This is a genomic window from Nocardioides dubius (genome assembly GCF_039528155.1).
GTDB lineage: Bacteria > Actinomycetota > Actinomycetes > Propionibacteriales > Nocardioidaceae > Nocardioides > Nocardioides dubius.
The window spans coordinates 1-105614 of record NZ_BAAALG010000009.1; the positions used below are offsets into that span (position 1 = coordinate 1).

The 105614-nt window shown below is 70.5% G+C and carries 91 protein-coding genes; 31 read left to right on the forward strand and 60 right to left on the reverse strand.

Features of this window, described 5'->3' with window-relative positions; translation table 11 throughout:
* The 3 genes from ABD151_RS11020 to ABD151_RS11030 all read left to right on the forward strand — a co-directional run.
* On the forward strand, nucleotides 1–994 hold a 994-nt coding region (locus ABD151_RS11020; protein ID WP_343994229.1), incomplete at its 5' end, for an HNH endonuclease signature motif containing protein.
* A gap of 324 nt (nucleotides 995–1318) precedes the next feature.
* Nucleotides 1319–2020 (forward strand): response regulator transcription factor, encoded by a 702-nt coding sequence (locus ABD151_RS11025; protein ID WP_343994231.1) that lies wholly within the window; start codon nucleotides 1319–1321, stop codon nucleotides 2018–2020.
* On the forward strand, nucleotides 2020–3438 hold the full coding sequence (locus tag ABD151_RS11030) for a sensor histidine kinase (protein WP_343994233.1): 1419 nt from the start codon (nucleotides 2020–2022) through the stop codon (nucleotides 3436–3438). Before ABD151_RS11025 ends, ABD151_RS11030 begins: the two co-directional genes overlap by 1 nt.
* Nucleotides 3439–3480: 42 nt before the next feature.
* On the opposite strand, the gene ABD151_RS11035 is transcribed toward ABD151_RS11030, so the two are convergent.
* The 5 genes from ABD151_RS11035 to ABD151_RS11055 all read right to left on the reverse strand — a co-directional run bounded on the left by ABD151_RS11035 (nucleotide 3481) and on the right by ABD151_RS11055 (nucleotide 10740).
* Nucleotides 3481–4524: a hypothetical protein gene (locus tag ABD151_RS11035; RefSeq protein ID WP_343994235.1), complete on the reverse strand. Its 1044-nt coding sequence runs from the start codon at nucleotides 4522–4524 to the stop codon at nucleotides 3481–3483.
* Nucleotides 4525–4695: 171 nt separating this feature from the next.
* Nucleotides 4696–6051 carry an anthranilate synthase component I family protein gene (locus ABD151_RS11040; protein WP_343994237.1) on the reverse strand — a complete coding sequence of 452 codons (1356 nt, stop codon included), beginning with the start codon at nucleotides 6049–6051 and terminating at the stop codon, nucleotides 4696–4698.
* Nucleotides 6048–6632 carry an anthranilate synthase component II gene (locus ABD151_RS11045; protein WP_343994239.1) on the reverse strand — a complete coding sequence of 195 codons (585 nt, stop codon included), beginning with the start codon at nucleotides 6630–6632 and terminating at the stop codon, nucleotides 6048–6050. The genes ABD151_RS11040 and ABD151_RS11045 overlap by 4 nt, the downstream gene beginning before the upstream one ends.
* A 19-nt stretch (nucleotides 6633–6651) precedes the next feature.
* Nucleotides 6652–8559 (reverse strand): anthranilate synthase family protein, encoded by a 1908-nt coding sequence (locus tag ABD151_RS11050; RefSeq protein ID WP_343994241.1) that lies wholly within the window; start codon nucleotides 8557–8559, stop codon nucleotides 6652–6654.
* Nucleotides 8560–8622: 63 nt separating this feature from the next.
* Nucleotides 8623–10740: an MMPL family transporter gene (locus ABD151_RS11055; protein ID WP_343994243.1), complete on the reverse strand. Its 2118-nt coding sequence runs from the start codon at nucleotides 10738–10740 to the stop codon at nucleotides 8623–8625.
* 96 nt (nucleotides 10741–10836) lie between these two features.
* On the opposite strand from ABD151_RS11055, the gene ABD151_RS11060 reads away from it, so the two are divergent.
* Nucleotides 10837–11616 carry a TetR/AcrR family transcriptional regulator gene (locus tag ABD151_RS11060; RefSeq protein ID WP_343994245.1) on the forward strand — a complete coding sequence of 260 codons (780 nt, stop codon included), beginning with the start codon at nucleotides 10837–10839 and terminating at the stop codon, nucleotides 11614–11616.
* Here the strand turns inward: ABD151_RS11060 and ABD151_RS11065 are convergent.
* From ABD151_RS11065 to ABD151_RS11090, 6 genes are all read right to left on the reverse strand, one after another.
* A complete protein-coding gene (locus ABD151_RS11065) occupies nucleotides 11604–12302 on the reverse strand; it encodes an NAD-dependent deacylase (RefSeq protein ID WP_343994247.1) in 699 nt (232 codons plus the stop codon). The two genes, ABD151_RS11060 and ABD151_RS11065, sit on opposite strands and share 13 nt — an antisense overlap.
* A gap of 97 nt (nucleotides 12303–12399) precedes the next feature.
* Nucleotides 12400–13083 carry a PaaI family thioesterase gene (locus tag ABD151_RS11070; RefSeq protein WP_343994249.1) on the reverse strand — a complete coding sequence of 228 codons (684 nt, stop codon included), beginning with the start codon at nucleotides 13081–13083 and terminating at the stop codon, nucleotides 12400–12402.
* Between the two features lie 176 nt (nucleotides 13084–13259).
* Complete coding sequence (locus tag ABD151_RS11075; RefSeq protein ID WP_343994251.1) at nucleotides 13260–14000, reverse strand: DNA alkylation repair protein; 741 nt, start codon at nucleotides 13998–14000, stop codon at nucleotides 13260–13262.
* Nucleotides 14001–14121: 121 nt separating this feature from the next.
* Nucleotides 14122–17448, reverse strand: a complete 3327-nt coding sequence (locus ABD151_RS11080) for a hypothetical protein (RefSeq protein ID WP_343994253.1) — start codon at nucleotides 17446–17448, stop codon at nucleotides 14122–14124.
* A 175-nt stretch (nucleotides 17449–17623) separates the two neighbouring features.
* Nucleotides 17624–20236 (reverse strand): LuxR C-terminal-related transcriptional regulator, encoded by a 2613-nt coding sequence (locus ABD151_RS11085; RefSeq protein ID WP_343994255.1) that lies wholly within the window; start codon nucleotides 20234–20236, stop codon nucleotides 17624–17626.
* A 101-nt stretch (nucleotides 20237–20337) separates the two neighbouring features.
* A complete protein-coding gene (locus tag ABD151_RS11090; protein ID WP_343994257.1) occupies nucleotides 20338–21030 on the reverse strand; it encodes an NUDIX hydrolase in 693 nt (230 codons plus the stop codon).
* Between the two features lie 93 nt (nucleotides 21031–21123).
* On the opposite strand from ABD151_RS11090, the gene ABD151_RS11095 reads away from it, so the two are divergent.
* The 4 genes from ABD151_RS11095 to ABD151_RS11110 all read left to right on the forward strand — a co-directional run bounded on the left by ABD151_RS11095 (nucleotide 21124) and on the right by ABD151_RS11110 (nucleotide 27225).
* Nucleotides 21124–22131: an SPFH domain-containing protein gene (locus tag ABD151_RS11095; RefSeq protein ID WP_343994259.1), complete on the forward strand. Its 1008-nt coding sequence runs from the start codon at nucleotides 21124–21126 to the stop codon at nucleotides 22129–22131.
* Complete coding sequence (locus tag ABD151_RS11100; RefSeq protein WP_343994261.1) at nucleotides 22128–23030, forward strand: NAD(+)/NADH kinase; 903 nt, start codon at nucleotides 22128–22130, stop codon at nucleotides 23028–23030. The genes ABD151_RS11095 and ABD151_RS11100 overlap by 4 nt, the downstream gene beginning before the upstream one ends.
* Before the next feature lie 31 nt (nucleotides 23031–23061).
* Nucleotides 23062–26259, forward strand: coding sequence for a DEAD/DEAH box helicase (locus tag ABD151_RS11105; protein ID WP_343994263.1), 3198 nt, complete (start codon nucleotides 23062–23064; stop codon nucleotides 26257–26259).
* A 309-nt stretch (nucleotides 26260–26568) separates the two neighbouring features.
* Nucleotides 26569–27225, forward strand: a complete 657-nt coding sequence (locus ABD151_RS11110; RefSeq protein WP_343994265.1) for a DUF389 domain-containing protein — start codon at nucleotides 26569–26571, stop codon at nucleotides 27223–27225.
* Between the two features lie 43 nt (nucleotides 27226–27268).
* Here the strand turns inward: ABD151_RS11110 and ABD151_RS11115 are convergent, their stop codons facing one another.
* The 3 genes from ABD151_RS11115 to ABD151_RS11125 form a co-directional block, all read right to left on the reverse strand.
* Complete coding sequence (locus ABD151_RS11115; RefSeq protein WP_343994267.1) at nucleotides 27269–27766, reverse strand: SHOCT domain-containing protein; 498 nt, start codon at nucleotides 27764–27766, stop codon at nucleotides 27269–27271.
* Between the two features lie 131 nt (nucleotides 27767–27897).
* The gene (locus ABD151_RS11120) at nucleotides 27898–28593 is read right to left on the reverse strand and encodes a DUF3800 domain-containing protein (protein ID WP_343994269.1); all 696 of its coding nucleotides are present in this window, start codon (nucleotides 28591–28593) and stop codon (nucleotides 27898–27900) included.
* 282 nt (nucleotides 28594–28875) lie between these two features.
* Nucleotides 28876–29826: a 1,4-dihydroxy-2-naphthoyl-CoA synthase gene (locus ABD151_RS11125; RefSeq protein WP_343994271.1), complete on the reverse strand. Its 951-nt coding sequence runs from the start codon at nucleotides 29824–29826 to the stop codon at nucleotides 28876–28878.
* 109 nt (nucleotides 29827–29935) lie between these two features.
* Between ABD151_RS11125 and ABD151_RS11130 the strand changes: the two genes are divergently transcribed.
* Nucleotides 29936–30550 (forward strand): ACT domain-containing protein, encoded by a 615-nt coding sequence (locus tag ABD151_RS11130; RefSeq protein ID WP_343994273.1) that lies wholly within the window; start codon nucleotides 29936–29938, stop codon nucleotides 30548–30550.
* 7 nt (nucleotides 30551–30557) lie between these two features.
* Here the strand turns inward: ABD151_RS11130 and thpR are convergent, their stop codons facing one another.
* Both thpR and ABD151_RS11140 read right to left on the reverse strand, forming a co-directional pair.
* Nucleotides 30558–31175 carry an RNA 2',3'-cyclic phosphodiesterase gene (gene thpR / locus ABD151_RS11135; protein ID WP_343994275.1) on the reverse strand — a complete coding sequence of 206 codons (618 nt, stop codon included), beginning with the start codon at nucleotides 31173–31175 and terminating at the stop codon, nucleotides 30558–30560.
* Nucleotides 31172–32317: an acyl-CoA dehydrogenase family protein gene (locus tag ABD151_RS11140; RefSeq protein ID WP_343994277.1), complete on the reverse strand. Its 1146-nt coding sequence runs from the start codon at nucleotides 32315–32317 to the stop codon at nucleotides 31172–31174. Before ABD151_RS11140 ends, thpR begins: the two co-directional genes overlap by 4 nt.
* Nucleotides 32318–32479: 162 nt before the next feature.
* On the opposite strand from ABD151_RS11140, the gene ABD151_RS11145 reads away from it, so the two are divergent.
* Entirely contained in the window at nucleotides 32480–33364 is an 885-nt protein-coding gene (locus ABD151_RS11145; RefSeq protein ID WP_343994279.1) for a polysaccharide deacetylase family protein, read from the forward strand.
* Between the two features lie 27 nt (nucleotides 33365–33391).
* Here the strand turns inward: ABD151_RS11145 and ABD151_RS11150 are convergent, their stop codons facing one another.
* The 7 genes from ABD151_RS11150 to ABD151_RS11180 all read right to left on the reverse strand — a co-directional run bounded on the left by ABD151_RS11150 (nucleotide 33392) and on the right by ABD151_RS11180 (nucleotide 44916).
* On the reverse strand, nucleotides 33392–34723 hold the full coding sequence (locus ABD151_RS11150) for a hypothetical protein (protein ID WP_343994281.1): 1332 nt from the start codon (nucleotides 34721–34723) through the stop codon (nucleotides 33392–33394).
* Nucleotides 34724–34818: 95 nt separating this feature from the next.
* A complete protein-coding gene (locus ABD151_RS11155; protein WP_343994284.1) occupies nucleotides 34819–35538 on the reverse strand; it encodes a hypothetical protein in 720 nt (239 codons plus the stop codon).
* A gap of 74 nt (nucleotides 35539–35612) precedes the next feature.
* The gene (gene recD / locus ABD151_RS11160; RefSeq protein ID WP_343994287.1) at nucleotides 35613–37415 is read right to left on the reverse strand and encodes an exodeoxyribonuclease V subunit alpha; all 1803 of its coding nucleotides are present in this window, start codon (nucleotides 37413–37415) and stop codon (nucleotides 35613–35615) included.
* Nucleotides 37412–40750, reverse strand: a complete 3339-nt coding sequence (locus tag ABD151_RS11165; RefSeq protein ID WP_343994289.1) for a UvrD-helicase domain-containing protein — start codon at nucleotides 40748–40750, stop codon at nucleotides 37412–37414. The genes recD and ABD151_RS11165 overlap by 4 nt, the downstream gene beginning before the upstream one ends.
* Nucleotides 40747–44091 (reverse strand): exodeoxyribonuclease V subunit gamma, encoded by a 3345-nt coding sequence (gene recC / locus ABD151_RS11170; protein WP_343994291.1) that lies wholly within the window; start codon nucleotides 44089–44091, stop codon nucleotides 40747–40749. The genes ABD151_RS11165 and recC overlap by 4 nt, the downstream gene beginning before the upstream one ends.
* 90 nt (nucleotides 44092–44181) lie before the next feature.
* On the reverse strand, nucleotides 44182–44532 hold the full coding sequence (locus ABD151_RS11175; RefSeq protein ID WP_343994293.1) for a hypothetical protein: 351 nt from the start codon (nucleotides 44530–44532) through the stop codon (nucleotides 44182–44184).
* Nucleotides 44533–44571: 39 nt separating this feature from the next.
* Nucleotides 44572–44916, reverse strand: a complete 345-nt coding sequence (locus ABD151_RS11180; RefSeq protein WP_343994295.1) for a hypothetical protein — start codon at nucleotides 44914–44916, stop codon at nucleotides 44572–44574.
* A 117-nt stretch (nucleotides 44917–45033) separates the two neighbouring features.
* Here ABD151_RS11180 and ABD151_RS11185 point away from each other — a divergent pair, with 117 nt between their 5' ends.
* The 4 genes from ABD151_RS11185 (at nucleotide 45034) to ABD151_RS11200 (ending at nucleotide 47922) form a co-directional block, all read left to right on the forward strand.
* Nucleotides 45034–45612, forward strand: a complete 579-nt coding sequence (locus ABD151_RS11185) for a hypothetical protein (protein WP_343994297.1) — start codon at nucleotides 45034–45036, stop codon at nucleotides 45610–45612.
* Nucleotides 45597–46181 (forward strand): copper resistance CopC family protein, encoded by a 585-nt coding sequence (locus ABD151_RS11190; protein ID WP_343994299.1) that lies wholly within the window; start codon nucleotides 45597–45599, stop codon nucleotides 46179–46181. Before ABD151_RS11185 ends, ABD151_RS11190 begins: the two co-directional genes overlap by 16 nt.
* A gap of 75 nt (nucleotides 46182–46256) precedes the next feature.
* Complete coding sequence (locus ABD151_RS11195; RefSeq protein WP_343994301.1) at nucleotides 46257–47039, forward strand: SDR family oxidoreductase; 783 nt, start codon at nucleotides 46257–46259, stop codon at nucleotides 47037–47039.
* A gap of 163 nt (nucleotides 47040–47202) precedes the next feature.
* Nucleotides 47203–47922, forward strand: coding sequence for an HNH endonuclease family protein (locus ABD151_RS11200; protein ID WP_343994303.1), 720 nt, complete (start codon nucleotides 47203–47205; stop codon nucleotides 47920–47922).
* Nucleotides 47923–47937: 15 nt separating this feature from the next.
* Here the strand turns inward: ABD151_RS11200 and ABD151_RS11205 are convergent, their stop codons facing one another.
* On the reverse strand, nucleotides 47938–48369 hold the full coding sequence (locus ABD151_RS11205) for a hypothetical protein (RefSeq protein ID WP_343994306.1): 432 nt from the start codon (nucleotides 48367–48369) through the stop codon (nucleotides 47938–47940).
* 102 nt (nucleotides 48370–48471) lie between these two features.
* Nucleotides 48472–50778 (reverse strand): arylsulfatase, encoded by a 2307-nt coding sequence (locus ABD151_RS11210; RefSeq protein WP_343994308.1) that lies wholly within the window; start codon nucleotides 50776–50778, stop codon nucleotides 48472–48474.
* 107 nt (nucleotides 50779–50885) lie between these two features.
* On the opposite strand from ABD151_RS11210, the gene ABD151_RS11215 reads away from it, so the two are divergent.
* Complete coding sequence (locus tag ABD151_RS11215) at nucleotides 50886–51527, forward strand: TetR/AcrR family transcriptional regulator (protein WP_343994310.1); 642 nt, start codon at nucleotides 50886–50888, stop codon at nucleotides 51525–51527.
* Here the strand turns inward: ABD151_RS11215 and ABD151_RS11220 are convergent.
* On the reverse strand, nucleotides 51524–52357 hold the full coding sequence (locus ABD151_RS11220) for a hypothetical protein (protein WP_343994312.1): 834 nt from the start codon (nucleotides 52355–52357) through the stop codon (nucleotides 51524–51526). The genes ABD151_RS11215 and ABD151_RS11220 overlap by 4 nt on opposite strands.
* 239 nt (nucleotides 52358–52596) lie before the next feature.
* Here ABD151_RS11220 and ABD151_RS11225 point away from each other — a divergent pair, with 239 nt between their 5' ends.
* Nucleotides 52597–52884, forward strand: coding sequence for a type VII secretion target (locus tag ABD151_RS11225; RefSeq protein ID WP_343994314.1), 288 nt, complete (start codon nucleotides 52597–52599; stop codon nucleotides 52882–52884).
* Nucleotides 52881–54338, forward strand: a complete 1458-nt coding sequence (locus tag ABD151_RS11230; protein WP_343994316.1) for a hypothetical protein — start codon at nucleotides 52881–52883, stop codon at nucleotides 54336–54338. Before ABD151_RS11225 ends, ABD151_RS11230 begins: the two co-directional genes overlap by 4 nt.
* A 132-nt stretch (nucleotides 54339–54470) precedes the next feature.
* Here the strand turns inward: ABD151_RS11230 and ABD151_RS11235 are convergent, their stop codons facing one another.
* The 15 genes from ABD151_RS11235 to ABD151_RS11305 all read right to left on the reverse strand — a co-directional run bounded on the left by ABD151_RS11235 (nucleotide 54471) and on the right by ABD151_RS11305 (nucleotide 67646).
* The gene (locus tag ABD151_RS11235) at nucleotides 54471–55457 is read right to left on the reverse strand and encodes a hypothetical protein (RefSeq protein WP_343994318.1); all 987 of its coding nucleotides are present in this window, start codon (nucleotides 55455–55457) and stop codon (nucleotides 54471–54473) included.
* 28 nt (nucleotides 55458–55485) lie between these two features.
* A complete protein-coding gene (locus ABD151_RS11240) occupies nucleotides 55486–57306 on the reverse strand; it encodes an AAA family ATPase (protein WP_343994320.1) in 1821 nt (606 codons plus the stop codon).
* Between the two features lie 438 nt (nucleotides 57307–57744).
* The gene (locus tag ABD151_RS11245) at nucleotides 57745–58944 is read right to left on the reverse strand and encodes an ATP-binding protein (protein ID WP_343994322.1); all 1200 of its coding nucleotides are present in this window, start codon (nucleotides 58942–58944) and stop codon (nucleotides 57745–57747) included.
* A 101-nt stretch (nucleotides 58945–59045) separates the two neighbouring features.
* Nucleotides 59046–59558, reverse strand: a complete 513-nt coding sequence (locus ABD151_RS11250) for an RNA polymerase sigma factor (RefSeq protein WP_343994324.1) — start codon at nucleotides 59556–59558, stop codon at nucleotides 59046–59048.
* 25 nt (nucleotides 59559–59583) lie between these two features.
* The gene (locus tag ABD151_RS11255; RefSeq protein WP_343994326.1) at nucleotides 59584–60801 is read right to left on the reverse strand and encodes an ABC transporter permease; all 1218 of its coding nucleotides are present in this window, start codon (nucleotides 60799–60801) and stop codon (nucleotides 59584–59586) included.
* Nucleotides 60798–61517, reverse strand: a complete 720-nt coding sequence (locus ABD151_RS11260; RefSeq protein ID WP_343994328.1) for an ABC transporter ATP-binding protein — start codon at nucleotides 61515–61517, stop codon at nucleotides 60798–60800. Before ABD151_RS11260 ends, ABD151_RS11255 begins: the two co-directional genes overlap by 4 nt.
* A complete protein-coding gene (locus ABD151_RS11265) occupies nucleotides 61514–61705 on the reverse strand; it encodes a hypothetical protein (RefSeq protein ID WP_343994330.1) in 192 nt (63 codons plus the stop codon). Before ABD151_RS11265 ends, ABD151_RS11260 begins: the two co-directional genes overlap by 4 nt.
* The gene (locus ABD151_RS11270; protein WP_343994332.1) at nucleotides 61681–62661 is read right to left on the reverse strand and encodes a peptidoglycan-binding domain-containing protein; all 981 of its coding nucleotides are present in this window, start codon (nucleotides 62659–62661) and stop codon (nucleotides 61681–61683) included. The genes ABD151_RS11265 and ABD151_RS11270 overlap by 25 nt, the downstream gene beginning before the upstream one ends.
* A complete protein-coding gene (locus tag ABD151_RS11275; protein ID WP_343994334.1) occupies nucleotides 62654–63541 on the reverse strand; it encodes a hypothetical protein in 888 nt (295 codons plus the stop codon). The genes ABD151_RS11270 and ABD151_RS11275 overlap by 8 nt, the downstream gene beginning before the upstream one ends.
* An 89-nt stretch (nucleotides 63542–63630) precedes the next feature.
* Nucleotides 63631–64449, reverse strand: coding sequence for a hypothetical protein (locus ABD151_RS11280; RefSeq protein WP_343994336.1), 819 nt, complete (start codon nucleotides 64447–64449; stop codon nucleotides 63631–63633).
* Nucleotides 64446–64943, reverse strand: coding sequence for a SigE family RNA polymerase sigma factor (locus ABD151_RS11285; RefSeq protein ID WP_343994338.1), 498 nt, complete (start codon nucleotides 64941–64943; stop codon nucleotides 64446–64448). The genes ABD151_RS11280 and ABD151_RS11285 overlap by 4 nt, the downstream gene beginning before the upstream one ends.
* Before the next feature lie 158 nt (nucleotides 64944–65101).
* Nucleotides 65102–65500, reverse strand: coding sequence for a hypothetical protein (locus tag ABD151_RS11290; protein WP_343994340.1), 399 nt, complete (start codon nucleotides 65498–65500; stop codon nucleotides 65102–65104).
* A 124-nt stretch (nucleotides 65501–65624) separates the two neighbouring features.
* On the reverse strand, nucleotides 65625–66827 hold the full coding sequence (locus tag ABD151_RS11295) for a hypothetical protein (protein ID WP_343994342.1): 1203 nt from the start codon (nucleotides 66825–66827) through the stop codon (nucleotides 65625–65627).
* Nucleotides 66828–66829: 2 nt separating this feature from the next.
* Nucleotides 66830–67336 carry a hypothetical protein gene (locus ABD151_RS11300; RefSeq protein WP_343994343.1) on the reverse strand — a complete coding sequence of 169 codons (507 nt, stop codon included), beginning with the start codon at nucleotides 67334–67336 and terminating at the stop codon, nucleotides 66830–66832.
* 70 nt (nucleotides 67337–67406) lie between these two features.
* Nucleotides 67407–67646: a hypothetical protein gene (locus ABD151_RS11305; RefSeq protein ID WP_343994345.1), complete on the reverse strand. Its 240-nt coding sequence runs from the start codon at nucleotides 67644–67646 to the stop codon at nucleotides 67407–67409.
* A 65-nt stretch (nucleotides 67647–67711) separates the two neighbouring features.
* On the opposite strand from ABD151_RS11305, the gene ABD151_RS11310 reads away from it, so the two are divergent.
* Nucleotides 67712–68578 carry an Fpg/Nei family DNA glycosylase gene (locus ABD151_RS11310; RefSeq protein WP_343994347.1) on the forward strand — a complete coding sequence of 289 codons (867 nt, stop codon included), beginning with the start codon at nucleotides 67712–67714 and terminating at the stop codon, nucleotides 68576–68578.
* A gap of 1 nt (nucleotide 68579) precedes the next feature.
* On the opposite strand, the gene ABD151_RS11315 is transcribed toward ABD151_RS11310, so the two are convergent.
* On the reverse strand, nucleotides 68580–69542 hold the full coding sequence (locus tag ABD151_RS11315; RefSeq protein ID WP_343994349.1) for a DUF389 domain-containing protein: 963 nt from the start codon (nucleotides 69540–69542) through the stop codon (nucleotides 68580–68582).
* Nucleotides 69543–69701: 159 nt separating this feature from the next.
* Between ABD151_RS11315 and ABD151_RS11320 the strand changes: the two genes are divergently transcribed.
* From ABD151_RS11320 to ABD151_RS11330, 3 genes are read left to right on the forward strand one after another with little or no spacing between them, the layout of a single operon-like run.
* Entirely contained in the window at nucleotides 69702–70229 is a 528-nt protein-coding gene (locus tag ABD151_RS11320) for a fluoride efflux transporter FluC (RefSeq protein ID WP_343994351.1), read from the forward strand.
* Nucleotides 70226–70600: a fluoride efflux transporter FluC gene (locus ABD151_RS11325; protein ID WP_343994353.1), complete on the forward strand. Its 375-nt coding sequence runs from the start codon at nucleotides 70226–70228 to the stop codon at nucleotides 70598–70600. Before ABD151_RS11320 ends, ABD151_RS11325 begins: the two co-directional genes overlap by 4 nt.
* 49 nt (nucleotides 70601–70649) lie before the next feature.
* The gene (locus ABD151_RS11330) at nucleotides 70650–70982 is read left to right on the forward strand and encodes a rhodanese-like domain-containing protein (protein ID WP_343994355.1); all 333 of its coding nucleotides are present in this window, start codon (nucleotides 70650–70652) and stop codon (nucleotides 70980–70982) included.
* A 31-nt stretch (nucleotides 70983–71013) separates the two neighbouring features.
* Here ABD151_RS11330 and ABD151_RS11335 read toward each other — a convergent pair whose 3' ends face one another.
* The 4 genes from ABD151_RS11335 to aat form a co-directional block, all read right to left on the reverse strand.
* Entirely contained in the window at nucleotides 71014–71436 is a 423-nt protein-coding gene (locus ABD151_RS11335; RefSeq protein WP_343994358.1) for a hypothetical protein, read from the reverse strand.
* Between the two features lie 88 nt (nucleotides 71437–71524).
* On the reverse strand, nucleotides 71525–72016 hold the full coding sequence (locus ABD151_RS11340) for a hypothetical protein (protein WP_343994360.1): 492 nt from the start codon (nucleotides 72014–72016) through the stop codon (nucleotides 71525–71527).
* A gap of 95 nt (nucleotides 72017–72111) precedes the next feature.
* The gene (locus tag ABD151_RS11345; protein WP_343994362.1) at nucleotides 72112–72573 is read right to left on the reverse strand and encodes a hypothetical protein; all 462 of its coding nucleotides are present in this window, start codon (nucleotides 72571–72573) and stop codon (nucleotides 72112–72114) included.
* Between the two features lie 246 nt (nucleotides 72574–72819).
* Nucleotides 72820–73488, reverse strand: coding sequence for a leucyl/phenylalanyl-tRNA--protein transferase (aat, locus tag ABD151_RS11350; protein ID WP_343994364.1), 669 nt, complete (start codon nucleotides 73486–73488; stop codon nucleotides 72820–72822).
* A 70-nt stretch (nucleotides 73489–73558) separates the two neighbouring features.
* Here aat and ABD151_RS11355 point away from each other — a divergent pair, with 70 nt between their 5' ends.
* On the forward strand, nucleotides 73559–74254 hold the full coding sequence (locus ABD151_RS11355; protein ID WP_343994366.1) for an EcsC family protein: 696 nt from the start codon (nucleotides 73559–73561) through the stop codon (nucleotides 74252–74254).
* On the opposite strand, the gene ABD151_RS11360 is transcribed toward ABD151_RS11355, so the two are convergent.
* The 6 genes from ABD151_RS11360 to ABD151_RS11385 all read right to left on the reverse strand — a co-directional run bounded on the left by ABD151_RS11360 (nucleotide 74215) and on the right by ABD151_RS11385 (nucleotide 82119).
* Nucleotides 74215–75429: a hypothetical protein gene (locus tag ABD151_RS11360; RefSeq protein ID WP_343994368.1), complete on the reverse strand. Its 1215-nt coding sequence runs from the start codon at nucleotides 75427–75429 to the stop codon at nucleotides 74215–74217. The genes ABD151_RS11355 and ABD151_RS11360 overlap by 40 nt on opposite strands.
* Nucleotides 75426–76463 (reverse strand): hypothetical protein, encoded by a 1038-nt coding sequence (locus ABD151_RS11365; protein ID WP_343994370.1) that lies wholly within the window; start codon nucleotides 76461–76463, stop codon nucleotides 75426–75428. Before ABD151_RS11365 ends, ABD151_RS11360 begins: the two co-directional genes overlap by 4 nt.
* On the reverse strand, nucleotides 76460–77560 hold the full coding sequence (locus ABD151_RS11370) for a hypothetical protein (RefSeq protein WP_343994372.1): 1101 nt from the start codon (nucleotides 77558–77560) through the stop codon (nucleotides 76460–76462). Before ABD151_RS11370 ends, ABD151_RS11365 begins: the two co-directional genes overlap by 4 nt.
* Nucleotides 77557–78456, reverse strand: coding sequence for a hydroxymethylglutaryl-CoA lyase (locus ABD151_RS11375; RefSeq protein ID WP_343994374.1), 900 nt, complete (start codon nucleotides 78454–78456; stop codon nucleotides 77557–77559). The genes ABD151_RS11370 and ABD151_RS11375 overlap by 4 nt, the downstream gene beginning before the upstream one ends.
* 65 nt (nucleotides 78457–78521) lie before the next feature.
* Nucleotides 78522–80540 (reverse strand): ATP-binding protein, encoded by a 2019-nt coding sequence (locus ABD151_RS11380; RefSeq protein WP_343994376.1) that lies wholly within the window; start codon nucleotides 80538–80540, stop codon nucleotides 78522–78524.
* 7 nt (nucleotides 80541–80547) lie between these two features.
* Nucleotides 80548–82119 carry a carboxyl transferase domain-containing protein gene (locus tag ABD151_RS11385; RefSeq protein ID WP_343994378.1) on the reverse strand — a complete coding sequence of 524 codons (1572 nt, stop codon included), beginning with the start codon at nucleotides 82117–82119 and terminating at the stop codon, nucleotides 80548–80550.
* Nucleotides 82120–82223: 104 nt separating this feature from the next.
* Here ABD151_RS11385 and ABD151_RS11390 point away from each other — a divergent pair, with 104 nt between their 5' ends.
* Complete coding sequence (locus ABD151_RS11390) at nucleotides 82224–83186, forward strand: MBL fold metallo-hydrolase (RefSeq protein WP_343994380.1); 963 nt, start codon at nucleotides 82224–82226, stop codon at nucleotides 83184–83186.
* Between the two features lie 9 nt (nucleotides 83187–83195).
* Nucleotides 83196–83744 (forward strand): SACE_7040 family transcriptional regulator, encoded by a 549-nt coding sequence (locus tag ABD151_RS11395; RefSeq protein ID WP_343994382.1) that lies wholly within the window; start codon nucleotides 83196–83198, stop codon nucleotides 83742–83744.
* 68 nt (nucleotides 83745–83812) lie between these two features.
* Here ABD151_RS11395 and ABD151_RS11400 read toward each other — a convergent pair whose 3' ends face one another.
* Together ABD151_RS11400 and ABD151_RS11405 are read right to left on the reverse strand one after the other, a co-directional pair.
* A complete protein-coding gene (locus ABD151_RS11400) occupies nucleotides 83813–85987 on the reverse strand; it encodes a tannase/feruloyl esterase family alpha/beta hydrolase (protein ID WP_343994384.1) in 2175 nt (724 codons plus the stop codon).
* A gap of 207 nt (nucleotides 85988–86194) precedes the next feature.
* Nucleotides 86195–86809 (reverse strand): hypothetical protein, encoded by a 615-nt coding sequence (locus tag ABD151_RS11405; protein ID WP_343994386.1) that lies wholly within the window; start codon nucleotides 86807–86809, stop codon nucleotides 86195–86197.
* Between the two features lie 200 nt (nucleotides 86810–87009).
* Here ABD151_RS11405 and ABD151_RS11410 point away from each other — a divergent pair, with 200 nt between their 5' ends.
* Both ABD151_RS11410 and ABD151_RS11415 read left to right on the forward strand, forming a co-directional pair.
* On the forward strand, nucleotides 87010–87657 hold the full coding sequence (locus ABD151_RS11410) for a TetR/AcrR family transcriptional regulator (protein ID WP_343994388.1): 648 nt from the start codon (nucleotides 87010–87012) through the stop codon (nucleotides 87655–87657).
* 39 nt (nucleotides 87658–87696) lie between these two features.
* Entirely contained in the window at nucleotides 87697–88410 is a 714-nt protein-coding gene (locus ABD151_RS11415) for a DUF3800 domain-containing protein (protein WP_343994390.1), read from the forward strand.
* Nucleotides 88411–88492: 82 nt separating this feature from the next.
* Here the strand turns inward: ABD151_RS11415 and ABD151_RS11420 are convergent, their stop codons facing one another.
* Together ABD151_RS11420 and ABD151_RS11425 are read right to left on the reverse strand one after the other, a co-directional pair.
* A complete protein-coding gene (locus ABD151_RS11420; RefSeq protein WP_343994392.1) occupies nucleotides 88493–89158 on the reverse strand; it encodes an SWIM zinc finger family protein in 666 nt (221 codons plus the stop codon).
* On the reverse strand, nucleotides 89155–91926 hold the full coding sequence (locus tag ABD151_RS11425) for a DEAD/DEAH box helicase (protein WP_343994394.1): 2772 nt from the start codon (nucleotides 91924–91926) through the stop codon (nucleotides 89155–89157). Before ABD151_RS11425 ends, ABD151_RS11420 begins: the two co-directional genes overlap by 4 nt.
* Before the next feature lie 83 nt (nucleotides 91927–92009).
* Here ABD151_RS11425 and ABD151_RS11430 point away from each other — a divergent pair, with 83 nt between their 5' ends.
* The gene (locus ABD151_RS11430) at nucleotides 92010–92498 is read left to right on the forward strand and encodes a glutathione peroxidase (protein ID WP_343994396.1); all 489 of its coding nucleotides are present in this window, start codon (nucleotides 92010–92012) and stop codon (nucleotides 92496–92498) included.
* Here the strand turns inward: ABD151_RS11430 and ABD151_RS11435 are convergent.
* A complete protein-coding gene (locus tag ABD151_RS11435; RefSeq protein WP_343994398.1) occupies nucleotides 92470–93630 on the reverse strand; it encodes a hypothetical protein in 1161 nt (386 codons plus the stop codon). The genes ABD151_RS11430 and ABD151_RS11435 overlap by 29 nt on opposite strands.
* Before the next feature lie 70 nt (nucleotides 93631–93700).
* Between ABD151_RS11435 and ABD151_RS11440 the strand changes: the two genes are divergently transcribed.
* A complete protein-coding gene (locus tag ABD151_RS11440; protein WP_343994399.1) occupies nucleotides 93701–95284 on the forward strand; it encodes a DHA2 family efflux MFS transporter permease subunit in 1584 nt (527 codons plus the stop codon).
* Nucleotides 95285–95474: 190 nt separating this feature from the next.
* A complete protein-coding gene (locus ABD151_RS11445) occupies nucleotides 95475–99752 on the forward strand; it encodes a LamG-like jellyroll fold domain-containing protein (RefSeq protein WP_343994401.1) in 4278 nt (1425 codons plus the stop codon).
* Between the two features lie 79 nt (nucleotides 99753–99831).
* Here the strand turns inward: ABD151_RS11445 and ABD151_RS11450 are convergent, their stop codons facing one another.
* A complete protein-coding gene (locus ABD151_RS11450; protein ID WP_343994403.1) occupies nucleotides 99832–101976 on the reverse strand; it encodes a RecQ family ATP-dependent DNA helicase in 2145 nt (714 codons plus the stop codon).
* A 141-nt stretch (nucleotides 101977–102117) separates the two neighbouring features.
* Here ABD151_RS11450 and ABD151_RS11455 point away from each other — a divergent pair, with 141 nt between their 5' ends.
* The gene (locus ABD151_RS11455) at nucleotides 102118–104007 is read left to right on the forward strand and encodes a hypothetical protein (RefSeq protein ID WP_343994405.1); all 1890 of its coding nucleotides are present in this window, start codon (nucleotides 102118–102120) and stop codon (nucleotides 104005–104007) included.
* Here ABD151_RS11455 and ABD151_RS11460 read toward each other — a convergent pair.
* Both ABD151_RS11460 and ABD151_RS11465 read right to left on the reverse strand, forming a co-directional pair.
* On the reverse strand, nucleotides 103991–104728 hold the full coding sequence (locus ABD151_RS11460) for a 2-phosphosulfolactate phosphatase (protein WP_343994407.1): 738 nt from the start codon (nucleotides 104726–104728) through the stop codon (nucleotides 103991–103993). The genes ABD151_RS11455 and ABD151_RS11460 overlap by 17 nt on opposite strands.
* Nucleotides 104729–104775: 47 nt before the next feature.
* Nucleotides 104776–105072 (reverse strand): DUF2470 domain-containing protein, encoded by a 297-nt coding sequence (locus ABD151_RS11465; RefSeq protein WP_343994409.1) that lies wholly within the window; start codon nucleotides 105070–105072, stop codon nucleotides 104776–104778.
* Between the two features lie 87 nt (nucleotides 105073–105159).
* Here ABD151_RS11465 and ABD151_RS11470 point away from each other — a divergent pair, with 87 nt between their 5' ends.
* On the forward strand, nucleotides 105160–105603 hold the full coding sequence (locus ABD151_RS11470; RefSeq protein WP_343994411.1) for a hypothetical protein: 444 nt from the start codon (nucleotides 105160–105162) through the stop codon (nucleotides 105601–105603).
* Nucleotides 105604–105614: the final 11 nt, after the last annotated feature.

Consider the following 105614-nt stretch of genomic DNA (forward strand, 5'->3'; position numbering starts at 1 on the left):
CCGCAAGCTCTCCCGGGAGGCGGCCGCGTGGTTCGACCAGACCCTCGCGGACGGCGAACGCTACGGCTGGCCCACCATCGAACGCACCCTGGCGATGGCGGTGGCGAAATTCCACCCCGAGTTGATCCGCGACAAGAACGGCCCGCTCACCAAGGCCGACTGGGACGTGCGGCTTGAGCACCGCTACGGACCCGATGGCGCTGCGTCCGGCACCTCCACCTTGGACGTCATTGGTGACTCGCTCGACCTCACCCGGTTCCACGACCTCGTCTGCGACGAAGCGGAGAAGCTGAAGCGCGCCGGCGACACCGACACCCTCGGACAGCGGAAGGCCAAGGCGCTGGGCAGCATCGCGGAGGCGCAAGGCACGCTGGACTACGAAGGTTCCGACGGTCTCGACCAGCGGGGTGGCGACAATCTCGACCAGCGCGACGACCCTGATCGCGCTGCCGGCGAGACCGGCGATGCCGCTAGCGAGCCTGCGCCGCAGAGGCGTCGCAAGGGCCGCGGGCTCCGCGTCTTCGTGCACACCACCCTCGCCGACCTCTTCGGCGCCGACGACCTCGCCCTCGCCGACACCGACCGACTCGGCCCCATCCTCATCGAGCAGCTCACCGACTGGCTCAAGCGGCACGGGTCCATCGCCACCGTCACCCCGGTCATCGACCTCAACCGCACCGGCAGCGTGGACCGGCACGACCCACCGCCGTGGATGGTGGAGTTGGTCAGGGAACGCGATCAGCACTGCGTCTTCCCGCACTGCACCCGTTCATCTGCCGACGCCGACCTCGACCACATCACGGCCTACGACGAGACGGGGCCGCCGGGCCAGACGAACCCCGAGAATCTGGCGCCGCTCTGCCGACGCCACCACCTCGCCAAGACCTTCGCCGGCTGGAGATACGTCCGCAACCGAGACGGCACCTACACCTGGCACAACAAGCGCGGCCACACCTGGCTGGTCACCGCACTCGGCACCATCCAGCTCGACTGAACCACAGCGCCACCTCCGGCAACCACCTGGTCACCGGAGGCATCGGCGCGCCTCAGGCCCGCCCGCGCGCCGTGGCGCACTCAACAGGGGCGATCACCCCGGGGACGGCCGGCAGCGCCGGACCCTCCGGCAGCCACCGGCCACCGAAGGCTTTGGCACACCGCGGCGCACTCGACAGGCGCGACCAACCGCAGGCACCGGGCCAGCGCCCAGTGCTCTCGACAAGCCCGACCAGCGAGCGGCGGCCCGACCTTCGGCGGCTTTCTCGCCCGACTCTCGCCGCCTTCTCAGCCGTGGCTCAGGCAGGGCTGGCACAGTAAGCATGTGAGCCCTGCGAACCCTTCCCACGTGCTGGTGGTCGATGACGACCGCGCCGTCCGCGAGTCGCTGCGCCGTTCGCTGGAGTTCAACGGGTTCCAGGTCTCGATGGCCAGCGACGGCGCCGAGGCCCTGGCCACCATCGGCGGCCTCCACCCCGACGTGGTGGTGATGGACGTGATGATGCCCCGCCTCGACGGCATCGAGGCCACCCGCGCGCTGCGCGCCGCCGGCAACGACGTGCCGATCCTGGTGCTCACCGCCCGCGACGCCGTCGGCGACCGGGTCGCCGGACTCGACGCCGGGGCCGACGACTACCTGACCAAGCCCTTCGCCCTCGAGGAGCTGCTGGCCCGGCTCCGCGCTCTGCTGCGCCGAGTCGTCCCCAGCGACGACGGCGACGACGAGGTGCTCACCTTCGCCGATCTCAGCCTCGACGTCGGCAGTCGCGAGGTGAAGCGCGGCAACCGCCCGATCGAGCTGACCCGCACCGAGTTCGCGCTGCTGGAGATGTTCCTGCGCCGCCCGCGCCGGGTGCTGGAGCGCTCCTTCATCCTCGAAGAGGTCTGGGGCTACGACTTCCCGACCACCGCCAACTCACTCGAGGTCTACGTGGGCTACCTCCGCCGCAAGACCGAAGCCGAGGGCGAGCCCCGCCTCCTGCACACGGTGCGTGGCGTGGGCTACGTGCTCAAGGAGTCCAGCTGATGGTCGACGCCCCCGCGGCGCGCCAGCAGGACGGCAACGACGACGGCTGGTGGCACTACCGCCGCAGCCTGGCCAGCCGGGTCACCCTGCTGACCACCTTCGCGGTGGGCCTGACCGTCGCGTTCGTCGCCCTCGGTGCCTTCGTCACCGTGCGGATGCAGATGCAGAACACGCTCGACGCGACCCTGATCGACCGGGCCCAGAAGTCCGCCCTCTCCTCCACGCTGCCCGAGCTCAGCGCGGGCCGCTCGATCCCGTCCTGGGCGTTCGGTGCCGCCGACGTCCGGATCGTCTTCGTCTCCTCCACCGGCGCCACCTTCACCATGGACGACGGCCCCGACCTCCCGCTCGGCAAGTACGAGCTCGAGGTGGCCCGGGGCGAGCGGAAGAACGTGATCCGCACCATCGACGCCGAGGGCACCAGCTACCGCGTGGTGACGGTGCCGACCAAGGACAGCGGCATCGCGCTCACCATCGCGCAACCGCTGACCTCCCAGGAGCAGGTCCTCGACCGGCTCGGCATCGTGATGCTCTCCTTCGGACTGGCCGGCGTGATCATCGCCGGTCTCTCGGGCTGGGCGGTGGCCCGCAACGGCCTGCGTCCGGTCCGCCGGCTCACCGCCAAGGCCGAGGAGATCGCCCGCACGGATCAGCTCACCCCGATCACCGTGGAGGGCACCGACGAGATCGCCCGGCTCTCCAGCGCCTTCAACTCGATGGTGGTCACCCTCGGCGCCTCCCGCGATCGTCAACGCCAGCTGATCGCCGACGCCAGCCACGAGCTGCGCACCCCATTGACCTCGCTACGCACCAACCTCGACCTGCTGATCCAGGCCGACTCCTCCGGCGGCCTGCCGCCCGAGGCCCGCCGCGAGCTGCTCGACGACGTCCGTGGCCAGATCGACGAGATGACCACCCTGATCGGCGACCTGGTCGAGCTGGCCCGCGACGAGCAGAGCCCGCACGTGGTGGAGCCGGTCGATCTCGAGGTGATCCTCGAGCGCGCCCTGACCCGGGTCCGCCGCCGGGCCAACGACGTCGACTTCGACGTCGTCACCAACGTCTGGTGGGTCGAGGGCGAGGAGAGCTCGCTGGAGCGAGCGATCACCAACCTGCTGGACAACGCGGTGAAGTGGAGCCCGCCCGGCGGCACCGTCACCGTGGGCCTGGTCAACGGCGTGCTCACCGTCTCCGACCAGGGCCCCGGCATCGCCGAGGCCGACCGCGCCAAGGTCTTCGAGCGGTTCTACCGCTCGGACGAGTCCCGCTCGATGCCGGGTTCGGGCCTCGGTCTCTCGATCGTGCGGCAGACCGCGCTGCGGCACTCCGGCTGGGTGGACGCCACCGAGGCACCCGGCGGCGGTGCCTGCCTCACCCTGTCGCTGCCGGGTGCTGCCACCCCGCCGTCCGACGCCTGAGGCGCCGGGCAGCACGGCGCCCCGGCCGACGACCGCGACCGGTCAGCGGCCCAGCACACCCCGCACGCGACGCACCAGCCGGGCCGGAGCGCTCGGCTGCGGCCGCATGCTGGACGCCTCGGCGTTGCGGAGTCGCTCGCGCAACGAGTGCCGCTCGCGGTTGCGCGAGCGGACATCGGTGAGCATCGTCGACACCATCTCGCTGGTCACCTCGAGCAGCTCGTCCGCGCTGACCTCGTCAGGGTGGCGCACGTCCGGCTGCTCGCGTCGCGGCATCAGCGCGTCGACGTCACCGCGCACGTCGTAGTCGTCGGTCCGGAGCATCGCCACCGCGCTCTCACCGCGCTCAACCCACCCCGCCCAGGTCTCCGGTGCCGGCCGGAACCGCTCCGATCCAGCGGGCATCACCGGCGCAGAGCCGAGATACCCCCGGATCCACGCGCCACGGTCGTAGCCGCTGCTGAAGCCCTTGAGCTTCTGGTTGATCTTCCGCAGGGCCTCCACCTGGACCAGGCCGAGGCGCTGGTTGACCGGCTTCTCCGGAGCGGCCAGCTCCGGCCCGGGAACCCCGAGGAGGTCGATGAAGCGGCGCCAGATCTCCCCTGGCTCCGCCCCACGCGCGCCCATCGGCAGAACGTGGATGCGCTCGGCAGGAACCGCCTGCGACCAGCGCGCGAGCACGTCACCGAGGTCGAACGCACCCCAACCCCAGGCATCGTGTGGCGAGTAGTCGTCCCGTGGCGGGAACTCGTCGATCGGCTTGCGCCCGCCGTTCTTGACCCACTCCTGCCACTGGCTCGGCGCCAGCTCGGTCATCGGTCGCGCGGTGAGCGCCACATGCACCTCCGCTGGCGCGAGCTGCTCCACCCCACGGCGGATCTGCTCGACCGCGGCCGGCCCGAAGAACTCGTGGCTGATCACCGCTGTCGGAGCGTCGCTCTGCTGGATCTCCTCGACCAGGTCCTGCCAGGGACGCGCGACGTCGCCGGGTCGCGTGGCGAGCTTGGGATCGTCGCGGAAGTCGAGGGAGGCGAGCAGATGCCGGCGGCGACTCCTGCCCGGCAACAGCACCTGCCGTCTGCGCAACTCGTCTTGGTGCCGCCACAATCCGTCTTGCAGATAGGTGGTTGCGGTCTTGGGAAGACCGATGTGCAGGTAGACCCTGCGGACCAACGTCTCATCCTCTCCACGCCCGAACGATGTCTTCGACCGTAGTGGTGATTGATCCTTCAAACACTGGGGGTTCGCACCCAAACCTCAGGTCTCACGAGCCGCGGCGTGCAGCCGGGCCGCCTTCCACTGCGTCTCCGCGAACTCCTCGACGACGTCCGACCCGACCGTGATCCCACCACCGGTGCCGAGCTGCCAACGTCGCCGGCCTGCGGCGTCCACGCCGCCCGAGAGGCTGCGGATGATCACGCCCAGGTCGGCGCGACCGTCAGGCGCGATCCACCCGAAGGCACCGGAGTAGGCACCGCGAGCACTGCTCTCCACCTCGGCGATGATCTCCATGGTCCGCAGCTTCGGCGCACCGGTCATCGAGCCGGCCGGGAAGAGCGCCCGCAACGCGTCGATGGTGCCGACCCCCGGGCGCAACCGGCCGCGCACCGTGGAGACCAGCTGGTGCACCGAGCGGTAGCTCTCGACCTCCATCAGCACCGGCACCGCGACCGTGCCCTGCTCGCAGACCATCGCCAGGTCGTTGCGGAGCAGGTCCACGATCATCAGGTTCTCGGCGCGGTACTTCGCGTCCTGGGCGAGCCGCTGCCGGTGCGCGGCGTCCTCGGCCTCGGTGTCGCCACGCGGCGTGGTCCCCTTGATCGGCTTGGTCTCCACCCACCCCGCGGCGTCGATGGTGGCGAACCGCTCCGGCGAGGAGCTGAGCAGCCAACTGCCCTGATGCTGGAGGAAGCCCGCGTACGGCGCCGGGTTCAGCTCCCGCAGTCGCAGGTAGGTGCCGACCGGGTCGAGGTCGCCGGCGACCTCCTCGCGATGGGTCAGGTTGACCTCGTAGGAATTGCCCGCATGCAGGTGCTCCTGCACCCGCTCGAACGCGGCCCGGTACTCGGCCGGCGCCGCATCCACGCCCGGCACGACGTCGGCACCCGGCACCTGCGCACCGCCCTCCGAGGCCGCGTCGCGCTGCGGTGCCGCACCGCGCTGCGAAACGCCGCTGCCCTCGACCAGCTCATGCCGGTAGAGCTCGACGTGTCGGGTCCGCATCCAGACCGCGCTCGGCGCCGGGTCGCCCGGGTCGACGCGGGCCGGCAGGTCCGCCCGGCTGGGATAGCCGAAGTAGCCGACCCAGTGCACCGGCTCCCCACTTGCGCGATCGCGCGCCACGTACTCGGCCAGCACCTCGAAGATGTCGTTGCCGACCACGCGCGACGTGTCGCCCTGATGGGCGGTCACCGTACGGCTCGTCGCGTCGTAGCTCAGCGAGAGGTCGTCGTCGTCGAGCCAGCCGATCAGCGAGCGCCTGCCCGACCAGTCGCGCGCGCCGCCGCCGTCGAGCCAGAAGCAGCGCGGGTGCCGGGCAGCGACTTCGACGAAGCGTTCCGTGGCCGCCGCACCGTCGCGGCGCGCCCCGGCGGACTCGCCACCCGCGTTCATGGCCGCTCCACGAAGTTGCGCACCAGTGCGGCGCCGTGCACCGACAGGATCGACTCGGGGTGGAACTGCACGCCGTGCAAGGGCAACGCGCGATGCCGCACCCCCATCACCACCTCCGGCTCACCGGGCCCGCCGTCGCACCAGGCAGTCGCCGTCAGCACCTCGGGCAGCCGCGTCGCCGCCAACGAGTGGTAGCGGACGGCGTCGAACGGCGTCGGCAGGCCCGCGAAGACCGAGTCGCCGCGATGGCGGACCCGGGCGACCTCGCCGTGCGCCGGGGTGATCCGGGCGACCTCGCCGCCGAAGGTGGTCACCATGCCCTGCATGCCGAGGCAGACGCCGAGCACCGGCACCGTACCCGCCGCCAGCACCTCGCTGCCGACCGCGAAGTCACGCGGAACCGCCGGATGCCCCGGCCCCGGCGAGAGCACGATCCGGTCGAAGCCAAGCAGGTGGTCGGCGTCGACGTCGTCGTGCTGCACCACCGCCGGCAGCAAGCCGGTGACCTCGGCGATCAGGTGCACCAGGTTGTAGGTGTAGGAGTCGTGGTGGTCGACCACCACCACCCGCGGGCTGCTCACGGGTGCACCATGAGCCGGCTCAGGGACCGACCAGGAGGTCGCGGACCAGGTCGTGGATCAGGTCGAAGCCGTTCTCGGTGAGCACCGACTCGGCGTGGAACTGGATGCCCCGATAGGTCGGACCGGTGATCTGGTGGACGTCGCCGGTCGCCGCGTCGGTGGCCACCGAGACGCCGTCCGGGAGCGGGGTCTCGGCGCCGACCCGCGCCACGAAGGTGTTGTAGAAGCCGACCCGCTCGGTGCCGCCGGGCAGCTCGACCGCGGACTGCGTGCCCTGGAAGACGATGTCCTTGAACGCCAACGGCAGACCCAGCCGCTCGCAGAGCGTCTGGTGCCCGAGGCAGACCGCCAGCATCGGCTGGCCGGATGCCAGCAGCTCGTCGACGGCCGCGCGGATCCGCTGGATCTTCGGGTCGTCGCCGTCGCGCGGGTCGCCCGGTCCGGGGCCGACGATGACCAGGTCCTCGCCGTCGAGCGCACCCGGCACCCACTCCTCGTGACGCACCGTGCGCGAGCTCATGCCGAGCACCGCGAGCACGTGGCGCAGCATGTTCACGAAGTCGTCCTCGCCGTCGAGGATGACCGCGCTCTTGCCGCGCAGGGCAGGGTCCGGCGTCTTGCCGGCCTGGTTGGTGAGCCAGAACTTGCTGAGCCGCTGGTTGCGCTCGTTGAGCGCGATCAGGATGTCCTCATCGCCTGCCAGCGCGCCCAGGCTTCCGGCCGGCGCGGCAGCCTGCGGGACCAGGCCGAACGCGGAGAGGATGCCGCCGGCCTTGGCGTGCGTCTCGCGCACCTCGGTGGCCGGGTCGGAGTCACGCACCAGGGTGGCGCCGGCGACCACGCGCAGCGTGCCGTCCAGGCCGACGTCGGCCGAGCGGATCACGATCGGGCTGTCCAGGGTGGAGGAGCCGTCGGCGCCCCGGCCGATCAGCGCCAGCGCGGCGCCGTAGTAGCCGCGGCCCTCGGGCTCGTAGGCCTTGATCAGCTTGCAGGCGTTCTCCACCGGGGAGCCGGTGAGGGTCGCGGCGTACATGGTGTCGCGCAGCACCTCGCGCACGTCGCGCTTGGTCTTGCCGGCCAGCAGGTACTCGGTATGCACCAGGTGCGTCATCGGCTTGAGGAAGGGGCCGAGCACCTGGCCGCCCTCGCTGCAGATGTCGCACATCATCTTGAGCTCTTCGTCGACGACCATGAAGAGCTCGTAGATCTCCTTCTCGTCGGCGAGGAACTCCAGCAGCTCGGCCTTGGTCTGCTCGATCGGCTGGGCCGTCTTGGGCAGGTGGTAGGTGCCCGAGATCGGGTTCATCCGCACGTTGCCGTCGACCACACTGACGTGGCGCTCGGGGCTCGCCCCGACCAGGAACCGGTCACCGGTGAAGAAGACGTACGTCCAGTAGGCGCCGCGCTCACGCTCGAGCAGCCGCCGGAGCACGGTCAGCGCCTGCTCGGCGCCGAAGTCGGCGAGCTTGGCCCGGAAGTTGCGTGCCACCACCAGGTTCGCGCCCTCGCCGTGGCCGATCTCCTCGGCGATCACCTGCTCGACCAGCTTGGCGTAGGCCTCGTCGTCGATCTCGAAGCCGCCGCGGTCGGAGAATTCCAGCTCCACCTGGGGCAGCGCTGCGATCAGCTCGTCGACGACGACGTGGTGCTGCTCGGTGAGGTCGACGACCACCAGCGGGGTGCCGTCGTCGATCGCCTCGAAACCGCGCTCGGCGACCTGGCGGAACGGCACCGCGAGCAGGCGGTCGAGGGCGGCGCCGTCGGCGGGGACGCCGTCAGCGAGCGGGACGTCGAGCAGGCTCTCCACGACGCTGCGGGTGCCGCCGACCAACGCGGCCTGGGGCTGGTCGCCCTGACGGATCACCGCCCATGCCTCGCAGCCCATGATCGCGTCGAGCGCGGAACGGGCAGCAAGGTTCTCAGACATGGGAAAAACTCTAGTCGTTCGCGCGCCGGGCGGACGCGGCCGTCCACCCGGCGGCGAGCCGGCTCAGCCCTCCCGGAAGCCGTGCCGCTCCCACCAGCGGGCCAGCGGCGCGGGCGCCCACCAGTTGAACCGCCCCAGCAGCTTCATGGTGGCCGGCACCAGCAGCGCCCGGACGATGGTCGCGTCGATCAGCAGCGCGACCAGCATGCCGACGCCGATCATCTTCATGAAGACGATCCCGCTGGTGCCGAAGGCGCCGATCACGATGGCCAGCAGCAGTGCCGCGGAGGTGATGATCCGGCCGGTCTTCTGCACACCGATCGCCACCGCCCGGTTGTTGTCGCCGGTGCGGTCCCACTCCTCACGGACCCGTGAGAGCAGGAAGACCTCGTAGTCCATGGAGAGGCCGAACAGGATCGCCAGCATCAGGATCGGCTGGGTGGCGTCGAGGAACCCCGAGCTGGTGAAGCCCAGCAGGCTCTCCAGGTGGCCCTCGGCGAAGATCCAGGTGACGACGCCGAAGGAGGCGGTGATCGAGAGCGCGTTCATCACGATCGCCTTGAGCGGCAGCACCACCGAGCCGAAGGCCAGGAAGAGCAGCACCAGCATCACGAAGACCACGACCAGGCCCATCCACGGCAGGTGCGCGCCGATCGAGTCGAGCAGATCGACGGTGTCGGCGCTGAGGCCACCGACCAGGACGTCCGCACCCTCCGGCGGCTCGACGGCGCGCAGGTCGTGCACCATCTGCTGGGACTCCTCGGTCTGGGAGTTCCCCTCCCAGGCGACCCGGAGCAGGCTCTCGGAGCCCTCGGTCGCGACGACCTGCGCATCCAGCACGCCGTCCACCGCGGCGAGGTCGGCACGGTACTGCTCGACGGCGTCGCCCTCGGCGCCGGAGAGCGAGAGGTTGGCGGTCGAGCGCTCGGGGCCGAACTCCTCGTTGAGGGTCTCGGCCGCGATGTGCGCACCGGCGTCGTCGGGCAGCACCCGGTAGTCGACGCTGCCCCACTTGACCCCGAGGAACGGCGCTCCGATGCCGAGCAGGATCACGGTGATCCCGACCGCGTAGAAGACCGGGCGGCGCATCACCGCGTGCGCCAGCCGCGCCCACGCACCGTGCTCGCTCTCGACGGCGTCCTTGCGGCGGCGGTTCAGCAACGGCACCCGGCCGGCGTCGATGCGGCGCCCGAGGAAGCCGAGGACCGCGGGCAGGATGGTGAGGGAGGCGATCATCGCGACCAGGACGGCGGCGATGCCGCCGAAGCCGATAGAGCGCAGGAAGTCCTGGGGGAAGACCAGCAGCGAGCTCATCGCCGCCGCCACGGTGAGACCGGAGAAGAGCACGGTGCGCCCGGCGGTCGCCATGGTCCGGCGCAGCGCGGCGCTGACCGCGTCCGGGCCCTCGCGCTGCTCCAGCTCCTCACGGAAGCGGCTCACCACGAAGAGCGCGTAGTCGATCGCCAGACCCATCCCGAGCAGGGTGATGATGTTGACCGAGAAGATCGACACCTCGGTGAAGACCGAGATCAGCCGGACCACCGCGAGGCCGCCGATCACCGCGACGCCGCCGACCAGGACCGGCATGCTGGCCGCGACCAGGCTGCCGAAGATCACCAGCGAGAGCAGCAGCACTAGCGGCATCGCGATCAGCTCGGCGCGCTTCAGGTCGGCGCTGGTGTGCTCGTTGACGTCGTCGTAGACCGCCCAGGTGCCGGCCAGCTCGGTCTTCAGGCCCTCGGCGCTCAGCTGGCCGCGGATCTCCTTGAAGCTCGTGGAGTTCTCGTCCTGGGTGGTTCCCGCCAGCGAAATGTAGACGGTGGTCGCGTCGCCGTCCTTGCCGAGCATGGACGGGTCCTGGGTGTCGTACCAGGTGACGGCGGAGACGCCGTCGGGCAGAGCGGTGACCACCCCCTCCACGGCGGCCTGGAACTCCGGATCGGCGGCCTGGAGGGTGTCGCTGGAGTAGATCGCCACCACGTCGACCGCCTGGTTGCCGAAGACCTCGCGCTCGGCGGCGAGCTGGCGCGAGCTCTCGGATGCGGGGTCGTCGAATCCGCCGTCGCTGAGGCCACCGAAGACGCCGGCGCCGTAGATGCCGGCCAGCACCGCGGTGAGCAGGCCGGCGATCAGCACCGGCAGCGAGCGGCGGGCCACGAACCTGCCCCAGCGATCAACCATGACGAACCCCTTTGTGAACCACGTTCATTCCAGTAAACACCGTTAACGGTAAACGGTGTAAACTCGGGCCGTCAACGGGTCGACGGGAGGAAACGAGTGACGAGCAGCACAGCTTCGGGACGGCGGGAGCGGCAGCGCGAGGCGACCTACGCCGAGATCGTGAGCACCGCCCGCGCCCTGCTCGCCGAGGGCGGCGAGCTGTCCCTGCGCGCGATCGCCCAGCGGATGGGGATCACCGCGCCCGCGCTCTACCGCTACGTCGCCAACTACCAGGAGCTCGTCGACCTGGTCGCCTTCGAGATCGACAAGGCCGCGACCACCCGCTTCGCCGAGGCCGCCGCCCGCTACCCCGACGACGACCCGGCCGGGCAGCTCGTCGCCGCCACCGCCGCCTTCCGCAGCTGGGCCCTGGCGAACCCGCGCGAGTTCGGCCTGGTCTTCGCCAACCCGATCGCCGACAGCAGCTGCGTGCGCCGCGATTTGCTCACCTCCGCCACCTCGGGCCACTTCATGAACGGCCTCCTGGTGCGGATCTTCCACGAGCGCGGCATCCCGCACCCGGCGCTCGACGAGCTGGATCCGGAGGTCCGCGCCGCCGTCCTCGATCCGCTGATCCCGATCGATGCCTCAGCGATCGACGAGGCCGACCGCGGTGTGCTGTGGATCTTCATGCGGGCCTGGCAGACGCTCTACGGCGTGGTCACCCTCGAGGTGTTCGGCCACATGGACCCACGCGTCATCGAGAGTGCCGCCATGTTCACCGCCGCCATGCACTCCCAGCTCCCGCCACTGGGGCTGGACGCCGAGCCGGAGGGCCCGCGGCTGCAGGCGATCCTCGCCGCGGAACTGGCCCGCGAGGCAGCTCAGAAGCCGTAGCTGCGCAGCACCTCGTCGACCCAGACCGGCACCAGGTCGCCGGCCCGGCCGTGCCGCGCCTCGGAGAAGAAGTGGGTGCCCTCACTGGGCTCGAGGTTGAGCTCGAGGGTCTTGGCCCCACACGACGCCGCCAGCTGCACGAACCCGGCGGCCGGGTAGACCGCACCCGAGGTGCCGACCGAGACGAAGAGGTCGGCACGCAGCAATCGGCGCTGGATCTCGTCCATGCCGTAGGGGATCTCGCCGAACCAGACGACGTCCGGGCGCAGCTCGCTGACGCCGCAGCGCGGGCAGGGCGGGAAGTCGGAGAGCTCGCCGGTCCAGTGCACCCGGCCGTCGCAGGCGCGGCACCAGGCCTTGAGCAGCTCGCCGTGCATGTGCGCGACCTGGGTCGACCCGCCGCGCTCGTGCAGGTCGTCGATGTTCTGGGTGACCAGGAAGAGGTCGTCGCCCAGCACCTCCTCGAGCCGGGCCAGCGCGACGTGCGCCGGGTTCGGCTCGACGTTCTTCAGCGACTTGCGCCGCTCGTCGTAGAAGCGCTGGACCGCGGTCGGCTGGGCCTCGTACGCCTCCGGGGTGGCGACGTCCTCGATCCGGTGGCCCTCCCAGAGCCCGTCGGCGTCGCGGAAGGTGGGCACGCCGCTCTCCGCAGAGATGCCGGCGCCGGTCAGCACCACGATCCTCATCAGGTGACTCCGAACTCGTTGGGTCTCGTCAGGCGGCGACCAGACTAGCCCGTGCGACGTGCACCCGATCACATCCCCCAGCCGAGCGCGGCCCCGCTCAGTCGGCGGTGGGTCGCGGCAGGTGGCCGGCGATGAAGAGCGCCTCCGCCGTCACGCAGGGCTCGCCGTCCACGCTGAGAACGCCCTGGGTGTAGAGCTTGCGGCCATCGACGCTCTCCTGCTTGGCGCGGATGGTGATCGGCTCTCCCAGGGGCACCGGGCGCTTGAAGTTGAGCGTCAGCCGAGCGGTCATCCCGCCCCGGCCGGCCCAGCCGTTGGCCATCCCGAGGGTGTGGTCGAGCAGCAGCGCCGAGATGCCGCCGTGCGCCATCCGCGGCTGGCCCTGGTAGGCGATCGGCAGAGTGGTGCTCGCTTCGACCGAGCCGTCGGGCTGACCGTGCACGACCAGCGGCGGTGCGATCGGGTTCTGCGGCCCGGTCACCAGATCGTGACGGTTGGGGCCCTCCTGCTGCCACATCTCGACGAGCCGGGCGGCCTCGTCGGGCAGCGCGTCCTCGACCTCGGCGGCGATCGCGTTGATCCGCGTGGCCAAGGCGTCGGTGTCGTAGTCGGTGCTGTCGCCGAGGCGGACCAGCGCATCGACCAGTCGCCGGGCGGCCGCCGCGGCAGCGTCCAGGCCGCCCTCGCTCGCGCGCGCCGACATCAGCACCGGCTCGCCACTGCCTGCGTCCCTGCCTGCGCCTGCCTGGGTCACCACTTCGTACTCGACCGTCTCCGCCATGCCTGCACGCTAGAGCCGCGCCCCGCCTGTGACCGCTCCCCGATCCCGCTGGCAAGGACGCCGAGGGCGCACAAATGGCACCCGAAGGCGCACTTGTAGCGGCCGAAGGCGCACCTGTAGCGGCCGAGGGCGCACTTCTGGCGGGCGAAGGCGCAGCAGGGCTCGACCGCGGGCGCTCAGAGCGCGCGCAGCTGAGCCCGCAGGTCGGCGTCGAGCTGCTCGGTCGCATACGACAGCGCGGTGCGCCCCATCCGGGAGGCGTGCTCGGTGAGGTGGTCCACGAGCGCCGCCCGATCGATCCGCTTGCCGACCTCGCGGAGCATCCAGCCGGAGGCCTTCTGGATCAGGTCGCGACGATCGTCGATCACTGCGGACGCCGCGGCGAAGGTCGGGGCACTGGCACCCGCCTTGATGTGGGCGAAGGTCGCGATGATGCCGACCCGTCGTCGCCACAGGTCCTGCTCGCCGACCAGCTCCATGACCAGCGCGGTGCCGGCGCCCTCGGTGCGCAGGTGCTCGCCGACCAGCCACTCCGCGGAGACGTCGACCAGGTCCCAGCTGTTCACGCAGCCGGCATGGACGGCGTCGAGGTAGAGCTCGTGCAGCTGCTTGCGCAGGGCGTCGTCGCGGCTGCGGGGCCGGAGCGCACGGCGGAACGCGTCGACCGCCATCGCCAGGGCTGCGAACCGGTGCTCGTGCTCGTCGTCGTCGAGCAGGTCGCGGACCTCGCTCCACGCCAGCCCGGTGTGCTCCTTCGCCACCGCCCGCACCACCGGCACCCGCACACCGAGGAAGACGTCACCCTCGCCGTACCCGCCCGGGTGGGTCTGGAAGAACCTCGCCAGGCTCTCCGCGTAGTACGGATCAGCCCGCAGCGCGAGCGCCGCGCGCACGTCGTCCGCAGTCAAAGTGGGCACCACCTCACCCTAGAGCCGCCCCCACCTTGACCGGGCTCCGGATAGTCCCTGACGTTTTCGTGGTTTTCGGGGGCAGAAAACCACGAGAACGTCAGGGACTATCCAGAAAGTTGGACGTAGGTCAGGTTCGGCGGCGCAGGTGAAGCAGGCCGGGGAGGATCAGCAGAAGGGCGGCGAGCAGGTGCCACCAGCGCACGGGGGTGCCGGTGTCCGGGAGTCCGGACGTCGTCTCCCGGGTGGGGTCGGTTGCGGTGTCGTCGCCCGCGTCGTCGGTCCCGTCGTCCCCGCCGTTCCCGCCGTCGCCAGGACCAGTGCCGGGGTCGTCCGTGCCCGGGTCGTCGGTGTCGGCTGCGCGCACGGTGAGCGCTACCTCGGCGGTGAGGGTGTCGCCCGGCGCCGCTGCCCGCGAACCGCCCTCGCCCGGCGCGGCTGCCGGCGCGCGGCCCAGGCCTGGCACCAGATAGGAGGCCGTCACCCGGTAGTCGCCACCCTGCTCGGCGCCGCAGGCGTTGGCCTCGCAGCGCCCGGCACCCGAGATCGCGAAGGTCGCCGCATCGGTGAGGTCGCCCACCGGGTTGTCGAACTCGTCGTAGCCGGCCACGCCGAACTGCTGCACCCCGCCCGCGTCGATGGTGGCACCGTCGGGCGACACCTCGATCCGGTCGACGCCCGCCGCGCTCACGATCAGCCGCGCGTCGTCGGTGAGTCCGGCATAGGCGCCCGTCACCGTGTACTCGCCGGCCGCGGTGCTGCCGCAGGAAGCGGCCACACAGTCCGCTGCGCCGGTGCTCGGCACGAAGGTGGTCTCCTCGGTGACCTCCTCGATGAGGTCACCCGAGGCCGCAAGCAGCATGGCCTGGAACCCGACGCGCTCACCTGCCACGGCACGGCCGGTCTCGGGCAGCACCAGCAGGTAGGCCTCCTCGGGCACCTCGACGATGAGCTCGGCGGTCAGGTCCGGCAGCCCGGAGGCGGTTGCGGTGACCTGATGAGTGCCCGGCGTCCGGGAGGAGCAAGTCCCTGCGTCACAGGCGACGGCGTCACCCGCGAACGCGTACTCACCGGTCGGCGTCGACACCTGGTTGTCGTACTCATCGTAGCGGGTCACCAGGTAGTCGACCGGCTCACCCGGGCGCACCGTTGCGGTGGCGGGAGTCAGCTCGTCGTAGGCAGCGGCTGCTGGAGTGACCGTCACCGTCACCGCATCCGACAGCTCGCCCAGGGTGCCGGTGATCTCGTAGTCCGCAGCAACCGTGCTGACGCAGGTGCCCATGCCACACGCCATCGCCCCCATGCTGCGGAACGCCGTCTCCTCGGTGACGTCGCCGAGGAGACGATCCTGGTCGTCGTAGGCGGTGGCCGTCAGCGCGATCACCTCGCCGGCGGCCACCCGGGTCGGCGACGCCGTGACCTCGATGTGGTCGACCTCGGCGGGGATCACGGTGAGCAACGCGTTCATCGTCCAGGAGTCACCGGCGACCTCACCGAAGTAGTCGCTCATGTCGATGCCGATGACGTAGGTTCCGGGCTCGTCGGACCAGCACGCATAGCCCTCGCAGGTCGCGCCCGCGCTCGCCCTCATCTGGAGCCCGATGAACCCAGAGGTGCGCCCGGCGAGGTTCCCGTACTCGTCGACCCCGCCGAACAGATAGGTCTGGCGCTCGCCGGCTCGGACCACGGCGTTCGCGGGCGCGATCCCGTTGCGCACCGACTCGCCGGCAACCACCTGCATGCTGGTGCGCGCGGAGAGGGCAGCGTAGGACGCCGTCACCGTGAAGTCGCCGGCGAGGGTGGAGGTGCAGGTGTCGGCCTCGCACGAGCGTTCGTGCCGCACCCCCGGTGTCTGCCAGGTCCCGGCGCCGTCGATCGCCAGCGTCACGCCATCGCTCAAGGTGCCGAGCGGCTGGTCATCGGCGTCGAAGCCGCGGACGACGAACCGGCCCGGCTCCCCCGCCGTCGTCGGCAGGTCGACCTGGTTGACCCGGATCCGCGCCACCTGGGACGGATCGATCGGGCCGTCCGGGTGGACCCACAGGGTGCCCTCGGCGCGCAGCTCCCGGTAGGTGGCCGTGATCGGGTACCGGCCGGGCGTCTCGGCGCCGCAGAGCACCAGGAAGCACTGGGCGGGTGCCTGTGCGGTCAGGATCAGCTCGGGCATCTGCGCCTCATCAGGGCGGGTGCGGTTGCCGAAGCGGTCGACGAACCAGGCGCTGATCGGCGCGATCTCCCTGGCCTGGGCTTGCAGCTCGTCGGGGTCGAGGACCAGCTTCACCGGGTCGGCCGCCTGCACCAGGATCCGCTCGTTGGCCCGGGCGGCGCGATAGATCGCGAGGATGTCGTACGCGCCGACCTTGTCGATGGTGCAACGGGCGCCGGTGCAGCTGCCGACGTCCTCGGTGAGGTCGCTGTAACTGGCGTGGATGATCCGGAACGTGGTCTGGTCGGTGACGTCGATCGGGTCCCCAGCGGCGTCTCGGCCCACCGCCCGCACGTCGAACCCGGTACCGGCCTCGACACTCTCCTGATCCAACTCCACCCGCAGCCCGCTGACCGCCCCGGTGGCGTCCTCGACCACGAACTCGGCCTCGGCCTGCACGGTCGGATCGCTGATGAGCGTGGCCGTGATCGGGTAGCTGCCGGGAGTGGACGACGAGCACGACAGCGTTCCCGCCGTGAGGGCGCAGCCGAGGTCCGCGGCGTGGTCGAGCGACACCGGCTCGGTGACCGAGCGCACCCAGTTGCCCTGCTCGTCGCGCCACACCAGCGAGAGCTGACGCACCTCGCCGGGCAGCACCGAGACCCGTGCGGGCACGACGCTCAGCGTCCGCGGCTCCCCGGGCAGCACCTCCAGGCTGGCCACGTCGGCCAGCCGCCCGAGGCTCGCCTTGACCACGAACTGGCCGGCCCGCTGGCTGCGGCAGACGTTCGCCTCGCAGGTCCCCGCACCGCCGACGAACTCGAAGGAGGCGCGGGCGGTGACGTCCTCGGTCTGGGCGTCGTCGTCACCCGCCCAGACCGTGAACGTCGCCTCCTCGCCGACCCCCACCGTCGTCGTGTGTGGCTCGACCCTGATCCGAGTCGGCTCTGCCGCTGCGGGCGCCTCTGCCGGTGCCGCCTGCTGGGCGGGCGGCGACGTCGGCTCGGCGGGCGCCTGCTCCGGTGCGGGCGCCTGCTCCGGTGCAGGTTCCGGGTCCGGCACGTCCTCGGGGGCGGCCTCCGGTGACGGCGCCGCCTCCTCCCCGCCAGGTGGCGCGGTCTCCTCTGGCGCCCCCGCGCCGCCAGAGGAGACCGGTGCGTCGCTCTGCGCGACGGTGGCCGGGCCGGTCGGCTCCGGCACGCCGTCGTCAGCGAACGCTGTGGTGCTGACGACCAAGGACGCCGCCAGCGTCCACGCCGCCACCACCCCGACCCCCGCCTCGACCCGACCCGGACGACGACCAAACCGCATGACACAACTCCCGATCACGCCGGCGGTCCCAGACGCCACCGGTGTGTCCACCGAACCGTGTCCACCACCTCACCGGCTACGCAGGAGCGTGGGATTCGCCCGCAGATTCACCCGCCCTGCGCACATTGCGACGTCGCGGCGATCTCGACAGGCTCGATCCATGGCGGGCGTGGGATCAGCGGTGACCCGGCGGGTCGAGCAGGTCGAGCTCCACCGCCCGCTCCAGCACCGCATCGCGGGAGTTGACGCCGAGCTTGCGGTAGATCCGCTGCAGGTGCGTCTTCACCGTGTTCTCACTGATGTGCAGCGCGGCCGCGATCGCGGTGCGGGTGCGGTGTTCGACCATCGCCGCGATCAGCGCTCGCTCCTTCGCGCTCAGCATCACCACCGCACCCTCTCCACTGGCGAAGCAGGTCGGCACCTCGATCGCCAGGTGGGCTTGGAGATCCGCGCTTCCCTGCTCCGCGGCGATCGCCCGCAGCCGGTTGAGGTCGGCCGCCGGCAGGTAGCTCAGATGCAGCCGGGCTCCACCCGGCCCGACCTGCGCGATGGCGCGTTCGAGCAGCGCAGCGGCAGGCTCGTCGCGGCCGAGACGAGCAGCCGCGGCAGCCGTCACGGTGAGCACCGCGGCCAGGGAGCGCGCGGTGTGGCCGGGACGAGACTCCTGTGTGGCAAGGGAATTCCAGACGCCGTCGGCGTCACCGGCCAGCAACCGGGCGAGCATCCAGGCCGGCGCATACTGTCCACCGAAGCGGGTCGGGCGCCGGAGCAGGGCAGCCGCCTTGGCCCCGTTCCCCGCCGCGAGCCAGGAGATGGCGAGTGCCGAGCGCAGCGCCGCACCGGCCAGGTTGTCGCCCGTGCACGGAGGCGCGGGGACGCGGCGCAGCTGCTCCTCGACGATCCGGGCCTGGGCGCCGGCATTGCCGAGCCCGATCTGGGCGTGCAGGCGGACCCAGGCGTGCAACGGCCAGAACTCCGTGGTGTCGAAGACGACCCCGCAATCGTCGAACTGCGCGAGCGCCGCGTCGAAGTCGAAGAGATCGAGGTGCAGGATCGCCTCCCCGATCCGCCCGGCTGCATTGACGTGTGTGCGCTCCTCGCCCGGGCGCCAGCCCTCGGCGCGGAGCTGGGCACGCACCGATCGCGCCTGGTCGCACCAGCCCTCGAAGGCGGCCATCCCGAGTGCGTGGGCGATGGACTGGTTGCGGGCGGTCGGCTCGACCGCGACGGCGACCGCACGGCTCGCCGTCGACCGGGCCTGCTCGAGGTCGCCGGCCAGGAAGAAGGAGTAGCCGAGGTTGCGCAAGGCCATCGGCTGCAGCGCCGCCACGACCTCACGCTCGGCGGGGGCGATCGCGTCGTTGAGCTCGAGCGCCTTCGCTGCCGCGCGTGCGGACTCCTCGGTGCGCCCCAGCAACCGCAGGCTGACGGTGCGAGCGACATGGCCCAGCAGGTAGTGCGCCAGCGTCGGGTTGGGCATCTTCGGCCGCTCCCACTCCGCGGAGATCTTGAAGAAGTCCGCGGCCGCGCCGCGCAGCGAGGGGTCACGGAAGCAGGCCAGCCCACGGCCGAAGGCGAGCGCCGGGAAGTTGATCAGCGCCCGGCTCGGCACCGAGGCCAGGTGGCGGTTGACCAGGCTGGAGGAGACGGCGTCCTGGTTCGTGCCGACGACGCCGGCATAGACCCACGCCGCGATCCCGAAGAGGCCGGCGCCGACCGCCATCTCCAGGGCCGCCTCGTAGCCGCCGTGACTGGCCAACCAGATCGCGCTGGTCTCGGCGGTCCGGGTCTGCTCGGCCGGTGGCCAGGCCCGCACCTCGGTGAGCATCGCGTCGCGCAGCGACTCGACATACTGGAACACCTGCTTGCCGGGCGCGAACGGGATCCAGCGGCCGAAGCCGTTCCACTCCAGCTCGTCGAGGATCTCCTTCACCTGCGTGGCATCGGCGACCTGCGGCACCAGCGCGAGGGCCAGGTCCGGGTCGAAGTAGGGCGGCACACTGGTGGCCAGGACGAAGTCGTAGGCGGCCCGTTGCTGGAGCTGACGGCGCAGGTCCTCGGCCACCAGGCTCTGCCACCCCTCCGGATTGCCGAGGCCCGCCATCCGCACGACGCCGGCGGCCGGCAGGCTCTCCGGGGAGAGCAGCGCAGCCCGGAGCGCGAGCGGATAGCCGCGGGTGGCGTGGTGCAGCCGCGCCGCGTCGTCCGGTGCCGACGGGGCGGCGAACGCGCGCAGCAGGTCGTCGGTCTCCTCCGGCGTGAAGGCCAGGTCGCGCTCGGTGAGCAGCTGCACCTCTCCGCGCAGGGTTCGCGCCGGTCCGGCCAGGCCGCTGGAGGTGCGCGTGGTGACGACGACCCGCAGTTGTGGCACGAGATCCGCGAGTCGGGTCAGGTCGTCGTCGACGAGCTCGGCGGGCGAGCGGACGCGCTCATAGGCATCGACCACCAGCAACGGGCTCGCGCAGCGGCTGAGGCCGCGCGCGATCACCGATGCGGGATCGTCGCTGTGCTCGACCTCGTTGACCAGCCCGAGCGTGGAGCCGTCGACGATCCCGGCACGCCCCGATCCGGCCAGCACGGTCTGCCAGAAGCCGGAACGGGACGCCAGATCGCTCTCCAGCGTCACCCAGACGACGTCACTGGGCGACGCCGTCTCCGCCCACGCCCGCACCAGACTCGTCTTGCCGAACCCGCTGGGCCCGGAGATCACGGTCAGGCGGCTGGTGCTCTGATCGAGCAGATCGTGCAGACGGCGGCGGGGCAGCAAGACCGACGGATGGCCCGGCATCGCTCACCTCGTCCCGAGTGGTTGTGCTCGACTCGACACTAGGGTCGCGACGACGACGCCGCAGCCGCTTGACCAAGGTGGCGCAGGCACCCACCCGGGCCTCATCGCAGGAACGGGGGGTGCAGGGTGGTCGCCGCGCCGACCCGGTAGAGCCGCGCCGGCCGGCCGCCGTCGCGGGTCGTGGTGGCGTCGGTGGGCTCCAGGAAGCCGGTCGTTCCGGTGATCTTGCGGTGGAAGTTGCGCGGGTCGAGGGTGGTCCCCCACACCACCTCGTACACCCGTCGCAGCTCGGTGATCGTGAACTCCCTGCCACAGAAGGCCGCAGCCAACGGGGTGTACTCGAGCTTGGCGCGGGCGCGCTCGACGCCGTCACGCAGGATCTGCTCGTGATCGAAGGCCAGCGTCTCGGGCGTGGCCAGCAGCTCGCGGACGGGCCGCCAGGCCGCCTCTGCCGCGTCGGTGCCTGCCCTCGGCGTCGGAAGGTCGGCCGCGAGGGCGATGTAGGCGACGGTCACGGTGCGCATCCGGGGGTCGCGATCGGGCGCACCGTAGGAGGCCAGCTGCTCGAGGTGGAAGCGATCGGCCACGATCCCGGTCTCCTCCTCGAGCTCCCGGGCCGCTGCCGTCGGCAGGTCCTCCCCGGGATCGAGGAAGCCACCGGGCAGTGCCCACTCGCCGCGGAACGGCTCCTCGCCGCGACGGATCACCAGTGCCTGAAGCTCATCGGCGCGCACCGTGAGCACGACGAGGTCGACGGTCACGGCCACCGGCGGGTGGTGCTGCTCTCCAACCATGGGCCGAGCCTACCACTTAACGTCATCTTGACGATTACGACTGGAAGGGATTACTGTCACTTTGACATTAATTCCGAGGATGAGGAGACCCCGATGGCTGACATCGCCCGCTACCCCCTGGTCCGTCACCTGCGCGGATCGGGCACGACGCACATCGAGCAGATCCGCAACGGCAGGACGGTGCGCGCCGGCGTCGGCGCCTCGTTCTGGTTCCGGCCCCTGACCGCCGTCCTCAACGAGGTCCCCGTCGACGATCGCGAGCTGCCGTTGATGTTCCACGCCCGCACCAGCGACTTCCAGGACGTCACCGTGCAGGCGACCGTCACCTACCGGGTGACCGACCCGGGGACGGCGGCCGGACGCATCGACTTCTCGATCGACCCCGGAACCGGCGCCTGGCGCAGCACGCCGCTGGACCAGGTCGCCAGCCTGCTGACGGAGTCGGCACAGCAGTACGCGATCGACCTGCTGGCGGGCGTCGACCTGACCACCGCGATGGCGGGCGGCGTCGGCCCGGTGCGCACCGTGATCGCCGCCGGCCTGGCCGCCGACGCACGACTGGCGGAGACCGGGATCGCGGTGGTCGGCGTCCGAGTCGTCGCGCTGCGCCCCGAGCCCGAGGTGGAGAAGGCGCTGCGCACCCCCACCCGCGAGCAGGTGCAGCAGGAGGCCGACAAGGCGACCTTCGAGCGGCGCGCGGTGGCCGTCGAGCGGGAGCGCGCGATCGGCGAGAACGAGCTGCAGACGCAGATCGAGCTGGCCCGTCGCGAGGAGCAGCTGGTCGCCCAACGTGGCGCGAACGCCCGACGGGAGGCTGAGGAGGCCGCCGCCGCACGCGCCGTGGCCACCGAGGCCGACGCCAGCCAGATGGTCGCGATGGCGGAGGCACGAGCCGAGAGCGTCCGCTTGGAGGGTGCTGCCGAGGGCGAGGCCGAGGCGGCGCGCGTCGGCGCCTACCGCGACACCACCGAGGCGGTGTTGCTGTCGCTGGCGGTCAAGGAGCTGGCCGCGAACCTGCCGAACATCCAGACCCTGGTGCTGAGCCCGGACCTGGTCACCCAGGCACTGGCGCAGCTGGGAACCGGCAAGGTGACCCCATGAGCCTGACACCCCGGGTGGTCGTCGTCACCCGTCGCAGCGAGTACGACGAGATGCTGGCCACCCACGGGACCCGCGGCCAGGCGGCGTTTTTCCTGAGCACCCGGGGGCGTGACATCGCCGAGGTCGAGGAGCGGCACCGTCGGCTGCAGCGCGCGATCGAGGTCGCCACCGCCGCGATCCCGGTCGACTGGCGGCGGGGAGTCGTCGAGCGGTCCGACGTCTCGCGCTTCCTGTTCTCGCCCGACGACGTCGTCCTGGTGGTCGGCCAGGACGGCCTGGTGGCGAATGTCGCCAAGTACCTCGACGGGCAGCCGGTGATCGGCGTCGACCCGGAGCCCGGACACAATGCCGGGGTGCTGGTCACCCACGCCGCCGGCGACGTCGGCGACCTGCTGCGAGCGCCCGGCGACGTGCGCGAGCGGACCATGGTCGAGGCCAGGCTGGACGACGGCCAGCGCCTGCTCGCCCTGAACGAGATCTTCATCGGCCACCCGAGCCACCAGACCGCGCGCTACGACCTGCGCACCCCGGACGGCGGTGCCGAGAGCCAGGCCTCCTCGGGAGTGATCGTGGCGACCGGGACCGGCGCCACCGGCTGGTGCCGCTCGGTCGCACGCGAGCGCCACAGCCCGCTGGCGCTGCCCACGCCGGCCGACCCGCGGCTGGTCTGGTTCGTCCGTGAGGCCTGGCCCTCCCCCGCCACCGGCACCACCCTCACCGAGGGGGAGCTCGTCGGCACCGAGCTCACGCTGACCGTGCAGTCCGACCGCCTGGTCGCCTTCGGCGACGGCATCGAGGCCGACGCCCTGTCCCTGACCTGGGGACAGACGCTGAGCATCGGGCGCTCGGAGAAGGTCCTGCGCCTGGTGGCCAGAGGTGCAGGCCTCGCGGATCGGTGAGGTTGCCCGCCGATGTGGGACGCTGGTCGGCGTGCGACGGGCGATGATCAGTGATGCTGCCCTGTTCAAGGCGTTCGATCCCGGCACCCTTGCCCGCGGGCGCCAGTACGCAGCAACGCGGCGGGTCATCTCCGCCGCCGTCGACGACACCGACCCCGACGAGACGACCGTCAGCGGACTCGTCGCAGGCACCGGCCGGGCGCCGTACCGGGTCACCATCCGGCTGCGCGACGACAGCATCCGGGCCAACTGCGCCTGCCCGGTCGGCTACCAGTGCAAGCATGCCGCCGCGATACTGCTGGAGATCCGGTCCTCCACGTCGCGCCAGGCGCAGCCCACCACCCCGGCCTGGCAACGCAGCCTGGACCAGGTGCTCCAGCCGCTGGAGGGAGCGGACCCGGCGTCCGGTGCCCGCAAGAGGGTGGCCCTCCAGTTCGAGATCCCGGTGCCCAACCGGCGTCGCTACCGGAGCCATGCCGAGGCCGGGCAGCGGCTCTGGCTGCGCCCGATGCGCCAGGGTGCGCGGGACAACTGGATCAAGACCGGAATCACCTGGGCCAACGCCGAGGCGCCCCAGTACGACGACGTCCACGACCCCGACCAGCTCGCAGTGCTGAGCCGGATCGTCCGCGCGATCCCCGGTGCCGCGCCCCGCGACGTCATCGACCTGACCCTGATCGGGCCGCAGCTGCCCGAGCTGCTGGTGCAGGCCGAGGAGGCCGACATCCCGCTGCTCGGCGGCGAGCGGATCTCCACGGTCACGCTCGCCGAACCGCTCGACGCCGGCGTCGACGTCCACGCCCACGAGGACGGCGCGCGGCTGAGCATCGGCGTGTGGCACGACGAGCGCTTCGTCTCCGGCGACGACCTGCTGCTGCTCGGGCGGCAACCGCACTCGGTCGCCCTGCTCGCCCCGACCCGTGAGGGATCGACGGCGCGGCACCCCAAGCTCCGCCTGGTGCTCGCCCCGCTGCGCCGCCACCTGCCCGAGGCGCTCCTGCAGATCCACCAACGCGGCGGCGTCCTGGAGGTCCCGGCGACCGACCGTGCCGCGTTCGAGGAGGAGTACCTGCCCCGGCTGCGGCAGCAGCTGCCGGTCACCTCCTCCGACTCCTCCCTGCTGCTCGCCGAGGAAGCGCCGCCTCGGCTCGAGGTCCACCTCACCTGGCGCGAGCTGGACGCCGAGGTGGCCTGGCGTTGGCGCTACGGAGCCCGGCACTTCGCCCTCGACAGCAACGACCGCGCCCCTGCGGTGCGGCGTCCCGCGTTGGAGCGCGCCGTCCTGGAGCTGGTCGAGCCCTGGCGACGCCTGCAGCCCCGGATCACGCTGGCCGGCGTCGAGGCGATCGACTTCGTCGCCGACGACCTCCCGGCACTCCTCGCCCATGACGACGTCGACGTGCGCGAGTCCGGGCAACGCCCGCACTTCCGCGAGGCGGTGGGGGCGCCCACGATCGAGTTCGTCGCCGACGAGGACGCCGCTGATGCCACCACCGACTGGCTGGACCTGCGCGTGGTGATCGACATCGAGGGCGAGCAGCTGCCGCTCACCGACCTGCTGGGGGCTCTCACCGCCGGACAGACCCGGGTGGTGCTGCCCAGCGGCCTGCACCTGACCACCGATCGCGCCGAGTTCCGCCGGCTCGCCGAGCTGGTCGCCGCTGCTGCCGAGATCCGGGGTGAGCGCGGCGAGCGGGTCCGGGTCGGACAGCGCGACCTGGGGCTGTGGGCTGACCTCGACGACCTCGGCGCCGTCGACGCCCTGGCGGCACGTTGGGTGGAGGCGGCGCGAGCACTGCTCTCCCAGGAGTCGCTGCCGGACGTCGACCCGGCCGGCCTGGTCAGCACGCCGCGCCCCTATCAGCTCGAGGGGATCCGCTGGCTCGTGCAGCTGTGGCAGCTCGGGCTCGGCGGCATCCTCGCCGACGACATGGGGCTCGGCAAGACCCTGCAGACGCTGGCGATGATCAGTCATGCCCGCACCCACGGCGCCGGCCCCTTCCTGGTGGTCTCGCCGACCAGCGTGATGACCGCCTGGGCATCCGAGGCGGCCCGGCACACGCCCGGGCTCGAGGTGCGCGTGGTGGACGCCTCGGCCGCACGCCGGTCCGAGTCGTTGGCCGAGGTGGTCGCCGGCGCGGACGTCGTGGTCACCTCCTACACCCTGTTCCGGCTGGAGGCCGAGGCCTACGCGGAGCTGGCGTGGGGAGGCATGGTGCTGGACGAGGCGCAGGCGATCAAGAACCACCAGAGCAAGACCTATCAGGCCGTGCGCCGACTGGAGGTGCCGTTCCGGCTCGTGGTGACCGGGACCCCGTTCGAGAACCGGTTGATGGAGCTGTGGTCCCTGCTCTCGGTGGCCGCACCCGGGCTCTACCCGTGGCCGCAGAAGTTCCTCGACCAGGTGGTCCGCCCGATCGAGAGACAGGGCGACGCCGAGGCGCTCGCGCGGTTCCGTGCCCGGCTGCGGCCGTTCATCCTGCGCCGGACCAAGGATCTGGTGGCCGCCGACCTGCCCGCCAAGCAGGAGCAGGTGCTGGAGGTCCAGCTCACCGCGGGACACCAGCGGCTCTACGACACCTGGTTGCAGCGCGAACGTCAGGCGATCCTCGGACTGGTCGACGACTTCGACTCCAACCGGGTGGCGATCTTCAGCGCGCTGACCCGGCTCCGGCAGCTGAGCCTCGACCCGGCGCTGGTCGACGACGCGCACGAGCACGTGGGCTCGGCGAAGCTGGACGTGCTGGCCGAGCACCTGGTCGAGCTGGCGGCCGAAGGCCATCGCGCCCTGGTCTTCAGCCAGTTCACCGGCTTCTTGAAGCGCGCTCGCGCGCGCCTCGAGGCGGAGGGACTGACCGTCCGCTACCTCGACGGCGCCACCCGACAGCGCGCCGCCGAGATCGAGGCCTTCAAGTCCGGTGACGGCGACGCGTTCCTGATCAGTCTCAAGGCCGGCGGGGTCGGGCTGACCCTGACCGAGGCCGACTACGTCTTCGTGCTCGACCCCTGGTGGAACCCGGCTGCCGAGAACCAGGCGGTGGACCGGGCGCACCGGATCGGCCAGCAGCGCCCGGTGATGGTCTATCGCCTGATCTCCGCGCGCACCATCGAGGAGAAGGTGGTCGCCCTCAAGGAGCGCAAGGCGGAGCTCTTCGCCTCGGTCTTCTCGGGCGACGGCGCGCTGAGCGCAGGCATCGACGCCGAGGACGTGCGGGAGCTGTTCAGCTGAGCCGGCACCGCTCCCGCACGTCGGATGCTCACGCTGTCGGCTGAGGCTCCGCCATCACCCGGATCCGGGCCACCTCGGCGCGGGCGTGGGAGACGTCGTCGCTCTCGGCGCCCCGACTCGCGCCGATCGCGTGGGTCAGGTCGAGGATCGCGTGACGCAGATGCTTGCGTCCCTTGCGCGCATGGTGGTTCGGCGCCGCCTTGCGATAGGCCTTGCCGGCCTTCTTGTCCAGGGTCGCCTCGACCTCGGTCTCGGACAGGACGCCAGCGGCAACCTCCGGAGCGAGGATGTCGCGGACCCGACGAGACGGTGGTCTGGGCGCAACTGCTCGCGCAGACCCACGAGGGCGCCCGGCTGACGCCCACCTTCCTCGCCTTCCTGGCGATCGCGTTCCTGCTCTCGGCGGTGGGGGTGGCGACGGCGTCACCGTTGACCCTGGTCGGAGCGATGGTGGTGGGGCCGGAGTTCCGACCGTTGGCGGCACTGTCGGTGGGCGTGGTCCGCCGCGACCTCGCGCTGGTGCGGAGGTCGGCGCGGACGCTCGCCATCTCGTTCCCGGCAGCGATGGTGGTCACCGCGATCGCCACCTGGATCTGGATCCGGTTGGGGTGGATCGGCGTCGGCGACGTCGAGAACGCCCGCGCCTTCGACTTCATCTACGAGGTGGGGCCGTTCTCACTGGTGGTGGCACTGCTCGCCGGCGCAGCCGGGATGCTGGCGCTGGTCACCTACTCCTCCACCGTGCTGGTGGGCGTCTTCATCTCGGTGACCACCGTGCCCGCCGCCGGACTGGCCGTCGTCGCGGTGTTCGCGGGCAAGTGGCACGTGGTGCTGAGCTCGCTGGCCCAACTCGGCGTCAACCTCGCAGGCATCGTGCTCTCCGGAGTGGCGGTCCTCCTGTTGCTGTTGCTGCGCGACAGCCGGCGCGAGGCAACGGTCACCGCGCAGCGCCTGAGCGGGCACTGATCCGGGCAGCTGACGGATCCGCGGCGGCAGGTACGCAGCGTCGTCAGCCCAGCAGCTTCGCCTTCGCCGCCGCGAACTCCTCGGCACTCAGCACGCCAGCCGCCTGCAGCTCTCCCAGCTTCTGCAACTGGTCAGCCAAGGACTCGGCTTGAGCGGCACCCGAGCGTGGCTCCGGTTCGGGTTCCGGGGCCAGACCACCGGTGGGGTCCATCGCCAGCATCTGCTCGACATGCGCACTGAAGCGCTCCAGGAGCTTGCCGAGCTGCCTGCTCTCGGCAGCGTTCGCCGTGATGTTGACCCGTGAGCTGATCCGGCTCGCGCCGGTGATGCTGAGGACGCAACCTCGCGGAGCCGGAAGCACGGCGGCCTGCCACGAACCGCCCCAGGAGAAGCCGGCCATCGGCGTCGAGAACGCGAGCCCGCTGGTGGCGACGTTCACCGATCGAGTCGACCAGCGGAGGTCCTGCAGTGCCCGTTGGAGAGCTTCGAACCCCCAGGTCGGGGTGAGCGGCGCGAAGCGCTCGGTGCCAAGTTCAGCCATGACGACGGATCCTAGCGTCGGCCTATGCCTCCGGGGGCGGACCGGCGAACGCCGCATGACGCGAACCGCGTGGGGCTCGCTCCTACGGCGTCGAAGATCGACGCGGTCAGCCTACTGCCAGCCCGATGGCATCAGTCGCCGAAGCGTTTGCGATCCAGCGTCTTGAAGTAGCCCTTCTTGAGCGCGCGCTCCGCGCTGTCCTTGGAGGTGGAGAAGAAGTCGCGCTCCGAGGTCGTCAGGCCGACGGTGTCGATCTTCTGACGCAGGAGAGCCAGTGTGCAGCAGAGATCGGCGGCCTGAAACAAGCTGTAGTCGGCAGGAACCACCTTGCGTACCTCGACGCTGAGGTGGGCATTGAAGATGCTGTTGACGAGGTGGGTGATCTCCCTCTGGCCGTTGTCGTAGTAGACGACGATGCGCTCCCAGGACAGGAAGAACTCGTAGTTCGACCGAATGAGGGCGCCGAGTTCGCGCGCCATCGCACTGACGAGTTGGTCCGTGTCGCCAAGCCCGCGCTTGCTGAAGACCCATGAGTGGTGAGTGATGTCGCAGGTGCGCACGAAGTCGACCAGGACCCGGAAGATCGATCGCCGAGATCGGCGGTCGAGCAGAACGTAGTCGTGTTCGCGCCGGATCAGGGGCCCGGTGTGGATCGCGTGGTTGGCCGACAACCCCCGCAACACCAGCGCCTCATGGATCTTGTCGAGGTGACCACTGATGTCGTCGCTCTGGTCATGGAAGACGAGGCTCAGCACGTAGAACGGCGAGTGCTTCTCGAAAGGTCCGAAGTCGCCCGACTCGTCGATGAAGATGCTCAGTTCACGCACGACATGACCTCTGGAAACGACTTGAGGCGGGAAGAACCCGCCTCAAGAGGGTGGCGGGGGATGTCCCCGCCTAAAGGTTGGACCAGGGCCTTGCGGCCAGCCCAGATCAGCAACTGTAGCAGCGCGAACCGACGGGACCAAGGGAGATTCCCCGCGTCTGACGGCCGCTCGCCTGCGCAATGCATCCGCCGAAAGCGCCGCTGAGACTTTTGCGGACTTTTGCGCACCAGAGGGGTGCTGGGAGACCCTTAACCCGGTCCTGAACTGCGCAAACGCCTCAACTCAGTAGTACCAGGGGTACGGGCTCCAGTCCGGGTCCCGCTTCTCCAGGAACTGGTTGCGGCCCTCGACTGCCTCGTCGGTCATGTAGGCAAGACGGGTGGTCTCGCCGGCGAAGAGCTGCTGGCCGACCAGGCCGTCGTCGAGCAGGTTGAAGGAGTACTTCAGCATCCGCTGCGCGGTCGGGCTCTTGCCGTTGATGATCCGGCCCCACTCCAGGCCGGTCGCCTCCAGCTCGGCATGCGGCACGGCCTTGTTGACCACGCCCATCTTCACGCCGTCCTCGGCGGAGTACTCCTGGCCGAGGAAGAAGATCTCGCGGGCGAACTTCTGCCCGGCCTGGCGCGCCAGGTACGCCGAGCCGTAGCCGCCGTCGAAGGAGCCGACATCGGCGTCGGTCTGCTTGAAGCGACCGTGCTCGATGCTGGCCAGGGTCAGGTCGCAGACCACGTGCAGCGAGTGGCCGCCACCGGCCACCCAGCCGTTGGCCAGGCAGATGACCACCTTCGGCATGAACCGGATCAGCCGCTGCACCTCGAGGATGTGCAGCCGCGCCAGCCGCGCCTTGTCGATCGGGCTGGGCTCCTCGGCACCGGTGGCACCCTGCGCGAGCGAGTCGCCGTCCGCCTCGTACTGGTAGCCGGCCCGGCCACGGATCCGCTGGTCGCCGCCCGTGCAGAACGCCCACTTGCCGTTCTTCTCGCTCGGGCCGTTGCCGGTCAGCAGCACGCACCCGACGTCGGCCGAGATGCGTGCGTGCTCCAGCACGCGCAGCAGCTCGTCCACCGTGTTCGGACGGAACGCGTTGAGCACGTCGGGGCGGTCGAAGGCGACCCGAACCGTGCCGTGGTCCACGGCCCGGTGGTAGGTCACGTCGGTCAGGTCCTCGAACCCGGGCACGACCTTCCAGGCCGCGGCGTCGAACGTCTGGGACACACCCTCGATTGCGCTCATGGTGGGCCACGTTAGTGCGCGCTCACCCCGCTCCGCACCCGACCCCCGCCGGGCGACCACTCCACGAGAAGCAACGCACGCGAAACACCGGGTCGTTATCGTGGTGGGCATGCCGTTCCTGCTGCGCGTTGAACTGCCCGACGTCCCCGGATCCCTGGGCCGGGTCGCCGCAGCGATCGGTGAGGCGGGCGGCGACATCGAGGCGATCGAGGTCGTCGAGCACCGCCCCGACGATGGCACCGCGGTCGACGATGTCCTCCTGGAGACCGCGCCGGGCGTGATGCCCGACTCGATCGTCTCGGCCTGCAACCTGCTCGACGGCGTCCACGTGCTGTGGATCTCGCGCTACGCCGCCGGCGGCAACCTCTTCCTGGACCTCGAGGCGGTCGAGGAGCTCACCGAGCACCCGGTGCAGGCCCTCGACCGGTTGATCGAGCTGCTGCCCGCCGTCTTCCGCTCCGACTGGGCGGCACGGCTGCGCAAGAACGACGGCGGCGCCGAGATCGTGCACTCCACCTCGGCCGCGCCGGACACCCTGCCCTGGTTCGACATCGACCGCTCCACCACCTTCGACGACGTCGACGGCGACATCGTGCTCGCGGTGGCACCGCTGCACAACGACCTGGTCGTGCTGGGCCGTCGCGGCGGCCCCGACTACCTGGAGTCCGAGCTCGCCCGGATGGGCCACCTGATCGGCCTCGCGGTCACCATCTCGCGCTCCTGAGCCGGGCTCAGCCGCCCCCGACCGGCAGGTCGGCCAACCGCTCGTAGCGCGGACGACGCCGCGGCCCCTCGCCCAGATGCGAGGCCACCAACGCGATCTCGTCGACGTCGAACGCCGCAGAGGTGAAGGTCTCGGCGACCCGCAGCCACCGGGTCACCTCCTCCGGGTGCGCGATCCGGGCCAAGGTCAGGTGCGGACGGAACCGCGCCCCGCCGACCTCGATGCCCGTCGCGGCAGCGGCATGCCGGGCTCCGGTCGCCAGCCTCGTCAGCTCGGCGGCGCCGTCGCCGGCCGCCTCGCCCCCACCCGAGCTGCCGTCCAGGGAGGCCGACGCGACTCCGGCCCACAGCACCTTGGCCCGGTCCACGCTCGGGAACGCACCCCCACCGCTGATCCGCAGCCGGAGCGGACCTCGCCGAGCGGCCGCGGCAGCCAGCCGCTCGATCAGCTCGTCGAGCTGGTACTCCTCGACCCGCGGCAGGAAGGCCAGGGTGAGGTGGAACTGCTCAGGCGAGGTCCAGCGCCAGCTGGCCGCCTCGCGCCGGGGCTCCCAGAAGGCGTCGATCTCCTCGACCACCTCCTGGGGCGGCACCACGGCGACGAAGCAGCGCATCGGCGCGCTCACAGGCCCAGGTCGCGCCCGATCAGCTCCTTCATGATCTCGTTGGAGCCGGCCCAGATCTTCGAGACGCGGGCGTCACGCCAGGCGCGGGCCACCCGGTACTCGTTCATGAAGCCGTAGCCGCCGTGCAGCTGCACGCAGTGGTCGATGACCTCGTTCTGGATCTGCGAGCTCCACCACTTCGCCTTGGCGGCGTCCACCGAGGTCAGGTCGCCGCTGTCGTGGGCGATCACGCACTGGTCGATGAAGGCCTGGGTGACCTCGATCCGGGTGAACAGGTCGGCGAGCAGGAACTTGTTGTGCTGGAAGGTGCCGATCGGCGCACCGAACGCCTGGCGCTCCTTCGTGTATTCCAGCGTCTCGAGGAGGATCTGGGTCGCGTGCGCGGTGTTGGAGATCGCGCAGCCGAGCCGCTCCTGGGGCAGCTTCTGCATCATGTGGATGAAGCCGCCGTCGAGGTCGCCGATGATGTGGTCGTCGCCGAGGCGGACGTCGGTGAAGAAGAGCTCGGCGGTGTCGGACTCGTCCTGGCCGACCTTGTCGAGCTTGCGGCCACGGCTGAAGCCGGGGGCGTCGGACGGGATCGCGAACAGGGTGATGCCGCGGGCGCCCTTCTCGGGGCTGGTCCGCACGGCGGTGATCACCAGATCGGCCGAGTAGCCGTTGGTGATGAAGGTCTTGGAGCCGTTGATCACCCAGTCGTCGCCGTCACGGACCGCGGTGGTCTTGAGTGCGGCCAGGTCGGAGCCGCCCGACGGCTCGGTCATCCCGATCGCGAGCAGGATCTCGCCCGACGCGACGCCCGGCAGCCAGCGCTGCTTCTGCTCCTCGGTGCCGAGCTCCACCAGGTACGGGGCGGTGATGTCGGCGTGGATCCCCACGCACGAGCCGAGCGCCGCGTTGACCTTGTTCAGCTCCTCGGTGAGCACCGCGTTGAACCGGTAGTCGCCGGCCTCGGAGCCGCCGTAGGCCTCGGGGATCTCCAGTCCGAGGAAGCCCTGGGCGCCCGCGCCGAGCCAGAACTCGCGGGGCAGTGCCTTGTTCGCGGCGTGCTCCTCGAGGTTCGGCTTGACCTCCCGGTCGAGGAAGGCGGCGACGGAGCCGCGGAACGATTCGTGGTCGGCGTCATAGATCGTGCGCTTCATGTACCCAAGGGTAACCATGACGTCGAGCCCCACCCTTGGACTTTTGTGCCAGTTTCGGGACGCAGGTCTGTCAACCCCTGGGGAAGGTGGCACGTCGAACTGAGTGATGTGGAAGGCTGACCCGCGGTGGGGGCCCGGTTGAGTGGTGAAGAAGGTTGAGTAATGCAGGCACGCGTGCTGGTGCTGTTGCTGGCGTGCGCCTTGATGGTGGCGATCGGGCAACCGGTGCTGCGGGGGCAGGACGCCGTGACGGCGACCTCGACGCACAGCGGCGGTCCGGCGCAGGCGAGCCCGGACGTCGCCGGCGACACCGACTCCGGTGACCAGCCCGAGGTCGACGGCGGCCTGGCGGCTGACGACGACCCCGACGTCAGCACCCGCCCCGACGACGAGGCCAGCCGCGGCGACGACGTCCCGCGCCCGGCCGAGCTGCCTGCCGTCGACTGCAAGAAGAAGCGCTGCGTCGCCCTCACCTTCGACGACGGCCCCGGCCTTCCGACCCCGCGCCTGCTCGACACCTTGAAGCGGCAGCGGGTGCCCGCCACCTTCTTCCTGGTCGGCCAGATGGTGAAGTACCGGCCCAAGGTCGCGGCCAGGATCGCCCGCGAGGGCCACGAGCTCGGCGTGCACGGCTGGAACCATGCGGACCTGCGGCGGCTCAAGCCGAAGGACCTCGCCTGGCAGCTCCACCGCACCAAGCAGCTGATCCAGAACGCGACCGGCATCCGCCCGACGCTGGCCCGCCCGCCTTACGGCGCGACCAACAAGCAGGTGCTGCGGGCCCAGCGCCAGGCCGGGCTGGCCGAGGTGCTGTGGAACCTCGACACCAGCGACTGGAAGATCCGTGACGCCGGCCATGTCCGGCGCAGCGTGCTCAGCCAGGTCAAGCGCAACACCGTCGTGCTGATGCACGACATCCGCCCCACCACCGTCGATGCGATCGCGGTGATGGTGCGCGAGCTCAAGCGCCGCGGCTTCACGCTGGTCACGGTCACCCAGCTCTTCGGCCGCACCAGGCCCGGCGTCAGCTACCTCGACTGGAAGTGAGCCCGGCCCGCCGGGACAGCCCCGGGACTACGACGGGATGTCGACGTAGTCCTTCGGGATCTCCAGCTTGAGCTCCTCGTTGTAGCGCGAGAAGGTGAACTCGCCGGCCTCGTCGCCGACGTCGACCATCTCCAGCAGGTGGTAGGGCGCGTAGTTGGCGACCAGCATGGTGCCGCCGTCGTCGCCCGCGAGGCGCACGGCCTGGGTGCCGTTGTGGGTGGTGGTGCCGTCGACGGTGAAGTCCGGCGCACCGCTGCTGCCGACGAACTCCTCGAGCATCGTGTCGAGGTCGCAGAACTCCTCGGTGGAGGCCGCGCTGTTGGCCATCCGCACCCACTTGTCGGTGAACATGTCGAGCAGGAACTGCTCCGGGTTCTCCTCCCCACTGCTGGCGATCCAGAACTCCTCGTTGCCCTTCATGTACATGTCGGTGCCATCGGAGACGATGTCCGCGCGCCCACCCTGGACCTCCATCGTGCCCTGGCAGCGGCCCTCGGTGTCCATGGAGATGTCCATCGACATGCCCTCGGCCTCCAGCGTGCCGTCCATGTTCAACGACTTCACCTGGGCCATCGCCGCGACCACCTCGTCGCGGATCTGGGTGGGCGTCATGTCGGCCAGCGCGTCACCGCTCGGCACGGTGGTCGGGTCGTCGGTGGGGTCCTCGGTCGGGTCGTCGGTGCCGATGCTGGACGTCGGCTCGTCGGCGGACTTCTTGTCGTCGTCGCCGGAGCCGACCACGGCCCACACCACGCCGCCGCCGATCAGCAGCGCGGCGACCGCGACGCCGACGGCGATGATCGGGGCCTTCGACTTCTTCGCCGGAGCCGGGCCCCAGCCCGGCGCGCCCTGACCTGCCACCATCTGCGGGGTCCACGGCTGCTGCGGGGCGGACCAGCCGCCCTGGGGTGCGCCCTGCGGGGCCGGGTACTGCTGCGGAGCGGCGACCGGGGAGACCGTCGGGGCTCCGGCCGGCGGGCCCTGCGGCGCGGCCGGCGATCCGCTGCGATAGAAGGCGTGCAGCCGCTGGGCCACCGGCGCCGGGACGACGCCGACCGCGTGCCCGAGCGCGGCGCAGGCCCACTGGCAGCTGCCCTGGTCGGTGGTGCCGCGCTGGCGCGCCAGGAACTCACCGGCCGCGGCGACCGCGGCCTCGGGCTGGGCGCCGTGGGCGATGTTCGCCTCGAGCTGGGCGAGCCCGCCCAGCCGCACCGCGTCGACGAGCAGGTTCAGCTCGCCGACCGAGGCGCTCTGCTCGTCGAGGAAGTCCTCCAGCGCGGCCCGCAGACCCTCCGGGTTGGCGAACACCGCTCGCCCGCGTTGTGCGGCGAGTGCCGCCAGCTGCTCGTGCAACTCCACGTTCGTCTCCTAGCGACACGGGACCCTAGCCCGCCCCGAGCCCTCTTCTACCCCGCGCCCCGCGACCGAAACCGGGGGCTTTGGACCAGTCTCCCCTACTTGGTGAGTTCGGCAAGATCCACGTAGTCGCCCGCCGCCGGCAGCTGTGCGCGCACCGGCTCGTCGAACTCGCTGAGCTCCAACGTCGCCTCGGCGCTGCCCTGACGCTGGCTGCGCACGATCCGGTGCGGGGCCTGGGCGGTGACCAACGTGGTGGTGACGTCCCCGTTCTCGCGCTCGGTCCTGACCTTGACGACGTCGACGCCGCGATGGGTGGAGAGATCGTCGGCGACGCTCACCTCGGCGTCCTCGGGCGGGGTGCCGATCCCCTCCAGCATGCTGGGCAGGTCGCAGAACTCCTCGAACTCCGCCCCCTCGACCAGGGCCCACTTGTCGCCGATGAAGGCGAGCACCTGCCGCGCGGTGGCGCGGTCCTCGGTGGTGGAGGACCAGAACGCCTCGTCGCCCTTGATGAAGAACTGCTCGCCGTCGGTGACGAACTCGCTGGTGCCGGCGCCGATGCTCATCGTCCCGGTGCAGTGCCCGACCCGGTCGGTGGAGAGGTCGAAGGTGACCGTGGTGCCGGCCTCCTCGGTGACGCCGGCGACGTGCATCGCGTTGATCTCGGCCATGTCGTCGCCGACCAGCTCGATCACCTCGGCCCCGTCCCGGTCGGTGAGGGCCTGCTCGCCCTCGTCGTCGCCGCTGCATCCGGCCAGCCCGGTCACCGTCAACGCCGCCACCAGGCTCCAGGCACTCGCCTTCGCCACTCGCATCCGTCTGCCCCTCTGCCTCGATGGTGCGCTCATCATCGGCGACGCCGGACGCCTGCGCCTGCCTTTTCGGCCGATCAGCGTGGCCGGTCGCCGTTCGCCTCGAGCCGTTGGCGCAGGCCGCTGGCCCGGCTCGCCCGACGCGCCAACGAGGAGCGAACCACCGACTCCGCACCGACCACGTTGACCTGGAAGCGGGCACGGGTGACGGCGGTGTAGAAGAGCTCGCGGGTCAGCAGCCGCGACTCCTCCTCGGGCAGCAGGACGGTGACCTGCTTGGCCTGGGAGCCCTGTGACTTGTGGATGGTCATCGCGTGCATCGTCTCGATCGCGGAGAGCCGGGACGGCGGGAACGCGACGATCCCGCCGGTGCTCTGGAACGCCACCCGCACGGTGCCGTCGGCCTCACGGACCACCACGCCGACGTCTCCGTTGTGCAGCCCGAGCGCGTAGTCGTTGACCCGCACCAGCACCGGCCGGCCCACGTACCAGGGCTCGACCAGGGGGTCGTCGCCCTCGCCACGGGTCGCCTCGGCGATCCACTGCTCGACCTGGCGGTTCCAGTGCTCGACGCCGAGCGGCCCGTCGCGGTGCGCACAGAGCAGCCGGTGCTCGTCGAGCGCGGCCAGCGCACCGACCGCGTCACCGGCCTGCGCGGCGGCTCGCACCGTGAGCGCGACGCCGAGGATGGCGCTGCGCAGATCGTCGGTGAGCACCCCCGTCTGGTCGAGGTAGCTGAGCTCGGCCGAGGGCGTGCGCAACCGCTCGACGGCGGCGTCTGCGTCGCCGGCGCGGATCGCCTCGCCGAGCTCGATGATGTCGCGCTCGGAGCGGTGGTTGGTGTGCAGGGAGCCGACCACCGCTGGCGCCCCGGGACCGTCCGGCAGCCCGGCGACCAGATCCGCGAGCACGGCACCGGCGTCGATCGAGGCCAGCTGGTGGTGGTCGCCGACCAGCACCAGCCGGGCGTCGGGCCGCAGTGCCTCCAAGAGCCGCGCCATCATCGTCAGCGAGACCATCGACGTCTCGTCGACGACCACGACGTCGTGCGGCAGCCGGTTGCCGCGGTGGTGCCGGAACCGGGTGCTGTTGTCGGGCCGCGAGCCGAGCAGCCGGTGCAGGGTCGAAGAGCTGAGCTCGGCGAGGGTCTGCCGCTCGGCCTCGGTGAACCGCTCGTCGGCGATCTCATGGCGGACCGCCTCCAGCAGGCGGGCGGACGCCTTCCCGGTGGGGGCCGCCAACGCGATCCGCGGCGCACGCTCGTCGAGCGAGCCGAGCAGCGCCAGCAGGCCGGCCACCGTGGTGGTCTTGCCGGTACCCGGGCCGCCGGTGAGCACCGTCGTCCGGGAGCCGACCGCGGCCAACGCCGCGGCACGCTGCTCGGCGTAGGAGTCGCCGGGGAAGAGCCGGGCGGCGGCCTCCGCGATCCGCTCCGGCCCTGCGAGCGCATCGGTGCGGCGGGCGCGGGCGGCGAGGTCGTCGCACAGCTGCACCTCTTGGCGCCAGTACCGGTCGAAGTAGACCAGCCCGAAGTCGAGGTGGAGCACCCCGCTCGCGGTGAGCGGGCTGTCGGCGATCCGGGCCAGCCAGACCTCGGCGTCGGCGTCCGGCCAGGGCAGCTCGGGCGCGATCTCGCTGAGTGCGGCCTTGGTCTCGGCGAGATCGACGCAGACCGACCCGCCGCGCACCGCACGGCTCACCAGCGCGACCGCGAGCAGCACGGCAGGGTCGCTCTCGCCCGCGAGCACGCCGAGCCGCTGCGCGACGTGGACGTCGGCGGCGCTCAGCGCGCCGGCCTGGTTGAACGCCGCCAGGCTGCCGTCGGCGTTGCGGGCCAGGCGCTGGTCGTAGGGGCCATCGGGCTCGAAGAGCTCGCTCATCGCGCACCTCCGTCGAGCAGGTCGCTGAGCTCGAGCACCAGCGTGATCGGCGGCTGCCAGGCGAAGACGCCGGTGGGCTCGCCGTCGACACGCGGCGTCTCGGGTCCGCACATGCCGCGCACGTAGAGATAGAGGACGCCGCCCAGGTGCCGACTCGGGTCGTAGTCCGGCAGCCGCCAGCGCAGGTAGCGGTGCAGGACCACGGCGTAGAGCAGCGCCTGCAGCGGGTAGTCGGAGTGGCCCATCGCCTCGGCCAGCGCGGCCGGGCGGTAGTGGTGGGCGGTCAGCGGCGCCTCGGGCGACCCGAGCCAGTTGGTCTTGTAGTCGACCACCAGGTAGCGGCCGTCGACCCGCAGCACCACGTCGATGGAGCCGGTCAGGTAGCCGCGCAGGCTCTGCTGGCCGAGGGCGGGCTCGGCGAGCGCGTCGGCGTAGGGCAGCAGCGGGTCGGCGGCGTCGAGGTGACGGCGCAGCAGCGGCGCGAGGTCGCCGAGCAGGACGGGGGCGGCAGCGTCGGGGTGGTCGCCGCCGGCCAGCGGGAACTCGAACTCCAGCTCACGCAGCCGCTCGGCCAACGGCAGCTCGGCCAGGGTGGCATCGCCGGCCAGCGACCCGAGCGGTGAGGCGCAGACGGCGACCAGCGCCTCGACGAGCCGGTCGACGTCGAGCTCCACCGGCCAGCGCAGCAACTGGTCGGCGGCGACCCGGCGCAGCTCATCGGGCCAGGACGGAGCCTGCGGGTCGGCGTGCTCCAGGATGCCGTGCACCAAGGAGCCGAAGGTGGCGCCCACCGGCAGGTCGGCCATCGGCGAGAGCACCGCGGACGCCGGATCTGCGGCGGCGTCGGCCTCCCGGTCGACGACTGCAGCATCGGCGCCCAACGGCTCGTCGGTCTTCGGCGTCTCCTCCGGCTCGCTGCCGACGCCGCCGACCAACGTCGGCGGGCTCTGCGCCTCGGCGGCGGCACTCAGCGCGGAGTAGGAGGTGCGTCGCCATGCGGTGTCGACGACCCGGCGGAACTCGCGGACGGCGAGCGGAGACCGCTCACCCGTGGTCAGCTCCGGCAGGGTCGCGGGGGCCTCGACCCGACGCCAGACCGGGCCGCCGCGGGCCTGCCAGGCCTCGAAGAAGACCATCACGTCGTCGTTGTCGGGCAGCTCGTGGCGATCCGGGACGGCGGCGTGCCCCGGCCCGCGCCCGACCAGCAGGCGATGCAGGGACGAGTCCGGGGTGTTGGTCGAGGGGAACCACCAGGTGACGACCTGGCTCTGGGCTCGGGTGAGCGCGACGTAGAGCAGCCGCAGCGACTCTCCCGCCTCCTCGGCCTTCGCCAGCCGCAGCGCCTCGTGCCACGTGCTGCCGCCCGGACCGCCGACGTCGAGCGCCCGGTGGTGGTCGTGGGGTGCGTGGAAGCGCGGGATGTCGGGCTCGGGGACCCAGCGATCGGCGACGAAGGGCAGGTGCACCACCGGGTACTGCAACCCCTTGCTGCCATGGATGGTGACCAGCTGCACCGCGGCGGCGTCACTGTCGAGGCGACGGGTGCGCTCGCTGCCGGTGTCGGTGGCGGCCTCGGCGATGGAGCGGCGCAGCCACTGCACCAGCGCGACCAGGCCGAGCCGTTCGGTGAGCACGATCTGGTGCAGTGCCTGCCCGACGTGCTTGAGGTCGGTCAGCCGTCGCTCGCCACCGGCGTCCCCGAGCACCCGGGCGTAGAGGCCGCCGACCACGCTGGCCTCCAGCACGGCGGCCACGCCGCGCTGCGCGAAGAGCCCGGCCAGGGCGACGAAGCGCGCCGACAGCCGATCGGTGAGGTCGGGATCGGCGTCGAGGGTGACCGCGTCCACGCCGACGAAGGCGGTCAGCGCGGCCGCCCGGGCACGGGTCGCCCGGTGCGGCTGCTCCAGCGCCTCCAGCAGCGCCAGCCACTCGCGGGCGGCCGGGGTGGAGAAGACGCTGCCGCCGCCGGCGATCACGGCCGGCACGCCGAGCTGCGTGAGGGCGTCGTGGATCAGCTGCAGCTGCTTGCCGGTGTGCGCGAGCACGGCGACGTCGCCGGGGCGGATCGGCCGCCCGTCGAAGGTGGCCGGTGAGGCGAGCAGGGCCTTGATCTGCTGGGCGCAGTCGTTGGCGACGGCGGGACGGATCCGCCCGATCGCCACCTTGCGCCGCCCCTTGGAGTTGAAGTCGGAGCGGTTGAGCACGCGCAGGGTGAACGGCTCGGGCTCGGGTGCGCCGACCAGACGGGAGCCCTCGTGCGCGGCGTCGACATGCCGCGCCACGATCCGCGGATCGCCGAGGGCGGCGGAGTCGAGCACCGTGTTCAGCCGCTCCAGCAGCGCCGGGTCGGAGCGCCAGTTGGTGCCGAGCGTGCGGCGCTCACCGGCCGTCTCGGCGGCGTCCAGATAGGTGACGACGTCGCCGCCGCGGAACGCGTAGATCGCCTGCTTCGGGTCGCCGATCAGGACCATCGTGGCGTGCCCGGTGAAGGCGCGGTCGAGCACCTGCCACTGCACCGGGTCGGTGTCTTGGAACTCGTCGACCAGGACGACCTTCCAGCGCTGCCGCATCCGCACCCGGGCCGGGGCGTCGGTGTGCGCCAGCGCCTCGGCGAGCTGGCTGAGCAGGTCGTCGTAGCCGAGCACGCCGAGCTTGCGCTTGCGGCGCTCGACCTCGTTGCGGACCAGCGCGGTGAAGGCGACCCGGCGCCCGGGGCCCGTGCTGGGGTCGTCCCCGGCCGGCTCGAGCCGGGCCTGCGGGTCGCCCATCGCGGCCCGGCCGATCGCCAGCGCGGTGCGCCGGCTGAAGGCGGGGCCCTCGTCGCTGCGGGCGAAGCCACGCAGGTAGAGGTCGTCGACCACCTCCACGACCAGCTCGTCGAGGTCGTCGACGAGGGTCGCGTCGGCATCGGTGTCGCCGGCCACGCCGAGACTGCGCAGCACCAGCTGGCAGAACTGGTGGGTGGTGGCGATGGTGGCGGCGTCGAAGCCGGCCAGCGCCGCGCGGACCCGGCGCCGGCGCAGCGCCCGCTCGGCGTCATCGACGGCGATCAGCAGGTCGACGACCTCGTTGCCGGGCTTCACCGCGCTGGGCTCGCCGAGCGCGGCCTCCAGCTCGACCAGCTGGGCGCGCACCCGCTCGCGCAGCTCCTGGCTGGCGGCACGCCCGAAGGTGACCACCAGCATCTCCTCCAGGGTGGCCACACCCTCCGCGACGAAGCGGGCAACGAGGGCGCCGATGGTCCAGGTCTTGCCGGTGCCGGCGCTGGCCTCCAGGAGCGTGGTGCCGGTGGGCAGCGGGTCGGTGATCGCGAACGGCGCGAGGTCGGGGCTCACAGCGACATCACCCGCTCTCCTCCCTCGAGCAGCGGGGCCCAGAGCCGCCAGGCGAGCTGGCCCATCCGGTGACCGGCCTCCGCGTGGGGCTGGTCGTCGCGGGCGGGGGCGAGCAGCACGTCGAGCTCGGCCTTGTCGCCGTAGACCATCCGCAACGAGGCGTCGTCACAGTCGCCGTCGATGGTGAAGTCGCGGGCTTGGCGCGGGAACCAGGCGTTGCGGGCGGCGTCCATCGGGTCGGCGGGGTTGCCGCGCAGTGCTTGGAACTGGCCCTCGGCCCAGGCCAGCGCCGTCTCCAGCGGGATCGGCAGCGGCTCCCGCATGCCCTGGTCGTAGAGGTCGACCAGGGTGCGCAGGTGCTCGATGGCGCGGTGGTCGAGCGGGCCGGCGAGCGCCTGGGTGACGCCGGCCCGGCCCCGCCCGACGGCCGAGGCCGTCCAGTGCTCGTCGGAGTGACCGGCGGCGAGCGCGACCAGGTCGATCCAGTTGGCGAGCCGCTGCTTGGCGCGGATCCGGGAGTAGGTGATGGCCACCCGCTGGTGGCCGAAGACGTTGGTCACCGTGCCGGTCAGCCGCCGTCCGTCGCCGAGGTCGACGTCCACGTCGACCGCCCGGGGCGTGCCCTGGCGCAGCTGGGCGGTGCGGCTGACCAGCTGCTGCACGTTCTGCACGATCTCGGTGAGCGTCCGGGTGCCGAGGGCGAGCGGTGGCAGCTTGCCGCGCAGCTGCTCGGCGAGCATGCTCTCGGCCGGGTCGAGCCCGGCCAGCACGTCGCTCAGCAGCCGGTCGCCGACGCCCCACTTGGCGAGCCCGTCGAGGTCGATCGGGATCGCGTCGGCCGCGATCTCCTCCTCCAGCGGAGTGCTCACCTCGAGCCGCGAGCGCAGGAACTCGCGCACCGGGTGGGCGTGGAAGCGCTGCAGGTCGACCAACGAGATCTCTCGGCGGGGGCGGGCCGGGAGCGGAGCGCTCAGCAGCGGGCCGCGTGGGCGCCGCTCACCCTCGGCGACCCGGGCACCGGCGAGCGCGGCCCGGTCGAAGGAGAACGGCCGGCGCGCGGAGACCAGGCCCGGCTCCAGGTTGCGGCGGTCGAAGGCCTGCAACGGATGCCGCACCACGACCCTCGCCTCGGGAGCGCTCTGGCGCGCGGCGTCGATCAGCTCGCCAAGCGGCACGGCCGGCGGGCGCTCGGCACCCGAGTGCTCGTTGGCGCCGCTGTAGGTGATCACCAGCTTGTCGGTGGCGGCCAGGACGGCGTCGAGGAAGAGCTGGCGGTCCTCGCTGCGCAGGTCCCGCTCGCCGGTCAGCGGACGCCGGGCCAGGGCGTCGTCGCCGTCGACGGCGCGCACCCGCGGGAAGATCCCGTCGTCGAGCCCGATCAGGCAGACCACCCGGTGCGGCACCGAGCGCATCGGCACCATCGTGCAGACGGTGAGGGTGCCGGTCCGGAAGTTGGCGCGGGTGGGGCGCCCGGCGAGGCGGTGCTCGAGCAGGGTGCGCACATCGCTGAGACGCAGCTCGGTGCCCTCGTCGGCGGCATCGGCGATGCCGGCCAGCTCGCGCTCGAACTGGGCCAGCAGCCAGCCGTCGCGCAGCGGCACCCGGGTGATCGCGATGACCGCCTCGGTGAGCCGGTCGATCCACTGGGTGACGGTGACCGCGGTGATGACCTGATCGATCGCGGTGGCCACCCGGTCGACGTACTCGGCGAGGCGACCGACCAGCTCGACGTCACCGGAGGAGACGTCGTCGAGCGGCAGCGCGGGCCCGAGGCGGCCGTGGTGCCCCTCGGCCATCGCGACGCCGAGCAGCATCCGGTCGATGCCGGCACGCCAGGTGTTCTGCCCGATCGACTCGAGCTTGAACTCGGCCCGGCCGGCGGCGTCCATGCCCCAGCTGACCCCGGACTCCTCGACCCAGCGCGCGATGGTGGCGAGGTCGTCGGTGTCGAGGCCGAAGCGCGCGGCGACCACCGGGCTGGCGAGCAGGTCGAGCACCTCGGTGGCGCCGACCCGGCCGCCGGCCAGCTGGACCAGCCGCGCGGCGACCGCGAGCAGGGGGTTGGTGCTGGCCAGGGACCGGTCGGCGAGACGGACCCGGAGGCTGTGCGCGGGGTGCCCCGGCTCGCCGGGCTCGACCTCGCCGAGGCCGAAGCCCGCCTGGATCAGGGGCGCATAGGTCTCGATGTCGGGACACATCACCAGCACGTCGCGCGGTTCGAGGGTGGGGTCGTCGGCGAGCAGCCCGACCAGCACCTCCCGCAGCACCTCGACCTGGCGGGCCGGACCGTGGCAGGCGTGCACCTGGAGCGAGTCGTCGCCGTCCGCGATCGGGCCGGGCACGGGCACCCGGTTGGCGCGCAGGTCGGCCTGGAGCCGGGCGAGCAGGGTGCTGCCGTCGGCGGGGACGGTGGCCGGCTCGTGGTCGACGACCTCGCCTGCTGCGGCCAGGGTGCGTTGCAGCTCGACGGCGTCACGGCCGAGGGTGGCCAGCAGCGGATGCTCGATGCTCTCTCCGGCGGTGTCGGCGTCGCGGGGCACCGGACCGGGGGCGGTGACGTCGTGCAGCCGGGACCAGAGCGCGGCGGAGGGCTGCGGCAGCCAGAGATGGACCTCGCGGTGGGTGGCGAGCGCGGCCAGCAGCTCGACCTCGCTGGCCGGGATCCGGGTGTGCCCGAAGAGGGAGAGGCGGGGCGGCAGGTCGCCGGGGACGGCGCCGTCACGCAGCGCGGTGCCCACGCTGCGGAGGCGGACGTCCGGGGCGGGCTCGTCGATCAGGTCGAGGACGCCGCGCCACAGCTCGGGCTGCCAGGCCAGGTCGGCGTCAAGGGGGTTGCCGGCCCCGTCGGTGTCGCGGCCCTCGCGCCAATCGGTGAGCAGTTGCGGGCGCTGAGTGGCGTAGGAGGCGAAGAGCCCGGCGAGACGGCGGGCGACGGAGTAGCGGCGGTTGTGCCGCAGCTCAGCGTCGGGCCCGGTGAGGCCGTGCCCGAGGTGGGCGGCCAGGGTGGCGGCCCACGGCTCGCCGAGGGCGGAGTCGATGGTGCGCAGCACCGGCCAGACCAGGCGGTCGGGGTGCCACGGGTCGTCATGCTCGCGGCCGAGCAGCAGGGCGACCAGCGAGTGCGGCGTGGTGAACCGGACGCCGGCGCAGACGCCGTCGCCGCCGCGTGGCCCGACGCCGAGCCGGTGCGAGAGCTGCTGGCCGAGCCAACGCTCGATGCCACGCGCGGGGACCACCACGACCTCTTGCACGACCGGGTCGGGCAAGGGCACCGCAAGCATCCGCCCCAGGCCCTCGGCCAGGAGGTCGGTGCGCTCAGCGCGGTGCAGGTGCAAAGTCACGGGGCATACCCTTCCACGCCCCTCCGACACGGTGGCGCAGGCTCCGTCGTCGGCGCCGCTCCTCGCTGCGCCCACCGACGAGGCGAGGCGTCAGCCGACGAGCTCCCGCTCACGATCGACGGCGGCGCGCAGCCGCCACCCGAAGCGCTCCGCGATCAGGTGACCGCCGACGATGCCGAGCATGGCGAGCAGCTTCGGCGCGGTCTCCGCCGGATCCAGCGGATCGGTGGGACCGAGGACGACCCAGAGGCCGCCAAGGATCAGCACCCACAGCCAGGCTCGTTCCGCCAGCCCGCGCGGATAGAGGTAGTGCCACGCGGCACCGCCGACGAACCCGACCAGCAGGATCGCCGAGAACCAGTACCGGTCGCCCGCCGCCTCAGCCAGCTGGTTCGCGACCAGCATCGCCGTGACCGGGGCCATGACCGCCCAACGTCGCATCGCTCCTCCTCGAGGCCTGAGTCTCCCAGACCTGGGCGGTCAGTCGTTCCGGAACTCCGCAAGTGAGTGGCCAGACCGCAACCAGGCAACGAGCTCCGCGACCCACGCCTCGGCGTCACCCTGCGAACCCGCAACCAGGCAACGCGCCGGCACGCTCGGCGAGGTCGGGACGGCCAGCACCTCCCACTGCCGTCGATAGATGGTGTGGTGCAGCACCAGACCCACCAGGCTCACCACCCCGGGCACCGCCGTGAACCAGTGCACCCAACGCACGCCGTCCGGGTCGGTCACGTCGCGCAGGGCCGCACCGCGCGGCCGGCACCAGACCCGCACACCCGCGACGACCTGCTCCGGCCCCACCCGGCGGTTGCCTGCCGACCTCATCCGCCCCGCCTCCCCGTCGTCGACCGAACCGCGTCAGTACGCGCGGTCGCGAGCCACGACTCTAGGACCATCCGTGCTTCGGCACGCGGCAACCTGCCCTCCGGCACAATGGAGGCCATGCGTTCCACGACTCTGCGACTGGGTGTCGCCGCCCTGGTGGCCCTGAGCCTGACGGCCTGCGGCTCCGACGACGACGGCGACACGTCCGACGAGCACGCCGGCAGTGACCACAGCGCGAGCAGCGACGGCGAGGACCACAGCGGTCACGTCATGAACGAGCCCGACGCCACGCCGGCCAACGAGCTCACCGACGCCGACCTGCGCGAGGGCACCTTCACCCTGCTCGACACCGCTCCGCCCGGCAGCGACGCCGTCGCGGGCGACGTCTGGGTGGCGGAGAACAGCGACGGCACCACCGTCACCGTCGCGCTCACCGGCCTCGCCGCGGACACCGACTACATGCTGCACCTGCACGACGCGAAGTGCGAGGTCGACAACGGCGGCGGCCACTTCGCCTTCGACCCCGCCGGCAGCGACCAGCCGCCGAACGAGGTGCACCTCGCCTTCACCTCCGACGCCAACGGCGCCGGCACCGCAACCGTGACCAACCCGCAGAAGGTGGGCGACGCCGCCAAGTCGATCGTCGTACACCCTGCCGAGCTGATGGACAACCGACTCGCATGCGCAAACTTCTGATCGGCCTCGCGGCCCCCGCCCTGATCGTCGCCGGCACCTCGACCGCCTGGGCGCACACCACGCTGCTCGACGGCAGCCCGGGCCCCGGCGACAAGGTGGCACCGGGTGCCGAGGTGATCGCGCTGCGCTTCGGCGAGGCCCTCGATCCCTCGGGCAAGAACGAGATCGCGCTCCTCGACGCCGACGACAAGGGTCTGCCGATCAGCGCGGCGAAGACCGCCACCGACGCCAGCTACCTGTGTGCCCGCATCGATGCCCTGGAGCCGGGCGTGCACACGATCCGCTACGACGTCACCAGCGAGGACGGCCACCCGGTCCGCGGCAACTACGAGTTCGAGGTCGCCGAGGGCGGCGAGCAGGCCGACCCGATGGCCTGTGACGTCTCCACGCTGGACGAGCCCGCCGACGCGAAGTCACTCTCCGACCAGGAGCAGGACGACTTCCCGATGTGGGCGGTCTGGCTGCTGGCCGGCGTCGCGGTGCTCGCTGCCGCACTCGCCGCGGTCGCCGTCGTCCGCAGCCGTCGCGAGGACGACGACGAGGACGACGCGCCCAAGACCGACGCCTGAGCACGCGATTTCAAGACGCCTGACCAACCCCCTGGGGCTGCGGCACACTGAGGTGTCGTCTCCCAGGGGGTTGTCTTGTCTTCACGTCCGAGCGTTCTGATCTCGGGTGCCGCCGCCGGCATCGGCCGCGCCACCGCACTGCGCTTCCTGCGCGCCGGCTACCGCGTCGGCGCCTTCGACGTCGACGAGCTCGGCCTGGCCTCCCTGGCTCAGGAGGCGCGCAGCGAGCACCTGGTGACCGGTCGGCTCGACGTCACCGATCCGGAGGAGTGGGAGCAGGCGCTGATCTCCTTCGCCGGCGTCGACGGAACCCTCGACGTGCTGGTCAACAACGCCGGCGTGCTGCGCTCGGGCCGCTTCGAGGAGATCGACCTCGCCGCCCAGCAGCGGATCGTGGAGATCAACGTGGGCGGTGTGCTCAACGGTTGCCACACCGCGTTCCCCTACCTGGCCCGCACCCTCGGTGCGCGGGTGATCAACCTGGCGTCGGCGTCCGCGATCTACGGGCAGCCCGAGCTGGCCACCTACTCGGCCACCAAGTTCGCGGTGCGCGGGCTCACCGAGGCGCTGGACCTGGAGTGGCGCGAGCACGACATCTCGGTGACGGCGCTGTGGCCGCTCTTCGTGGCGACGGCGATGACCGACGGCATGCACACGCGCAGCACGGAGTCGCTGGGCATCCGGCTCGGTCCGGACGACGTCGCGCAGGCGGTTGTGGAGGCGGCGGCCAAGGGCACCAAGGGCGGCGTGCACCGGCCGGTCGGCCTGCAGGCCAAGGCGCTGTTCGCCAGCGCCCAGGTGACCCCGGGCTGGGCACTGCGGATCGCGAACCGCTTCCTCGCCGCGCCGCGTCACTAGCCGGAGAATTGAACGACGCCCAGCAGGAGTCTCGGGTCTCCTACTGGGCGTCTGCTCACATCTTGCACTATTTCCTGACGGTCTGTCATCTTCTGATCTGACCGGTCTGGATCAGTTGCTCCAATCGGTGCTCTGTCGGAGCCGGTTGGCATGATCGGCGCCGATGCCCCGCCTTCCCCATACCCCGTCCTCGGCACTCCCCCGGCTCTGCTGGTCCTCGCTGGTCGCACTCCTGATGCTCGCCGGCTGCACCCTCGACGTCCGGTTCAGCGACGACGCCGACTCCACCGCACCGAGTGCCGCGCCTGCGCTGAGCCCTGCCCGCGCCACCCGGCTCTTGGAGTCGCTCCCGCGTGCGCCACGTGTCCGGCCCACCGACTACCGCCGCGAGGCGTTCGGGAGCGCCTGGCGCGACACCGACCGCAACGGCTGCAACCAGCGCGACGACGTGCTGCTGCGTGACGCCGTCGCGGGCAGCACCCGGGTCCAGCAGCAGGGGCGCTGCGACCACGATGTCCTTGCCGGCACCTGGGTCGACCCGTACTCCGGGCGCACCCTGACGCTGGACGACCTGAAGGACCCGTCCCAGGCCCAGGCGGTGCAGATCGACCATGTCGTGCCGCTGGCGGAGGCCTGGGCGTCGGGAGCCTCGGCCTGGACGCCGGAGCGCCGCGCGGAGTACGCCAACGACCTCGACGTGCTGCTCGCCGTCGACGGTCCGACCAATGCCAGCAAGGGTGCCGACGATCCGGCCGCGTGGCGTCCGCGCAAGGGCTACCAGTGCGCCTATGCCGTGCACTGGATCGCGATCAAGGACGCGTGGCGGCTGTCCGCCGATCCCAGCGAGGTCGATGCGCTGCGGGAGATGCTGGGGTACTGCTGACTCGGGCGGCTGCGCCTACTCGGCGTCGGCACCGTAGAGCAGTCGCCGCACTCCCGAGCGGGCAGCCACCAGCACCAGGACCAGTGCCGTCACCGGGAGGAAGCCGCCCAGGCTGACGGAGCCACCGAAGGCGATGTCGATCAGCCAGAGCACGACCAGCTTGCTGCCGACCGCGACCATCCAGAGCGCCACCCCGAAGACCGCCTTGCCGCGCCGGGTCACCGCGTCGCGCAGCCGCGCCAGGACGGCAGCCTTCACCCACAGCACCACCTCCAGCGCGACCTTGAGCAGGACCGCCGGCAGCAGCGACTGGACGAAGCTCTCGCTGATCACCTGCGGCAGGTACTGGATGGCGACGTTCAGCACCACCACGTAGACGAAGACGTCCACGATGTCCTCGGGGTGGCCCGCGATCCATCTCCGCAGTGAGCGCACTGGCTTCGTCATGGGGAGATCCTGCTCTGGATCGGAACCCAGGTCGAGCGCATCGGCCTCAACGGACCGACGCGCCCGACCTTCGGTGACCCAGCATGGAAGGGGCGAGAGTCCTTACTGGGTGGCGCGTCCGAGCTTGCGGAAGTGGTCGATCATCATCGGGAACGCATCAGGAGCCAGGGCGCCCGGCCGGTAGGTGACGGCGTCGAGGTCGCCGGTCCAGGCGAAGGTGCCGTGCTTCTCGTGCAGCTCCCACAGCACCGGGGAGCGGCGGTCCATGCCGACGCTGATCCCATTGAAGGGCACCAGCCAGGTCAGCTGCGCCATCTCCACCTGCTCGACCACGACGTCGCCGTCGATCAGCACGTCGACCAGCCAACGCCCGCCTCCGGGCGCGCCGACCTTGACCTCGATCGAGCGCGTGCCGACGGGGACCGGGACCGGCGGGGTCGCGATCACCGAGTCGGCGAAGGCGTTCTGCGCGAAGACGACCGCGCCGTCCTCGATGTAGAGCAGGTAGCCGGCCTCCTGCCCGCCGTGCGAGACCAGCACGCCGGAGTCGCCGGCGCGGTAGCCCGGCAGGGTCGCCTCGATGCTGAAGCTCCGCCCGTCGATCAGCTGCGCGGCGCGGAAGCGCTCGACCATGCCGAGCTCGGGGAGCAGCACCGTCTCAGCCACGAAGCGCTCATCGCTCGGCGGCCGCTGGAACCAGTGGATCGGCGTCCCGTCGGCCATCGGCAGCACCTGGTTCTCGCCGGCCGCCGCGGACCAGGCGGCGACCAGATCCTCAACCAGGGCAGGGTTCTCGGCCGCGAGGTCGCGCATCTGGGTCGGGTCGGCGGTGGTGTCGTAGAGCTCCCAGCGGTCGCTGGCGAACGGCGTCACCGGCTTGCGGATCGCGACCGCCTCCCAGCCGTCGCGGTAGTAGGAGCGCTCGCCGAAGCACTCGAGGTACTGCTCGGTGTGCGCGGTCTTCGCGTCGGCGTCACGCAGGCTCGGCACGAACGAGACGCCGTCGAGGGGGCGGGCCGCCACGCCGTGGCGGCTGGTGGCGACGTCGAGCCCGGCCAGGTCGAGCAGGGTCGGCATCAGGTCGGTGACGTGCGCGTACTCGGAGCGGATCTCGCCGCCGACGCCGTCGAGTCCGGCCGGCCAGGAGAGCAGGAAGGGCACCTGGTTGCCGCCACGGAACGAGGAGAACTTGTGCCGGCGGAACGGGGTGTTGGCGGTGGTCGCCCAGCCGACCGGGTTGGCCGGCCAGCTGGTCGGGCCGCCGATCTCGTCGATCCTGGCCAGGTCGCCGGGGATCCGCTCGGCGACCGAGCGCTGCGACGGCTTGTGCATCGCGGAGAGGTGGTTGAACTTGCCGATGTCGGTGCCGCCGTCGCTGGCCGCGCCGTTGTCGGAGAGGAAGACGAAGATCGTGTTGTCGAGCTTCCCCAACCTGGCAAGGAGATCGCGGATCCGGCCGACCGAGTCGTCGATGGAGGTGACCATCGCCGCGAAGACCTCCTGGTAGCGCGCGGCGAGCCGCTGACCGTCGGGGTCGAGCTCGTTCCAGGTGGGCACGTCGGGCCCGGTCTCGTCGTTGATCGGCGCGAGGACGGCGTGCGCGGGGACCAGGCCGAGCTCCTTCTGTCGCGCGAACCGCTGCTCGCGGACGGCGTCCCAGCCCTGGTCGTAGGCACCGCGGAACTTCGCGATCTCCTCGGGCTTGGCGTGCAGCGGGGTGTGCACGGCGCCGTGACCGAAGTAGAGGAAGAAGGGCTTCTCCGGCTCGTCGGTGACCGTCTCCGCGATCATCCGCACGGCCCGCTGGGTGAGGTCGTCGGTGAGGTAGTAGCCCTCGGGGTACTGGTCGACGTCGACGAGGGTGTTGCCCTCGTACATCTGGTGCGGGTGGAAGAAGTTGGTTTGCGCCTCGAGGAATCCGTAGAACTGGTCGAAGCCGCGCTGCAGCGGCCAGGAGTGCCGGTCGCTGCCGGGACCGAGGTCGCTCTCCTTGCACAGGTGCCACTTGCCGATCATCAGCGTGCTGTAGCCCTGGTCGCGCATGGTCTCGGCGATGGTGGGCTGGTTGGCGGGCAGCTCGGCCGCGTAGCCGGGGAAGCCCGGGTCGATGTTCGCGACGCCGCCGACGCCGACCGCGTGCGAGTTGCAGCCGGTCATCAGGGCGGCACGCGTGGGCGAGCAGGTCGGCGTGACGTGGAAGTTGGAGAGCCGCAGGCCCTCGCCCGCGACGGCGTCGAGGTGCGGGGTGGGGATCTCGGAGCCGAACGAGGCGAGGTCGGAGTAGCCCATGTCGTCGACGATCATCACGATCACGTTGGGGGCGCCCTCGGGGGCGGCAGGGCGCGGCGGCCACCACGGCTCTGACTGCGAGATCGCGTCGACGATGCGGCCTGGGAAGGCGTCGGTCATGGGTTCCTCCGGGGTTGGCGGGTGCGCGGCGTCGCCAGATTAAGGCAGTGACTTAAACCGTGGGACGCGGCGTCCCACTGGAGCGTCGCATTGGGTACGGTTCCCGGGTGAGCGAGCGCGCGGGAGTCGATTCGGGGCCGAAGGATGCCCTCGTCGACGCCGCCGAGCGGCTATTCGCAGAGCACGGCCTGGACGGCGTCTCGATGCGGGACATCGCCAAGGCCGCCGGGCAGCGCAACAACTCCGCCGTCGCCTACCACTTCGGTGGCCGCGACGGACTGGTGCGCGAGGTGTTCCGCCGACGGATGCTGGTGATCAACCAGCGGCGCCGGGAGATGGTGGACGCGCTCGACGGCGCGGCTGACCGCGACCCGCTGCGCGCACTGCTGGAGGCGATGATCCTGCCCCTGGCCGAGCACCTGCGCGCGGCCGGGCCAGGCTCGACCTACCTGCAGTTCCTGGCGCGGGTCTCCCCCACCGTCGACTTCCGCGACCCCACGCTGGCCTCCGTGCGTGCCCTGCACACCGAGCTCGCGACCCGCATGCAGCGCGAACTCACCCACCTGTCGCCGGCCACCGCGCTCGCGCGGATCACGTTGGTACTCACCATGTCGGCGTCCGCACTGGCGGCCTTCGAGCAGCAGTGGGCGCTGGGCCTGGTCGACGGCGAGCGCGAGCTGGACGCCGTCGTCGCGCACGTGGTGGACCTGGCGGTGGGCGGCCTGCGCGCAGGCGCCAACGCTGGCTAGGAGCGGAGCATCTCGACGAACGAGTCGCCGTCCGGATGGATGAGCCCGACGTCGTAGATGTCCAGGAGTCGGACGACCTCGTCGCTTGGACGGCCAGGTATCAGCACGGCGATCTTGGTGTCGATCGGCAAGGCGTCCAGGGAGCGGTAGTACATGGCCTGCCCCATGCCGTGAGCGATCAGCACGTCGTCGCGGTGGTCGATCTTCGCCTCGATGAGTAGACCTCGGGTTGAATCGAACAGATCTGCCTCGCGTCCGTTTGTGAAGCGGCGCTTGGTAATCCGGCGTCCGAGCCAGGCCACGTACTTCTGCACGAGGTCGCGCTCCAGCTCGCGTTCGAGTTCCTGACGCTCCTCAATCGTGAGGTCGGGGTTCGCGAGCATGGCAGGCAGATCATCCTGAAGCATCCAGTGCGCGCGGACCACGCGCAGCTTGAAGTCCTTGAGGTGCCGGTGCATGGCCCAGTAAACGTCGCAGTGCCGGTAGCGACCGCCAAGCTCCACGAAGCACTCGTAGATGGTGCGGCTCTTCTTGTGTCCGGGGTTCGGCCAACCGAGACGCAGCACCGCGTCTGCAACGTCGCGAAGCTCGCCCTCGGTGACCGCCGCCGGGTCTCCCTGGCCCTGCGGACGGCGGAAGGTCCCGTCCAATGCGTATACGACGGTTCCCGACCACTCCAGGTCCATCTCGGCCGCCAGGAACGCATCTTGCACCTTCGAGCGCTGTGACGCACTGGAGAGGTCCAACCGCAACCGCTGCGCGATCCGGTCCACCAGGAGTTCCCAACTCGGGGTCTCGTCGAGACTCTCCAGGATCACCTTGGTCGCCACAGCGTTCCTGACGTCACGCTCCGCCCCGTAGGAGGAACGCTGACGATCGCTGGGGTAGGGCACTGCCATCCGGCTCTCCTTGCTGGTACACGACACCGAGATATGGGCATCGCGATCCTGCCACCGGCTGCCGGGAAGTGCTGGGAAACGCCCCCGCGCCCGCCTCCTTGGTTTGACTCCGCAACCATCCGGGCAGACCTCTCTATGTCCCCAGCACGCACGCAAGCAGAGTGAGTCCCATGCCAGAGGTCGTACCCGAAGCCATCAACAAGGCCGCCGACAAGGTCGAGGACGCCGCGGACGGCATCAAGACGAACGACCCGTCGACGGCGCTCGCGGGGATCGGCACAGCGATGCCGAGCAGTTCGTCTGCGAGTGCGGCGGAGGCGTTGACGACGCAGTGGGAGACACGGTTCGCGACGCTGAACACCGACATGACGACGCACGGCACCAACCTGCACGGCGCCGCCGACGGTTGGGTCGAAGCGGACGGCAGCGTCGCCGGCGGCTACCCGGTGTTCCCATGAACATCGCCACGCTGAAGTCCTGGAAGCCGGGCTCGCTCGATGCGGTGATCGACACGCTCAACACGCGCCGCAAGGGTCTCGCCGACCTGACCGACGAGATGGTGGACGGCACGCCGCCAGCCGCATGGGTGAGCGACGACGCCGAGGCGGCCCGCGCCGCACACGTGCGGATGTGCGACCGGTTGGCCGATGCGACCGCGACCGTTGCCGCCGTCCTGGGTGGGGTGAGCGAGGCGCAGTCGGACCTGATCCGCGCCAAGCGGCTGATGGACGACCAGCTGGCGACGGCCGTGAGCTACGGGTGGACGGTCGACACCACCAGCAACACGATCACCGTGCCGGCGCCGCCGATCTGGGCGCAGGAGCCAGGCAGCGGGATCGGCATCGCGATGGCACAGGGGATGGCGGACGAGTGTGCCCGCGAGATCGGCTACGCGCTGGAGGATGCGCAGGCCGCGGACGACGCGTTGGCCCGGATCCTGCGTGCGGCGGCGCGTGGCGAGTACGACGTCAACATCGGGGCGGACGGCGGCAAGTTCGCCGGCGTGATGGACCAGCTGGACGATCCGATCACCGACGGCCAGCTGCCGGGGTGGGGCGAGCTCGACCCGGTCCGGCGTCAGGCGCAGATCGACGCGTTCACCGAGGCGATGGGGCGCCCGCCATCGTCTGTTGCGGACTGGAAGCTGGCGGCCGCGCTCGACCCGACGTCGTACGACGCGAAGTACCAGGACACGGACGCGGTGATCCAGATCGGGCGGATCACCCCGCAGCCCGGGCAGGGCACGGTGCGGATCGGGCTGTTCATCCCGATCGACCAGGTGACGAACTTTCCGCACGGCGACCTCGGCGACAACCGCGGCTTCGACCCGCACTTCGACCCCGAGCAGACCCGGGTGACGATGTTCATCGACTACGAGACCGGCACGATCGTGGTCCGGCAGAACCCGTCGGTGGACGCGGCCGGCAACGTGGAAGTGGACACGCCACGCGTCGACGTCCGCCAGACGACGGCCGGCAACCTCGAGGTCCACTACGACGCGATCAACCCGTTCGCGCCGCCCGGCTCGGACCTCATGCACACCGTCAACGGCACGCTGTACGTGAACCCCGGCCCCGGCGGGCCTCAGGTCGGCGGCACCATCGGCGACTACCCCCAGTTCGAGGCGTACCACGATGCGCCTGACGGGACGACGAACACGGTGGTCCAGGACGAGGCGGACAACATGTCCTCCCTCGGCCCGATGCTTGAGCTCCCGCAACACCACGACGTCGGCGACCCCCAGTACGGCGACGCCCCCTTCAGTTCTTGGCGCCACCTCTCCGGCGAGTACTGGGAGCGCCACGGCACCGCGCCCTCCACGCGGCTGGGTGAGGACACGGACGTGCCGGCGGTGGAGCCGTACCTGGGTGGGAGCGGGCCTGGGGATCGGGGCGACGTCGAGGTGGCGTGATGTTACTCCAGCATCCGCTGCCAGGGCCGAAGGATTCATCGCAATGACACTCGGATTAGCCCATCCCACCGAGGACAGGGATTGGCAGTTGCCCTCCATCAGAGCGGCAATCAGGCGGCCATTATCGACCTCTCAATGAATGGATTGAACCTTCGCGCCGAAGTCCGGCGGAGCAATATCAAAAGAGTTGTGCGGAACCACGCACGAGAGCTGCACGGAGCCATCCGGCATCAGCCAGTAGTGCAGATGCCATTCTCGATCAATGTCGGCCCGCCAGGCCGCCGCGCCACCATTCTTACGCTGTGGCGAACTTCCTCCGATTGAGGTTCTCAGCCAGTGCGAGTCTCGCTGCGATGGATTAGAGACCACCTCCGCACACGCTCGAAGAAACTTGTTCGCCAACCCGGGAACCTTGTGGACTCCTGCATGGGCCGCACTATCAACAAAGCGCGGGCCGAGGGACCAACGCTCAGACCCATCCCGTAAATCAAACTGTCGAATAGAGGCAGCGACCGCCACTTCGCCAAAGTGATCATCTATATCGATAGACAACACCAATTCTTGCGAGGATTCCAATGTCAACAAGGAACTGCATGTTTGTACAGCGAGGAGATCCAGGTCCACCCCTACATCCTCGAAAAGTTCATCTCGATCCGTCATGATCGCAGAGAACTCCACACTCCACTGCAGCCGAGAAAAATTACGCCGAGTCGCCAAGAAGGTAGCGGCCTTTGAACGGTCGACCAAGGTTATGGCGGCATACGAGTGCAGGGTGGCACCCAAAGCCGCGTTGAACTCTTCATGACATTCGCAAGCCGCCATAATTCCAGTTCCGCAGCAACTGCAGCCTGCGATCTCGCGATCCACCACCAAGTCTTCCAGAATCTCGGCTTGGTCCAGTATTCGCAATACGATACGAGATAGGTCACCTGCGCTGATGTGGTGAATATTAGATTCGCCCAATAGCTCCTGATACTTTTCCTTCAGTGGAAACATATCCGCAGCGGAAAGCGTAGCGAAAAGTTCATCCGAAACCATGAGAATAAGCTCCCCAGAGCGATTCTCACTGTACAGTTGAGCTAACGCTTCTACATGGTTTTCCACCGTATCGGTCACCATTCCTTGATGACATGCCAAATAGTAAGGGTCAAGGACGGCGCGCATTCACGGTCCGCTTTCTGTGAGAAGCGCTCAAGAGCAGTTCGATATCATCCTGGGTATCATCGAAGAACCCATCAGGCCAGTCCTGAATTGCCCCAAACTGGTTGACATCAACCTTGCGAAAAGATGATCTTCCCTGAATTCTCTCAGCGAATAGGATCGACACCTGTTCACTCATCTCTGCGCCGTCTGCCTCTGCGATGCGCAGCCGGAGGCGGTTGACCAGATACTCGCTATGAGTCTCTACGAAGCATTGCCTTCCCGACGCTGCCATAGTTAGCAGAAAGTCGCCGAGGCGACTCTGGACCGCCGGATGCAGGTGGAGTTCGGGCTGCTCCAGCAACGTCATCGAACCGGGAGGGGCCAGTAGCAAACTGACAACAACAGGCAAACACTGACTGACCCCGACGCCCACATGCGTGAGGGCCAACCGCCGCTCCGATGGCCCGCTCTGGACCGTAAGTTCGTGCCCAAGACTTCCCCGGTCGGCTGTTTCGACGCTCTCAGCGACCCCGAGATACCTAGTCCATACGCGCACTGCCTCAGCCAACGGCATCGTCACAGTCGGCGCATCGACCCTGGACAGAGGCAGCTCGTCTGGGTGGATAAAGGTTACTGACTTGTTTCTATACGCATCAAGAACGGATGCCGTCCACTCGCCACTCGGACCCACATCCTCAGAACCCAATGTGGTCGCCACCGGATAGATTGGCGCGGGTTGGACGCGGAGCGGCCCCAAGTAGCGGAGCCCAGTGATCGCATCTTCGAGTGCGCCTACAGATCGCGAACACCAATCAGGCAGATCCGAGACGAACAGCCACGGCTGAGGATCATTGATCGAGCCGTACTGAGCCAGCACTCGTTCCAGATTTTCCCGGACCTTTTCGCCGATCCGCCGCCGCTGAACGGGTGAATGCTTGAGCTGCCAACGGCGCACCTCTGCTGTCGACGGCTTATCCCCGAGTTGCGAGGCGTCAAGATCCAATGGGTCAATGACGTTCTCCTTCACAAGCAGCCAAAGATCTTCAAAGAAGCGAAAGGCCGAAGGAACTGGCGTATTCGACGGCAGTATCATGCTCTTGAGGAGTTGACGAGCCACCTCTTGCAGGAGATCTACGCGCGTCGTAATTGCGCTAGGAAGGCAATGGTCGAAAAGAACGCCGCGAACATCGCCCTCGAAACGAGGTTCAAAGTTCACCGACCACGACAGCGACTGGTGCGATCTTTCGGGAAGCGTTTCATACCCTTCGACCCGGCGTCGACGTTCGGCAGCCCACGAGTGTCTTTTGATCCTAATCTGAGTCCGCGAATAGTTTTCTCCGCCTTCGAAGTATCCGTCGACATTAAGATTCTTGATTGTAGGGAAAGTCTTTCCCTCTGTTTGGCTAACTTCTGGGCGAAGCGGCCGATCCGTGAAGTTCCACCGCCCGTCTACAAAAACTGGAACACGCGCCTTCTTGATCAAACTTTGAGGCGAGTCGTCGGCGGAGACATCTGGGGCCACCTGGATTCCAATCGAGATTTCCCGACTGGATGACGAACCAGCATGAAGAATGTCATCAAACTCCCCGAGTTGAGTCAGGGGACCATTCAGAACAAACTGCCGTTCCGAGCTGGAATGGCGAAAGGTCTGCAACAGGAGGAGGAGCGACTGAAGGAGGGTGCTCTTTCCGCTGCTATTGGCGCCAGTGACAATAGTAAGCGGGGCCAACTCGATCTCTACGTCGGATCCAATGGATTTGAAATTTCCAACAGTGAGGCTTCGAAGCATCGCAGTTTCGACTTTCGCTAGAAGTATCCCGGTCACGAATGATCCTCCGGCCAGACTATCCGCCAACCGGAGCATAGTCCGCCGAATCCATGGCCTTCGCCGTTCGCAGCGCTAGATTAGCGGAGCGCCGAAGGCAGCCCGGATCAGCCCATCAACGATCACCCGCGCGTTGACCCCGCAGGGTCGGCTCCTCGAACGGGAAAGTCCGCGCTCGCCAGCTCGGATGGGACTGCGTTTCAGCGAGTCATGTGCGACCTGAGGGCTTGCGGCCACCAAAACAGCGGTCTGGCAGCGGCAACCGGCTCCGCCGCGAACGACGGCGCGTTGCTGTTGATGAGACCTACTCCCGTCGGGAACTGCCTGCGACTCCCAACGCGTCCTCGTTGGCTACGGCTAGTTATTCGAGTCGATTTCGCCGCCCGGTGGCCTGACTCCATTGTTCGCCGTATGCCATTGGTCTTACAGGGCAAATTCTCATCCCTGCTCCCGTAGGTACCTCCCAAAGTGCGGCACCGTGAAGGCGATGCGCCCGCGTTCGCCGGAGTAGATGAGGCCCTTCTTCAGCAACGCATCTCGGGCGGGGGACAGGGACTGCGGCTTCTTGCCCAACAGCGAGGCCACGGCAGCGGTCGGGACAGAGCCGATGTCGTCCGCATCTGAATCCGCCAGCGCGGCGTCGGCCATCGCACGGAGGTAGTCCCGCTCACCCGGGGTCGCGCGCTCGAAGCGGGAGCCGAAGAAGCCGACGGCCAGCTCAGCCTCAGCCTCGGGTGCCGCAACGGCAACGTCGTCGGCGGTGATCGGGGTACGGGGCGCTCGGTCCCAGACCGCTTTGCCGTAGGCCTGGATGAAGTAGGGGTAGCCGCCGGTGGCGACGTAGAGCGCGGCCAGGGCTTCGTCGTCGAAGGATGCTTCTTCGTCAGCGGCGGGAGCCGACAGCGCACGGTCCGCCGCGTCCCGCGAGAGCCGGTCGATCCGCTGGTACGAGAACAGTCGCTCCGAGTACGACTTGCTTGCCGACAAGACCGCCGGCAGGTGCGGCAGCCCGGCCCCGACGACCACGAGCGGCAGCCCCGACTGGCTGATCTCGTGGCAGGCCGCGCACAACGCCGACACGTCGTCCGGCCCGAGATCCTGCATCTCGTCGATGAAGATCGCGATGCCCTTGCCGACGTCAGCCGCCAGCCCGCCGAGGTCGGTGAACAGCTCGACGAGGTCGATCTCGATGTCGCCCGAGTCGGCCCGTCCCCTCGCCGCAGGCACCGAGATGCCCGGGTTCCACGCCTCGCGCAGCTTCGGGGCCGGTCCGGCCTCGCGTTGGGCGAACGCTCGGATCACGCCGAGCACATGGTCGACCTGTCCCTGCTCGGGATGCCCCAGCTCGCGCACCGCCTGGTGCACCGCTGATGACAGTGGCCTCCGCAACGCCTGGTCCGGCCGGGCCTCGAGCTTGCCGGTCCCCCAGTGCTTGCGCACCGCCGCCGAGCGCAGCGCGTTCAACAGCACCGTCTTGCCGACGCCGCGCAGACCGGTCAGCACCAGCGAGCGCTCCGGCCTCCCCCGCGCGATCCGCTCCAGCACGACGTCGAACGCACGCAGCTGCTCATCACGGCCCGCCAGCTCAGGCGGACGTTGACCGGCACCGGGCGCATAGGGATTGCGAATCGGATCCACGATCCGAACGTATCGGCGGTTCTAGTCGAAACCCTAGATTTCGCTAGCGACGCGCAGAGACAACCGAAGTCAGCTCAGCCCGCGCCCCAGGGCAGATCACTTCACCGATGATCCAAAGACTCGGCCAGGGTCTTGCGAGCACGTGAGAGCCGGGAGCTGACCGTCCCGGGCGCCAGTTCCAGCAGGTTCGCAATCTCCCCCACCCGGTAGCCCGCGACGACCAACTCGACCACCTCGCGTTCGGCCGTCGAGAGGATGCTCAACAGGGCCCTGACCGCCAAGGCGTCGTCGCGACTCAGCAGCGCCTCACAGGCGTCCGGCTCGGCCGTGGGCCTGACCGCTTGGAGCGCGTGCAACTGGGCGAGAAGCCGTTCCCGTCGAGCCAACGAGCGCCGCAGGTTCCGAATGTGCCCCTCGAGGATTCGGAAGCCCAGGCCGACAAGCCTCAGGTACTCGTCGCCGTCTCGTGGAGCGGGAAGACCCTTCGTCCACACGGTGAGCATGGTCGCGCTCGCCACCTCATGTGCCTCGTCCCATCCGAGCCGACGAAGCGCAGACCGCAGAAGCCGAGGCCAGATCGAGGCGAAGAACTGCTCGAACTCGTCAACCTCCACGTGCCCTCCCTCGACCTACCCCGCGCTATCTCCGAAGTGCCTCGGTCGGCTCGATCTGCGCGGATCGGGCTGCGGGGTAGAGCCCCGCCGCAGCGCCGACCACCACGCCGATCAATGGCGAGGCGAAGACCAGCTCCGACGGCATCAGCGCCGTCCAGTTGCGGGAAACGGAGACCACCAGAACGATCACGATGCCCACACTTGTCCCGATCAGCCCGCCGATCCCACCAAGGACGGCCGACTCACCCATCACCTGCGCAGCAATGTGGTGGCGCCGCGCGCCGAGCGCCCGCCGCAACCCGATCTCGGATGTTCGCTCGACGACGGCGACAAGGGTGGTGTTGGCGATTCCCACGGCCCCGACGAACAGGCAGACCAGTGCCAACCCGATGAGTAGGCCTTGCAGATCCCCGCCTACGCCGTCGCGCAAGCGGCGGGGGTCAGGAGGGGGCGTCACCGCAAGATCCTCGATTTGGGCAGGCGCTGCCGCCGCTCGGACCTCCTCAGAAACCTGCACCGCCGCTCCGACCTGGGTCGCCACCTGCAGGGTGGCAGCCGTTCTCGGCGTGGGAGCGCCCCACAGCGCAAGCGCCGTGCCACGGGGCACCGCGACCGCAAGCAGCAGTTCAGGGTTCCGCGCCGCGCCGTCGATGATGCCCACCACGGTGAAGCTCGTGCCCTGGATCGAAACCGAGGGGCGGGTCGCCAGAGTGGTGATGCCCAGGCGCCGAGCTACCGCAGCTCCCAGGACGACCACCCGCTCCCGATGCCTGTCAGCGAACTCGTCGTAGACCCTGCCGGACCGAACCCGCGGTGCGGTCACCTTCCAGGCTCCAGCAGAGACCGCATAGACCTCGACGCCCATGCGATCGCCCGTAGGGCTCGCGTGTACCTGTTCGCCACTCACCGGGAGGTGCCAGTACACCCCGGCGGCCACCACACCGTTCAACTGCCGTACGCGATGCTCGCTCTCCTCCCCGAAGGGGAACGCAGCGTCCGCCGAGCGTCGTGCGTCCGTTGCGGAGACGGTCGTCGCGGCCAGCGCATCGAAACGCGCATCGATCTGGCCCGACGCAGTGTTCGCCAGGCCGACGACGGTGACGAACGTGCCTACTCCCAGGAACACCCCGAGCGCAGTCAACGCGGAACGCCCAGGCCTCGCAACAAGAGCCGCGACACATTCGCTCGCCCATTGGCGCACACCCATCTGCGAGGGCCGGATGTCCAGGCGCGACCCGATCATCGATGCACCTCGGTGAGGATGCCGTCGGTGATGGACACACGCCGCTTGGCGCGCTCGGCCACGGAGCGGTCGTGCGTGATGATCACGACCGTCTGCCCCTGGGAGTTGAGGTCCTGCAGAAGGCTCATCACCTTCGCGGTGTTCGCAGTGTCCAGGTTGCCGGTGGGCTCGTCGCAGAGCAGCAGCGACGGCGAGTTCATCAGTGCTCGAGCGATCGCCACCCGCTGCCGCTCCCCTCCCGAGAGATGTGACGGCATAGCCACCTTCCGGTGGCTCAGCCCGACGCTTGCCAAGACCTGAGCCGCGCGATCCGGGATCGACATCCTTCCGGCCTGGGCTGGTCCCGCGCCCGCTGCGGACCGACGTGCTGCCCGCCTGGGTTGGTAGAGCGCAGCCAGCATCACGTTCTCTAGCGCGCTTCGCTGATCCAGCAGATGGAAGGACTGGAACACGAAGCCCAACCGCTGTCCGCGAACAGCGGCGCGATCGCGCTCACCCAGTGCCGCCACGTCCACGCCCGCCAGTTCGTACGAACCCGCGGTCGGTCGGTCCAGCAGGCCGAGGATGTTGAGCAACGTCGACTTCCCCGAGCCTGACGGACCGACGATCGCGACGAAGTCGCCTTCGGGAACCGTCAGGTCCACGTCACGCAACGCCTGCACTACCGGAGGCCCCGGATAGGTCATGGCGATCCCCTTCAACCGCACCGCGCTCATGATCGGCTTTCGATGCCGACCACGACGAGGTCTCCCGGCCGGAGGCGGCTCCCTTCGGCCGGCACGACCTCCACGAAGCCATCACCGCTCGCGCCCGTCTCCACCGGTACTTGCCGGTTGCGCTCGCTCTGGCGAACGGTGACCACCGTTTCGCCGGCGCCGTTCAGCGAGACCGCGGCGACCGGCACCGCCAAGACCTGGCCTCGGCTGCTGACGCCCCGATCTCTACCCGAACGTCTTGGCCGGCCCAGGCAGGCCCCAACACAGCATCGGGAGCAATGGTCGCAGTGCCACCGCCTTCTCCCGCCGTGACCTCGCCGACCCTGCCGGTCGCCGTCCGGTCGATCATCTCGGCAGTCAGCTCGACCGCGACTCCCGTGTCCAACACCCCTGTCATCGCCGGTGCGACGTCGACGAAGACGACCAGGTCACCGGAGGCTAGTTGAACCTCAGCGTTCTCTGCAGGTTCGCCCACCACTGCCTTTGCGACGACGACAGTGGCCGACTGCGTGTCGACGTAGACGACGTTCCACATCGGCATCCCGCCCCGCCCTGGGTCGGGGTACCCCTGGCTGACGAACAGTCGCCGTACCGCGGCTGACGTCGACGCGCCGAACTGACCCGCACGATCCGTGACCCTGCTTCCGGCCCGCCTCAGTGCCTCTTGAAGCTGCCGGACATCGGGACCACGAGCACCCGGCCGAAGATCGCGGTAGGCCGGGATTCGTCCGGGGAGGAAGAAGACCGGTTGCCCGGAGACCTCAACCACGACGTCGCCGGGGTCGAGCCGGCTTCCCGCTCGGTGTGGAGCCCTGGTGATCAGCGCCTCAACCACTCCTGGCGGCTGGCGCGTAGGGACTACCGACGTCGTGGAGACTGCCCCGACTCGGCCGCGGGTCACCATGGTGTCCGCCACCACCCGCTCCTCGACGGGAACCGTGATGATCGACGGCGGGGGCGGCTTCGTCCGTGCGGCGACTTCCGCGGGCGAGGTGACGAACTGCCCCGCGACGAAGCCGGCAGCCGCAGCCAGGACCGCGATGACCAGGATCGCGGCGAGGCCGCGCCTGCGTCTCGCAAGCGGCGAACCGCCCCCGCCGTCAGGACCCGCACTCAGCTGAGCCTCAACCACTTGCTCATCCACCATCGAGCACCTTCGTGGCGCGTTGCAGTCCGGCTCGGATGGTCTCTCGGTCCTCGGTAAGTTGAAGTTGGTTGTCCTCGATCGCCTGTCGCTGATAGGCAACGTCGACCTTGTTCCAGCGACTCACCAGCGAGGTCTTCTCCTTGCAGGCGATGTCGGCGACAGCCGTTGCGATCTCAGCTTCGGACGCAGGCGCACCCGCGTCCCGTCCGAACTCCGGGTCGAGCGGCGTTGCGTAGTTGAATCCGCGCCGGCCCAAGCACTCGGACCACTCCGCGAAGAGCGACTGCACGCGAGGATCAGCCATCGACTTCTCGTAGGCAGTGATCCTGAGCCCCTGCGCAAAGTCATCCTTCACCCGGGCGCTGGCCGTGCCCCACAGCTTCTCTCGCGCCTCGCCGAGGCAACCACCGGCAGGAATCTCCAAGCCACCGAATTCACCAGGTGAGGTCAGCTCTGCTCCATTCTCGGGAACCGCGACGCCCCCGTTCGGATCGCCACTGAACACGAAGTCATAGCTGGGTGACGTGCTCGGCGAGTCGTCCGCGGGGTCCGCCAACGACGCTGGCTGGTAGCCATGCCGCGCCGCCTCGGACGAATCGGTGATGCCGTACAAGCGCGTGTCGGCCATGCGTTGCTCTGCCATGACAGCATCGAGGTCGAGCGATCGCTCCACCGGTTCGAACCCGAACCGCTTGAGGCAGTCCCCAGCGAGCAGATCCTCAGCGGCCTGGACGGTGAACAGCTCGGAGCCCTGGAGCATGTACGCGCTCAAGGGAGACTTCTGAGGCGGCTGAACCCCGCCGTCCTGCGAGCTGACCGAGCCGGCCGGTGTCGATGGCGGCTGCTCCGGACCGGGTTCGCCGTCAGCGCGTTCCATGGCCGACTCTCCGCCCTGGCAAGCCGCCACGAGAGCAAGCGAGGCCACAGCCACACTCAACCTTGCCGAGCTACGGGAACAGAACCCCATCAGGAGACCCAGACGGGATCGGTCGCGATCGCGCTCAGTTGCCCGCCGTCGAGGGAAGGCAAGGCCCGAGTCGGGGGCGCGCCCTTCTCCTGCGTAGCGGTGTAGGCCGTGACCTGGATGAAGAACCCGTCGGCGCGGAAGAACTGTGCACTCGACGCGAGCACTGCCGTTCCCGGTCGAGCAACTTCTTCAAGTTCGACGACGAGGCCGCCCGCCCGCTCCGAGCAACGCGCCTCGTCGTTGCACAACGTCCGCGCCTCGGCAATGGCGGTCGCGGATTCCTCCTCCGGCCCCGCAGAGACGAGAACGGAGACGAGACCCGGCCCCGCGCCGTCGTCGAAGATCAGACTCCCGCCCTGCACCGGTGACTCCGAGGAGGAACCCAGCGATTCCAGCCCCTCCCGTCCCGGGACGGGCAGATCGCCGACCGTCCGCGGACCGTCCGACCAACTCTGCAGGTGGCTGGCAGTGCCTGCAGGCAGCAACTCTGCCAGTGTCGGAGCCATGTTCGTGGCCCGCACGCCGAAGGTCGCTGGGCGATCGGTCGGGGAACCGGAGGGCGACGCGGACGGCGATCCGGCCGCGCCATTCTCGGGCGCATCACGCTGCAGGACGCCACTGACGAGCATGCCTGAGATGCCGACCGCCGCCACGGAACATGCGCCGGCCACCATGATCCGACGCCGGCGGCGGAGCTTTCGACCGCGCTGATGGCCAGCACGCACGAGGGACGCCACGGGCGTCTCGACGTCCTGGGTCGACTCGCGCAGCATCTGCACGAGCCATTCCTCAGATGGACGATCGTCAAGGCTTGTCATGCGCGGTCTCCTAACGGTTCGGCTTCGTCGTCAAGCAGGGGTCTGATCCGAGCCAGCGCACGCATCGTTCGGCTACGCACTGCCACAGCACTGATGCCGATCGCCTCGGCGGTTTGCTGGACGGTGCGATCCTCGAGGAACCGAAGGACCAGAACCGCACGATCGGTCGGGGTCAGCTCACGCAGCGCCGCCACCAGATCCAGACGCAGGCCCACGTCAGTCTCTGCAGCCATGACCTCGGGAAGTTGGGCGGCGGGCCGCTCACTCCAGCTGCGTCGTCGTCGCGCACTGAGGAAGGTCCGGACGAGTGTGGCGTGCGCATAGCTGGCCGGATTGTCGATCCCGCGTCTTCCCCAGACCAGGAAGAGCTTTGCCAGGCACTCCTGCACCAAGTCTTCAGCGAGATGCCGATCTCCGCACAGCACGAGCGCGGACCGGTAGAGCGCAGCGGAGCGCGCCGTGGCGAACTCGATGAAGTCGTGGTCTCGGTTCACGCCTGCCCCTTCCTACCCTGTCACGCTTTAGACGCGCTAGGCGTGGGAAATGTGGCAGGAGCCCCGCGACTGCTGTGCGGCTAGCGAGAGCGCGCCCGGCGCAGCCGAGGACGCATCTGAGCACGCCGCAGGGCTACGCCTGGCCTGACGGGTGGATCTCACCCAAGCCACCGGAACGAGGCGTTCTCGTTGTAGGTGTTCGTCAGATTCCCGTACTGATCCGCGGGGATCAGGTCGTTCGCACCCAGGTAGTTCGAGTTGAAGTACACCCGCGCGTTCTGCGTACTACGAGCGTTCGCGGCACATGCTGAGTTGTTCTTCACCGGGGTGTTCTGACCCGCCCCACCGGACAAGAACTTGTAGCCCGCGAGGTCGGCCTTCCGGGTTGCGAAGTCCGACATCGATCCGTTGCACCCGCTGTTGTAGTAGAACCCGAACTCCCCATCGTGGAGGGTTCCGTCTTGACCGGCAGCATCCGCCGGTGCGGCGGTCATCACGACAAGCATCACTGCGGTTCCGGCAGTCGCGCCGAACACCATCATCTTCAGACGATCCATCGACTTCTCCCGAGTTGAGCGATTCTCACCGCTACGGCGGCGAAAGGGGTGTTGGCCCTCACTCAGTACTGTCCGGATCCGTCGTCGACGTCACGTGCGCAACCGTGCCGGGTGTGGCGCGCCGCTACGAGTAGGAGTCGTTCTCCCCCACCAGACTCTCCGCCGGCACGCCGGTCAGGTCGTCGTTCGGGTCGTCCTCGCGCGACTCCAGCAACCCCTCGCCGCTGAACACCTCGTTGCTCAGGTTGTTCGGGTCCGGGACCTCGCCGGGAACCCGGCCGCTCTGCAACGACGCCATCCCGTCCTGGTACGCCTCCAAGTAGTCGGTGCGCAGCGTGCCCACGAACGATGTGTACGCCTCCTCGGCGCTCTGCACCGGGATGTCGACGTACTTGCTGGGCACGGCGTCCGGCGTCAGGTTGTCGACGCCGGTGACGATCGCGGAGATGTTGCCGATCAGGTCGACCGTCTTCTTCACCGCGTTCAGCTCGTCCTTGAAGAACGTCGCCCCGATCGAGACCACGTTCTTGAAGATCGTGAAGACGTCACCGACCGGCACGTTCGACGAGTCACCGTAGCCCGACGGCTGCGAACCCCACTGCACCCATCGCTCCAGCTGAACCTCCAGCTGCTCCTTGACGGCGTCCAAGTACTCCATCGCACCCTGCTGCGTCCCTGCGATCCCCTGTGTCGCAAGGGCGAAGCCCACGGCCACCGAGCCGGCGTACCACGCTTCGCGGCTCAGGTTCTCGTTCACGTTCTGGTAGAACTCCTGGAACGACCGCCCGGCCGGCGACGTCCACACCGTCTCCATCCCGCCCAGCCGCGCCCAGTCGTCGTCCCAGGCCGCCTTGAACGGCTCGATCACCCGGCGCTGGACGTCGCGCACGGCCTCAGCCAGGGCACCGACGTCGGGCTTGGTGAACTGGTCGCAGAGGCTCTCCGCGTAGCCCGCGATGCCCTGCGACCAGGCGAATCCGTTCTCCCACGACTGATCCGCGCCCCGCTGGATGTCGGCCACCAGCCTCCGCTCGTCCGCCTCGGTGATCGGCCTGCTCTCGCTGGAGAAGGTGAACATCCCCCAGCCGTTCCACTCCGGCGGGAAGGTGAAGCGCCCGTCCGGGCAGGGGAACTTGTAGCCGGCGTCGAGCTTCACGATGTTCTTGAACGTGATCTCGTCGGAGTTGGTGAACCAGTTCGGCTCCGACTCGGACGACGCCCGCAGCTCGTCGAGGTACTTGGCCGCGTTCTCGTTGCCCCGCAGATAGCCGAGCAGCTCCTCGATCTCCTTGAGCCGCTGGCTGAACGTCGCCTTCGAGAATGCCATCGTCAGCCCCGGTTCTCGTGGTTGTGGATCTGCCGGCTGATCTCCTCGTTGAGCTCGCGCTCCTCGGCGTCGTCGGCAGCCGAGCCCGGCTCCGGCGTGGTGACGACGACGTCGCCGTCCTCGTCGACGGCGCCCGGCGTCTGCGGGTCGGTCACCTCCGGCGGCACCTCGGCTGCGCCAGGGATCGGCAGATCCCGCAGGCTCGCATCCATCGCCGCCAGGTCCGCCCGCGCGCCGTCGTCGGTCTGCACGTAGTGATCGGCCGAGAGCAACACCGCCGTCGCGCAGTTGTTCAGCGTGGTCACCGCGTTGCGGAACGACGTGTAGGTGACGCCGCCGATCTCCAGCATCGACCGCAGGAACCCCGGGTCACCCGCGAGCGCCGCCTGCTCGTCGAAGACCTGCAGGGCGGCGTAGAAGTCGTTGCTGGCCCGCGAGACGAAGTCGGCGAACTCCGGGATCTCGATCTTCCCCGCCCGGTACATCCGTTCCAGATTGGTCTCGACCATGACGTCCTCCCGCGGTGCAACTCCCTGACGGAGCGCTCCTACCCGGAGGCACGCGCAACGAAACTGCGGCTCAGCCGCTCGCCATCAGCTCGCCGGCGCCGAACGCCGCCATCTGACCCGCGCGCAACGCCTCGATCACTGCCGGGATCTCCTCGGCAGGCAACCGGAAGCTGCCGGTGCAGAGACGGTCACGCCACAACGACAGCACCATCACCCCGGCCTCGGCATGCCAGGTCAGCCGGAGCGCGCGACCGTTGCCGCGGTCGTCGATGAACACCGACCCCTCGGCCGGCACCAGTGGCGCTGTCATGAACCCATTCTGCCGTAGAAGTGTGACTGGCGTCACTCAGTCCCACCAGCCGGTAGGGTGACGACGTGCCCGAACTCCCTGAGGTGCAAGCGTTGAGCGCCGACTTGGCCCGGCGCCTGGACGGGCGCGCGATCGTCGCCGTCCAGCTCGCCGCCTTCAGCGCACTGAAGACCTACGACCCGCCGGTCCAGGCCCTCGAAGGCACCTTCGTCGAAGGCGTCACCCGGCATGGGAAGTTCCTCGACATCACCGCAGGCGGGCTGCACCTCGTGCTCCACCTCGCCCGCGCCGGCTGGATCCGCTGGCGCGACGAGGTGCCGAAGCTCCCGCCCCGCCCCGGCGGCAAGTCGCCGCTCGCCGCACGGATCGTCCTCGACGACGACTCCGGGCTCGACATCACCGAGGCCGGCACCAAGAAGTCGCTGGCGATCTACATCGTCCGCGACCCGGCAGACGTCCCAGGCATCGCTCGCCTCGGCCCGGACCCACTCAGCGACGACTTCACCCTGGAGACCCTCGCCGACATCCTCGACGCCGCCGGCCGCTCGCAGCTCAAGGGCGTGCTCCGCCACCAGGGCACCATCGCCGGGATCGGCAACGCCTACTCCGACGAGATCCTGCACGCCGCGAGGATGTCGCCCTTCAAGCCCGCCAACTCGCTCGACGACGACGCCCTGGCCACCCTCTACGCCGCGATCCGCGACACCCTCAGCGACGCCGTCGCCCGCTCCGACGGGCTGGCGATGAGCGAGCTCAAGGGCGAGAAGAAGTCGAACCTCGCCGTCCACGGCCAGGCCGGCAAGAAGTGCCCCGTCTGTGGCGACGTCGTCCGCGAGGTCAGCTTCGCCGACTCCAGCCTGCAGTACTGCGCCACCTGCCAGACCGGCGGCAAGCCGCTCGCCGACCGGCGGATGAGCAAGCTGCTGAAGTAGCTCACCCCTTCGCGCGTGCCCGGCTCCGCGCCCGCGCCAACCGCACCGAGCGGCGCTTCCACAACGCCTGCTGTACCGCCAGCGTCAGCCAGCCGGCGATCACCATGCCGCTGATGTTGAGCGCCAGCTGCAACGCGCTGCCGGTGATCTCGTGGCCCACGCCGAACGCGATGCCGAGCGCGACGTTGCCCGCCGCGGGCACCGTCGTCACCGAGATGAAGACGCCGGACAGCCCACCCACCTTCGCCGACGTCAGCGACAGCACGCCGGCCGCGGCCGCGATCACCGCGACGATGAACGACCACTTGTCCGGCGAGTAGATGAAGTCGGTGCCCGGGCGCGGCCCGGTGACGTGGTCGACGGTCACCCAGCCCAACCAGCGGGCGATCAGCGCCGCCACCGTGGTCAGCGCGATCGCCACCACGAACCCGACCACCAGCGTCCGCGCGGCGATCCGGAACAGCGCCGTCCGCCGCCGTACGGCGGCCAGCCCCAGCGCCGCGATCGGCACGAACTCCGGCCCGAGCACCATCGCGCCGACCACCAGCACCTGCGAGTCGATCACGATCGCGATCGACGCCAGCAGCGTCGCCAGGCTCATGAACGCCAGGTAGGTCCAGTTGAGCTCGGACTCCTCGTACGCCCGCTGCGTCACGTCGGCCCACACCACCGCATCCGCGCTGGCGCCCGGCGTGTGCCGCTCCGCCTCGAACCCCGCCCGCGACACCCAGGCCGTCACCGGCGCGAGGTGGATCGTGCCCTGCTCCGGGACCCCGATCTCCTCCAACCGGTCCAGGAACTCGTTGGCCGCCTCGCGCGCCACGTCCACGTCGACGACGTCGCCGGCCGGCTGCAACGACGCGCCCCGGTTCACCGCGAGCTGACTCACCGCCGGGTCATCGGTGAAGACCTCAAGCACCTCGTCGGTCAGCTCCGGCGGGACGGTGATGCGGAAGTGCTGCACGTCGGGCCTCCCCCAGTGACGTCGCCGCGACAATCGCGAGCCTGGGCAGAATCTCACAACCTCCGCGGCACCGTCCGGCATTGCCGCGCCAGGCGCACCGGCGTCACGCCCTATGCTGCCCGGACCAGCCCGACGACGATCGCAGGAGCCACCCGTCCGATGCCTGAGCACCCGGCAGCCACCGCCTCGCCTACGGCGGCGCTCGCCGCAGCGATGCTCGGCGGGATGCTCGGTGCCCTGGCCCGCTGGCAACTGCAGGAGCTGACGCCGTCCACCGCGTTCGACTGGACCGTGCTGGCGATCAACGTGGCCGGCTCCGCGCTGATGGGCGTGCTGATGGCCTGGGTCGCCGCGGGCACCGCCCCCGCTCTCGCCCGCCCGTTCCTCGGCGTCGGCGTCCTCGGCGGCTTCACCACCTTCTCCGCCTACGCGGTCGACGTCGTCAGCATGGTCGACGACGGCAGGGCGGCCCTGGCGCTGGGGTACCTGGTGCTCACCGTTCTCGGCGCACTGCTCGCCGTCATCGGTGGCACGCTGGCCGGTGAGCGCTGGTGGCCACGCAGCGCCGCATCGGAAGCCGACAAGCGCAAGTTCGGCGGGAACAAGCGCAAGTTCGGCGGGAACAAGCGCAAGCTCGGCGGGAACAAGCGCAAGTTCGGCGGGAACGAGCGCAGGTTCGGGGGATGAGCGTGCTGTGGGTATGCCTGGGGGCGGCACTCGGGGCCGGGGTGCGGCAGCTCGCCAACCTGGCGCTGGCACCGCGGCCGGGGCGCAGGCACGACGTCCCGCCGATCCCGCGCGCCACGCTGCTGGTCAACCTCGTCGGCTCGCTGATCCTGGGCGTCCTGGTCGGCGCCGACCCCGCGAGCGCCCGGCTCACCCTCGCGCTGGGCATCGGGTTCTGCGGGGCGCTCACCACCTGGAGCTCGCTGAGCTACGAGGTGCTGGACGTCGCCCGTCGCCGTGGCCTCGCGGTGGCGACCGGGCTGCTCACCGCGAGCCTGCTCACCGGAGTGCTCGCGGCCGCGATCGGCTTCGGCATCGGCCAGGCCCTCTGAGCCGAACCGGCGCTGCGCCACGGCCCGCCCGGTGTGACAGTCTGGCCCCATGCAGGTTCCTACCGTGGCCATCGACGGCGTCCCCAACCCGCTTCCCGAAGGACTCGTCGTCCTCGACGTGCGCGAGCAGATCGAGTGGGACGCCGGGCACATCGACGGCGCTCTGCACATCCCGATGTCCGAGTTGATGGAGCGCGTCGACGAGGTCGGCTTCGACCAGACCCTGGTGGTCTGCAAGGTCGGCGGCCGCTCCGCGCAGGCCACCGCCTGGCTCGCCAGCCAGGGCCGCGACGTCGTCAACCTGGACGGCGGCATGCTCGACTGGGAAGCCGCAGGGCGCCCGATGGTCAGCAGCACCGGACAGGCCCCGCAAGTCTTCTGAGCCGAGCAGGCTCGCCGGGCGACCGCGCGGACTACTCCGTGGAGAGCTGCTCGGCGCAGGCGTCCGAGAACGCGGTCACGAAGGCGGTGGCGGCCGCCTCGTCGTCACCGTCCAGCGGGTCGATGTTCGCCCGATCGCTCCAGGCGAGCTCGTCCAGCGCGGTCACGAAGACCTCGAAGCCGGTGCGCGCCTCGTCCGCGACCTCGGCCGGAGTGCCGACCTCGGCCAGCGACTCCAGGGCATCGCGGAACGGCTTCTCCTCCTCGCCCTGCGTCGCGTCGGTCAATGCCGCCATCGCGGTGCAGAAGTCCTCGGACGAGGCGTCCTTCGGGGCGTCCTCGACCGAGGCGGCAGCGGACTCCTTCTTGCCGTCGTCACCGTCGTCGTCCGAGCACCCCGTGACCACGGTCAGTGCAAGCACGGCCCCGATGCCGGCATAGGCAAGTCGCTTCATTGTCCGCCTCTTCGTCTGCGCGCCGCACACCCTGCGCGGCGCCGGGAGAACCCTCCCAGTCAGCAGCAACGACGCGCGCGCCGGGTCGTCACTCCGACTCGCCGAACTGCTCCGAGTCGGTCGCGTCCATGCAGAGCTTGAAGTAGGCGTCGCCGAACGTCGCAAGCTGCTTCTTGTCGGCACTGGCCAGATCCTCGCCGACGCTCTCATCGTCGGGCTCCATCGCGTCGACCATCTCGATGAAGAGCTGGTAGCCGTCGCCGGCGCTGGTCGAGATCACGGCCGGCGCCCCGACGTCGAGCAGCGCGCTGCGTGCCTCCTCGAACTTCTTCGCGTCGCCGCGGCCGAGCACGCCGTAGAAGTCGTTCATCGCCGCACAGAAGGCGGCCTCGTCGGCGTCCCGGGTGGCGCCGTCGGCTCCGGCAGCGTCACCGTCCGCATCGTCGGTGGTGACGTCGGCGCTCTCGCTCGTGTTGGTGGGCTCGTCCTTGGCCCCGGCATCGCCGTCGTCGTCGGAGCACGCGGTGAAGGCGGTGCCCATCAGCACCAGCACAGCACCCCAGCCAGCAAGTCGCCTCATGCCTCCAGCATGCCAGAACCCACGCGGCAGCAAAGCGCAACGGGCGCCCCGGCACTGCCGGGACGCCCGTCGACGTGTCGCGAGATGCGATCAGATCACTCCGAGGGAACCTCGGTCGGGAGCTCATCGAGCTGCGACTCCAGGTCGTCCAGCGACGACTCGAGGTCGCTCGGGATGTCGGTCGGCACGTCGGTCGACTCGCCGTCGCCGGTCGGCGCCTCGCCGCCCGCGCAGAGCTCGGCAGCCTTGGTGAAGAAGGTGGTCACCTTCTCCTGGTCGTCCTTGTCGACGGAGTCCTCGTCCTGGGTGTCGTTCCAGTCGAGGTCGACCATGATCTCGAAGCCCTCGCGAGCGTCGCCGTCGATCTCCTCGGGCGTGCCCAGGTCCTTCAGCTCGTCCTTGAAGTCGTTGAACGAGTCCTCGTCGTTCACCTCGCCGAACTTCTCAAACTGCTTGCAGAAGTCGTCCTTCGAGGCGTCCTCGGGCGGGCTGCCGCATGCGGTCGCCATTCCACCCACCAGCACGAGGCTGGCTCCAACCAGTGCAAGTCGCTTCACGTTCTATCCCCTTGTTCGGTATGTGACTCGGGTGCCGTTGCACCCTGCCCGCAGCGTGTTGCGCGGCTGCCACATCGTGATGACGATCCGGCGTCCTGCGCGTGACACCTTGCGGCACCGCGGAGACTTCTTCCCGAGATCATCGCGTTGAAACATACCGATTTTCCGATTCGGCATCCGCCGAACGCAGAACCTTCGGCGCGCCTCTCCAGAACCGCTCGCCGCCGACGGCCGGGCCCGCCTCCCTCACCAGAAGGCCGGCGGCGTCTCCAGCAGCGCGGCGAGCCGGCGCAGGTACCGAGCCCGGTCGATCTCCACCACGCCCAGGGTGGCCAGGTGCTCGGTCTGCCACTGGACGTCGATCAACCGCTCGCCGCCCTGCGCGCTCAGGTGCTCGACCAACCCGATCAGCGCCGCCTTGGAGGCATCACGGTGACGGTGGAACATCGACTCGCCGGCGAACACCCCACCGACCGCGACGCCGTACAGGCCACCGGCCAGCTCATCGCCGGCCCACGCCTCCACCGAGTGCGCCCAGCCCAGCCGGTGCAACTCCAGGTAGGCGGCGCGGATCTGCTCGGAGATCCAGGCTCCGTCGCGGGCCGGGTCCGCGCAGCCGTCCACCACGGCGGCGAACGCGGTGTCGATCCGGATCTCGAAGCGTCGCGCCGTCTTGCGCAGCGAGCGCGACACCTTCAACCCGTCCAGCTCCAGCACCCCGCGCCGCTGCGGCGACCACCAGCCGATGTCGCCGTCCGGCTCGTCGACGTCGCCCAACGGCATCGGGAAGTAGCCCGCGCGATAGGCGGCCAACAGCGTGCCCGGCTCGAGATCCGCGCCGATCGCCACCAGATCGTCGGTTCCGGGTGCCACGGGCGGGAATACCCAGGGCGTCGTCGGCGGCTCTACCTGCACGCCGCCACTCTAGTGGCGGCTCCACCGAACGGGACCGCTCGGCCAACGCGCCCGACCTAGGATTGACGACATGGGAATCAGCAAGAAGCTCACTGCCTCCCTCACCCCCAAGCTGGCCGGGGCGGCACTCAGCACCGCAGCACCCGGCGTCACCGGTGGCGTGGTGCGTGAGGCGCTGGACCGCGCGATCCGCGGCATCGGCCCGCTGCCCCCTGCCGCCTTCACCGCCTGGAAGGTCAAGCGGGAGGCCGGCGGCGACGTCAAGCAGGCCGTGCACGACATCATCGAGCGGCACGTGCGCTACGCGGGCGGCCAGGGCTTCGTGACCAACCTCGGCGGCATCGTCACCGCCACCGCGACCATTCCGGCCAACATCTCCGGCCTGGCACTGGTGCAGGCCCGGATGATCGCCTGCATCGCCGACCTGCACGGCTACGACATCCACGACCCGCGGGTGCGCTCGGCGATCCTGGCCGCGCTGCTCGGCGAGGACCAGGTGCGCTCCCTGGTCAAGGCACGGAAGCTGCCGGGCACCCCGATCGAGCTGGCCACCGGCGAGCCGCTGCCCGCCAAGCTGGAGACCGAGATCGCCAGCCGGGTCGCCAACGACCTGATCACCCGGGTGACCGGGAAGAAGGTGGTCGGCACGATGGCCCGCAAGGTGCCGATCGCCGGCGGCATGGTCGGCCTGTGCGCCGACGGCTACGCCACCTGGAAGCTGGGCCGCTACGCGGACTCGGAGTTCCGCCCGCGCACGAAGCGGTAGGCCTGCATCGCCTTGCGCCCGGCGCCGGAGTCCTCCAGCTTGCGCACGGTCTTCTCCCGCAGCCGGTAGGTCGGGCGCAGGTAGGCACGCTCGAGGGCCTGCTCGGTCTCGGCGAGGCGACGGTGCAGGTCGTCCTCGACCTCCCGCATCCGCACGTTCTCCAGCAGCAGCGCCTTGATCGCCTCCACGGCGGCGCGGTTGACCTGCCGCTCACGGGGGTCGTCGGGGTCGCTGAACGCGGGCGGCTCGCCGCTCGGCAGCAGGTCGTCGAGATCGCCGATCACGTGGTAGCCACGCTTCTGGATCTCCCCGACCCAGCTCTGCGACAGGTCGCGCGCCCACTCCCAGACCGGCTCCGGGAGCGCGAGACGCGGCGATCCCGAGCGCAGCGAGAGCGTCTGGTGGGCCAGCAGCTCACGCACCAGCGTGCGGTAGTGCACCGGCTCGACCTCGGCGTTGGCCGCCTGGTTGATCCGGCGCAGCAGCGCCGTCTCCGGGACGCCGAGCGAGGCGTTGACCCGCTCGACGTGCAGGTCGAGATCCATCCCGGTCAGCCCGAACGCCGTCGCGAAGCGCTCCCACAGCAGCGTCTTCGGCGCACCGGACGGCGGCACGGTGACCAGGTGAACCTGCTCGGGCGAGAGCGTCGAGGCCCAACGGTCGAGGATGTCCGGGATCTCCTGCACGCCCCAGAACCAGGTGGCGATGTTGCCGCTGCGGGCCGGGTCCTGGAGCTGGTCGAGGAACGCGCGGTAGCTCAGCGTGCGGCGGTGCTTGATGTTCTCCTGCCACTCCGCCGGGATCTGGCGGACCAGGTCGCGCACCGAGAGCACCACGTGCACCTCGGTGCCGGGGTGGCCCAGGGTCTCCAGAGCGCGCTTGACCTGCGCGCGCGACGCGGTGGCCAGGATCTCGTGGCTGATGATCGTGGTGCCGGGCCAGCGCTTCGCCTCCGCGGCGAGGGCGTCCCAGGCGCCGACGGCCTCCTGCTCCAGGCCGCCCCAGGGCAGCCGCATCAGGTCGAGCGCGGCCAGGAAGTGACCGTCGAAGCGCTCCGCCGGGTAGGCGATGCCCTCGGTCCGGAGCTTGATCCGGTTGTTGTACAACACGTCCTGCACGTAGGAGGTGCCGGTCTTGGGCGTGCCGACATGCAGGATCACCCGCCTCGCACTCACCGCTGATCCCATCCTTCCCGCAGGAGCGTCACCACTGTCTGAAGAACCCGCTGCGGGCGTGGCGCCGCGCTGGTGGCGGCGGTCGTCGTCAACATCCCTGGATCTCCATGGACAGGGTAGCCAGCGGCGACGATGCGGTCAGCCATCAGCCCTGCATTGCGCGCCAACCAGGGCCGCTCGGTGGCCGGGACGCCGAGGGCGGGGCCGGGATGCGCGAAGACCCACGGGTTCACCACGACCTCACGCAGCCGGTGCAGCTGGTCGGCGGGTACCAGCACCCGCAGCGCCATCACCACCTGGCGGGCGGCCTCCACCGCCTCCGGGGCCGGCGCGGCCGGGCTCTCCTCGAGGCTGACCAGCACCTGGTGGTGCCCGTGCTGGCGGCTCCACCGGCGCGCCAGGGTGGCCAGATCGATGCCGACCGGGAGTCGGTCCACCTCGGAGAAGCGGCGCACCCAGCGACCCCAGGACGGCACCGATCCGGTGAGCGAGCGCATCGCCCAGACGTCGTAGAGCATGTTCTCCAGCGAGGAGCCGACGACCTTGAGCCGGCCGCCCGGCGCGCGGGGCTCGCGCAGCCCGCCGATCTGCCGGTGCACCAGCAGCGGATCGCCCTCGACGTGCTGACGGGCCCGCCGGCCACGGCCCGCGCGCGGCAGCGCCGGTTGCACGCCGACCAGCTCCTCGGCCAGCACACCGGTGCCGAGCCGGATCAGCTCCTTGAGCGGAACCTGCGCCGGATCGACCGGGCGCGGCCCGAACTCCGAGCCGCTGTCCGCGCCGATCAGCTCCAGGTCCGGCAGCCCACGGCCCGGGGCGCTGGCGGCCAGCACCCGCTCCACGACCTCTGGCGAGGGCGCATCGCCGGCCAGGTTCAGCTGCCGGGCCAGTTCCAGCTGGATCGCCCCCGGGAGCCACGGCCCCTGGGAGGTGGCGTCACCGTCGAACTCGGCCCAGGGCGTGGTGCCGCCGTCGCGCAGGTGGGCGACCCAGGCCCAGCCGCGGCGCAGGCCCGGAGCCTCGACGGCGCTCATCGGTCGCTCCGCAGTCGCTCGAACCCTGCCCGCACCCGCGGCAGCATCCCCTGCTCGGGCACCGGCCGGCGCGCAGCCTCCAGGGTGACCGCCTCCAGGGCCGCGATCGAGGCGCGGGCCAGCTGCCGTCGTCGCGGCTTGTCGGGATCGTTCCAGACCGCTCCCGGGACCGGCGGGGCGGGGCGCAGATCGTCGAGATCGCCGACGACGTCGACGCCCGAGCCCGCCAGCCAGTCCACCCAGCGCTGGGCCTGGGCCTCGGCCCACGGGTAGTGCTCGGGCGGCAGCTCGATGCGTCGCTTGCCGCCGGCGAAGCCGCCCTGCTGCACCATCTGCAGGAGCAGGAGGTCGGCCTCCTTGCTGCGGCGGCGCTCCGGCTGGCCGGCGACCAGGCGGCGGTTGAGGCGACGCAGCACCTGGGTCTCCTCGATGCCCATCGACTCGTTGACCCGCTCGGCGTCGTCCGGTGCCCAGGCGGGGTCGATGCCGACCACCGAGCAGAACCGGTGCCACAGCTCCTCGCGGGGCGCGTCCGGGCCGGGCACGGTGATCACGTGCACGTTCTCCGGCGGCAGGCCCTCGGCCCAGTGGTCGAGCACGGTCGGCAGGTCGAAGGCGCGCATGAACCAGGCACCGCCGGCCTCGACCCGGCGCAGGTAGCGCGCGAAGCGCCAGGTGCTGCCCTGCTTGATGCTCTCCTGCCAGCCGGCCGGGATCTGCCGGGCCAGGTCGCGCGCGGTATAGACGACGTGCACGTCGTGCTCGGCGAGGTCGGCCATCACCTTGCGGATCCGCTCGCGCGGCGCGGGCGCGAGGATCTCGTGGCTGATCACCACGGTGCCTCCGCGGCGGCGGACCTGGCGCAGCATCGCCTCCCAGGCTCCGTCGGCGTGACCGGGCGGACCGCCCCAGTCCGCGCCGAGCACGTCGAGCGCCGCGCGGAAGTGGAAGAGCGAGGTGTCACCGAAGACGCTGCGCCCGGGGTAGTGCACCCCGTGCCGGGCCAGGCGCCGCGCATTGCGGGCCAGCCGGTCCTGCAGATAGGTGGTGCCGGTTTTGGGCGCCCCGATGTGCAAGAAGACGCGTGCCCGGCTCATGCGTCAGATTCTGCCCCAAGTGCCGCGACCACCCGCGACGGACTCGGCCTGCCGAGTCGCTCGGCCATCCAGAGGCTGGTCTCGACGAGCGCGTCGAGGTCGACGCCGGTGCGCACCCCGAGGCCCTCGAAGAGGAAGACCAGGTCCTCGGTGGCCAGGTTGCCGGTGGCGCTCTTGGCGTACGGGCACCCGCCGAGGCCACCGGCGCTGGCGTCGAAGGTGGTCACGCCCTGTTGCCAGGCTGCGTAGGCGTTGGCGAGCGCCTGGCCGTAGGTGTCGTGGAAGTGGACGGCGATCTTGTCGATCCCCACGCCGGCGTCGCCGAAGGCACGCAGCAGCGCCGTGACGTGGCCCGGCGTTCCGGTGCCGATGGTGTCGCCGAGGCTGAGCTGGTCGGCACCGAGGTCGAGCAGCCGACGGCCCGCGGCCACCACCTGCTCGATCGGCACGGCGCCTTCCCACGGGTCGCCGAAGCACATCGACAGGTAGCCGCGCACGAAGAGGCCCTGCTCCTTGGCGCGCACCATGGTCGGCTCGAACATCGACCACTGGGTCTCCAGGGTGCGATTCAGGTTCTTGCTGGCGAAGGTCTCGGTGGCGCTGGCGAAGACCGCGATCTGCTCGACGCCGAGGCTGAGCGCCCGGTCCAGCCCGCGCTCGTTGGGCACCAGCACCGGCAGGTCCGGCAGCACCCGCTGCTCACCTGCCAGCAGCTCCAACAGCTCCTCGGCGTCGGCGAGCTGCGGCACCCAGCGCGGATGGACGAAGCTGGTCGCCTCGATCACCCGGTGCCCGGCCCCGGCCAGGCGGTGGATGAACTCCGCCTTCACCTCGACCGGCACGATGGTCTTCTCGTTCTGCAGCCCGTCGCGCGGCCCGACCTCCCAGATCGTCACCTCCGATGCCCCCGAGGGCGCAGAGATGGCAGCCGAGGACGCAGTAATGGCGCGCGAGATCTCACTCATCGCTGGTCCTGCGCCTGCTCAGCGTCGTCGGGCTCCACCACGACGAGCACCGCGCCCAGCGCCACCTGGTCGCCCACCACGGCTCCGACCTGCGCGACGACGCCATCGAAGGGCGCCTTGAGGGTCAGCTCCATCTTCATCGCCTCCATGATCACCAGAGGATCTCCAGCCTGCACCCGCTGACCCGCCGCCGTCGAGACCGCGAGCACGGTGCCCGGCATCGGCGCGGTCACCTCACCCTCGGCGAGCTCGTGCCCGGCCGCCGCGAACGGGTCGGGACGGGTGAAGACGAACCGCTGCCCGCGGTGCACCACCTCGACGACGTGGGGCCCGGCGTCCACGAAGACGACCTGGCGCTCGCCGTCCACGGAGACCTCGAGCCGCTCGGCCGCGCCGACGCCCAACCGGACCCGGTCCAGCGTGCGGATCCGCCACTCGCCGACCTGCGAGACGGTCCCGTCCCGGACGACGCTGACCGGCTCGTCGAGCTCGACCAGCACCGGTGCCTGGTCGCCCGACGCCCGCCAGGCGTCGCTGGCGAACGGGCCGCTGCTCTGACCGAGCACCGCATCGGCGACGGCGTGCGCGGCGAGCGCGCGGGCCAGCGCCGGGTCGGGCGCGGGCACCTCGTGGTGGTCGAGCCAGGCGGTGTCGATGGTGGCGTCGGCGAACTCGCCGCTGGCCACCAGCTGACGCAGGAAGCCGGCGTTGGTGGTGAGTCCGAAGATGGCGGTCTCGTCGAGGGCGGCCAGCAGGTTGCGCCGCGCGGTCTCGCGGTCGCGACCGTGCGCGATCACCTTGCCCAGCATCGGATCGTAGGCCGTGGAGACCACCTGGCCGCTGATCAGCGCCTGGTCCACGCGGACCACGTCGGCGGCGTCGTCACGCATCAAGCGGCTGGTCGCGGCGTCGGGCCAGTGCACGATCCGCGCGGTGCCCGCCTGCGGGAGGAAGCCGTGGTGCGAGTCCTCGGCGTAGACCCGCGCCTCGATCGCGTGCGCCTCCGCCTCGACCTCGTGCTGCTCGATCTCGAGCTCGCGCCCGGCGGCCACCTCGAGCTGCATCTCGACGAGGTCCCGGTCGCCGGTCGCGAGCTCGGTGACCGGGTGCTCGACCTGCAGGCGGGTGTTCATCTCCAGGAAGTAGGGCTCACCGGTGGCGTTGTCGACCAGGAACTCCACGGTGCCGGCACCGGTGTAGTCGACGGCTCGGGACAGGGCCACCGCCGCCTGGGTGATCTTCGCCCGCAACTTCGGCGTGACGGTCGGTCCGGGCGCCTCCTCCAGCACCTTCTGGTGCCGACGCTGGGTGGAGCAGTCGCGCTCCAGCAGGTGGACGACGTTGCCGCGGGTGTCCGCCATCACCTGGACCTCGATGTGCCGCCCGGACTCGACGTACTTCTCGATCAGGAGGGTGTCGTCGCCGAAGGCGGAGCGGGCCTCGCGGGCTGCCGCCTCCAGCGCGGCCGGGTACTCCTCGGCGCTGCGCACCACCCGCATCCCCTTGCCGCCGCCACCGGCAGCGGCCTTGACCAGCACCGGGAAGTCCAGCTCGGTGACCGGCGTGGCCAGGTCGTAGGCCGGGATCACCGGGACACCGGCCGCCACCGCGATCTCGCGCGCCGCGTCCTTGCGCCCCATCTGCTCCATCACCACGGCACTCGGCCCGACCAGCCGGATCCCGGCGGCCTCGACCGCGCGAGCGAAGGCGGCCCGCTCGGAGAGGAAGCCGTAGCCGGGGTGGATCGCGGCAGCACCGGCATGCACCGCTGCCGCGACCACGGCATGGATGTCGAGATAGGAGTCGACCCGCACCGCCTCGTCGGCGGCGCGCACGTGCGGGGCGTCGGCGTCCAGATCGGTGTAGAGGGCGATGGTGCGGATGCCGTGCTCCGCGGCGGTGCGGAAGACCCGCAGCGCGATCTCGCCGCGGTTGGCGACCAGGACGCTGTCGAGCAGCGTGCCCAGCTCGGCGAAGGCGTCCGCGGAGATGTAGTCGTCGAACTCGTTGCTCATCGCTGCCTCACATCCGGAAGACGCCGTAGTTGGGGGCCGGCGTGGGCGCGTTCGCCGCAGCCGCCAGCCCCATCCCGAGCACCCGGCGGGTGTCGAGCGGGTCGATCACGCCGTCGTCCCAGAGCCGGGCGGTGGAGTAGTAGGCAGAGCCCTGCTCCTCGTACTGGGCGCGGATCGGCGCCTTGAACGCCTCTTCCTCCTCGCCCGACCACTGCTCGCCGCGGGCCTCGATGCCGTCGCGCTTGACGGTGGCCAGCACCGAGGCGGCCTGCTCGCCGCCCATCACCGAGATCCGGGCGTTGGGCCACATCCACAGGAACCGCGGGTCGTAGGCGCGCCCGCACATGCCGTAGTTGCCGGCCCCGAAGGAGCCGCCGATCACCACGGTGAACTTCGGCACCACGCTGCATGCCACCGCGGTGACCAGCTTGGCGCCGTCACGGGCGATGCCGCCGTTCTCGTACTCGCGACCGACCATGAAGCCGGAGATGTTCTGCAGGAAGACCAACGGCACGCCGCGCTGGTTGCACAGCTCGATGAAGTGCGCGCCCTTGCGCGCGGACTCGCCGAAGAGGATGCCGTTGTTGGCGACGATCCCGACCTGGTGGCCGTAGATCCGGGCGAACCCGCAGACCAGGGTCTCGGCGTAGAGCTGCTTGAACTCGGTGAACCGGCTGCCGTCGACGATCCGCCGGATCACCTCGCGCACGTCGTAAGGGGTGCGGGTGTCGGCGGGCACGACGTCGTAGAGGCCGAGCGGGTCCTCGGCCGGCTCCTCGATCGGTGCCGTCTGTGCGACGCGGGTGGCCGGGGTGGTCTCCACGATGCCGCGCAGGATCGCCAGCGCGTGCGCGTCGTCGAGCGCGAGGTGGTCGGCGACGCCGGACTTCCGGGCGTGCACGTCGCCGCCGCCGAGCTCCTCGGCGGTCACCACCTCGCCGGTCGCGGCCTTCACCAACGGCGGGCCGCCGAGGAAGATGGTGCCCTGATCCTTGACGATCACCGTCTCGTCGCTCATCGCCGGCACGTAGGCGCCGCCGGCCGTGCAGGAGCCCATCACCGCGGCGACCTGCGGGATCTGCTCGGCGCTCATCTGCGCCTGGTTGAAGAAGATCCGGCCGAAGTGCTCCTTGTCGGGGAAGACGTCGTCCTGCATCGGCAGGAAGGCGCCGCCGGAGTCGACCAGGCTGATCACCGGGAGCCGGTTGCTGCGCGCGATCTCCTGCGCACGCAGGTGCTTCTTGACCGTCACCGGGTAGTAGGTGCCGCCCTTGACCGTGGCGTCGTTGGCGATCACGACGGCGAGCCGGCCGCTGATCTGCCCGATCCCGGAGACGACGCCCGCGCTGGGCACCGGGTCGTTCTGCCCGGTGGCGTCCGGGGCTCCGTACATGCCGGTCGCGGCCAGGGCGCCGATCTCGAGGAACGGGCTGCCCGGGTCGAGCAGGCGGTTCACCCGATCCCGGGCGAGCAGCTTGCCGCGGTCGGTGTGCTTGCGACGGGCGGCTTCGCTGCCGCCCTGGTGGGCCTTGGCCAGGCGCTCGCGGAGGTCGTCGGCGAGATCGCGCATCTCGGTCATGGGGTTAATGATCGCTAACCAGGGCGTCGCGCGCAAGCGATTCGGCGCATTGACCGGGACGAGACGCCGAGGGCAGGGAGCGGCGCGGACACTACGATCGGCGCATGCGTCTGCGCCTGGGCCGCCCACGGCTCACCGACTACGACCACCTGCTCGACGTGCCACCGGCCGCCGAGCACTCTCCGTTCGCCGTCACCTTCCTCGGCGTCAGCACCCTGCTGCTGGACGACGGCACCTCGGCACTGCTGACCGACGGCTTCTTCAGCAGGCCCGGCCTGCTGCGCGTCGCGGCCGGCAAGATCGAGCCCGACCAGACCCGGATCGGCACCGCGCTCGCGCGCGCCGGCATCGACCGGCTCGACGCGGTGCTTCCGGTGCACACCCACTTCGACCATGCGCTCGACGCGGCGGTCGTGGCCGAGTCGACGGGTGCGGTCCTGGTCGGTGGCGAGTCGACGGCCAACATCGGCCGCGGGCACGGCCTCCAGCCGGGCCGGATCGACGTCGTTGCGCCGGGCGAGCCGCGCACCTACGGCAACTGGCAGATCACCCACGTGGTCTCCGACCACTGCCCGCCGGACCGCTACCCCGGCACCATCGACGCCCCCGTGGTGCCGCCGGTGCGGACCACCGCATACCGCTGCGGGGAGGCGTGGTCGATCCTGGTCGCGCACACCTCTGGGCGGCGGCTGCTGATCCAGGGCAGCGCCGGCTTCGTGCGCGGGTCGCTGGCGGGGCACCAGGCGGACGTCGCGTGGCTCGGGATCGGGCAGCTCGGCGTGCAGTCGGAGCGCTACATCCGCGACTACTGGGCCGAGACGGTGCGCACCGTCGGCGCCCGGCACGTGGTGCTCACCCACTGGGACGACTTCTTCGGCCCGCTGCCCGACGACCATGCCGGCCTGCGCGCACTGCCCTATGCCGGCGACGACCTCGACGTGACCGTGCGGCTGCTCGACGAGCTGGCCGCAGCGGACGGCGTCAGCCTGCACCTGCCGCGCCTGTGGCAACGCGAGGACCCCTGGCAGTTGGACCTTCCTGCGACAGAGCCGGGCGCCACTCGTTAGGCTCTGCCGGTGAGCCGACGTGACCAGATCCTGGAGACCGCAGCGGAATTGTTCGCCGCCCGCGGGTTCCACGGCGTCTCCGTGGCCGAGCTCGGCGCCGCCTGCGGGATCTCCGGTCCGGCGCTCTACAAGCACTTCCCGTCGAAGGACGCGATGCTCGCCGCGATGCTGGTCGGGATCAGCGAGGAGCTGCTCGACGAGGGCCAGCGCCGGGTGGCCGCGGCCACCGGTGCCGAGGACGCACTGCGCTCCCTGGTCTCCTGGCACATCGACTTCGCGGTCGAGCGGCGGGCGCTGATCGTCGTCCAGGAGCGGGACTGGCAGTCGCTGCCCGCCGAGGCCCGCGAGCGGGTGCGCACCCTGCAGCGCGACTACGTCGACCTGTGGGCCGAGCAGCTGCGCAAGCTCGACGGCGCATTGACCGTCGACCGCGCCCGGTCGATCTCGCACGCCAACTTCGGCCTGCTCAACTCCACACCACACTCCTCGCGCATCCCCGCCCAGGAGATGCGCGAGGTGCTGGAGTCGATGTCGCTGCGCGCGCTCGGCGTCGACTGAGCGATCACGCTTGCGTGGCACCCAGCCCCCGAATGGTGGGAGCCAGGTGCCACACAGTCGGGTGAGCGTCAGCGCACCCGGAGCGTCCGCACGGCAGCCTTCGCGCTGCCGACCGTTGCCGAACCCTGGTAGGCCACGCTCACCTTGTAGGTGCCGCGCGGCAGCCGCGGCAGGGTGACGACGATCCGTGATCGCGTGAGCTTGGCGCTCACCACCCTGGCCTTGCCCTGTCCAACCACGGTGACCGTCACCCGGCCGGTCGGCTTCACCGAGCCTGCCTTCACCCTGACGACGACCTTGGCTCGCTGGGCGACGGTCGCGGTGACGGTGGCCTTCGCCTTGCGCACCTGGACCCGGACGCCGGTCGACGTCGAACCCGCGGCGACGGCGTCCGCTGCCGGGATGAAGACGGCCTTCAGGAGGTGGGCTCCGACCGGGGTCGTGCTCGGCAGCGCGAGCGCGGCGGTCCCGTCCTTCGTCAGCGCAGCCGTGCCCAGCACGGTGCTGCCACGGACGAAGCGCACCGAGCCGGAGGCACCGGCGTCCAGGCCCGTTACGGTGGCTGTCGCCCGGACCGGCTTCGCAGCGCCGTACGCCTGCGTGTTCGCGGAGACGGCGAGCGCCGTGGTCGTCGCATCGACGCTCGTGGTGTCCACACAGGCGAAGCTGCTCGCCTCGTCCGCAGGGCCCGCGATCCGACGCGGCCAGGCCGGGTAGTCGCACAGCGGCATGGTGCGTCCGGCCGTCGCCGACGCGCCATCCGTGGCGACCTGGTCGACCGGCGCCAGGCCGTCGTGCACCCAGTTCTCCAAGGCGGTCAGCGAGTCCCACGACAGGTTGAAGGCACCGTTGCCGTGCGCGTAGCCGGGCTGGACGTAGTAGCGCGCGAACTCACCGAGGTCGTCGCCGTAGCGGCGCTCAAGGCTCTCGTAGTAGGCCGAGGTGGTGCCGGCCGTGACCAGGGTGTCCGTGGTGCCCTGGACCATCAGGATCTTGCCGCCGCCCGTGACGAACTCGTCGATGTCAGGATCGGTGGCGTCCAGCAGGGTGGAGAGCTCCTTCACCCGCGGCTCGTAGCGCCGGTAGTCGAAGTCATCGGTGGAGGCGTCCGGGTCCTGGGTGATGAAGTACTTGATCACCGGCTCGGTGAAGCGACCGTAGGAGGTGATCCCCTGGGCCGATGCGCCGTGGAAGTAGGGGAACGCCTGCATCTCGGTGACGCCGTTGGCGAGGGTGAAGGCGAACTTGAACGGGCTCGTCGCCGCGCGCAGGGTGCCGATCTGCGTCTGCGAGAGGCAGGCGTCGCCGGCATCCGCGCCCGACGGGCAGCGCAGGTCGGCGACCTTGAACGCATCGTCACAGCCGGAGGTGTTGGCGATGACGCCGTCGACGGCGCCGTCGAGCTTGTCGCAGGTGGACATCACCGCGTCCTGGACCAGCGCGATCTCGGCGGCGTCGAGCGAGCCGCCGGGGCGATTCCACTGCTGCGCCATGTGGTACCAGGCGATGTCCATCGCCTGGTTCTGGTTGGCGGGGTAGTAGGCGATGATCCCGTCGTAGTCGTCGCCGTACTCCTGGGCTGCGATCAGCGCCTCGTGGCCGCCCTTGGAGGCGCCGGCGAAGATCTGCGTCGTCGGCAGCTCGCCGTAGTAGGTGTCCACCAGCGACATCACCGCGTCGCGGGTGCGCTTGATGCTGTCGCCGCTGTAGTTCTCCAGCGATTCGCGGTTGAGGGCGAACGAACCGGCCGGGTCGGAGCCGACCGCGTTGCCGGAGTCGCTGCCGAAGGTCACATAGCCGCGGTCGAGCGGCCGGGTCGGCGCTGCCGATCCGGCGGTGCCGGGAACGTTGCCGAGGCCGTCGATGACGACGCCGTTGAAGCCGCCGCCGCCGAGCTGCACGCTGCCCAGGTTCCAGGCGGTGGGCAGGTTCACCTGGAAGACGATGTCGGGCGCGGACGGGTCGTTCGGGCGCACGCTGCCGCGCACCTGGCAGTGCTCGGGACGGCTGCCTGAGGCGGCGGTCAGCGTCGCGGATGCCACGAGGGCGCCCTGGGTCGGCAGGCCGATGCTCGCGGCCGGCACCTCGACGCCCGTCAGGGCGTCGCAGCTCGCGGCGGGGTCGGCCACGACGACCGGGGTGGCGGGAGCGGCACCCGAGGCCACGCCGAGAGCGCCCGGAACGACTGCCAGCAAGCCCGCCGAGAGACCGGTCGCTGCAGCGATGGGAACGATTCTGCGCAAAGAAGAACTCCTTGTTCAGCGCACTCCGAGCGGAGTGACAGGCGTCACGCTAGGACACCCGCTTCCCCAGAATCAATAGCGAACGATCGTTTTAATTTTTCCTGACGGAAGTGGCCGCCACGCACGCACTGCGGCTATCGCGCGCCCACGCGGGCGCGGGTGTCGCGCGCGCCCGGGGCGCTGTCGACGCGCGCGCGGGCAGGCATCTCACGCTGGTGTGCGCAGGTGTCGCCACATCCAGGCCGCCGCCAGGAGATAGACGACACCGAAGGCCAGCCGCCCGACCGGCGGAAGGTAGAACTGCGGCAGGAAGAGCGCGATCAACAGGCCGAGCGGCCAGCCGGCGAACCGGGTCACGGCACCGCTGCTGGCCCCCGCCGATCGCGTGACGGCGAACGCGACGCCCACGCCGGCGACAGCCAGGAGCACCAGGCCCACGCCGAAGGCTCCGATCGCCGCCGGATGGTTGCGGACGGCGTCCGCGAGGTCGAGGTCGGCCAGCTCGCCGTCCAGGTAGGCCCGGCCGATCGCATGCAGCCCGAAGGACTCGGCGCCGTAGTACGGGAGCACCAGCACCGCGCCGACCACCGAGCTCGCGCGAACCCACGCACCCAGACGCCCAGCGCCCGAGACGGCCCAGGCGAACGCCGCGAAGCACGCCAGCGCGCCGATGCCGGAGAGATGCGCGACCAGCCACCAGGGCGAGGCGAACGCCTCGGCCGTCGCCCGCACACCCTGCGCGTCGCCGTAGGGGCGCAGCAGCAGGTAGGCCGCCATCAATCCGCCCGAGGCGAGCAGCACCGCACCCGCCCAACCCGCCATCCGACGCTCCGACCAGGCGCGCCCGGGCCCTGCATCCACTACCGCCACCTGAGCCACCATCTCCACTCCTCCATAACTCGAATCGGATTGAGAGAGCACTGCTCTCTCAATCGAGGATGGCACCGCCTGGACGCAATTGCAAGAGCACCGCTCTCCGATCTGGCACACTGGACCCAGCAGCCATCGAGGAAGGGACAGCCATGAAGCGCGCCGAGGCCCGGGAGCAGATGCACGCGCAGATCCTCAGCGCGGCCCGCCAGGAGATCGCCGTGCACGGCGGCGGCGCACTCTCGATGCGCGCGATCGCGCGGGAGGTCGGCCTGGTCTCCTCGGCGATCTATCGCTACTTTCCGACCCGCGAGGCGCTGCTGACCGCGATGATCACCGAGAGCTACGGCAACCTCGCCGAGGCACTGGCCAGCAGCGGCGCCGACCGCAAGCGCAACCTGGCCCGCCGCTGGGAGACCCTCGGCCGCGCCTTCCGGGTCTGGTCGATGAGCAACCCGCACGAGTTCCAGCTGATCTACGGCACCCCGATCCCCGGCTACGTCGCGCCCGCCGAGACCATCCCCGCCGCCGAGGCGGTCGCCGTGCACTTCCTCGCCACCGGCGCCCAGGGCCCGGTCGGCGCGTTCAACTCCACCGCGTTGAGCCGCCAGGTCGGCCCGATCGCCGGCGCCCTCGACCTCAACCCCTCCGGCACCGCTGCCGTGATCGCCGAGATCGCCGCCCTGGTCGGCATGCTCACCGCCGAGATCGCCGGCCACTTCGTCGGCACCGCGGACCCCGCCGACCACCTCTTCGAGGCCTTCCTGCGCCGCCAGACGACGACGCTCGGCCTCAGCTAGCGCCCTCGAGAGTCGGAGGTCGCTCCTAGCCTGGCGCCCATGCCGGGCCTGGAGCGCTTGATCTACGTCGACGACTCGTACAACGAGTCGCACGCCGGGCTGATCGTCTTCGGATGGGTGGAGTGTCATCCCGTGCGCTGGTGCAGCGCCCTGCGCGCGTGGCTGGAGCTGCGCAAGGAGCTCTACCGGGAGTTCACCCTGCCACCCAGCACGGAGCTGCACGCCACCCGCTTCGTGAACGGACGCGATCGGCTGATCACCGACCCGGCCGCCGTCTCCCGCAACTTCTTCGCCCCTGACGGCACCTTGCTCAAGAAGGACCTCGGGCGCGCCGTCGCCCTGCGATGCCTTGACCTGCTGCACCGCTGCCCAGACCTGACGACCGGAGCGGTCTACGCCCAGACCGACAGCCGTGGTCGAGCGTTCGCCCGCGAGAAGTACGACCTCTACCGGCGTCTCATCGGCACCTGGGACGACGTGTGTCGCGCTGCCGACCACTACGCCTTGATCACGATGGACGGCAACGACCCGCACTTCTTGGACGCCCATCGGGAACTGCCGTTGGACGAGCGGCGCATCATCGAGGATCCCACCATGCACGACTCACGCCGCTCGCAGTGGATTCAGATGGCAGACCTTGTTGCCTACACAGCCTTGATGGCGGTCAACAGGCACGCCCACAACGAGTTCGCCTGGAACTGGTTCGGCACCTATCTCGCTCCCCGAGGCAGCACGGTTCCGACCCGGCTCTAGAGACAGCTAGACCCGCCGAGTCCACGAATGTGGGGCGGGTCCGCGTCAACAGGCTAACACCGGATCTGGCTGGTCGCCAGGCTCAGCTAGCGCCCTCGCCCAGCTCCAGCAGCAGCGCCCGCGCCCGGCGGACGGCGTCCGCGGCGGAGTCGAGGTCGGCCTCGGTCTCCGACTCGGGGCTCTGCGCGCCGGCACCGCCGAGGTCGTGCAGGGCGGCGAGCAGCTCGTCGCGGGGCAGGCCACGCAGACCGAGCAGGACGAACGGGTCCTCGTCGAGCAGCCAGGCGAACTGGCTGAGCACCGCGATGGCGTGCGGACACGGCGGCGTCCAGTGGTCGCAGTTGCACTCGCAGGCCAGCTCCGCGCCATAGGGCAGCAGCTCGACGCCTGCCTCCTCGGCGTGCTCGACCAACGTGTGCGGCAGGTCGCCGGCCACCAGCGCGGCGATCCGGCCCGCCTCGGCCGCGACCACCTCCACGAAGGCCTCACGGCCCGCGTCGTCGAGCTGCGGCACCGAGACGGTGACCGTCCAGGCGTCGTCGCGCTCCACCACCGCGGCCACCACCCGGCCGGGCCCGACGCTGATCGCCCCCACCGAGCCGGCCCGGGCCAGCTGCCGGCCGCGCTTGAGGTCGCCGTCGGAGTAGGCGGCCTCCTCGACACCGCGCACCCACGCCCGGCCCCACCACGAGCCCGCCTTCGCCGACGAGCGGCGGACCGCGAACCGAGGATGGGTGATCGTGGTCATGAGGCGCCCCAGCCCAGGCGGCGCGCGTCCTCGCGGCGCAGCGTGACCAGCTCACGCAGCTCGTCGTCGCTCAACTCGGTGAGCGCCGTCTCCCCACCCGACAGGACGGCGTCCGCCAGCGACCGCTTGCGGGCCAACAGCTCCGCGATCCGCGCCTCGATCGTGCCCTCGGTGACCAGGCGATGCACCTGCACCGGCTTGGTCTGCCCGATCCGGTAGGCGCGGTCGGTGGCCTGATCCTCGACGGCCGGGTTCCACCAGCGGTCGAAGTGCACCACGTGGTCGGCCCGGGTCAGGTTGAGCCCCGTTCCGCCGGCCTTCAACGAGAGCAGGAAGACCGGCACCTCGCCGGCTTGGAAGGCCTTCACCATCTGCTCGCGCTCGGGCACCGGAACGCCACCGTGCAACAGCTGGCTCGCCACCCCGCGGGCACGCAGGTGCCGTTGCAGCAGCTTGGCCATCTGCACGTACTGGCTGAAGACCAGCACCGCGCCGTCCTCGGCGATCACCGTGTCGACCACCTCGTCGAGCAGGTCGAGCTTCTCCGAGCGGCCACGCAGCCGCGGGTTGACCTGCTTCAGGTAGTGCGCCGGGTGGTTGCAGATCTGCTTGAGCCCGGTCAGCAGCGCCAGCACCAGGCCGCGGCGCATCTCCTCGTCGGCCTTCTCGATCTTCTCCATCGAGGTCCGCACCAGCGTCTCGTAGAGCACGACCTGCTCGCGGGTGAGCCCGAGCAGGTGGTCGGTCTCCGTCTTCGGCGGTAGCTCGGGCGCGATGCCCGGGTCGGACTTCTTGCGGCGCAACAGGAACGGCTGCACCAGCTCGGCGAAGCGCCGGGTGATGGCCGGGTCGACGTTCGCCTCGATCGGCGCCGCCCACACCTTGCGGAACGCGGTCCGCGAGCCCAGTAGCCCGGGCGTCGTCCAGTCCAGGATCGCCCAGAGCTCCGCCAGCTCGTTCTCCACCGGGGTGCCGGTCAGCGCCACCCGCGCCTTGCTGCCGATGGTGCGCAGCGCGCGGGCGGTGGCCGACTGGGCGTTCTTCACGTGCTGCGCCTCGTCGGCGACGACCAGATCCCAGTCGACGGCGGCCAACCGCTCGGCGTCGGAGCGCATCGTCGCGTAGGTGGTGAGCACGAAGCCGCTGCCGATCCCGTCGAGCGAGCGCTGCGCGCCGTGGAAGCGACGCACCTCGACGCCGGGTGCGAACCGGTGCACCTCCGCCTCCCAGTTGCCCAGCAGGCTGGCCGGGCAGACCACCAACGTGGGCGCGGTGACGCCGAGCGTCTCGCGGCGGTGCAGATGCAACGAGATCAGGGTGATCGTCTTGCCCAGACCCATGTCGTCGGCCAGGCAGGCACCCAGGCCGAGCCCGGTGAGCTCGCTGAGCCAGGTGAGCCCCTGACGCTGGTACTCGCGCAGCTCGGCCTTCAACCCGGCGGGCACCTGGACCGGCTCCGCCGTCGCCGCGCCGCGCAGCTGCTCGCGCACCTTCTCCAAGGTGGCGCCGACGATGACCTGGACCTCAGCCGACTCGATCGAGGCGACGCCGGTCAGGGTGGCGGCCAGCGCCTGGGCCGGCTTGACGGTGCCGATCATCCGCTTGCGGGCGCGCTTGAGGACCGCGGAGTCGACGACCATCCACTGGTCGCGCAGCTTCACCAACGGCTGCGCGGCGGTGGCCAGCGCGTCCATCTCCTCGGGGGTGAGCGGATCGCCGTGCACGGCCAGCTGCCACTGGAACGAGAAGAGCGCGTCCGGCGAGAACATGCTGTCCTGCAAGGCCTCCTCGCGGTCGACCGGGGCGCTGCGGCCACCCGGCGCCAGCACCGCCGAGGTGGTCACCTCACGGCCGAGGCTGCGTGGCCAGTGCACCTCGACGCCACGCTCCTGGAGTGCGGCGACGCCGTGGTCGAGGAAGCTCAGGATCTCGTCGGCGTCGAGGGTGATCCGATCGGGCACCCGCAGCTCGGCGAACCGGTCGAGCACGCCCCAGGCCAGCGCCGCCTCCCGCAGCAGCACGGTGGTGTGCAACCGGGCGCGGTCGCCGAAGCCGTGGCTCGCGCCCGGCCCGGACTCCGCGAAGAGCACCGCGGCATCGGCCAGGTGCAGGGCGTTGCGGGCGTCGTGCACCTGGAGGACCAGGTCCACCGCGCCCGCGACCAGCGCCTCCTCCGGCGCCTCGACCCGCAGCGAGAGCGCGACGAGCTGGGGCAGGTCCGGATCCTCGCCGCCCTGCGCTCGGGCCTGGAGCCGGCGCACGAAGGCCGGGTCGGGCGTCGGGGAGCGCCGGGCGCGAGCACGTGCCTGCGCGAAGCGGGACATCCCCTCACCGGGGCCGGCGTCGGCCCGCTCACCGGTGCCCTTGCTGGCCGGCGGGCTCGGCGGGAGCGCGTCGACCACCGCCGCCAGGACCGCCGTCGCCAGCTCCTCCGCAGAGAGACCGCCCTCCGCGACCTCCTCGCCCTTGAGCGCCAGCATGTGCAGCCGGTCGCGGTCACGCTCGTCGAGGGCCGGCACCCACCAGCCCTCGGGCCCGGGACCGATCCGCCCGGCCGCGACCACCTGCATGCCGATCAGGGCCGAGCCCGCCAGCAGCACCACGCTCGGGTGGGCGGTGGCATCGCTGCGGGCCCGGGTCAGCACCGGCAACGCGGCGCGCATCGGCAGGCGCACCGAGCGCGCCGCACCGGTGAACTCGATCTCGCTCTCCCGCGGCGGCTCCGCAGGGTGGAAGGTGGCCGGGCCCACGATCGGCACGAAGCTCACGCCACCCACTCCTTCGTCGTCCACCAACCGGATGACGAGTCAACCACCCACTGCCTACACAGCCGAGCGCTACCCTGCCCAGCATGAGCATTCTTCAGACCCCGATCGCCACGCTGGACGGCAACCCCGCCACCCTGGGCGACCTCACCGGCGGCCAGCCGGCCCTCCTCGTCAACGTCGCCTCCAAGTGCGGGCTCACTCCGCAGTACACCGGCTTGGAGGAGCTCCAGCGCACCTACGGCGAGCGCGGCTTCACCGTCGTCGGCGTCCCGTGCAACCAGTTCATGGGCCAGGAGCCCGGCTCGGCCGACGAGATCGCCGAGTTCTGCTCCGCCACCTACGGGGTCAGCTTCCCGATGACCGAGAAGATCGAGGTCAACGGCGACGGTCAGCACCCGCTCTACGCCGAGCTCACCGCGTTCGCGGACGCCGACGGCGAGGCCGGCGACGTCCAGTGGAACTTCGAGAAGTTCCTGATCAACGCCGACGGCACCCCCGTCGCCCGGTTCCGCCCGCGCACCGAGCCCGGTGACGCGAGCGTCGTCAGCGCGATCGAATCACTGCTCGGCTGACCACAGCGCCGAACACGAGCAGCCCGCCCGCCAGGGCGACGACGGTCCAGACGCCGGGGTGCTCGGTGCCCAACGCCACCGAGACGACGGGCACCAGCACCGCACCGGTGGTCAGTCCGAGCACCCGGTAGCCGACCGGACCGTCGCGCCAGGCCAGCCACAGCCAGAAGCCGACCAGCGCGGCGCCGCACAGCAGCACCACCCACAGGTCGTTGTCGAAGACGCCGGCCTGCGGGCCGGAGTCGCCGAAGGGGACGTTGTCCATCGCCGGCCCGCCGAACTCGCCGCCCTCGACCGCGCTCGGCAGCTCGTCTGTGACGCTGAGCCCGTCCGGTCCGCTCTCCCCGAAGCCGGTGGCGAAGTCGCTGGTGAACGCGTCGAACATCGACATGAAGAAGCCAATCACGCCCAGTCCGATCGCCAGCACCGTCAGCGCCAGCGTGCCGACCAGGCCGACGACGACGCCGAGCATCTCGCCGCCCGGCAGGTAGCGCCGTCCGAGGATCGTGACCACCACCACGAAGAGCACGGTGGCGACCGCCGAGACCATGCCGGCGTTGTCGCCGAGCTCGTCGATGTCGAGCGCATCGCCGAAGAGGTCCTCCACCGCCTGCAGGTAGAGCATCAGGAGTCCGAGCAGGGCACTGAACAGGAACGGCGGCCGCGGCGTGATCAGGTGGCCGACCACGCTGAGCGCCAGGATCACCGCGCCCACCACGTAGACGGTGCCGGCGGTGTCGTCCATGCCGACGCCGATCATCAGCCCGACGCCGACCGCTCCCGCCGCACCCGGCCAGGCGATCAGGTTCGCCCGCCGCTCCGGGTCGCCGACCAGCTTCCAGGCCAGCAGTGCCACCACGACCAGGCCCAGCGCAGCGCCGAGGCCCGGGCCGTAGACGGCCCAGTCCAGTCCGTCGTCGAACCGGCTCCACCACAGCGCCAGGGTCACTGCCGCCGAGAGCAGGGTCGTGCCGAGCGCCACCGCCACCGTCTCGCCCCGGTGCAGGATGGCCGGCTGACCGATGCCGGCCCGCCACGCGGCGTCCGCCTGCGCCGGGGTGATGCTTCCTGAGGAGACGAGGTCGCCCAGGGCACTGCGGAACGGGTCGAACTCGGTCGGCTGCTGACTCATGGCTGTGACGGTACCGTCGGGGCGCGGAAATGATTCGCTCATTTCGCGACCTACTCCCTACCCTCTACTGGTGTCTACAAGCATCTCCTCGCCAGACGGCGCTGCAGCCCAAGCCGGCGGTACCCCGCCGCATGAAGACAAGCTCGACCGCAAGACGCTGATCATCGCCGGCGTGGTCGTTCTCGGATCCATCATGTCGATCCTCGACATCACCGTGGTCTCGGTCGCGCTGAACACCTTCGTCAAGGAGTTCGACGCGACCACCGCCCAGGTGGCCTGGACGATGACCGGCTACACGCTGGCCCTCGCCTCGGTGATCCCGCTCACAGGTTGGGCGGCCGACCGCTTCGGCACCAAGCGCCTGTACCTGCTGGCGATCGTGCTCTTCACCTTGGGCTCCGCGCTCTGTGCGGTGGCCGGCAGCCTCGAGCAGCTGATCATCTTCCGGGTGATCCAGGGTCTCGGCGGCGGCATGCTGATGCCGCTCGGCATGACCATCCTGACCCGCGCCGCCGGCGCGGACCGGGTCGGTCGCGTGATGGCCGTGCTGGGCATCCCGATGCTGCTCGGCCCGATCTGCGGCCCGATCCTCGGTGGCTGGCTGATCGACTCCGCGTCGTGGCACTGGATCTTCCTGATCAACGTGCCGATCGGCGTGATCGCGCTCGTCTACGCCTTCAAGGCGCTGCCCGCCGACCACGTCGAGCCGTCGGAGACCTTCGACTGGCTGGGCATGGTGCTCCTCTCCCCCGGTCTGGCCGCCTTCCTCTACGGCGTCTCGATGGTCCCCGAGACCGGCACCGTCTGGGACGCCGAGGTGCTCGCCCCGGCCGCGATCGGCCTGCTGCTGGTGATCGCCTTCGTGCCGTGGGCGCTGAACGGGCGCAACAAGCACCCGCTGGTCGACCTCACCCTGTTCAAGAACCGGCAGATGACGGTCGCCGTGATCGCGATGTCGCTCTTCGCGCTCGCCTTCTTCGGCGCCAGCCTGCTGTTCCCGATGTACTTCCAGGTCGCGCACGGCGAGACCCCGCTGAAGTCCGGCATCCTGCTGGCTCCGCAGGGCGTCGGCGCCATGTTGACCATGCCGCTGGCCGGCTTCCTCGCCGACAAGATCGGCCCCGGCAAGGTGGTCATCCCAGGCATCGCCCTGATCGCGCTGGGCATGGGCATGTTCGCCACCCTGGACTCCGACACCGGCTACGCCTTCCTGCTCACCGCCCTCTTCATCCAGGGCCTCGGCATGGGTGCCACGATGATGCCGATCATGAGCGCTGCCCTGGCAACGCTCAAGGAGCACCAGATCGCCCGCGGCTCGACGCTGATGAACATCATCCAGCAGGTCGCTGCCTCGGCCGGCACGGCGCTCTTCTCGGTGCTGATCACCAACGCCTTCGCCGACCGCGCCTCGACCGCACTGGCCACCGCCGGTGAGGACGAGAGCAAGGTCGCCGAGGTGCTGAGGAAGTTCGGCATCAACCCCGAGGCGATCCCCGACGTGATGGCCAAGTTCCCCGATGACGTCGCGTGGGCCTTCCAGGGTGCCTTCGTGGTGGCCACGATCCTGGTCGTCGCCGTCCTCATCCCGGCGCTGCTGCTGCCGCGCAAGAAGATGGTCGCGGACGCCGATCGTCCGCCGGTGATGGTGCACTGAGCCATCGCGCCGGCAGAAGGGCCTCACGTCGCTGACGTGGGGCCCTTCTCCCATTTCCCTGTGTGGCAAGGGCTTGTATGGCGCAGAAGAGTGTTCGCCTGAACCACCCCGAGCGGTCATCTCGGCGCCGTCGGGCGCTGGTCGGAGGGCCTTGGCTTCTGCTGTCCGTCACCTGCACACAGGAGTCAACGTGAACCGCCGTACCCCCCTCGGCACCTGGGCCACCGCCGGCCTCAGCTCGCTCGCCGTTGCCGGAACCCTGACCGCCCTGGCCCCGAGCGCCGCGGCGGAGGAGTCCGCCGCCACCCTGCCGGTCGCCGACGTCCTCGACGTCGACCTCGTCGGCGGCGTCGCCACCGACCACGCCCGCAACCTCGAGCCCACCCTGGTCGGCTCGCCCACGATCTCCGCGGACGCCGTCCGCGCGCGACACACCATCGGCTTCGACGGCGTCGACGACGCGGCGGTCTACTCGATGGCGGCGCAGTACCCCGAGCTGGCCGGCGGCTTCGCCGTGGAGTGCAGCTTCCGCTACGACGGCACCGCCATCGGCGGCAGCGAGCAGAGCGTCTGCGGCTCGAAGGAGGCCGGGGGCATGGCCACCGTCGTCTCCGGCGGCAACGTCACCTTCATGGCCCACATCGGCGGCGGCTACAAGAACGTCCGCACCCCGATCGTCGGCGGCGCCTGGTACCACACGATGGCGGTCTGGGACGGCGCCCTGCTGACCCTCTACGTCAACGGCGAGCAGGTCTCCCAGATCCCTGCTGCCGGCGCCTTCAAGGAGCCCTCGGCCGGCGCGCACAACTTCGTCCTCGGCGGCGACGCCCAGCCGGGCAACGGCACCGGCTTCTACTCCGCGACCACCGTGCAGTCCGCGAAGGTCTACTCCGAGGCGCTCACCGCCGAGCAGGTCAGCACCGCCGCGGCCGCCTGGTCCGAGCTGCCCACGGCACCGGCTGCCGACGTGCTGGACGTCGACTTCCGTGACGGCACCCCGACCGACCACGCCTCCGGCCTCCCGGTCACCCGGTTCTCCAACCCGCAGGTGCGCGCCGACGCTCCACTGAGCCGCGACGTCGCCGAGCTCGACGGCTCGTCGGCCTTCGGGTACCCGATCGAGGGCGTCTACCCCTCCCTGCAGGACGGCTTCGCGGTCGAGTGCGTCTTCAAGTACGACGACGACCTCCCGGCCAGCGGCGAGGAGCGCGGCAACCTCTGCGCCGGCAAGGAGAGCGGTGGCTTCTCGATCACCCTCTACGGCGACAAGCTCTCCTTCAACCCGCACATCGGCGGCAGCTACCGCAACCTGCAGACGCCCGTCGAGGCCGACCAGTGGTACCACGTGGTGGGCAGCTGGGACGGCAACGTGGCCCGGCTCTACCTCAACGGCGTGCAGGTGAAGGAGACGCCCGCGACCGGCCAGCTCTCGCTGCCCAAGGAGGGCGCCCGCAACTTCCTGATCGGCGGCGACGCGTCCACCAACAACCGCGGCCAGTTCTTCGCGCCGTCCACCATCGCCGCTGCCCGGCTCTACTCCGAGCCGCTCGCCGAGCTCGACGTGCTCGCTCTGCAGGCCGACATCCTCGGCGAGGGCCTCGCCTCCCCGACGCTCACCCTGCAGGGCTCCACCCCGGCCGAGGGCTCGCACCTCACCCGGGCAGTGCCGTTCGAGGTGACCACCCAGCTGAACGAGGCGATCGGCCGGCGCACCACCTACCGTCTCGACGACGAGGCGAAGATCAAGCCGGGCCAGGTGATCGGCGCCGGGATGCGAGCCGGCGACCACGAGATCACCATGGTCGGCAAGGACGTCTTCGGCCGCCCGATCGACCAACAGATCTCCTTCACCTCCGCGAACATCCCCACCAGCGGCGGCACCCAGACCGAGCAGGGCGACGGCAAGGTCACCCTCTCCTCGGTCGCCACCAACCCGAGCGGCGGCGACGTCGTCACCACCTTCACCAAGGCTGCGGTGAAGGTCGCCGACCAGGGCTTCCAGGGCTCGATCGACCAGATCCCGGCAAGCCTCGACTTCGACTACCAGCAGGGCGAGCAGCTCACCGGGGCGCTGCGGCCCGGCGACGACGTGCTGCAGACCAGCCCGTCTGCGGAGCGCATCTCCTTCCAGCGCTACGACATCCCGGTCGCCGAGGTCAGCGGCCAGCGCGTGGTGTGGACCGGCCAGGTCGACCCGACCCGGCTCGCCGGCCTCCGGGTGTGGAACGGCACCGCCTGGGAGCAGATCGCCAGCGCTCGCGGCCAGGCCGAGGGCTCGATCACGCTGAACGGCGACATCGCACCGCGGCACCGGCACGGCGGCGTGGTCCCGGTCCTGGTCACCGGCGAGGACCCCTTCGCCGACGACATCCCGAACCAGGTCCGCGACTCCTTCGAGGACCCGTCCGACTACGACTTCTCGCTGGCGCACCTGACCGACACCCAGTACCTCTCCGAGGGTGCCGACGAGCGGCCCAACCAGGCCGAGCGCGACGTGTGGCGCAAGGCCTACACCGACACCACCCAGTGGATCGCCGACAACACCGACAGCCGCAAGATCGCCTTCACCGCGCACACCGGCGACATCATGGAGAACTGGCACAACGTCGGCTCGGACCGGGCCAAGGCGATGCGCGAGTTCGAGGTCGCCTCGGCAGCGCAGAAGATCCTGGACGACGCCGGCCTGGTCAACACCGTGCTGCCCGGCAACCACGACAACCTCTACGGCGTCGACACCGGCCCGGACGCGCTCTACAACGACTACTTCGGCCCGGAGCGCTACGAGGCCCTCTCCCAGCACCAGCGGTGGACGGCGTCGAACGCCAGCTACCACTCGTACGCGGAGGGCGACAACTCCAACAACTACGTGCTGTTCAGCGCCGGTGGCCTGGACTTCGTGGTGGTCAGCCTCGGCTTCGGGGTCGACAGCGCCGAGGCCGCGTGGGCCGACGACGTGCTCACCCAGTACGCCGACCGCAACGCGATCGTGCTCACCCACGCCTACACCACGCCGAGCTCGAACCCCGACGGCCGCGGCGGCGGCACGTCCTACGACGGCTTCAAGGTCCGCGAGGACGTGGTGGCGAAGAACCCCAACGTCTTCCTGGTCCTCTCGGGCCACGAGCACGGGGTCAACATCGAGGTGAAGAAGGACCTCGGCGAGAAGGGCAACCACGTCGTCGAGCTGCTGGCCGACTACCAGTTCTACAAGGTGGACTCGGACGAGCTCGGACTCACCCAGACCGGTGGCTACAGCGGCAACACCCCGCTGCAGTTCGGTGCCGCCTTCTTCCGGCTGCTCCAGTTCGACGTCGACCGCGCCGAGATGAGCGTCGACACCTACTCCCCGTTCCTGGACAACTTCGGCGCCACCGAGTACGACGACCGCAAGCGGTACAACGGCACCGAGGACGACTTCAAGATGCCGATCCAGCTGCAGACCCGTGCCACCAGCTTCAGCTCCGACGCGCTGGTCGTGCTGGAGCCCACCGACGAGGTGATCGGCACCGAGACCACTCGCTCCGGCTGGCCGGCCACCATCATCTGGGACGGCCTCGAGGTCGGCGAGACCTACGCCTGGCAGGCAAGCAGTCGCGACGCCGCGAGCGGCGACGAGCTGGTCGGCGAGGTCAACCAGCTGGCGCTGTTCACCGCGCTCGAGGCGGGCGTCGCCGACCGCGAGGCTCCGGTGATCACCTTCGAGGAGACCACCACCCTGGAGCTCGGTGCTGCCTTCGACCCGCGTGCCGGGGTGAGCGTGAGCGACAACCGCGACGGCGACCTGAGCGGTGCGCTGGTCGTGCACGGTGAGGTCGACACCACCGCACCGGGCCGCTACCAGGTGCTCTACACCGCGACCGATGCCGCCGGGAACCAGAGCGTCGCGGCCCGCACCGTCGAGGTCAGCAAGGCCCCCGCTCCGGTCAGCACCAGTGCTCCGCGGATCGCCGGGCGCGCGGCCGTGGGCCAGATCCTGACCAGCACCAACGGCTCGTGGAACAACGCCGACGAGGCGGACTTCAGCGTGCAGTGGCTGCGCAACGGCTCCCCGATCAAGGGGGCCACCGGCGGCGACTACCGGGTCACCGGCGCCGACATCGGCACCCGGTTGAGCGTCCGGATCACCGCCACCCTGGCCGACGGCACCGCCACCTCGGCGACCTCCTCGACAACCTCGATCCAGAAGGCGAAGCCGAGCGCCAAGGTGTCGGTGAAGAAGTCCTTCAAGGCCAACAAGGCGGTCACCCTGAAGGCCCGCTTCGCCGCCGGCGAGATCCGGGTCCGCGGCATCGCCTCGGTGAAGGTCGACGGCCGCACCGTCGCTCGGGCCGCGGTGAAGGCGAACGGCACGATCAGCGTCAAGCTGCCCAAGCTGGCACCCGGCAAGCACCAGATCGTGGTCACTCTGCCGGCCACCAACCAGCACGCCGCCGCCACCGTGAAGGCGACGGTGGTGGTCCGCCGCTGATCCCTGGCGCGCGAGGTCGAGGCACCGGGGTGCGAGCAGCCGCTCGCGCCCCGGTGTCGCGCCTGGGTGTCGAGGCCCCTTACGCCTGGACCGCGAGGGTCAGCGGCAGCACCTCGGCGGCGCCGGCGGCACCCAGCTCGCGGGCGGCGAGGGTGAGGCTCCACCCGGTGACCACCTGGTCGTCGAGCAGCAGCACCCGGCCGCCGGCCAGCACGCCCTCGGCGGCCGGCGCCAGGTCGAGCCGGTAGCGCCGGCTCACCGCGGCCACCCGCTGCGCGGAGTTCATCGCCCCGGCACCGGGCGCCACCTGCGGATCCGCGATCGAGTAGCGCGCGACGATCGGCACACCGAGGTAGCGCGAGACGCCGTCGGCCAGCGAGCGGGTCAGCTGGGGGCGGCGGGCGGAGTCCAGGTAGGCGACGGCGTCGGGCCGCACGCCCCAGTCGGCCAGCACCTCGACCATCGCCCGCGCCAGCCCGGGCGGGACCTCGCCGTCGTGCACGCCGCTCGGCTGCTCGACGGCGGCCGCGAACAGCTCGCGCAGCGCCTGGCCGTGGCCGAGGTCGGTGAGTCGCGCCACCGCCCGGCCCTCCGCGGCGACGTGGTCGATCTTCCCCTTGAGGCTCAGGCCGAGCCGGTCGAGCCCGGTCGGCCACATCTTCCGTGGCTCGATGGTGACGCCCGGTCGCTGCAAGGCGTCGCGCGCGCGGCCCAGCGCCGCCTCGGAGATGTCGGTGGTGAAGCTGATCCCACCGCAGTTGTCGCAGCGCCCGCAGGCCGTGGCGCCGTCGTCGTCGAGCTGACGACGCAGGTAGACCATCCGGCACTCGCCGGTGGCGATGTAGTCGACCATCGCCTGCTGCTCCGCGGCGCGCGCGGCCTCGACCCGCTGGTAGCGCTCAGTGTCGTGCTCCCAGGGCTGGCCGGTGGACTCCCAACCCCCGGAGACCCGCCGTACCGCGCCGTCGACGTCGAGCACCTTGAGCATCATCTCCAGGCGGTTGCGGTTCAGCTCGACGCGCGTCTCCAGCGCCGGGGTGCTCAACGGGCGCTCGCTGACGTCGAGCTCGGCCAAGGTCTGCCGGACCAGCTGCTCGGAGGGGAAGGCGAGCGAGGCGAAGTAGGCCCAGATGTCGCGGTCCTCCACCGCCGGCAACAGCACCACGGTGGCCGACTCGGTGCCACGACCGGCACGACCCACCTGCTGGTAGTAGGAGACCGGCGACGACGGCGCGCCCAGGTTGATCACGAAGCCGAGGGTGGCGTCGAAGCCCATCCCCAGGGCGGAGGTGGCGATCAGCGCCTTGACCTCGCCGCGGGCCAGCGCGCCCTCCAGGCGCTGCCGCTCCTCGGCGTCGGTCTGGCCGGAGTAGGCGGCGACCGCAAGGCCGGCCGAGCGCAGGTGCTCGGCGACCTCCTGGGTGGCGGCCACGGTGAGGCAGTAGACGATGCCGGAGCCCGGCAGCTGGGCGACGTGCTCGGCCAGCCAGGCGAGCCGCTGCTCGGCGGTGCGCAACCGGACCACGCCCAGGTGCAGGGACTCCCGGTCCAGCGAGCCGCGCAGCACCAGCACCGACTCGCCGACGGCCTCGCCCACCGCCAGCTGCTCGGCCACGTCGGTGGTGACCCGGGCGTTCGCGGTGGCGGTGGTGGCCAGCACCGGGATGCCGGCGCGCAGCTCGCCGAGCAGGGTGCGGATCCGCCGGTAGTCGGGGCGGAAGTCGTGACCCCAGTCGGAGATGCAGTGCGCCTCGTCGACGACCAGCAGACCCGTGGTGGCGGCGAGGCGCGGCATCACCTGATCCCGGAAGCCGGGGTTGTTCAGCCGCTCGGGGCTGACCAGGAGGACGTCGACCTGGCCGCTCTCGATGTCGGCATGGATGGCGTCCCAGTCCGACAGGTTGGTGGAGTTGATGGTGACCGCCTTGATGCCGGCCCGCCCGGCCGCCTCGATCTGGTTGCGCATCAGCGCCAGCAGCGGCGAGATGATCACCGTGGGGCCGGCGCCGCGGGCCCGGAGCAGCGCCGTGGCGGTGAAGTAGACGGCCGACTTGCCCCAGCCGGTGCGCTGCACCACGAGTGCGCGGCGACGGTCCACGACCAGCGCCTCGATCGCCGTCCACTGGTCGTCGCGGAGCCGGGCGTCGTCACGGCCCACCAGCGCGCGCAGGTGCGCCTCGGCCTCCTGTCGCAAGGCCACCCGGTCGATCGTCTGTGCGGTCATGACCTCATGTCTACCAACCGCCTCCGGCAGTACCGGCCAGGGGCGTGGAAGATCCGTCGCCGAAGCCTCTGTACTCAGCACATTTGTCCGAATTAACGCATACATTGGGGCTTCTTACTCGTGACGACACCCGGATGTGACATGACCACACGACGCAAGCGCGCGCTGCTCGGCGCCGGAGCGACCCTGACCCTGCTGACGGCCGGCCTGGCGATCGCCTCCACCACCGCGACCGGCGCGCCCGCGCCCGGCGCCTCCGCCGACTGCCCGCTGCCGTTCCCGGAGGCGAGCCTCACCCCGGGGCTCGAGGTCACCGGCAAGACCACCGCCGGGACCTACAAGCGCGGCGCCACGATCCACAGCTCCCCCCAGACGCCGGAGTCGTTCACCGGCACCTACCTGTCGACGATCGAGGACGCCACCGGCGACCTCTTCCTCTTCGAGCTCGAGGGCTCGCGGATCACCAACCCCGACGGCAGCGTGGACGCCGGCATCTGGCAGGGCATCTCCGGCTCGCCGGTCTACGCCGCGAACGGCCAGTTGGTCGGCTCCGTCTCCTACGCGTTCACCCAGGCGACCGGGTCCAAGATCGCCGGCGTCACGCCCGCCGCTCGCCTCTACGACCTGCTCGGCGAGACCGACCCCGCCCCGGCGATGCGGGTGGTGCCGAGCCGCGCGGAGCGTGCCGAGCTGGCCGAGGCCGGCGTGCCCGCCGCGCAGACCCAGGGCGCGCTGCGCCGACTCTCCAGCCCGGTCGTGCTGGCCGGCACGAGCGGCCTGACCGCGCAGAGCACCAAGATGCTGCAGACGCTGGCGAAGAGGGCCGGACGTCCCGTGCCCCAGCTTGCGGCCGGCAGCACCGGCAACCAGGCCAACACCGTGCCGATCGTGGCCGGCGGCAACGTCGCCGTCGCCGACAGCTACGGCTCCGTGGCCCTGTACTCCGTCGGCACCGCCGCTGCCGTCTGCGACGACATCGTGATCGGCTACGGCCACCCGAACGTCTGGTCCCCGGCCGGCGGCACCATCCACGGCGCCTCGACCGCGATGATCATGGCCGACGGCCCGGTCTCCTTCAAGATGGCCAACCTCGCGGCCCCGGTCGGCACCCTGCTGCACGACCGTCTCTCCGGGATCACCGGCCGGGTCCAGTCGACCCTGCCGGCCGCTGCCACCGTGAAGGTCACCACCACCGGTCCGAAGAGCTCGGTCACCGAGTCCGTGGTGCCCAACGCCGAGGCGATCGCCTACGTCGCCGGGCTGCAGACCTACCGGGACGCGGCGATGAGCACCGACGAGGCCGGCCCCGGTGCGGCCGACGTCGCCTGGGACATCACCTTCCAGCGTGCCAACGGAACCGTGCAGACCTTCAGCCGCTCGCAGCACTACGCCAGCGCCAGCAGCATCGCCGACGAGGTCCCCAACGGCGTCGCCGGCGACGTCGCAGCGATCCAGGACAACGGCTTCGAGGACGTCACCATCACCGACGTCCAGGTCCGTCAGACCCTGACCCGCTCCTACAAGGGGCTGGCCCTGAACCGGGTCGAGGCCTGGGTCGGCGGCAAGTGGACGACCATCAAGGACGGCGGCCGGATCACGGTGAAGTCCGGCTCCAACGTCAAGGTCCGCGCGAGCCTGGTGAAGGACGGGCGCCGGTCCACCGGGGTGCCCGCCACCAAGACCTTCACCCTGGCTACCCCGAAGTCCGCGATCGGCCGCGGCATCGTGAGCATCAGTGGCAACGGCAGCAGCTTCTGGGACGAGGAGTTCCTGATGCTCTTCGGCGAGGAGGAGTTCGAGGACGGCCCGCAGATCACCAGCCTGAACGCACTGCTCAAGCTGCTGGCCGCGGAGGCGCCGCAGAACTCGGTGAGCGCCAACCTCGCCGGCATCACCAAGTACGGCAAGGAGTTCGCCCGGACCGGCTCCTGGTCGACTCCGTCGGTGGTCTCCGGATCGAGCAGCATCCAGATCAAGTTCCAGACGCCGCCCAAGAAGAAGAAGAAGAAGAAGGTCAAGAAGAAGCGCTGAACGCCAGGTCGATGAGGCGCGGGGCGACGTCGTCGACGTCGACCCGCGCGGCGGCCACCACGTCGTCGTGGAAGCCCTTCTCCACCAGCTCCACTCCGCTCGCCACCGCCATCAGAGCCTGCTCTGGGGCGGTGGCGATCTGTTCGTAGGCGCTTGCCGCCGCCCGGGCCTCGGGACTCAGGCTCTGCACCCCGGCGGCGGCCAATGCGGCGATCACCGCGCCGGCGCCCCACAGGTCCTCCAAGGCCGGCCGCAGGCTGCCGTCGGGCCACCGCTCCCCGGCAGGGATCATGGCCACGCTGCCGCCGTCCGCGAGCAGCGGCAGCAGCATGCGCGCCACCGCACCGGCATTGCGCATGCTCGCTGCGTAGACGACGGCGCCACTCTCGACGAGCTCGAAGCTCAGCGTCGAGCCGTTCGGGCTCGGCAGAACCAGGCGCTCCACGCCCTCGATCTGCTCCATCGCCGCAGGCGAGAGCGAGACGTGCGCCCCGCTGCTGGCGGCGCGGGCCTCGAAGCGGCCGACGGCGAGCTTCGCGCCGTGCCGCATGGCGTGGGCGGCCGCGCCGGAGTCACGCCAGCGATAGGGGAAGACCGTCACCCCGCGCGAGACCGCGATCGAGACGGCGGTGGTGAAGGAGAGCACGTCGACCACCACCGCGGCGTCCACCGCCTCGCGGGTGAGCGCGGCCGCACCGACCCGGCCCCACTCCAGACGCACCTGATGGCGCGTTTGCAGGTGGGCCCGATCGAAGTCGAGGTCGTCGGTCAATGCGGGCGCGGCTCTCGCCCCAGGCGGGCACAGGCCTGGTCGTAGAGGACGACGACCTCGCGACGGATCTCGGCGCGCTCGGTGATCGGGCCGCCGGGCCAGACGACCCGCAGCTCCTGCTCACCGTCCGGAGCGGTGACCTGCCAGACCCCGGCCTCGCCGTCCAGTCCGGTCATCGTCGCGGCGGTCGCCTCGGGCACGCCGAAGGCGTGCGCGATCAACAGATTGTCGTCGGTGTGGTCGTCATTCATGTGAGCCAGCACGGCCTCGACCACGGCAGGAGCGAACGTCATGGGCCCATCATCGCCCATCACGCCAGCACGATGTTTACGCCGAATCCATACTGGTGCGCAGTAGGCGGCGAACCTAGCGTCGCTGACATGAAGAACCTCACCGCGCCCTCGCTGGCGCTGATCGCCGTCGTCGCCCTGTTCGCCGGCTCCGGCGGTGCCGTGGCGGGCAGCATGATCACCGGCAAGCAGATCAAGGACAACACCGTCACCAGCAAGGACATCAAGAACGGCAGCCTGCAAGGCGCCGACCTGTCGCCCAAGGCCGTGAAGCGCTTCGCGCAAGGCGTGGTCGGCTTCCAGCTGATCCGCAAGGAGGCCAACGTCGCGGCCGGCCAGCCCGGTCACCTGCTCGCCGAATGCCCCACCGGCACCAAGCCGGTCTCGGTCACCGGGCACTGGGCGTCGTCGAGCCAGGGCGTCCAGGCGCTGTTCTCCCTGAGCGAGCCGCAGAAGGGCGCGGTCTACGCGGTGCCGTTGCCCAGCGACGACCTGCTGCGCATCCAGCTGGTCTGCGCCACGTTCGGCTCCTGACGCAACCAAGC

Coding starts and splice junctions, on each gene's coding strand:
- ABD151_RS11330 (WP_343994355.1), top strand. CDS start 70,650: ATGCAGGTTCCTACCGTGGCCATCGACGGCGTCCCCAACCCGCTTCCC.
- ABD151_RS11380 (WP_343994376.1), bottom strand. CDS start 80,540: ATGAGCAACGAGTTCGACGACTACATCTCCGCGGACGCCTTCGCCGAG.
- ABD151_RS11210 (WP_343994308.1), bottom strand. CDS start 50,778: ATGACCGACGCCTTCCCAGGCCGCATCGTCGACGCGATCTCGCAGTCA.
- ABD151_RS11305 (WP_343994345.1), bottom strand. CDS start 67,646: ATGACAGCGCCACTGGTGCCGGCCGAGGGGTCGGTGTTCATCGACGAC.
- ABD151_RS11295 (WP_343994342.1), bottom strand. CDS start 66,827: ATGGCATTCTCGAAGGCGACGTTCAGCCAGCGGCTCAAGGAGATCGAG.
- ABD151_RS11065 (WP_343994247.1), bottom strand. CDS start 12,302: ATGAGGATCGTGGTGCTGACCGGCGCCGGCATCTCTGCGGAGAGCGGC.
- ABD151_RS11235 (WP_343994318.1), bottom strand. CDS start 55,457: ATGGTGACCGATACGGTGGAAAACCATGTAGAAGCGTTAGCTCAACTG.
- ABD151_RS11190 (WP_343994299.1), top strand. CDS start 45,597: ATGCGCAAACTTCTGATCGGCCTCGCGGCCCCCGCCCTGATCGTCGCC.
- ABD151_RS11200 (WP_343994303.1), top strand. CDS start 47,203: ATGCCCCGCCTTCCCCATACCCCGTCCTCGGCACTCCCCCGGCTCTGC.
- ABD151_RS11130 (WP_343994273.1), top strand. CDS start 29,936: ATGCCGTTCCTGCTGCGCGTTGAACTGCCCGACGTCCCCGGATCCCTG.
- ABD151_RS11320 (WP_343994351.1), top strand. CDS start 69,702: ATGCCTGAGCACCCGGCAGCCACCGCCTCGCCTACGGCGGCGCTCGCC.
- ABD151_RS11370 (WP_343994372.1), bottom strand. CDS start 77,560: ATGAGCCGGGCACGCGTCTTCTTGCACATCGGGGCGCCCAAAACCGGC.
- ABD151_RS11040 (WP_343994237.1), bottom strand. CDS start 6,051: ATGAACGCGGGTGGCGAGTCCGCCGGGGCGCGCCGCGACGGTGCGGCG.
- ABD151_RS11140 (WP_343994277.1), bottom strand. CDS start 32,317: ATGAAGCGCACGATCTATGACGCCGACCACGAATCGTTCCGCGGCTCC.
- ABD151_RS11100 (WP_343994261.1), top strand. CDS start 22,128: ATGAGCCTGACACCCCGGGTGGTCGTCGTCACCCGTCGCAGCGAGTAC.
- ABD151_RS11070 (WP_343994249.1), bottom strand. CDS start 13,083: ATGGCGGAGACGGTCGAGTACGAAGTGGTGACCCAGGCAGGCGCAGGC.
- ABD151_RS11180 (WP_343994295.1), bottom strand. CDS start 44,916: ATGAGGTCGGCAGGCAACCGCCGGGTGGGGCCGGAGCAGGTCGTCGCG.
- ABD151_RS11225 (WP_343994314.1), top strand. CDS start 52,597: ATGCCAGAGGTCGTACCCGAAGCCATCAACAAGGCCGCCGACAAGGTC.
- recD (WP_343994287.1), bottom strand. CDS start 37,415: ATGAGCGAGCTCTTCGAGCCCGATGGCCCCTACGACCAGCGCCTGGCC.
- ABD151_RS11080 (WP_343994253.1), bottom strand. CDS start 17,448: ATGCGGTTTGGTCGTCGTCCGGGTCGGGTCGAGGCGGGGGTCGGGGTG.
- ABD151_RS11280 (WP_343994336.1), bottom strand. CDS start 64,449: ATGACAAGCCTTGACGATCGTCCATCTGAGGAATGGCTCGTGCAGATG.
- ABD151_RS11430 (WP_343994396.1), top strand. CDS start 92,010: ATGAGCATTCTTCAGACCCCGATCGCCACGCTGGACGGCAACCCCGCC.
- ABD151_RS11255 (WP_343994326.1), bottom strand. CDS start 60,801: ATGATCGGGTCGCGCCTGGACATCCGGCCCTCGCAGATGGGTGTGCGC.
- ABD151_RS11405 (WP_343994386.1), bottom strand. CDS start 86,809: ATGGCGGGTTGGGCGGGTGCGGTGCTGCTCGCCTCGGGCGGATTGATG.
- ABD151_RS11095 (WP_343994259.1), top strand. CDS start 21,124: ATGGCTGACATCGCCCGCTACCCCCTGGTCCGTCACCTGCGCGGATCG.
- ABD151_RS11050 (WP_343994241.1), bottom strand. CDS start 8,559: ATGTCTGAGAACCTTGCTGCCCGTTCCGCGCTCGACGCGATCATGGGC.
- ABD151_RS11465 (WP_343994409.1), bottom strand. CDS start 105,072: ATGACGTTCGCTCCTGCCGTGGTCGAGGCCGTGCTGGCTCACATGAAT.
- ABD151_RS11290 (WP_343994340.1), bottom strand. CDS start 65,500: ATGGATCGTCTGAAGATGATGGTGTTCGGCGCGACTGCCGGAACCGCA.
- ABD151_RS11085 (WP_343994255.1), bottom strand. CDS start 20,236: ATGCCGGGCCATCCGTCGGTCTTGCTGCCCCGCCGCCGTCTGCACGAT.
- ABD151_RS11420 (WP_343994392.1), bottom strand. CDS start 89,158: ATGACCACGATCACCCATCCTCGGTTCGCGGTCCGCCGCTCGTCGGCG.
- ABD151_RS11390 (WP_343994380.1), top strand. CDS start 82,224: ATGCGTCTGCGCCTGGGCCGCCCACGGCTCACCGACTACGACCACCTG.
- ABD151_RS11275 (WP_343994334.1), bottom strand. CDS start 63,541: ATGGAACGCGCTGACGGCGAACCCGGTCCGGAGCAGCCGCCATCGACA.
- ABD151_RS11450 (WP_343994403.1), bottom strand. CDS start 101,976: ATGACCGCACAGACGATCGACCGGGTGGCCTTGCGACAGGAGGCCGAG.
- ABD151_RS11355 (WP_343994366.1), top strand. CDS start 73,559: ATGGGAATCAGCAAGAAGCTCACTGCCTCCCTCACCCCCAAGCTGGCC.
- ABD151_RS11415 (WP_343994390.1), top strand. CDS start 87,697: ATGCCGGGCCTGGAGCGCTTGATCTACGTCGACGACTCGTACAACGAG.
- ABD151_RS11055 (WP_343994243.1), bottom strand. CDS start 10,740: ATGGTTGATCGCTGGGGCAGGTTCGTGGCCCGCCGCTCGCTGCCGGTG.
- ABD151_RS11340 (WP_343994360.1), bottom strand. CDS start 72,016: ATGAGGCGACTTGCTGGCTGGGGTGCTGTGCTGGTGCTGATGGGCACC.
- ABD151_RS11090 (WP_343994257.1), bottom strand. CDS start 21,030: ATGGTTGGAGAGCAGCACCACCCGCCGGTGGCCGTGACCGTCGACCTC.
- ABD151_RS11260 (WP_343994328.1), bottom strand. CDS start 61,517: ATGAGCGCGGTGCGGTTGAAGGGGATCGCCATGACCTATCCGGGGCCT.
- ABD151_RS11175 (WP_343994293.1), bottom strand. CDS start 44,532: ATGCGACGTTGGGCGGTCATGGCCCCGGTCACGGCGATGCTGGTCGCG.
- ABD151_RS11205 (WP_343994306.1), bottom strand. CDS start 48,369: ATGACGAAGCCAGTGCGCTCACTGCGGAGATGGATCGCGGGCCACCCC.
- ABD151_RS11155 (WP_343994284.1), bottom strand. CDS start 35,538: ATGCGAGTGGCGAAGGCGAGTGCCTGGAGCCTGGTGGCGGCGTTGACG.
- ABD151_RS11185 (WP_343994297.1), top strand. CDS start 45,034: ATGCGTTCCACGACTCTGCGACTGGGTGTCGCCGCCCTGGTGGCCCTG.
- ABD151_RS11455 (WP_343994405.1), top strand. CDS start 102,118: ATGACCACACGACGCAAGCGCGCGCTGCTCGGCGCCGGAGCGACCCTG.
- ABD151_RS11470 (WP_343994411.1), top strand. CDS start 105,160: ATGAAGAACCTCACCGCGCCCTCGCTGGCGCTGATCGCCGTCGTCGCC.
- ABD151_RS11030 (WP_343994233.1), top strand. CDS start 2,020: ATGGTCGACGCCCCCGCGGCGCGCCAGCAGGACGGCAACGACGACGGC.
- ABD151_RS11115 (WP_343994267.1), bottom strand. CDS start 27,766: ATGGCTGAACTTGGCACCGAGCGCTTCGCGCCGCTCACCCCGACCTGG.
- ABD151_RS11435 (WP_343994398.1), bottom strand. CDS start 93,630: ATGAGTCAGCAGCCGACCGAGTTCGACCCGTTCCGCAGTGCCCTGGGC.
- ABD151_RS11335 (WP_343994358.1), bottom strand. CDS start 71,436: ATGAAGCGACTTGCCTATGCCGGCATCGGGGCCGTGCTTGCACTGACC.
- ABD151_RS11410 (WP_343994388.1), top strand. CDS start 87,010: ATGAAGCGCGCCGAGGCCCGGGAGCAGATGCACGCGCAGATCCTCAGC.
- ABD151_RS11230 (WP_343994316.1), top strand. CDS start 52,881: ATGAACATCGCCACGCTGAAGTCCTGGAAGCCGGGCTCGCTCGATGCG.
- ABD151_RS11385 (WP_343994378.1), bottom strand. CDS start 82,119: ATGACCGAGATGCGCGATCTCGCCGACGACCTCCGCGAGCGCCTGGCC.
- ABD151_RS11145 (WP_343994279.1), top strand. CDS start 32,480: ATGCAGGCACGCGTGCTGGTGCTGTTGCTGGCGTGCGCCTTGATGGTG.
- ABD151_RS11300 (WP_343994343.1), bottom strand. CDS start 67,336: ATGGTCGAGACCAATCTGGAACGGATGTACCGGGCGGGGAAGATCGAG.
- ABD151_RS11365 (WP_343994370.1), bottom strand. CDS start 76,463: ATGAGCGCCGTCGAGGCTCCGGGCCTGCGCCGCGGCTGGGCCTGGGTC.
- ABD151_RS11325 (WP_343994353.1), top strand. CDS start 70,226: ATGAGCGTGCTGTGGGTATGCCTGGGGGCGGCACTCGGGGCCGGGGTG.
- ABD151_RS11125 (WP_343994271.1), bottom strand. CDS start 29,826: ATGAGCGCAATCGAGGGTGTGTCCCAGACGTTCGACGCCGCGGCCTGG.